Raw genomic sequence first — 113,672 nt, 5'->3', positions numbered from 1 at the left:
CTGCACGTCGTGCGATGACTCGTGCGGTTAAGCGTCAAGGTAAAATCTGGATCCGCGTTTTCCCTGATAAGCCTATTACAGAAAAACCTCTTGAGGTTCGTATGGGTAAAGGTAAAGGTAACGTAGAATATTGGGTTGCTCAAATTCAACCTGGTAAAGTCCTTTACGAAATGGAAGGCGTTCCAGAGGCGATAGCACGTGAAGCATTTGCACTAGCAGCTGCTAAACTGCCTATCAGTACTACTTTCGTAACAAGAACGGTGATGTAATGAAAGCAAGCGAACTTAAAACTAAGAGCGTTGAAGAGCTGAATGCTGAACTGTTAAGCCTATTACGCGAGCAGTTCAACCTACGCATGCAAGCGAGCACAGGCCAACTGGCTCAAACTCACTTGCAAAAAGAAGTACGCCGTAACATCGCGCGTGTTAAAACTTTGCTAACTCAGAAGGCAGATGCGTAATGAGCGAAAATACTCGTACTCTTCAAGCTAAAGTCATCAGCGACAAGATGGACAAGTCCATCACAGTAGCGATTGAACGTAAAGTGAAACATCCGATCTACGGTAAGTTCATCAAGCGTACTACTAAGTTACACGTACATGACGAAACAAATCAGTGTGTTGAAGGCGATTGGGTTCTTATCCGTGAATGTCGTCCTCTTTCTAAGACTAAGTCTTGGACATTGGTTGAAGTAATTGCAAAAGCTTAATTTTTAAGCTTTTTCAAAAAAAGCGGCGCCTTTATTGGGGCCGCTTTTTATTTATACTACCTTTTCTCAGAATGTGGTGTTATAATGCGCCGCCCTCTAAAGGGAAGGTAGCCATGATTTCAGATTAGGCTGAAATCTTGTTGTAATAATAGCGGAGCACTGAAATGATCCAGATGCAAAGTATGCTTGACGTGGCTGATAACTCAGGCGCACGTAGCGTAATGTGTATTAAGGTCCTTGGTGGCTCGCACCGCCGTTATGCAGCGATTGGTGACATCATCAAAGTTACTGTTAAGGAAGCAATTCCTCGCGGTAAAGTTAAAAAAGGTGATGTTTACAATGCTGTGGTAGTGCGTACCAGAAAAGGTGTACGTCGTCCTGATGGTTCTTTGATTCGTTTTGACCGCAATGCTGCGGTTATCTTGAATGCAAACAAACAACCAATTGGTACACGTATCTTTGGGCCTGTGACTCGTGAACTTCGTTCAGAGCAATTTATGAAAATTGTGTCTCTGGCACCTGAAGTACTGTAAAAGGCGGAGTCAATAATGGCAGCAAAAATTATTCGTGACGACGAAGTGATCGTACTAGCCGGTAAAGATAAAGGTAAAACTGGTAAAGTTACCAAAGTTCTACCTAACGGCAAAGTGTTCGTCGAAGGCGTAAATACTATCAAGAAGCACACCAAGCCAAACCCTCAATTGGGTGTAGCAGGTGGCATCGTTGAAAAAGAAGCGGCAATTGACGCTTCAAACGTTGCGGTCCTTAACCCATCTACGGGTAAAGCTGATCGTGTTGGTTTTAGACTTGAAGACGGCAAAAAAGTACGTTTCTTCAAATCTAATAATGAAACTGTGAAGTAATTGGAGTTTACGATGGCGAAACTGCATGATTTTTACAAAGAGACAGTAGCGTCTGATCTTCAAACGAAGTTCGGTTACAAATCTGTCATGCAAGTCCCTCGGATTGAAAAGATCACCCTAAATATGGGTGTTGGTGAAGCTCTGGCTGATAAAAAAGCACTAGAGAATGCGGCTGCTGATATGGCTGCAATTTCTGGTCAAAAGCCACTAATCACCAAGGCGCGCAAATCTGTTGCGGGCTTCAAGATCCGTGAAGGCTACCCTATTGGTTGTAAAGTGACCTTACGCGGTGAACGGATGTGGGAATTCTTCGAACGCTTGGTTAGCATTTCGCTACCACGTGTACGTGACTTCCGCGGCTTGAATCCTAAGTCATTCGACGGCCGTGGTAACTACAGCATGGGTGTACGTGAGCAAATCATCTTCCCTGAAATCGATTACGATAAAGTCGATAAAGTACGTGGTCTTGATATTACTATCACTACTACTGCTGCTTCAGATGAAGAAGGTCGTGCACTGTTAGCTGCATTCAACTTCCCATTCCGTAAATAAGGTGTAGGGTTATGGCTAAACAATCCATGAAAGCACGTGAAGCAAAACGTGAAAAACTGGTTAGCAAGTACGCTGAACAACGCGCAGCGCTAAAAGCGGCGATCACTGACGTGAATACATCAGATGAAGACCGTTGGGCTGCAGTGCTTAAGCTACAAACGCTACCTCGTGATTCCAGTAAGAGTCGTCAGCGTAACCGCTGTAACGTTACTGGTCGCCCACATGGTTACCTGCGTAAATTCGGCATGAGCCGTATTAAGCTGCGTGAACACATGATGCGCGGTGAAGTTCCTGGCCTTAAAAAGGCTAGTTGGTAATCCACTATCACGGAGTAAGCAAATATGAGCATGCAAGATCCTATTGCTGATATGCTAACACGCATTCGCAACGGTCAAGCGGCCAACAAAGTTGCAGTGAAAATGCCATCTTCTAAGCAAAAAGTAGCTATCGCTGCAGTGCTTAAAGAAGAAGGCTATATCGCTGATTTCGCTGTAGTTGGTGAAGCTAAACCAGAATTGGAAGTAACTCTTAAGTACTTCCAAGGTAAAAAAGTTATCGACAGCATTAAACGTGTTAGTCGTCCAGGTCTGCGCATCTACAAAAGCTCTTCAGAACTGCCAAAAGTTCTTGACGGCCTAGGTGTTGCAATTGTTTCAACTTCACAAGGTGTGATGACCGATCGTGCAGCGCGTAAAGCGGGCATCGGTGGTGAGATCATCTGTTACGTAGCTTAAGGAGTAGATATGTCACGCGTTGCTAAATCGCCTGTTGCTATTCCAGCTGGCGTAGAAGTTAAAATTAACGGCCAGGAAATCACAGTTAAAGGTAACAACGGTTCATTAAGCCGTGTTATTAACAATGCTGTTGTTGTTAAAGAAGAAGAAGGTAAACTGACTTTTTCTTGGGTTGAGGGTGTAGTTGGAGCAAGTGCTCAAGCTGGTACTGCTCGCTCACTAGTTAACAACATGGTTGAAGGCGTATCGAAAGGTTTCGAACGCAAACTTCAGCTACTAGGTGTTGGTTACCGTGCAGCTGTTCAAGGTAAAGTAGTAAACCTAACACTAGGTTTCTCTCACCCTGTTGAGCACGCACTACCTGAAGGTATCACTGCCGAGTGTCCATCAAATACTGAAATCGTACTGAAAGGTATCGATAAGCAGTTGATTGGACAGGTTGCCGCCGATATTCGTGGTTACCGTCCACCAGAGCCTTACAAAGGTAAAGGTGTACGTTATGCTGACGAAGACGTGCGTCGTAAAGAGGCTAAGAAGAAGTAAGGTAACACTATGGATAAGAAAGCATCTCGTCTACGTCGTGCAACTCGTACGCGTAAGAAATTGCAAGAGTTGGGAGCAACTCGCCTGGTGATTCACCGTACTCCGCGCCACACTTACGCGCAGGTGATCTCGCCAGAAGCAAAAGTTATTGCAACTGCATCAACAGTTGAAAAAGACGTTGCTAGTCAAGTTAAAAACGGTGGTAATGTTGAAGCGGCTAAGCTAATCGGTAAATTGGTTGCTGAGCGTGCTGTAGAGAAAGGTGTTGCTAAAGTATCTTTCGACCGCAGCGGTTTTCAATATCATGGTCGCATCTCAGCATTAGCTGAAGCGGCTCGTGAAGCTGGTCTTCAGTTCTAAGGGGCGGGTCATGGCAAAAGAACAAACTCAAGCCGGTGAACTGAACGAAAAACTTATCGCAGTTAACCGAGTTTCAAAAGTAGTTAAAGGTGGTCGCATCTTTAGCTTCACGGCACTAACAGTAGTTGGTGACGGCAATGGTCGTGTAGGTTTTGGTTACGGTAAAGCACGTGAAGTGCCTGCAGCTATCCAGAAAGCAATGGAAAAAGCGCGCCGTAATCTAACGACTGTAACGCTTAATGGTACTACACTTCAGCACCCTATTAAGGGGCGCCACTCTGGCTCAAAAGTTTACATGCAGCCAGCATCTGAAGGTACAGGTATCATCGCCGGTGGTGCGATGCGTGCAGTACTAGAAGTAGTAGGTGTACAAAACGTACTTGCTAAAGCTTACGGTTCTACTAACCCAATCAACATCGTTCGCGCTACTATCGACGCGCTTGAGAGCATGAATGCTCCTGAGCAAGTTGCTGCTAAGCGTGGTCTGACTGTTGACCAGATTTTAGGGTAATTGACCATGGCTAAGACGATTAAAGTAACTCAAACTAAAAGCGCGATCGGCCGTTTACCGAAGCATAAAGCTACGTTAACTGGTTTAGGTCTACGCCGCATTGGCCACACTGTTGAACTAGAAGATACTCCTTCTGTTCGCGGTATGGTTAATTCAGTTTACTACATGGTTAAAGTGGAGGATTAATTGATGAAACTTAATACTCTATCTCCAGCAGCAGGTTCAAAACCAGCAGCAAGACGTGTAGGTCGTGGTATCGGTTCTGGTCTAGGTAAAACCTGTGGCCGCGGACATAAAGGTCAGAAATCTCGTTCTGGCGGTTCTGTTCGTCCAGGTTTTGAAGGCGGTCAAATGCCTTTGAAACAACGTCTACCTAAGTTCGGTTTTACTTCTCGTAAGAGTTTAGTAAGTTCTGAAATTCGCTTAAGTGAATTAGCGAAAGTTGAAGGTGACGTAGTTTCTCTAGAAACTCTGAAAAAAGCCGGTATCATTGCTGATAATATTCGGTTCGCGAAAATTGTATTGTCTGGTGAAGTTTCTCGCCAAGTAACAGTACAAGGCCTTAAAGCAACAAAAGGCGCGCGTGCTGCAATTGAAGCTGTCGGCGGAAAAATCGAGGAATAAGATTAAATGGCTAAGAAACCAGGGTTAGAAGGGAAGGGCTCACAAGGCGGTTTAAGTGAACTTAAATCTCGCTTGTTATTTGTACTAGGTGCCATATTGGTGTTTCGTGCGGGCTCCTTTATTCCAATTCCTGGTATTGACGCCGCTGTCCTCGCTGAGTTGATGCAGCAGTCTAAAGGCACCATCATTGAAATGTTCAACATGTTCTCTGGTGGTGCACTTGAACGTGCATCTATTCTTGCGTTAGGTATCATGCCGTATATTTCGGCATCGATTATTGTGCAACTGCTAACAGTAGTACACCCACCACTTGCTGAATTGAAAAAAGAAGGTGAGTCGGGACGACGTAAGATTAGCCAATATACCCGATACGGTACGTTGGTACTCGGTACATTCCAAGCAATTGGTATTGCAACTGGTTTGCCAAATATGATCCCAGGCCTTGTGGTTAACCCAGGCATGAGCTTCTATTTGACAGCTGTAATCAGTTTAGTCACAGGAACAATGTTCCTTATGTGGCTAGGTGAACAAATTACCGAACGTGGCATAGGTAATGGTATCTCGATTCTGATTTTCGTAGGTATCGTTGCTGGTTTACCGTCTGCTATTGGTCAGACGGCAGAGCAAGCCCGCCAAGGTGAATTACACTTGTTACTGTTATTTTTGCTTGCCGCAATTGTATTCGCAGTAACTTATTTTGTGGTGTTTGTTGAACGTGGTCAGCGACGTATTGTTGTTAACTACGCCAAGCGCCAGCAAGGTAGAAAGGTATTTGCTGCACAAAGCACGCATTTACCACTGAAGCTAAATATGGCCGGTGTAATCCCAGCTATCTTTGCCTCAAGTGTAATTTTGTTCCCTGGTACTATTGCACAATGGTTCGGACAGACTGAAGGTTTTGAATGGTTAGGTGAGTTTTCGCTCGCGTTACAACCTGGCCAGCCGCTACATGCAATGCTGTATGCAGCTGCCATTATCTTCTTCTGCTTCTTCTACACTGCACTTGTGTTTAATCCACGCGAGACGGCAGATAACTTGAAGAAGAGCGGTGCCTTTATTCCAGGTATTCGTCCCGGAGAACAAACTTCGCGCTACATAGACAAAGTAATGACACGCCTAACATTAGCTGGCGCACTTTATATTACCTTTGTCTGTCTGGTTCCCGAGTTCATGATGATTACAATGAACACACAATTCTACTTCGGTGGTACATCGTTGTTGATTATTGTTGTAGTAATCATGGATTTTATGGCTCAGGTTCAGACTCATTTGATGTCTCATCAATATGAATCCGTCCTGAAAAAGGCAAATCTTAAAGGTTATGGTCGCTAAGATCTAATTTTTAGGGTAAGCTATTTGTTTACGGAGTTATGCAATGAAAGTTCGTGCATCCGTTAAGAAAATCTGTCGTAACTGTAAGGTTATCAAACGCCACGGCGTTGTACGTGTAATCTGCAGTGAGCCAAAGCATAAACAACGCCAAGGCTAAGTCAGAGATTTCATCGAGATGAATTGCAGCCTGATGGTTATTAAACCATCAGAGCTGTTTTTTGCTTGCAATTTTGTCGTCTGTTGAGTATCCTACCGGGCTTTTCGCAGATGGCCTTTAATTAATACTAGGAGTGCATAGTGGCCCGTATCGCTGGCATTAACATTCCTGATCAGAAGCATACTGTGATCGCCTTAACTGCGATTTATGGTATCGGTAAAACTCGTGCACAAAAAGTTTGTGCTGAAGCGGGTATTGCTGAAAATGTTAAGATCAAGGAATTAGACGAAGCTCAAATTGAGTCTCTTCGTACTGAAGTAGCTAAGTTTACCGTTGAGGGTGACTTACGCCGTGAAATTTCCATGAGCATCAAGCGTCTAATGGACCTTGGTTGTTACCGTGGTCTTCGCCATCGTCGCAGCTTGCCTGTACGTGGACAGCGTTCTAAAACGAATGCTCGTACTCGTAAAGGCCCACGTAAACCGATTAAGAAGTAGGGGTTAAGTAATGGCTAAAGCTCCAACTCGCGCTCGTAAGCGCGTCAAAAAGCAGGTTGCTGACGGCATGGCTCATATCCATGCATCTTTCAACAACACAATCGTTACCATCACCGATCGTCAAGGTAATGCTCTTTCTTGGGCTACTGCAGGTGGTTCTGGCTTCCGTGGTTCACGTAAGTCAACTCCATTTGCTGCGCAGGTCGCTTCTGAGCGCGCTGCTGAAGCTGCAAAAGAGTATGGACTGAAAAACGTAGAAGTTTTCGTTAAAGGTCCTGGTCCGGGTCGTGAGTCTTCAATCCGTGCGTTAAACGCAGCGGGTTTCCGCATCACTAATATTACTGATGTGACTCCGATTCCACACAACGGTTGTCGTCCACCTAAGAAACGTCGCGTATAACGTTTTTTAGACCTGTTGGAGAAAGAAAATGGCAAGATATATTGGGCCTAAGCTCAAACTTAGCCGTCGTGAAGGCACCGACCTATTTTTGAAGTCTGGTGTTCGTGCGATCGACTCTAAGTGTAAGATTGATAATGCACCTGGTGTACATGGTGCGCGTAAACCTCGTCTATCTGACTACGGTTTACAATTACGTGAAAAGCAAAAAGTTCGTCGTATGTACGGCGTACTAGAAAAGCAATTCCGTAACTACTACAAAGAAGCAGCACGTTTAAAAGGTGCTACAGGTTCAAACCTGCTACAACTTCTTGAAAGTCGTCTAGATAATGTTGTATACCGTTTCGGTCTTGGTTCTACTCGCGCAGAATCTCGCCAACTAGTTAGCCATAAAGCTATTCTAGTAAATGGTAAAGTGGTAAACATTCCATCGTACAACGTTAAACCAAACGACGTTATCAGCGTTCGCGAAAAAGCTAAGAGTCAAGCTCGTATTAAAGCGGCTCTAGAAATCGCTCAACAGCGTGAACTTCCTACTTGGGTAGAAGTTGACACTAACAAGATGGAAGGCACTTTCAAGCGCTATCCAGAACGTTCTGATTTGTCTGCGGACATTAACGAACAGCTGATCGTCGAACTTTACTCTAAGTAAAGTTAACTGCTAAGAGAGGACATAATGCAGGGTTCTGTAACTGAATTTCTTAAACCTAGACTAGTTGACATCGAGCAGGTTACCGCTAATCGTGCACGAGTTACACTCGAGCCTTTAGAGCGTGGTTTCGGCCATACTTTAGGTAACGCTTTACGTCGCATTCTACTTTCATCTATGCCAGGTTGTGCAGTGACTGAAGTTGAAATCGACGGTGTAATGCATGAATACAGTACTAAGGAAGGCGTTCAAGAAGATGTTCTTGAAATCCTACTTAATCTTAAAGGCCTTGCAGTTAAACTGGAAGGTAAAGATGAAGCACTGCTAACGCTTACAAAGTCTGGTGAAGGCCCTGTACTAGCGGGAGACATCACTCATGATGGTGATGTGGAGATAGTTAACCCAGAGCACGTTATTTGTACTTTGACAAGCAATGCTGACATTAGCATGCGCATCCGAGTTCAACGTGGTCGTGGTTACGTACCAGCTTCAATTCGTGTCCATTCGGAAGATGAAGAGCGTCCAATCGGTCGTTTGCTAGTCGATGCGGCATATAGCCCTGTAGAGCGTATTGCTTACAGTGTTGAAGCTGCTCGTGTAGAACAACGTACAGATTTAGACAAACTAGTCATCGACATGGAAACTAATGGTACTTTAGATCCTGAAGAAGCGATTCGTCGCTCTGCTACAATTTTAGCTGAACAGCTAGATGCGTTCGTAGACCTTCGTGATGTAACTGAACCAGAAGAGAAAGAAGAGAAGCCTGAGTTCGATCCAATCCTGCTTCGTCCCGTAGATGATCTAGAGCTAACGGTTCGTTCTGCTAACTGTTTGAAAGCAGAATCGATCCATTACATCGGTGATCTGGTACAGCGTACCGAAGTTGAACTATTGAAAACGCCAAACCTTGGTAAGAAGTCTCTGACTGAAATTAAGGATGTATTGGCATCACGTGGTTTATCTCTGGGCATGCGCCTTGAAAATTGGCCGCCAGCAAGTATTGCTGACGAATAATCAGATTTACTGAGTTAACGTATTAGTTAGAAGGATTAGGTTATGCGCCATCGCAAGAGTGGACGTCAACTTAACCGAAACAGCAGTCATCGTCAGGCTATGTTTCGTAACATGGCAAGCTCTTTGGTAACTCATGAAGTTATCAAAACAACCTTGCCTAAAGCTAAAGAACTTCGTCGTGTAGTTGAACCATTAATTACACTAGCTAAACAAGACAGTGTTGCTAACCGTCGTTTAGCATTTGCTCGCACACGTGATAACAGCGTTGTTGGCAAATTATTCAATGAATTGGGTCCACGTTACGAGTCTCGCCCTGGCGGCTATACTCGTATTCTAAAATGTGGCTTCCGTGCTGGTGATAATGCTCCTATGGCATACATCGAGCTGGTTGAGCGCCCAGTTGTTGAAGCAGTAGAAGACGCAGCAGAAGAATAAAAAATGGCCGGGTTTACCCGGCCTTTTTTTTATCTTGCCTTTATTTAACTTCCCATTTGCGCTTGTACATAATTTTGTATACCGATCTTTTCTATAAGACCTAAATGTTGCTCTAGCCAATAAATATGATCCATCTCGGTGTCATCAAGTAGCTTGGTTAACATATCTCTACTAACATAGTCCTGTTCTTTTTCGCAAATAGCGATGATCTCTCGCAGGCTATTCGCGACTGTATACTCTGCAGCAAGATCGTTCCTAAGCATTTCTTCAACATTTGAACCAATATGAATTGCCATTCGGGATGCTGTATCCGGTGTGCCTTCTAGAAATAGGATCCGCTCAATCAGCTTCTGCGCATGCTCGAGCTCCTCTTCATATTCGTGAGCTAATTTTTCATGTAGCCTATTAATACCCCAATCTTCGTACATCTTGGAATGTGCGAGATACTGATCCATGGAGGTAAGCTCAAGCGTTAGTTGCTTATTGAGGTGATCGATTACGACTTGTTTACCTAGCATGTTAACTCTCCATCATTGATTGTTGATAATTTTCGATCCCCGTTGCTTGGATTAAAAACTGTTGTGATTCAATCCAATCGAGGTGTTCTTCTTCATACTCAAGAATGGCCTCTAGCAATTCTCGACTGATATAGTCTTGCTCTTGTTCACATAGCCCAATTGCACTGCGTAGTGCCGTTATTTGCTCGCACTGAAAGGCCATATCGCATTCCAGCATCTCTGTAGTATTTTCACCAATCCTAAGTTTCCCAAGTTGTTGTAAATTTGGTAGGCCTTCAAGAAACAGGATCCGCTCAATCAACTCATCTGCTTGCTTCATATCTTTAATCGATTTTTTATAATCCTTTTCATCTAACTCGCCAAGACCCCAGTTCTTAAACATACGAGCATGTAAGAAATACTGGTTAATTGAAGTGAGTTCTAACGTAAGGATCTTATTCAATTCGGGCAGGACTTTACTGTTGCCTTTCATTTTCTTCTCCAAGTCTAAATTGATCTGTGTCAATTTATCTTGGTATAGATAAATAATTATGCAAGTCTATTTCGATATATAGAAAATAATTAATATATCTAATAAATTCAAAAACGTAGTATTGATACTGAGAGGTGTTTTTATTTTCTTTACGAAGAAGGGAGACAGCCATGTAAGCGGAGTTACACGGCTATCTTAAGCAATTAGCTACTATTATTTATTAATTGTTACTATGCAGCTCAGAATTAAGTTCAACAGCGGACTTATTGGTTAAGCACTCAATCTTACCTGTTATTGAATTACGACGGAATAATAAGTCACTCTTACCCGATAAATCACGAGCTTTGACAACTTCAACTTCTTTTCCTTCTGAGTCCAGCATAGTAACCTTGGTTCCCGCTGTGACATATAAACCTGACTCTAGCGTACAGCGATCACCCAATGGGAAGCCTAGGCCAGCATTGGCACCTAGAAGGCTGTTTTCACCGATAGAGACAACAACACTGCCGCCCCCGCTTAGGGTGCCCATGATAGACGCGCCGCCACCCACATCACTACCGTTTCCGACCATGACGCCAGCAGAAATACGCCCTTCCACCATGCTCACGGCTTCTGTGCCTGCATTAAAGTTAACAAAACCTTCATGCATTACTGTTGTACCTTCGCCAATGTGTGCACCCAGGCGAACGCGTGCTGTGTGCGCAATACGTACGCCAGTCGGCACCACGTAATCAGTCATTTTAGGGAATTTGTCTACACAGTTTACGCTAAGTGTACGTCCTGCAAGACGCGCTTCAATTTGGCGTTCTGCTAGCTCAGGCAAATCTATTGGGCCTTCGTTAGTCCATGCGATGTTATGAAGTAAACCAAAGATACCATCTAGCACTAAGCCATGTGGTTTAACTAAGCGATGTGACAATAGTTGTAGCTTTAAGAAACCTTCCGCGACGCTTGCTGGCTTCTCATCAGTCGCTAAAATAACTAACACCAAAGGCTGAGTTGAGCTTGCTGCCTGTTGTGCAAACTTAGCATTTTTATCGTCGCCAGCTTGCTTAAATGCGCCTGCTAACGCCTTACTTTGCTCTGAGGTTATCTCAAAAACTTCGTTGCCGCCTTGATAGTCAACTATCGCTGTTAACGCTGTAATAAGATCTGCACTTGGGCTTAGAACTGGATTAGGGAAGAAAGCTTCGATAATTTTTCCGCTGTTATTTTTTGTTGCGCTACCGAACGCCAATGAAAAACTTGCCATGTTAAGTACTTCTCCAAAGAAAATAATGAATTGCAAAAATTGAGCTGCAAAACGAGGGGTCTATTTTTTAGTGTGGAACACATAATAATGATCTGGTTGGCACAATTGAAGTGTTTAGCCGAATTAATCGGCATTATCTCGATCAGCTGAGAGTGAACTACATGTTTTGCCGATAGGTCTCGTAATACTGCATCACTTTTTTGACATAGTTTTGTGTTTCTTTATAAGGTGGGATTTGATTATTGTATTTTTTTACCGCACCTGGGCCGGCATTGTAAGCGGCTAAAGCCAATTTCTTATTGTTGTATTGGTTGAGCAAACTTCTTAGATATTTCGCACCACCTTCCATATTCTGAACCACATCGTAGCTATTGCTGACGCCGAGCATCTTGGCGGTGCCAGGCATCAGCTGCATCATACCTACTGCTCCAGCACGAGAAACGGCTTGTGGGTTATAACCCGATTCTGCACTAATTACCGCGTGAAGTAATGCCGGCTCTAGTTGATGGCGAGAGGCAATATCCACAATGGTTGGGTGGTAATGCTGGCGTAGCTTTTTATTTACTTTATATATTTTAACTCGTTTGGCCGGTTTGTCGGTCCAGTTACCAAAGCTTGCTGGGGTGGTTTGCTTAGGGGTACGCATTAGTAGAGTATAATTTTTATTTAATTTTTTTTGTGCAAAATGTGTCGTACCATTGCTGTCTACCCACATATAAACATCCGCACTTGCTGTCGGCACATAGATGCTTAACCATAATGTCAGCGTCAGAAATATTCTATACATAGTAATTCCTCGTAGGCAAAAATTAGCCTATATTATGGTTATAAATTAAGCAATTTTTACGCCTAGATAACAATTCGTTCTCACTTCATTAATTGGTTAGGCTGGCTCACTTCGTCCAAAATCTCTTCAACTTCAGAGGGAGCTTTTTCGACATCGCGCATTACTTCTGCTAAGTCTGTTTTTAATAGTTCATTATTGGGGTATAAAAATCGAGCATAGTTGATGACAGCTTGTGATTGCTGCTCTTGATCAAGTAAGCGATACGCGTAAGCAAGATTATAGTAAATATTGGCCCTTGGGGTATGCTTAACAAATTCACTCGCCCAAACAACATAAGCCTCTAGCTCTTCCGGTTTATTTAACTTTTCCCCAACCAGCATACGTAAGGTAAAGATATTGAACTCAAGTCTAGTGGTTAATGCCAGTGGGTTAACAACTCGCATCAAAAGGTCGATATCCGTTCTGCCCGAACGCTCGAATTTAGTGACCAAGTAATTTGTTTGCACTGCGCTGATCATAAAGGCGCAAGTGAGTAGCGGAATCAGTATAGCGTTAGATTTTACTAACAAATAAGGACGAAAAATAATTTCTTTTTCGAGCTTACTGCTGAAACTGATATAGGCAACTATTACTATGAATACAAACCAAGTTGCCACTGCGTGATAAAACGGATATTCCGTTTGACTGTGTAAAGTTAGAGGGAATACAAGAGCCAATAATGCCAAAGCTTTACGCCACTGAAAGCGAGTAAGTAAATACATAAATGTAAGGGTTAAAATCAATAGGCCTAACAAAGGCACAATGCCGCCTTCAACCCCCCAGTACATTAGCTCATTATGGGGATGAGTTAAATTTTCTAAGACAAATGGTACTCCTTCTGCTTGTATTCGCTCCGCACGATTGGTTAAAAAGCTGGCTTCAAAATTACCGTAACCCCAACCGGTAAGGGGTTTCTCCAGCATCATGTGCCAACTTTGTTCGTATTGCAGCGCTCTTGCACCTGCTTTGGCTAGTTCTTCTTTATTACGGGATACGCTACCATCACCTATCATAAAGTGCATTGAGAGGCCGAGGGTGATGGCAATGACGAGCCAAGAAAAACGTTTTCTCGATTGTTGAAATAACCAAGGGGAGATTAAGATAAGCCCGATTACAGCGCCTAAATAGCCGGTTCTGGAAGCGCTGATATAGATCACCCAAGCCGATAGAAAACATTGCAAAAGTAAAAATGCCGTTAGCGCAGGTCGACCTTTTAGAGCCCATTTCTGAATAAGATAACAGGAAAGCAATAAACTCGTTGCGGTGAAGCTTGCTAACACATTAGGTTGCTGAAAAATGCCATAGGGGCGACCATAGTTAACATCGTAACCAAACATATTTCCTGGCTTGAGCAGGTACATCTGAGTAAGGCTGTAAAGGTTTTGGATAAAGCCGGCGCAGACAATTAGAAACAGTAACAGCAACCAATTTTGTTTGCTAAAATTGAGCTGCTGCATGGCAAATAAAAGTAATATTCCGCCGATAAACCCAAATAGTCGGCCATAACTGGCATCAGCAAAGGTCCCATTAGTATAAAATATTGGAATGACAAGTAAGGCAAACGCAACAAATCCAGCTATAGACATCACATTATAACGAATGATTTGTACTATGCTGATTTGCCATAACCCCAGGCCAATCAGAATAGAAATGAAGCACCACGCCACTGGATTCATTGGTAGATCTAAACCCGCTCCGCCTTGGTTATGCTGAAAGTAATGCATTCCTATTAAACAATACAAAGCAAATATCACAGTAAAAATGATATTTAGGCGAGAGCGAGACTGATCCATGAGTGTTTATATTCCTTACTTCTTAAGTAGTGGAGCTAAAAATGTCGCGGTATGGCTGCGTGTTTCTTGGCAGATATCTTCTGGTCTGCCGCAGACTAATATTTCACCGCCACCACTACCACCTTCTGGTCCCAAATCTACGATCCAGTCGGCAGTTTTTATTACATCGAGGTTGTGTTCGATGATAACGACGGTATTGCCTTGATCTCTAAGCTTATTCAAAACTTCGAGCAAGTGCTTTATATCATGGAAATGTAAACCTGTGGTAGGCTCATCGAGAATATACAAGGTTTTACCAGTACTGCGTTTAGATAGCTCTTTTGCCAGCTTCACTCGTTGCGCTTCGCCGCCCGATAATGTGGTAGCGGCCTGACCAAGGCAGATATAACTTAAACCGACATCAAGCAATGTTTGCAATTTACGGTTCATAGCCGGCACTGCAGCGAAAAACTCCAGCGCGTCTTCTACCGTCATGTTAAGTACCTCGTTAATATTTTTGCCTTTATACTTAACTTCTAATGTTTCCCGGTTGTAGCGTTTACCCGCGCAAACATCACAAGGCACGTAAACATCAGGTAAGAAGTGCATTTCTACTTTTATTACACCATCACCCTGACAAGCCTCGCAGCGGCCGCCTTTAACGTTAAAGCTAAATCGGCCCGGTTTATAGCCTCGGCTTCTTGCTTCTTGGGTACCCGCAAACAAATCACGAATACCGGTGAAAATACCTGTATAAGTAGCGGGGTTAGAGCGTGGTGTTCGACCAATTGGACTTTGATCAATATCCACCACTTTATCAAGGTGTTGTAAGCCTGAGATGCTTTTGAAGGGGGCTGGTGTATTTAAACTGGCGTTATTGAGCTCTTTCTGTGCAATGCGGTAAAAAGTGTCGTTGATTAAGGTTGATTTACCGGAGCCAGACACACCAGTAACACAGGTCATGACACCCACAGGTATGTCTAAATTGACATTTTTTAGGTTATTGCCACTTGCGCCCTTTAGCTTGACCCACTTTTTGGTTAGTGGTGTGCGTTTATCAGGAATTGGAATAGACTTACGGCCACTTAAGTAGTCAGCGGTGAGTGAACCCTTACTTTTTAAGATCTCTTCATAACTTCCTTCAGCAATAATGCTACCGCCATGGACACCTGCGCCTGGGCCTATGTCAATGATGTAATCTGCTGTGCGGATAGCATCTTCATCGTGCTCTACTACGATCACGGTATTGCCAAGATCTCTTAGATGATTCAAGGTGCCAAGTAAGCGTTCATTATCGCGTTGATGTAAGCCTATCGAAGGTTCATCAAGCACATACATTACTCCCACTAGCCCTGCGCCAATTTGGCTGGCTAAGCGGATCCGCTGCGCCTCACCGCCGGATAAAGTTTCAGCGCTGCGCTCTAAACTCAAGTAATTTAAGCCAACATTAACTAAGAAGCTTAAGCGTTCGACAATTTCTTTTAAAATTTTCTCGGCTATTTGCGCTTTTTGGCCAGTGAGAGCGAGACCATTAAAAAATTCAGTAGCCTCACCGATGGACATAGTTGCCACCTTGGGCAGGTTGGTATCACTGACAAAGACATGGCGGGCTTCTTCACGCAAACGGCTGCCATGGCAAGTTGGACAAGGTTGACTGTTAAGATACTTAGCGAGCTCTTCACGCACTGCATTTGATTCAGTATCTTTATAGCGGCGTTGCATATTGGGAATGATGCCTTCAAAGGGATGCTTTCTGACGACGACATCACCACGGTCGTTCATGTACTTGAATTCAATTTCGCTGCGGCCGCTGCCATGGAGTACAGCTTGCTGCGCCTCTTGAGCAAGCTCCTGAAAAGGTGTGTTGATATCAAAGCCATAGTGATCTGCAAGTGAGGTTAGCATCTGGAAGTAATAAAAATTCTTTTTGTCCCAACCTTTTACCGCACCATTTGCCAGGCTTTTCTTTGGCTCAGTAAGTACTCGCTCACTATCAAAGTATTGTTGCACGCCTAAGCCGTCACAGGTGCCACAGGCGCCGGCAGGATTATTGAATGAAAAAATCCGCGGCTCAAGTTCTTGCATACTGTAGCCACATTGTGGACAAGCAAAGTTTGCCGAGAAAATTACTTCTTCGTGTTCACTGTTATCCATCCAGCCGATTACCGCCGTCCCTCCAGATAAGGCTAACGTCGTTTCAAATGATTCCGCCAAGCGTAACTGCATGTCGCCGCGTACCTTAAAGCGGTCGACAACGACTTCAATGGTGTGCTTTTTGTGTAGGTCGAGTGTCGGAGGATCAGATAAATCACATACTTCACCATCAATACGAGCGCGAATAAACCCTTGTGCCGCTAAACCTTGCAGGGTTTTAACGTGCTCACCCTTCCGCTCTTTTACAACGGGGGCTAATAACATTAATTTACTGCCTTCGGGGAGTTCTAGTACCTTGTCGACCATTTGACTAATGGTTTGTGCATTTAGCGCGATATCATGGGTCGGACACCTAGGCTCGCCAACACGGGCATAAAGCAGGCGTAAATAGTCATAAATTTCAGTAATGGTGCCCACTGTAGAGCGCGGGTTGTGTGAGGTTGATTTCTGTTCAATTGAGATCGCAGGCGAGAGGCCTTCAATATGGTCAACATCGGGTTTTTCCATTAAGGAAAGAAACTGACGCGCATAAGCCGAGAGTGATTCAACGTATCGACGTTGCCCTTCTGCGTATAAGGTATCAAAGGCGAGGGAGGATTTACCTGAGCCAGATAGGCCAGTGATCACCACTAACTTATCACGGGGGATTGTTAGGTTAATGTTTTTAAGGTTATGGGTACGTGCGCCTCTGACTTCAATGTTATCCATGTTGCCACTCTGTAAACAAAATCAAAGTAGTGAGTATCGCACAGTATTAACTGTATGAATAGACAGTTAGAATAAGAAAAGCCAGCATCCTTGCTGGCTTTTAAATTAAGCTAAAAAGCGATGTAATTTAAATGTATTCTCTTGCCCAGCTAACAGCTTGCAGCCTGTTTTTGACTTTAAGCTTCTTAAACACATTATATAAATGCGATTTAACCGTATGTTCACTAAGAAACAGGTTGTCGGCAATTTGCATATTCGACGCCCCTGTCATTACTTGCTTTAATATTTCCACCTCACGACTGGTTAACTTTGCGTATGGCTGGTACTGGCGGTGAAGCCGAGTGCGTAGCGTGGCAAGTTGTGACGTCATGGTGGAACGACTAAACCAATATTCGCCAGCAAAGACACAATTAATGCCTTTGATAAGCTGTTCTTGGTCAGCAGATTTTTGGAAAATGCCCGCACACAGCGGCCAAGCTTGTAACAAGTGTGTCTCTAACTCTGGGTCAGTATTGAAAAGAATAATGCTGGTGTTGGTCGTCCATTGATTTATCTCGTGATGCCAATCTTGTTCGTTTGCACTTGATATATATTGCAAATTGACAAGAAAGAAGTAATCAGTGTCCACGTTCTGAGAAATGTTCAGTTGCTCGGGGCTACTGAGCAATTCAACGTCCACAGCCAGTTTTAACTTTAGAAAATGAACCAGGGCAGCAGACTCTATTGAGTCTTCTGAAATTAAAAATAAATGCTGTTGTTTGTTCATTAAAGTCATTCCCTGATAGCTTTTCAGCGCGCTTAGACTAATACATCTATCAAAAATAAGTGAAGCATTAAAAAAGCATTAGCATTAACAAGTTAGTTATAAAACCCAACTAGCGCCTTGTTATTAGGTTTGTTTATACTAATTTAGATTACATAAATTTATTATTATTGACAATTATTTGGTGGCTTTTTATCCATATAACGGCACATTGAACCCATGTTTCGAGTTAGAGCAAGGGTTTTCGTTTTTGTTTTCTATCATGTTATCATCCCCGCCTATTTCAGCTGTCAGAAAAGCCTCATGAGTCAAAGTGCATTAAATGCTACCGAAAAGCGAGCATCTATTTCATTAGCCGTTGTTTTTGGCCTAAGAATGTTGGGCCTGTTTATGATCATGCCGGTTTTTGCTTACTACGGTAAAGAGCTTGATGGCTACTCGCCACTTTGGGTTGGCTTAGCTATTGGGGCATATGGCTTAACTCAAGCGCTATTTCAAATTCCGATGGGGATGTTGTCTGATCGTATTGGTCGTAAACCTGTCATCTTTATTGGTTTGATTGTTTTTGCCATTGGTAGTGTTATCGCAGCTATGTCTGATTCTGTTTATGGTGTGGCGCTTGGCCGAGCGGTACAAGGATTAGGCGCCATTGCCAGTGCCATTTTGGCCCTTGCGGCCGATTCAAGCCGAGAAGAACAACGTCCCAAGGTGATGGCGACGATCGGGGTGTGTATTGGACTAGCATTCGCGGTGGCGATGGTAGTGGGGCCGCTAGTGACCCAATTTGTTGGTTTGTCAGGACTTTTCTATTTTACTGCGCTGATGGCGATATTGGGTTTACTGATTGTAAAGTTCGTCGTACCCGATGTAGTGCATAAAGCACCAGCAGGTGAAACGGTAGCGATTCCCCAGTTACTAGGAAAGTTGCTGAAAAAGCCTGAGTTACTACGTTTAGATGCGGGAATTTTTGTTCTGCATTTAACATTGACCGCGATGTTTGTGGTGCTGCCACTTAAATTAGTGGCGGCGGGGTTGGAGGTGACTCAGCACTGGTTATTGTATTTCCCCGCCCTAATCCTTTCCTTTATATTCATTATTCCAATGTTGATTATTGGTGCTCGTCAGCAAAAAAATAAGCAGTTCTTTTTATTTTCGATTGTACTAATGGCGGCAAGCTTATTTTTATTGGCCTGCGCGAATATGCCGCTATGGTTAATATTGCTAGCGGTATTTTTATACTTCACTGCATTTAATTTTTTAGAGGCGTCACTGCCAGCGTTTATCTCCATGTTGGCGCCCGCTGGTGCAAAGGGATCTGCGATGGGGATCTATTCCACTAGTCAGTTTTTAGGCGCTTTTTTGGGCGGAGTCGTGGGCGGAACAGCTTATAATTATTTTGGCGAGCAAGGTTTATTTATTTTTATTGGCTGTTTAATGTTATGCTGGTTGGTCATCGCATTTGGCATGAGTAACCCTAGTCAAATTCGCAATCATGTATTAAGTATTAAACTCATGGAGACACAACAGGCTGAGCAGTTAGCGAGCCAATTAACCCAATTAGCCGGGGTAATTGAAGCCGTTGTTGTACCTTATGAGCGTGTAGTTTATCTAAAAGTAAAACATACAGAGTTTGAACTTAGTCAGGCCCATAAGCTGATTAAGTGTGTTAATTAACGGGAGTTAAGATTATGGCCACTCGTGGAGTGAACAAAGTTATTTTGGTTGGCAACTTAGGTCAAGATCCTGAGGTTCGCTATCTACCGAACGGTGGTGCGGTTGCTAACATTACTATTGCCACGTCTGAGTCATGGCGTGATAAAACCAGCGGCGAACAACGTGAAAAAACCGAATGGCACCGCGTGTCTTTGTTCGGTAAGTTGGCGGAAGTGGCTGGTGAATACCTTCGTAAAGGCTCACAAGTTTACATTGAAGGGCAATTGCAAACACGTAAGTGGCAAGATCAGCAAGGTCAAGATCGTTTCACCACTGAAATTGTGGTGCAAGGTTATAGTGGTGTCATGCAAATGCTTGGTGGTCGTCAAGGTGGTCAGCAAGGTGGTGGCCAAGGCGGTTATGGTGGTCAGCAGGGGAGCCAGCAAGGTGGTTATGGTGCGCCTCAAGGTGGCCAACAGCAAGCTCAGCCACAACAAAGCTGGGGACAACCGCAACAGCCGAATGTTGCTCCTACTCAAGCGCCACAGCAGCCTGCTTATAATCAAGCTCCGCCTGCGCAAGCGCCACAACAGAAACCTGCGTCACAGCCAACCTACAATGAGCCCCCAATGGATTTTGACGACGATATTCCGTTTTAGGAAACAGGCACAAAATACCTATTAAGTTTATTAAGGGTCTGTTGTTACAGGCCTTTTTTCATAATAATGTTCGGTGCTTGATGTTATTTATCTTGATATGGCAATAAGGGTAAGAGAGTCTTTAGCACACTATGGCGATTAAGCTACCTGCATCATACAAGCTGGCTGAATTGAGTCTAGTTTGTGAAGACTAAACGTGGCTGCTCTGGTCGCACTTTTAAATTAAGCTGCAGTAACGTTTTCGTACCCGCAATACCGTCTGGGATGAGCTGCTCTTGTTGTTGGAACTGCTTTAATGCTTGTTCAACTGTCAGATCAAAGTGATCTGTTATAGTGACATTGTTTGATTGTAACAAGGACAAGCTTTCACTTAACCAACTAACGGCTAGCCCTTGATCGCCTCTCTTTAGGTATTCCTTAAATTGTAAAGGCGCTTTCCAAAGTAGGGTGTATTCTCCAGTCCAATGGGCATTGAACCAAGATTCACTGACGCGAATATGACTGCCGTCGACTAATAGCTCTACGCCACGATAAAGTTTGGCTAAGGTGGCATAGTATGGTTGCTGATTAGTGTCTCGCATTTTTACCACCGCGGGATGGTTCATTGTTTTCAGTTGTTCAAGGTTTGCGGTATCTCTTAAGCAGCGCAGGCCCACTATTTGTCCGGTATGACAATCGGCTCGTTCGGTAGCAAGTGTATAGCCCCAAAGTTTATAGAGGTTTTTCATCGCTTGGTGCGGCGAGCGACTGTTAGTGATAATACTTTCAAGGTAATGAGCTTCTCGGTTGTCATTGCCCCCGACTGGGCTGCCATCTTTGACGGCTTGTTTTGATTGCGCACTGATCTTGATGGTTTCTTGTTCATTGAAAAGTGGTAAAAACCATGAGTCGTTGACACCTATTTTTATTGGCTGCTGGCTGGCTGGCGGAGTCAAAGTAATAATACTTGAACCTATAATGGCTGCAGCAATGCAGCTAAAAGCAACCGCTCGGTATGGCTGAATGAGTTGTTGCAGTGCACTGTGATGGCGGATTCCTTGGATTTCGTTGGCTACTTGTCGCACTATTTTAGCTGAAACTTGATGCTGTCCTTTAGCGAAAGCTGCCAACATGGATTGATCGCAAATCAGGTTAATCAAGCGTGGAATGCCTTTGCTATGGAGTTGTAATTCTTTAAGTGCCAAACGATTGAACACTTTTAACCGACAACCGGCTACTTGGAGGCGATGCGCGACATAAAGGCAAACCTCTTTGTAGTTCAATGGCAACAAGTGATAACGCGCATGGATCCCTTGAGCCAGTACTAGTAGCGATTCTTTTCTGAGCAGTGCTAGCAGTTCTGGCTGGCCGATGAGTACCACTTTAAGTAGCTTTTGCCCATCGAGCTCAATTTGAGTCAGCAGTTTAAGTAGCTCAAGAGACAAAGGGGTTAACAGCTGAGCTTCATCAATCAATAACACCGAATGCTTTTGTTGGTAGTGATTCTGGTGGAGGTAATGAGTTATGAGCTCAAAAAGGGTTTTTAAGTCGTCTTGATCACTCTGGTATGGAATAGCAAATTCATCACAGATGGTTTCAAGTAGCTCAATTTCGCTAACCGAAGGGTTGATGATATAGGCAAGCGAGGTTTGCTCGGAGAGGCCGGCAAGCCAAGTGCGGCAAACGATGGTTTTACCGGTGCCAACTTCTCCAGTTAATAAGACAAAGCCACCCGTTCCACCTTGTAAGCTATACATCAAATGAGCCAGCGCCTGCTCATGACGCTCAGTCAGGTAAAAGTAATCAGGGGCTGGAACGATTGAAAATGGATTTTCTCTTAGCCCAAAAAAGTCATAGTACATCTTTGACTCACATCCTTGCCGTGAAGGTAATGTGCTGATCCTTCAGCTATTCTAAATAAAACCATAGAGGATTTCACTTCGTTTAAGCTGGATTCTACTGAGTTGTTAGTGATATTGGAATCATTAGCCGTGTTTTGAGCTAAATTTATCGAAAAGAAAAATAATCAGTAAGAAAACCCAGCTATATAGCTGGGTTTTATCATTTCTACCGCTTGGTTACTACAACAAAAAATTATTTCATTTCTCTGATACTTGAAGATATTTTTCACGGCTATCTGATTCCGTCAGTTCAGCCATATTCACTCCAAGTTGTTCGCAAGCCTCTTCAAAGCTAATTCCACAATGGCACATCAATACGTCGATGGCAGGTAAATATGCATGCATTTTTTATCTCCCTATATGTTACGACTATGTTATGCAGTTTTTTCGTTTCTGTGTATATTCGACTTTAGCATTAGACGGCGCAATGTAATGCATTAATAAACTCTAGACTATTTTTTAATCATAGACGAAACAATTTGTTAGATTTTTACTATGGTCTCTGTCAGAAAAAATATTCAAGGTTAATACTTAGCATATCGTCATCTTTCAAGCTATAAAGTGGGTCATTGCTTTCGCTACTGTAGAACAGCCAAGCTTCTAGGTTTAATCGCCAATGTTGACCAAATCGGGTACTGCCTTCGATGCGGCCTGAGTAGCTCATCTGTTCTAAATCTCGCGCCACTCCAAGTAATATTTCCGAGCCATCGACATCATTAAAAACCAACCGAGTTCCGAGAAAAAGATCGTTTTGATACGGAGTACTGGCGTTTAAGCCGCGTTGGTCCCAGTTATACTCGCTTAATAGGCCTAAATCGATATTAGTATCAGCTAGACCTATCAGGGTGTATTCAAAACCTGCAACGCCAGCTTGATAGTGTTCAAATTGCCCCTCTTTATGTAACGCTTCTATTTTCCACAGCCACTCACCCAATGTGGCTTGAATATCGGTGCTAATCTGCCACATTTGTTGATAATAAGGAACGAGTTCGTTTTGATTGTAGGGCTGTAAAATAGGCTCTCGGTCAGTGCCTTTAAAGCCCGCGACACCGACATCCCAGTCACCAAAGGTACGACTCCAGCGCAGCGCAAAATCAATATGTTTCGCTTTAGCGGATGACTCGTATTGAGCCTGGTCAGGATTAACCACTAATGGCGTTCGTAAACGACCTTTTTCGCCTGCAAAGGTTCGCTCCCTGAACCCGGGCAAGATAAACGCATTGACTACCCCCCAATCGCGGATCAAACTCAAATGTGCCATGGGCTGGCCGAGTTTGCGATCGCCATTGACGGTTTCAACCTGATCCGTTTGATTGATCACATCGACTAGGTGTTGTGATTCGGTTACCCCCCAAAAGACAATGCCAAGTCCTAGCTCAAACTCCCAATCATCACGTAAATGAACCCACTTAGCTTCCTGAATATCCCAATGACTACGCTCATCGTCGAGACTATCAAGGCGAGCAAATGGGGTGAAAATAAAAGCGTCTTGGCCATCATTCCAGGGCAGGTATAATTCTGGCTCAATGGCAATCGAGGTTTGGTTATCACCTTGATGTGAAAATTGCGCAGATTCAACAAAACTACGTTGTTGTAAGCTGATCGAGCCTTGTATCTCGACAGCTGTTGCAGGTAAGTGAAAAGCGCTAAGCAGCGCTGCTGCAAAGTATGGTTTCATTATACTTCCTTGATCAGCATTTGCTGATTACATTTGTTATATACCCAAGTATCCCTTGGTCGATTGGGTATAAGACTATTTTTCAAAGAAAAAGTGGGAGGTATTCCCTCCCAATAAACTTAACGGGCGCGCTTGAGTTTACTTTTGTTAAAGTCGGCTTCAGTAAGCCCTGTATCGAAGCGATATTCACTAAAATTCAATTTTGTACTTTTACCCGTTTGATGATTTTCAATTGCTAGCAGGTTTGCGCGCCAAAAGCGTTTGTTTTCATCACCTGTTTCTTGTTTCACCTCATAAGCTTGATAATCACTAAAGGTTAAGGTTTTCAGTAACGCGCTTTTTCGGTCGTAATATTCTGTCTTTAACACTCGATAGTGTTGCTGATCGATCCAAGTAATTAATTTGCTATAGCCTGAATACTGGTCAGTAGGGATATTTTCAATTTTCCAAGTCTTTTCCCCGCCAATGTCGGCTTCACCTAAGTACTGATAGCGATACTTTTCGACTTCGAATGAACTGAGATCTTCGTAGGCAAATTCACTGCCCATAAAGGGACCCGACTTATTACGTGATGCAATGCGTTTAACCCGTTTGAGTGCAGGTAGATAGAGCCATTGGTCATCGGCGCCAGTGACGTGAGAGAAGCTTAAAAAAGCGGTGCCTTGAACATCATGTGGCGTATCAAAAATACTCAGCGACTTATCACCATCACCTGCGACTTCCAAGTTTTTCATTCTTAGATTGCGGGTGCTGGTCTGTCCTTGCGCATTAGTTAGGTGCATTGCTAAGGTTGCTTCACTACTGCGCCAACCAGTGTCGCGCAGTTTACGCTCTTGCATGATGCTTAAGCCTTGATTATCGCTGGCTAGCACTGGGCTAATGGCCGCCGTTGCAACAAGCGCGACGGTAAGTGATAGTGGTAAATATATTTTTTTCATTATAGGGTTCCTATGAATTGGCTAGAGAAGTTAATTGAGGCTCGCTATTACTGGTTTTTGTATTGCTTGCCAACTTAGGTTTGCGGTCAAATACCAGTAAAAACGCGGGTAAAATTAGCAGGTCAATCAGCAATGCGATCATAACAACGATACTAGTGAGTAATCCCATGTCTGCGTTCATAGCAAAATTGGACTGGGTTAAAATGCCAAAGCCGATACAGATAACCAAGGTAGTAATCAGTAGTGCTCGACCAACGCTGGTAAAAGCATAAATAACGGACTGTTCGGTATCTTGCCCTTGCTTACGAGCGTGTTGGTATTTGCTTAAAAAGTGCACCGTGTCATCGACAACGATCCCCAGTGTTAAGCTAGAAACAATAGACAAAGCAAGGTTAATTTCACCATTGACCAAAGACCATAAACCAAAGCCAGCTAAGCCAGGGAGAATGTTAGGCAGCAAACTGATAAAGCCAAGGCGCCATGAACGTAGGGCTACACCAAGTAGAGCGGAAATTAATACCAGTGCAAAGGCTGTCCCAATTAACATGCTGCTCATGTTACGCTCACCGACGTGAGCAAACATCGAACTAGTACTCGCTATGTCCACTTGTAAGTTAGGCGCATGCTGCTGGAACCAAGCATCAGCTCTGTGCTCGAGGGCTAATATCTCAGTGCTACCAAGGTTTTTAAAGGTGGCAACCACGCGGGTGGCAGACTTATCGATGTTGATTTGGTTGTTCAAATCTAAGCCATAGGGCAAGCTCATTTCATACATTAAGAGATACTGTGCAGCTAACTCCTTTTCATCGGGTAAGCGATATTGCGAGTTATCATCACCATGCATGTTCTTATTGAGACGCTTGATGGTATCTGAAAGGGATAAGACGTGATCGGTCTCTGGTTGGGCTCGGAGCCACGCAGTAAATTCAGCAAGCTGCTTTAGAAAAGCCGGATCGTTGATGCCATTACTCATACCACTATCAAGACCAAACTCAAGGCTAGTCATGCCTGAAATATGCTCAGCCATAAAATCGGAGTCTTGGCGAAAGGTGGTATCGGTACTGAAATATTTCAATGCGTCATCATTAACTTGATTGTTTGGCACTTGTGATGCCAATGCCGCCACGATAATAACGCCAAAACCTAATACCTGTTTTTGCTTCTTAATCACCCAAAGAGCTGCACGCTGCATATTGGCCGATGGATTTGGCTGCGCTTTAACTTTAATGGGGAGTAAGCTCAGTAAGGCCGGTAGTAAGGTGATGGAAAATAAAAAGGCGAATAACATGCCTACGGCAACTAAATTACCTAAATCACGTAACGGCGGTGAGTCAGAAAAATTAAGTGATAAAAAGCCAATGGCTGTCGTTGCACTGGTGATAAATACGGGCCTAAGGTTGATGGTCAAACTACTGTAAATAGCCTGTTTTTTGGTTTCGCCACGGCGCATAGCAAGTAACATGCTGCTAATAATGTGTACGCAGTCAGCCACTGCTAATGTCATTACAATGGTGGGTACATTGACCGTTGGAGTGGTAAGGGGAATACCAAGCCAGCCAGACACGCCTAAGGTGGCGGCGATAGTCGCGATGATCACCGCTAACGATGCAATAGTGCTCAAAATGGAACGTAGCAAAAAAGCTAGCATCAGTAAGATAGCCAAGAACATGCCTGGCACTAAGGTGCTGGAATCACTTTGCGCATAGGTGGCAAATGCGTCGTTAAGCATGACTAAACCAGACATGCGGATGTCGGTGTCAGGATAGAGGGCTTCATACTTAGCTTTTAGTTCTTTAGCAAAGGCGGCAACGGCAGGCCCCTCTGTTAAGGGATCTATTTCTGGCAGTTGTACGGTAACGTTGATAATAGTGACAGCACCATTTTCGCCGACTAACTTATTGAGTAACTCAGGTTGTGTTAGGGCAACTTGGCGGATTGCATCTTTCTTATCTGGACTCAATAGATTGGTTTCAAGTAACAAATCTTCAACCAGCAAGTCATCTTCTTCTGCTCGGGTATGTTGAAAATTAGTAATTGAATCAACCCGTGTTGAGTAGGGGGTTTGCCAAGACTCTTTGGTCATTTGATGGATCTGACTCAGAGTTTGATCGCTGAATACATTACCTGACTTGGGGGCGATGATGAAGCTAACCGCATCTGACTTACTGTAAACATTTTGCATCCGCTCAAAAGCTTGCAGTTGAGGATTGTCAGGGCCAAAGAACACTCGATAGTCACCATCGAAATATAATTTGCTTGCACCAAAGGCGAAGGCAAAAAGAACCATCAAGGTGGCTAATAGGCTTGCTATGGGGCGTTCTACAACCCAAATTTGCCATCTTGCTGTGTTAGGGGGGCTAGTATTTTGCATTACGTCCTCACTATGACGTTTCGTCATTATCTAAGTAAAAATATGACGATTAATCATAAAGTGACTAATCGTCATTTGCTGTTGTAAAAAAACCAGCTAACTGGCTTTTTATAAATGTTCATTGTTGGCTACTTATTTAATGTAGCTAACTCTTCAGAAAATACTTCCTCAGCAATACGCCGCCAACTGGCTTTGTAATCCCATTCCCATGAATAAGGTTGCCACTGTAGCCCATCTAGTACAATGGAGGCATTAATCAACACTGCTGAATCGACATCAATGCGCTCCAAGCAGGGGGTTGGCGTTGAGTTACGTAGAATGGTCACCGAACCAAAGCTCATTGCCCAAATGGCGAACGTCACTTGATAGAGGTTATCTTCATAGCGTCGACTTAACTCATTGTTTGCCATTGCTGTTTCAATCATGCCTTTGAGCATTTCGACCATTTCATCTTCTGTTTCACTCAGCGCTTTGATCCGGGCAGGGGAGGCTTTTTCAAATACCGCCGGACTCATCACCCTTAATGACACCATGGTTAAGATGGGATGGCACAAGGTAAATAACTCATAACCGAAACTAAGTGCCAGTATGCGCTCTCGGCTATTGCCTTTAAAATTGGCTAACTTTCCGAACATGCTCTTTTGGATCCTAAGCCCTCTTGCGCAAAGGGCACACCATAAATCCTCTTTACTCGAAAAGTGGTTATATACCGTTCCTTTCGAGTATTCAGAGCGGGCCGTTAATTTATCCATCGTTAGCTTGGCGAAACTATGCTTTTCAATAATCTCTATGGCTAAATCCAGCAGTAGCTCTTCACGCTCTGCTACTTCTCTTGCTTTTCTTGTTTGTGTTGTCATGAGTCGCCACGTTCTTTTAATGCATAAAATGAATTATACGTGTCTTCAGCATGCTCAGCCATGATTTGGCGCACGAACACTAAAGTTGACCAAATGTCTATGTTTGACGATTCGTCATTAATTTAGATTCATCTTATGGTGATGTCAATTATATTTTTGAAAAATAAAAAAAGCGGGCTTTACCCGCTTTGAATAATAAAACCATCAGTGATTAATCTTCACTGATTGACCCTATTTTGTGAATGCTTAAATCAGCCCCATGATACTCATCTTCTTGAGTCATGCGTAAGCCTACTGATTTGGCAAGAATGCCGTATACGATAACACCACCAATCAGTGCGACCATTATGCCCGCTAAAGTGCCAATGACTTGTGACATCAGGCTCACTCCGCCCAGTCCGCCGAGCGTTTCAGTGCCAAAAATGCCTGCAGCAATACCGCCCCAAGCACCACACACACCATGTAGAGGCCACACACCGAGTACATCATCAAGTTTCATGCGGTTTTGTAAGTAAGTGAATAGCACCACAAATAAGCCGCCAGCAATACCACCGGTTAGCAAAGCACCAATAGGGTGCATTAAATCCGAGCCAGCACATACTGCGACCAAACCTGCTAAGGGGCCATTATGAATAAAGCCGGGGTCATTCTTTCCGACCAGTAATGAAACGATGATGCCGCCAACCATAGCCATCAATGAATTTACCGCAACTAGGCCGGAAATCCCGTCCATCGTCTGTGCCGACATCACGTTAAAACCGAACCAACCGACCGTTAAAATCCACGCGCCTAAAGCAAGAAATGGAATATTAGAAGGCGCGAAAGCGACTAACTTGCCGTTTCGGTAACGGCCATTACGAATACCAAGAAAGTATACCGCCACTAAAGCTAACCAACCGCCGACGCCATGAACAACCACCGAGCCTGCAAAATCATGGAAACTTGCGCCAAAGCTTGTTTCTAGCCAAGCTTGAAAGCCGTAGTTGCCATTCCAAATCACGCCTTCAAAGAAAGGGTAAACAAACCCAACAATTAAACCTGATGCGGCGAGCATCGGGTAGAATTTCGCCCGCTCAGCAATACCACCAGAGATAATCGCAGGAATAGCCGCGGCGAAAGTAAGCAAAAAGAAGAATTTTACTAATTCATAGCCGTTCGCTGTGGTCAGTTCACTAGCAGGCGCTAAAAACGTCACATCGTAAGCTATCCAATAACCTATGAAGAAGTAAATCACGGCAGAAAAGCCAAAATCGGCGATAATTTTCACTAATGCATTAACTTGGTTTTTCTGACGTACTGTGCCCACCTCTAAGAAGGCAAAGCCTGCGTGCATCGCCAGTACCATAATGGCACCAAGTAAAATAAATAAAGTGTTTGAACTTTGCACTAAGGTTTCTACTGCGCTGTTGATATTGTCCACTGTCTCTCCCTTTGCTTCCTGCCTGGGTGTTCCCCTAGGCTGTCATAAAGCGGTTGTCTCTCAGTTGTAAGTTTTAGGTGTTGCAAGGTATTGATTATTATTTTGGCTAAGCACTCAAGGTTCGTGTCAGCTAAATCCTTGTCTGAGCTGATACAGCAGGTTTTATGCCATAAATGTTAATTGTGACTTTTTATGGTGCGCTTGCTGCGAGGTGGGGCTTGGTAATGGCGCACTGGTGGTGACAAAAAAATGTTAGCGCCCTGTTTTACCCTATGAGTGGTCTATATTGGTGCAAGGTGGGGTGGGTCTGCCCCTAATTGGTGCTTTGGTGCAGTAGTCCTTCCGATAAAGGTTTTATTTTGGGTCGGGCTTTAGTCGAACATTTTCAGTATAATGCTGCGCTGATATTTTGATTTAGGCCTTCTATATGATCATTTCCCAGCAACAGTCATTGCTTGATTTCAATTCTTTCGCTCTTGATGTGAAAGCGTATACCTTAGTGACGTTGGCGTCAGAAAGTGACTTAGACGATTTTACTTATCAACCAGATAGCCCGCATTTTATTCTTGCTGGTGGCAGTAACTTACTTTTTTGTGAAGACTTTAATGGGGTGCTCATCAAACCTGATTTCAAAGGAAAGACAGTAGTAGATGATGGCGATGATTGGTTGATTACTGTTGGTGCCGGTGAAAATTGGCATGAGTTTGTAACTTGGTGTTTGGCTAATGGCTATCATGGTTTAGAAAACCTAGCGTTAATCCCCGGCTGTGTTGGAGCCACACCAGTGCAAAATATTGGTGCTTATGGAGTTGAAGTAAAAGACTTCATCGACAGTGTTAGATCGTATCGCTTAGCTGACGGTGAGTGGCAAACGTTGTCACATCAAGCATGCCAATTCGCTTATCGCGACAGTGTGTTTAAGCATGAGTATAAAAACACCCATCTTATTGTTGAGGTTGTGTTTCGCTTACCTAAACAGTGGCTGCGCACCTTAAGTTATGGCGATTTGAAGCAGTTGCCAGAAGCGGCGAGTGCGCAACAAATTTACGATCTGGTGTGCCAAGTCAGGTCAGAAAAACTTCCTGATCCGAGTACCTTAGGTAACGCCGGTAGCTTTTTTAAAAATCCAGAGGTGCCAGCAGCGCAAGCGCAAGCACTGGCGATTGCTTATCCAGAGTTACCTATTTATGACACAGGTGCCGAGAATATTAAAAAGCTTGCTGCCGGCTGGTTGATCGACCAATGTGGTTTAAAAGGACGACAAGTCGGGGGTGCGAAGGTTCACCAGAAACAAGCTTTGGTATTGGTTAATCAAGGCGGTGCTACGCCTAAAGATGTGATTGAGTTGGCTTGGTTAGTGCGAAATCAAGTAGCTGAGCGGTTTGGTGTTTTACTCGAACATGAAGTGCGCTTTATAGCTGCAGATGGGGAAACAACCCTTGATGATATCATGTTGCAACTAGAGCGCGATGCGATAGACGTTGAGCAAGAAGCTTAAATTTTGAATTAATATTAGGTGGCGCTGCGATGACAACTAAGAAGAATATCAATCTCTTGATCCAACTGTTAGCGGATGGCCAGTTCTATTCTGGCGAATGGTTAGGCGAGCAATTAGGGGTGACTCGTACCTCAATTAGTAACTATATCAAACATGCCGAAGCATTAGGGCTGGATATTCACAGTGTAAAAGGTAAAGGCTATAAGTTGGTTGCGCCAATTGAGTTATTAGATGAAGCCTTGATCCGTTCGTTGTCGGAGCAAAAAGCGGTAGATGTATTTCCGGTGCTTGATTCCACTAATCAATATTTATTAGATCGGTTAGATCAGTTGACCCCTGGGGCAACTTGTATGGCTGAATGCCAAACGGCGGGGCGCGGTCGGCGTGGGCGACAATGGGTATCGCCATTTGGTTCCCATTTGTATTTATCCATGTACTGGCAGCTTGAAGCGGGCATGGGGGCGGCAATGGGGCTGAGCTTGGTGACAGGTATTGCAACAGTAAACGCACTTGAATCCTTAGGTGTTAGCGGCGTTCAGCTAAAATGGCCCAATGATATTTATGTCGCTGGGAAAAAGTTGGCTGGGATTTTAGTCGAAATGTCAGCTCAGGCTGCTGGGCCATGTCAGCTTGTGATAGGGCTAGGCCTTAATGTGAAGATGCCAGCAGCGGCGGCAGAAGGAATTGATCAACCATGGACCGATTTACATCAAATGGGCACGAGTGGTGTTGGCCGTAATCAATTGGCCGCAAGGCTGATTATGGCATTAGAACAAAGCTTGTCACTTTATGAGCAAGCGGGACTGGAGCCTTTCTTGACGCGTTGGCAAGCCCTTGATGCGTTTATTAATCAACCCGTTAATTTGATCATTGGCCCGAAGACTATTTCAGGTATTGCGCGAGGGATTGATGCTCAGGGGGCTTTGCTAGTTGAGCAACACGGGGTGATCAAGCCTTTTATCGGTGGCGAAATTTCTTTGCGGCTAGCTCATGTGCAATGTTGAGTTGCTTTAGTGCTGGTTTTTCATACCACAGAAGGAACTGAATTACTGATTTTGTATGAAGTTTGCCCACTCAGTCGATTTATCTTATTTTTTTGTACTTTTACTGTTGCAACAACGAAAACTATTACATAGAATGCGCGTCACTTAAATGAAGCCGACTTAGCTCAGTAGGTAGAGCAACTGACTTGTAATCAGTAGGTCACCAGTTCGATTCCGGTAGTCGGCACCATTTAATCATTTAAGTACTGGGGGGGTTCCCGAGTGGCCAAAGGGAGCAGATTGTAAATCTGCCGCGAAAGCTTCGATGGTTCGAATCCGTCCCCCCCCACCATCTAAGTTTTAAAGTGGTCTTTATTGACAACTAGAAACATGATGCGGGCATCGTATAATGGCTATTACCTCAGCCTTCCAAGCTGATGATGCGGGTTCGATTCCCGCTGCCCGCTCCAATACAAAATGCTGATATGGCTCAGTTGGTAGAGCGCACCCTTGGTAAGGGTGAGGTCGGCAGTTCAAATCTGCCTATCAGCACCATTTCTAGTCGCTTTAATCCAAAAATTTAATCATAGTGTGAAATCTTTCACCGTATTTGTCTCTGAGGGGCGAACATGTCTAAAGCAAAATTTGAACGTAATAAGCCTCACGTAAACGTGGGCACCATTGGTCACGTTGACCATGGTAAAACAACTCTAACCGCTGCTATTTCATCGGTTCTTACCAAAGCTTACGGTGGTGAAACTAAAGATTTCGCATCTATCGATAATGCACCTGAAGAGCGTGAGCGCGGTATTACAATCAATACTTCTCACATCGAGTACGACACACCGACTCGTCACTACGCACACGTAGACTGTCCAGGACACGCCGATTATGTTAAAAACATGATCACTGGTGCTGCTCAAATGGACGGCGCTATCCTAGTAGTAGCTGCGACTGATGGCCCAATGCCACAAACGCGTGAGCACATCCTACTTTCTCGTCAAGTTGGTGTTCCATACATCATCGTATTCATGAACAAATGTGACATGGTTGACGACGAAGAACTACTAGAGCTAGTAGAAATGGAAGTTCGTGAACTGCTATCTGAGTACGATTTCCCAGGTGATGACCTACCGTTAATCCAAGGTTCTGCGCTTAAAGCACTTGAAGGCGACGAAGCATGGGAAGCGAAAGTACTTGAGCTTGCAGAAGCACTAGACACTTACATCCCAGAGCCAGAGCGTGAAATCGATAAGCCATTCATCATGCCTATCGAAGACGTATTCTCTATCCAAGGTCGTGGTACTGTTGTAACTGGTCGTATCGAAGCGGGTATCGTTCGTGTACAAGACGAAGTAGAAATCGTTGGTATCAAAGAAACAACTAAGACGACTTGTACGGGTGTTGAAATGTTCCGTAAACTGCTTGACGAAGGTCGTGCAGGTGAGAACTGTGGTATTCTTCTACGTGGTACTAAGCGTGAAGACGTTGAACGTGGTCAAGTACTAGCTAAGCCTGGTTCAATCACACCACATACTAAGTTCGAATCAGAAGTATACGTACTAAGCAAAGATGAAGGTGGCCGTCATACTCCATTCTTCAAAGGTTACCGTCCACAGTTCTACTTCCGTACAACTGACATCACTGGTGCTGTAGAGCTTCCAGAAGGTGTAGAAATGGTAATGCCTGGTGACAACCTTAAATTCGTTGTAGAGCTAATCGCTCCAGTAGCAATGGATGAAGGTCTACGTTTCGCTATCCGTGAAGGTGGCCGTACAGTAGGCGCTGGTGTTGTATCTTCAATCATCGAATAAGTTCGATTGATTAAGAACACTCAAAAAAAGGTCGCTTCGGCGGCCTTTTGTGGTAGCTAAGGTATGAGAAATTACCCCAGCACTAAGATCTAAATCGATAGTAATACGTCTTAAGACAAGATTATTCAGGTTACATTTTAGTGAAAAAACCCTATAATAGGGCCGATTTTAAAGGGGTGTAGTTCCAACGGCAGAACGTCGGATTCCAAATCCGAATGTTGGGAGTTCGAATCTCTCCACCCCTGCCAAATTTGATCTCAGCAGATCAACAACGTTACCTGAATATTGCGCAATGAGCGTAAAGCAGGTCAGATAACCTCGCCTTGCGGGGCTTTTGCATTTACGAAAAGTGGATTTGGTTGTATGACAACGAGCAATGAAAGTACCAGCAGTTCAATGGATGGTCTAAAGTGGTGTACAGTAGCATTACTTTTAATCGGTGCCGTAGTAGGTAACTATTTTGCCGGTGAGGCTGACGCTCACTTTCTGGCACGATTAGTAGGTGTGATCTTTTTGGTTGTTGCCGCACTAGGTGTTGCTGCCGTAACAACAAAAGGCAAGATCTTTATTAGTTTTGCTAAAGAAGCGCAGATTGAAGTGCGAAAAGTGGTATGGCCAACGCGTCAAGAAGCCATGCAAACAACGTTTATCGTATTAGCCGTTTCTGCTATCACCGCACTGATTTTGTGGGGGCTTGACGGCATCTTAGTACGTTTAGTGGCATTCATTACTGGAGTTAGTCTTTAACTATGACTGAGATTGCAGAACAAAAAATGAGATGGTATGTAGTGCAAGCTTTTTCTGGCTATGAAGCACGCGTAACCAAAACACTCAATGAATATATTAAAATGCATGAAATGGAAGATTACTTCGAAGAGGTACTCGTGCCGACTGAAGAAGTGGTTGAAATGCGTGCGGGTCAAAAGCGTAAAAGCGAACGCAAGTTTTTCCCAGGTTATGTATTAGTTAAAATGGTGATGAACGATGAAACTTGGCACTTAGTGCGCAGTATTCCTCGTGTCATGGGCTTTATCGGTGGAACCACTGAACGTCCTGCACCCATTTCTCAAAAAGAAGCAGATGCTATTTTAAATCGCTTACAAGATGCGATTGATAAGCCAAGACCTAAAACCTTATTCGAACCAGGTGAAGTGGTTCGCGTTACTGATGGTCCATTTGCTGACTTTAACGGTGTGGTTGAAGAAGTCGATTATGATAAGAGCCGCGTTAAAGTGTCGGTACTTATTTTCGGTCGCTCAACACCGGTTGACTTAGAGTTTGGTCAAATTGAGAAATCGTAAAAACTGTTTTTGAAAAAGCCCCTTTAATAAGGGGCTTTTTTTTACCTGCCATAAATTAAGTGCGATTAAAAATAGTGCAATGGATACGCTAATTTGTTTGTAATTGCACCACTTTTAACCTAAAATACGCGCTCTTTTATATCTGGCGTTGACTGAACGCGAGATAAAGCAGCAAGTAAGCATTATTTATTTGCGTTTACACTAGGGAAGCGAGTGATTCATCACTGGCGTTATACCCACCCACGAGGTATTTAAAATGGCTAAAAAAGTCACGGCTTATATCAAGCTACAAGTTGCAGCTGGCGCTGCGAACCCAAGTCCCCCAGTTGGTCCTGCACTAGGTCAACACGGTGTTAACATCATGGAATTCTGTAAAGCGTTTAACGCAAAAACAGATTCTCTTGAAAAAGGTGCTCCAGTACCAGTAGTTATCACTGTATACGCTGACCGTTCTTTCACTTTTGAAACTAAGACTCCACCTGCATCTTTCTTACTTAAGAAAGCGGCTGGCATCAAGTCTGGTTCAGCAGTACCAAACAAGACTAAAGTGGGCACAGTAACACAAGCTCAACTTGAAGAGATCGCAAAAACTAAAGAAGCAGACCTAACCGGTGCTGATTTAGAAGCGATGGTTCGTTGTATCGCTGGATCTGCCCGTTCTATGGGCTTGGTAGTAGAGGGCTAAGAAATGGCTAAAGTATCTAAGCGCATGCGCGCAATCAAAGAAAAAGTTGACGGTACTAAAGAGTACAGCATCAACGAAGCTATTGCTCTACTTCAAGAATTAGCAACTGCTAAATTCGTAGAAAGTGTAGATGCTTCTGTAAACCTAGGCATTGATGCACGTAAATCTGACCAAAACGTACGTGGCGCAACTGTGCTACCACACGGTACTGGCCGCGAAGTACGTGTTGCAGTATTTACCCAAGGTGCTAACGCTGAAGCGGCTCTTGCTGCTGGCGCTGACATCGTAGGTATGGATGACCTAGCGGCACAAGTTAAAGCTGGCGAAATGAACTTCGACGTAGTAATTGCTTCTCCTGATGCAATGCGCGTTGTCGGTCAACTTGGCCAAATCTTAGGTCCACGCGGCCTAATGCCTAACCCTAAAGTTGGCACAGTAACACCTGACGTTGCAACAGCAGTTAAAAATGCTAAAGCAGGTCAAGTACGTTACCGTAATGACAAAAATGGTATCATCCATACTACCATTGGTAAGGCAACATTCTCTGGCGATCAAATCAAAGAGAACCTTGAGTCACTAATCATTGCACTTAAGAAAGCTAAGCCTTCTTCTGCAAAAGGTCAGTTCATCAAGAAAGTAACAATTTCGACTACTATGGGCGCAGGCGTTGCTGTAGACCAAGCAACACTAGTAACCGTAGTAGCATAATTGACAAGGCGTGAAATTGTTGTATAATTTTGCGCCTTGATTTGGAAAGGGCCATTGGTCCCCTCCAAGACCGTTGGCGTGAGCCTAGATAAGCGCACTTAATATCCAACGTAGATGGTACCGGACCCCAGATAGAATTATTCTGCTGGTTCCGTTTGCCGTATTAGTCCCTCTAACTTGTTAGAGGTTATTTTTCCAGACATTAGTCTGGTATGGAATCCAGGAGTAAAGCCAATGGCAATCAGACTCGACGACAAAAAAGCAATTGTTGCTGAAGTCAACGAAGCTGCCCAGGCTGCCCTATCTGCTGTAGTTGCTGATTCACGTGGCGTTACAGTAGGTGCAATGAACAGTTTACGCGCTAAAGCTCGTGAAGCTGGTGTAACATTACGTGTAGTACGTAATACACTAGCTCGTCGTGCTGTTGAAGGTACCTCTTTTGAGTGTCTTCAAACTGTGTTTACTGGTCCTACTCTTATTGCTTTTTCTCTTGAGCACCCAGGTGCTGCAGCGCGTCTTCTAAAAGACTTCGCTAAAGAAGAAAAGAAATTTGAAGTAAAAGGGTTAGCCTACGAGGGAGAATTAATCCCTGCAGAGCAAATTGACCGCTTAGCGAAGCTACCAACATACGACGAAGCAATTGCGCAGCTAATGATGACGATGAAAGAAGCGTCTGCTGGCAAGCTGGTACGTACACTGGCTGCACTTCGCGACCAAAAAGAGCAAGAAGCAGCTTAATAAGTTTGCTTATTTTTAAAAATTTCATAAATTTAGGAAATTTGAGTCATGTCTATCACTAAAGACCAAATCTTAGAAGCTGTTGCAGCAATGACTGTAATGGAAGTTGTTGAACTAGTTGAAGCAATGGAAGAAAAATTCGGCGTATCTGCTGCAGCTGCAGTAGTATCTGGCGGCGGCGACGCTGGCGCAGCTGCTGAAGAGCAAACTGAATTCACAGTAATTCTTAAGTCTGCTGGCGCTAACAAAGTTGCAGCTATCAAAGCTGTACGTGGCGCAACAGGTCTAGGCCTTAAAGAAGCTAAAGCAGTAGTTGATGCAGCTCCTGCTCCAGTTAAAGAAGGCGTTGATAAAGCTGAAGCTGAAGCGCTTAAAGCAGCTCTAGAAGAAGCTGGTGCTGAAGTTGAACTTAAGTAATCTATCATTAGATTACTAGTCGATTCGTCGGCTAGAGGCTGGTGCTTTTTGGCACCGGCCTTTTTGCGCTATAGGAATAGTTGAAATTTCGTCTCGTTTGTTCGACTATGCTAAAGCCTAAATGTGTTGTTTAACATTTAGCACTACAAAACGATACAACTAAGATCTGTCCCACGGTTGGACAGAGTGGGTCACTTATCAGCGAGCTGAGGAACCATATGGTTTACTCTTATACAGAGAAAAAACGTATTCGTAAGGACTTTGGTAAGCGTCCGCAGGTTATTGAGACTCCTTACCTATTGTCTATCCAGCTTGATTCGTTCAAACGTTTCATTAACGTTGATCCTGAAGGCGAAGTTGGACTAGAAGCTGCATTTCGTAGCGTATTTCCGATCAAGAGCTATTCTGGTACATCGGAATTACAATATGTGAGTTTCCGCTTAGGCGAACCTGTGTTTGACGTGAAAGAATGTCAAATCCGAGGTGTTACATATTCCGCACCCCTTCGAGTCAAGCTACGTCTAGTGCTTTATGATAGAGACGCACCAGCGGGCACTGTAAAGGATATTAAAGAGCAAGAAGTCTACATGGGTGAAATGCCACTCATGACTGAGAACGGTACTTTCGTTATCAACGGTACTGAGCGCGTAATAGTATCTCAGTTACATCGTTCTCCAGGTGTATTCTTCGATCACGACAAGGGTAAAACCCATAGCTCTGGTAAAGTTCTTTATAATGCTCGAGTTATTCCTTACCGTGGATCTTGGTTAGATTTCGAATTCGATCCGAAAGACAATTTATTTGTCCGTATCGACCGTCGTCGTAAGCTACCAAGCACCATCGTTCTTCGTGCGTTGGAATACACTACCGAAGAAATTTTAGAGATGTTCTTTGATACAGTTCATTTCGAGATTAAAGATGGCAAACTGACACTAGACTTAGTGGCAGAGCGTTTACGTGGTGAAATCGCGACATTTGATATCGTAGTTGATGGCGAAGTACTAGTAGAAACTGGTCGTCGTATTACTGCGCGTCATATTCGTGAATTACAAAAAGCCAACGTTGAGCGTTTAGAAGTACCTGCGGAATACATCGTAGGTAAAGTAGCAGCGAAAGATTACGTTAATGCTGAGACTGGCGAAGTAATCGTACCTGCTAACACTGAGCTAACTCTTGAAATGGTCGCTGAAATGTCACTTGCTGGCATTAAAGAATTCGAAACACTGTACACCAGTGAATTAGACAGCGGTGCATACATTTCAAATACGCTACGTATCGATTCATCGACTAACCGTCTTGAAGCGTTAGTAGAAATTTACCGCATGATGCGTCCTGGTGAGCCACCAACGCGTGATGCAGCTGAAGCCCTATTTGAAAACTTATTCTTCAATGAAGATCGTTATGACCTATCTAAAGTAGGCCGTATGAAGTTCAACCGTCGTGTTGATTTTGAAGATGAGCAAGGTGCTGGCACATTAAGTAAAGAAGATATTGTCGCGGTAATGAAAACCCTGATCAATATCCGCGATGGTAAAGGCGAAGTGGACGATATCGACCACCTTGGTAACCGTCGTATTCGTTGTGTTGGTGAAATGGCTGAAAACCAATTCCGTGTTGGCCTCGTTCGTGTTGAACGTGCTGTACGTGAACGTCTATCTCTAGGTGACTTAGACGCGGTAATGCCACAAGATCTAATCAACGCGAAACCGATTTCTGCAGCAGTGAAAGAATTCTTTGGTTCTTCACAGTTGTCGCAATTTATGGATCAAAACAACCCGCTATCAGAAGTGACGCACAAACGTCGTATTTCTGCATTAGGTCCGGGTGGTCTAACGCGTGAGCGTGCAGGCTTTGAAGTTCGAGACGTACATCCGACTCACTACGGTCGTCTATGTCCTATCGAAACGCCTGAAGGTCCAAACATCGGTCTAATTAACTCATTAGCGACTTTCTCTCGTACTAACTCGTACGGTTTCCTTGAAACACCATACCGCAAGGTTGTTGATGGTGTAGTAACGGATGACGTTGAGTATTTGTCTGCGATTGAAGAAGGTAACTACGTTATCGCACAGGCCAATGCCGCGGTAGACGAAGATGCTAAGTTAACAGACGAATTGATTCCATGTCGTCACAAAGGTGAATCTACCTTTATGACTGCAGATCAAATGCAATATATGGACGTATCTCCACAGCAGATCATCTCTGTTGCGGCATCGCTTATTCCGTTCCTAGAACACGATGACGCGAACCGTGCATTGATGGGATCGAACATGCAACGTCAAGCTGTACCAACACTAAGAGCTGATAAGCCATTAGTAGGTACCGGTATTGAAAAACGTATTGCTGTCGACTCTGGTGTAACCGTAGTTGCTAAGCGCGGCGGTGTGGTTGATTACGTTGATGCATCACGCATCGTAATTAAAGTAAATGAAGAAGAAATGGTACCGGGCGAAGCAGGTATCGACATTTACAACCTGAACAAATACACCCGTTCAAACCAAAATACATGTATCAACCAACGTCCTACTTGTAACCCAGGTGAGCCGATTGTTAAAGGTGATGTATTAGCGGATGGTCCTTCAACCGACATGGGCGAACTTGCTCTTGGCCAAAACATGAAGATCGCCTTCATGCCTTGGAACGGTTACAACTTTGAGGATTCCATCACTGTTTCTGAGCGTGTGGTTAAAGAAGACCGCTTTACCACTATCCATATTCAAGAGCTATCTTGTATCTCTCGTGATACTAAGTTAGGTCCTGAAGAGATCACTGCGGATATTCCAAACGTAGGTGAGTCAGCCCTTAGCAAACTGGATGAGTCTGGTGTTGTATATGTGGGTGCTGAAGTAAAACCTGGCGATATCCTAGTCGGTAAAGTAACACCTAAAGGTGAAACTCAGCTAACACCAGAAGAGAAACTATTACGAGCTATCTTCGGTGAAAAAGCGTCTGACGTTAAAGACAGCTCGCTACGTGTTGCAAACTCAGTTTACGGTACCGTAATCGATGTTCAAGTATTTACCCGTGATGGCGTAGAGAAAGACAAGCGTGCGATCGAAATTGAAGAGATGCAGCTGAAAGAAGCGAAGAAAGACTTGACTGAAGAGTTCAAGATCTTAGAAGACGGTGTTTTCTCGCGTGCGAAGAACCTGTTGATCGCGGCTGGTAAATCAGAAGAAACTCTGATTAAAACGTCTCGTGACAAGTGGTTTGAAATTGCCCTTGCTGACGAAGAAGTGCAAAGCCAGTTAGAGCAAATTGGTGAGCAGTACGACGAGCTGAAAGCGGAATTCGACAAGAAATTTGATACTAAACGTCGCAAAATCATCCAAGGTGATGATCTAGCGCCGGGTGTATTGAAGATTGTTAAAGTTTACCTTGCGGTTAAACGTCGTATTCAACCTGGTGATAAAATGGCCGGTCGTCACGGTAACAAAGGTGTTATCTCGACTATCGTACCTATCGAAGACATGCCTCATGACGAGCATGGTGAACCAGTTGATATCGTGTTAAACCCATTGGGTGTACCGTCACGGATGAACATCGGTCAGGTTCTTGAAACCCACTTAGGCCTAGCGGCTAAAGGTGTGGGTGAGAAGATTGACCGCATGCTGAAAGATCAGCGTGAAGTTGAAATTGCCAAAGTACGCGATTTCATTCAGCAGGTTTATGATCTAGGTAATACCCGTCAAGAAGTAGACCTAACTACTTTCACAGATGACGAAGTATTACGCTTAGCCCATCACTTACGTAAAGGTTTGCCTACGGCAACGCCAGCGTTTGATGGTGCGAAAGAAGGTGAGATTAAAGAGCTACTGCGTTTAGCTGATTTACCTGATTCAGGTCAGCTACAATTGTTTGATGGCCGTACTGGTAATGCGTTTGAGCGTCCAGTAACGGTGGGTTACATGTACATGCTGAAACTTAACCACTTGGTTGATGACAAGATGCATGCGCGTTCTACAGGCTCTTACAGCCTAGTAACTCAGCAACCTCTGGGTGGTAAAGCTCAGTTCGGTGGCCAACGTTTTGGTGAGATGGAAGTATGGGCACTAGAAGCATACGGTGCCGCTTATACGCTTCAAGAAATGCTGACTGTTAAGTCAGATGATGTGAATGGTCGTACTAAGATGTATAAGAACATCGTAGACGGTGACCATAGAATGGAGCCAGGCATGCCTGAGTCGTTCAACGTATTGTTGAAAGAAATCCGTTCTCTAAGCATCAACATCGAGCTAGACGAAAAATAAGCAGGGCTTAAGCCTGAAGTGAGTAAAGCGCTTTCAATGCGAAAGCGCTTTTAGCGTCGTTCCCAGTGGGAGAAAAACGTGAAAGACTTATTAAAGTTTTTAAAACAGCAAAATAAGACCGAAGAATTTGATGGTATCAAAATCGGTCTTGCTTCACCTGATCAAGTACGTTCTTGGTCTTTCGGTGAAGTTAAAAAGCCAGAAACCATTAACTACCGTACTTTTAAGCCTGAGCGTGACGGCCTTTTTTGTGCGCGTATTTTTGGTCCTGTAAAAGATTACGAATGTTTGTGTGGTAAATACAAGCGTCTTAAGCACCGTGGTGTGATCTGTGAGAAGTGTGGCGTAGAAGTTACCCAGACTAAAGTTCGTCGTGACCGTATGGGCCACATCGAATTAGCTTCTCCTGTTGCGCACATTTGGTTCTTAAAATCACTGCCATCTCGTATCGGTCTATTACTAGACATGACGCTACGTGATATTGAGCGCATTCTTTACTTTGAATCTTTCGTGGTAATCGAGCCAGGTATGACTAACCTGGAGCGCGGTCAAATGCTGACCGAAGAAAATTACCTAGACGCGCTTGAAGAATGGGGTGATGAGTTTGAAGCTAAGATGGGGGCTGAAGCAGTTTTACAACTGTTAAAAGCAATCGAGCTTCAGAGCGAAATCAAAATTATGCACGAAGAGTTAGAAACGACTAACTCTGAAACTAAGCGTAAGAAGCTAACTAAGCGTCTTAAGCTGATGGAAGCATTTGACCAATCAGGCAACAAGCCAGAGTGGATGATCCTAACGGTTCTTCCAGTGCTACCACCTGATCTACGTCCATTAGTTCCACTAGACGGCGGTCGTTTCGCGACATCCGATCTAAACGATCTTTACCGTCGTGTCATCAACCGTAACAACCGTCTTAAGCGTCTACTTGACCTAGCGGCGCCAGACATTATCGTACGTAACGAAAAGCGTATGTTACAAGAGTCTGTTGATGCGCTATTAGATAACGGTCGTCGCGGTCGTGCGATTACTGGTTCTAACAAACGTCCGCTTAAATCTTTGGCCGATATGATCAAAGGTAAACAAGGTCGTTTCCGTCAAAACTTACTTGGTAAGCGTGTTGACTACTCAGGCCGTTCGGTAATTACCGTTGGTCCAACACTTCGCTTACACCAGTGTGGTCTTCCTAAGAAGATGGCACTTGAGCTATTTAAGCCATTCGTATACGGCAAGCTAGAAGCGCGTGGTTTAGCCACTACGATCAAAGCAGCTAAGAAATTAGTTGAGCGCGAAGGCGGTGAAGTATGGGATATCCTAGAAGACGTAATCCGCGAACATCCGGTTATGTTAAACCGTGCACCAACCCTGCACAGACTTGGTATCCAAGCGTTTGAGCCAGTATTAATTGAAGGTAAAGCAATCCAATTACATCCATTGGTTTGTGCGGCATACAACGCCGACTTCGATGGTGACCAAATGGCGGTACACGTTCCTCTAACTATCGAAGCACAGTTAGAAGCGCGTACCCTAATGATGTCAACTAACAACGTACTTTCTCCAGCGAACGGTGAGCCAATCATCGTACCTTCTCAGGACGTTGTATTGGGTCTTTACTACATGACACGTGATCGCATTAATGCGAAAGGCGAAGCCATGTGGTTTAAGAGCCCGAAAGAAGCAGAAAAAGCGTACCGTGCCGGTGCGGTTGAACTTCATGCGCGCGTTAAGGTTCGTATCACTGAAACAGTGATCGACGATGAAGGTAACCGTAGCGAAGTGGTCAGCCTGAAAGATACGACTGTTGGTCGTTCTATTCTTTGGCTTATCGCTCCTGCAGGCATGGATTTCGAGCTATTTAACCAAGCGATTGGTAAAAAGCAAGTATCAGGTCTAATTAACGCTTGTTACCGTAAGCTTGGTCTAAAACCAACGGTAATTTTTGCTGACCAATTAATGTACACCGGTTTCCATTACGCGACCCTGTCTGGTGCCTCTGTAGGTATCAACGACATGGTGATCCCGGATGAGAAAAAAGGCATCATTGAAGCTGCTGAAGAAGAAGTTCAAGAAATTTCTGAGCAGTTCCAATCAGGTCTAGTTACCGCGGGTGAGCGTTATAACAAAGTAATCGATATCTGGGCATCAGCTAACGAACAAGTTTCTAAAGCGATGATGGATAACCTGTCTACTGAAACGGTTATTAACCGTGAAGGTAAAGAGGAAACTCAGAAATCATTTAACAGCATCTACATGATGGCCGACTCAGGCGCGCGTGGTAGTGCTGCGCAGATTCGTCAGCTAGCGGGTATGCGTGGTCTGATGGCTAAGCCAGATGGCTCTATCATCGAAACGCCGATTGTTGCGAACTTCCGTGAAGGTCTAAACGTACTTCAGTACTTTATCTCGACTCACGGTGCACGTAAGGGTCTAGCAGATACGGCACTTAAAACGGCTAACTCAGGTTACCTAACGCGTCGTCTAGTAGACGTAGCACAAGATTTAGTCGTAACCGAAGAAGACTGTGGTACACACGAAGGTCTATGGGTAATGCCATTGATTGAAGGCGGCGACGTTGTTGAGCCTTTACGTGAGCGTGTGCTAGGTCGTGTTGTTGCTGAAGACATCATTAAGCCAGGTACTGAAAACGAAGTATTAGTTGAGCGTAACATCATGCTTGACGAAAAACTGTGTGACATTCTTGAAGAAAACTCAGTTGATATCGTTAAAGTGCGCTCTGTTATCACTTGTGAAAACGACTATGGTGTGTGTGCAAACTGTTACGGTCGTGACCTAGCACGTGGTCATATTGTTGGCCAAGGTGAAGCGGTTGGTGTTATTGCAGCACAATCAATCGGTGAGCCGGGTACACAGTTAACCATGCGTACCTTCCACATTGGTGGTGCAGCATCAAGAGCGTCAGCAGAAAACAACGTTCAAGTTAAAAACACGGGTAGCGTGAAACTTTACAACGCTAAGTTTGTGGTTAACTCTGACGGTAAACCAGTGGTAACTTCTCGTTCTACCGAGTTAATGGTACTGGACGAACTAGGACAAACCAAAGAAGCGCACAAAGTGCCTTACGGTGCAATCCTAGAGAAGAAAGACGGTGAAGCGATTACCGCTGGTGAAGTGGTTGCTAACTGGGACCCACATACTCACCCAATCATCACTGAGGTAGCGGGTACCATCAAGTTTGCTGACTTGATTGAGAATGTGACTGTCACTCGTCAAACTGATGAGCTAACAGGTCTATCTAGCATGGTTGTGCTTGATCCAGGTCAGCGCCCAAGTGCTGGTAAAGAAATGCGCCCAATGGTTAAGTTGGTTGATGCGGCAGGGAATGACATTAACATTCCTGGCACTGACATTGCTGCGCAATACTTCTTACCTGGTAATGCGATTGTGAACCTTGAAGATGGTGTGCAAGTAAACGTGGGTGACGCGCTAGCGCGTATTCCACAAGAAAGCTCGAAGACTCGTGATATCACGGGTGGTCTACCTCGCGTAGCTGACTTATTCGAAGCGCGTACACCGAAAGATGCTGCAATCCTAGCGGAAGTAACAGGTACTATTTCTTACGGTAAAGAAACCAAGGGTAAGCGTCGTCTTGTAATTACGCAGCCAGATGGTGAACATTACGAAGAGATGATTCCTAAGTGGCGTCACCTTAACGTGTTTGAGGGTGAGAAGGTTCAAAAAGGTGAAGTTATCGCCGATGGTCCAGAATCACCACATGATATTTTACGTCTGCGTGGTATTAGCCCAGTGGCTAACTACATCGCGAATGAAGTACAAGACGTTTACCGTCTACAAGGCGTAAAAATCAACGATAAGCACATTGAAGTTATCGTGCGTCAAATGCTGCGTAAAGTGATCATCAAAGCTTCTGGTGATACTGACTTCTTACCTGGTGAGCAGGTTGAAGTGGCTCGCGTAAACATTGCTAACCGTGCATTGATTGCTGAAGGAAAAACACCGGCTACGTTCTTCCATGAACTACTGGGTATTACTAAAGCATCACTTGCCACTGAATCATTTATTTCGGCAGCATCGTTCCAAGAAACGACGCGCGTATTAACTGAAGCAGCGGTAGGCGGCAAAGTGGATGAGCTTCGTGGCTTGAAAGAAAACGTTATCGTGGGTCGTCTGATCCCTGCGGGTACCGGTTATTCTTACCACAAAGAGCGTAACGAGCGTCGCAACAATCCTGAAGCGGCTAAACCAGCACCAGTGACAGCAGATGAAGCAGAACAAAGTTTAGCTAATCTGCTTAACTTAGCGGACTCAAGCGACAACTAATCAGCTATCTATAGACTGACAAAAAAGGGCACCTTCGGGTGCCCTTTTTATTGCCTAGTATTTAGTCTCAGCAGCTCTAGCTTGATTGGGTTTAGTATCAAACCTCAATGTTTCATCTGAGCATCACACCGCTGTCACCTTTTGTTCATTTGTGATTGTTAGCTTAAATTGTACTGTTCAATGAGAGGCAAGTATGGCTAAAGTCATTCATTACTATCGTACTGTTTGGTTATCGGATGTGCACTTAGGCTTTAAGGATTGTAAAGCGGAGTATCTAATCCAGTTTTTACAAAGTATGCGCTGTGACAAATTGATTCTAGCTGGTGATATTGTCGACTTTTGGGCCCTAAAAAGGCAAGTGTACTGGCCCGAATCCCATATGAAAGTGGTGCAGTTATTGCTAGACATTGCGCGCCAAGGTACCCAAGTGATTTATGTACCGGGTAATCATGACGCCGCGATCCGCCAACTTGGCCAGCCGGAGCTAAATTTGGCGCAGATCCATCATCAATATCAACATACCACCAGTTTGGGATTGAAAGTATTGGTGCTTCATGGTGATGAGTTTGATGCGATGGTCTGTTATTCCAAGATCACTTCGTTTATTGGCGATCTTTCTTATGATCTTTTGCTCTTTCTCAATCGGCATGTCTATCACCTGCGTAAGCGATTGGGGTTTAACTATTGGTCATTGGCGGGGTATATCAAAGAACGGATCCCGAAAGCGAATATTGCCATTTCCCGTTTTCGTCATGCTGCCATGGCTTATGGGCGTCGTAAGGGTGTAAATATGGTGGTATGTGGTCATATTCATCATCCTGAGATGGTGACAGAAGCTGACATGATCTATACCAACTTGGGGGATTGGGTGGAGAATTGCAGTGCGCTCGTTGAAGAGCTTGATGGCAATCTACACTTGGTACGCAGCACTGAACAAACAGAATTCTTGCAACATCTCGATGAGGCGCATTTATCCAGTGTGGCTTAAGGCTGCTGTGTTTTAGATGTAATTACGTTAAGATAAAGTACCTTATAATTATCGAGATGTAACCATGACTAAGCACATTATTGCCACTGACCAAGCGCCAGCCGCGATTGGCCCCTATTCACAAGCTAACAAATGGGGCGACCTTATTTTTACTTCGGGTCAAATTCCTTTGGTGCCTGAAACCATGGCGGTGTTAGAAGGTGACATTACGGCTCAGGCTGAGTTGGTGATGGAAAACCTAATGAAGGTTCTAGCAGAAGGTGGCGCCGATGAAACGACCGTAGTGAAAACGACTTGTTTCTTAAGTGACATGAATAACTTTGTGGCCTTTAACGAAGTCTATGGCAAGTATTTCCCAACCAATGCACCCGCCCGCTCTTGCGTTGAAGTGGCACGTTTACCTAAAGACGTATTGGTTGAAGTTGAAGCGATTGCTTACGTTAAGTGATAGCGATCTTGGTTGATCTTAGTATTGTTTAATTCAGCTAAGATCAATCACAAGCAGCTATCTCTGCATTATCTTATTGTCACGTTGGGGTTTACATGCGTTTAGCGATACTCGTCACCGCGCCCGCTTATGGTAGCCAAGGTTCGGCTTCTGCTTATATGTTTACGCAAGCAGCAATTGAAATGGGGCATGAGATCCAAGGGATCTTTTTTTATCAGCAAGGTGTGACCAATGCTAACAACTTTACCACGCCCGCCAGTGATGAAGACGATTTAGTTGCATTATGGGCAGCCCTTGCCGTGGAGCATGGCTTCAGTCTTGATGTGTGCATTTCTGCCGCTTTGCGCCGTGGCGTGGTAGATAGCGTGTCAGCGCAAGAGCAGCAACTGGCCGCGGCTAATTTGCAAGCGCCATTTGCCATGACAGGGTTAGGGCAGCTAGCCGAGCTATCAAGTCGAGCTGATCGCTTGGTGCAGTTTTAGGGGCAATGAGATGAAGATAGCGATTATAAATACCCAAATGCCCCATGGCATGGCTGATGCGCGCGAGTCGTTAGATGCCGCACTCGCTTTATCAGGTTTTACGGAAAACCTAAGTGTGTTTTTTCTCGATGATGGCGTTTATCAATTAGTTGAAAATCAGCAACCTCAAAGCATATTGCAGCGACATATTCAGCCGACGTTTAAATTGTTTGATTTGTATGACATTGAGACCGTATACGTGTGCGAACAATCTTGCTTGCTGCGGGGGATTGACCCAAAGCGTTTGTGTATTCCAGTACAGTTATTGCAACCGCAGCAACTCAGTGAAAAATTACACCAGCAGCAACAGATAATCCGTTTTTAAGGCCTGGTAAATATGATTTTACACACCGTTAAGCATTCCCCTTTTAACCATAAATCCCTTGAACAAGTGTTACCGAGGCTAGGGCAGGACGATTATTTGTTATTAATTGAAAATAGCGTTGTGGCAGTGACCGTGACTCATGAGCTCTCCGAGGCCTTGAATGAACTGGCTTTGCAGCAGCGGTTATTTGTTTTAGAGCCCGATTTATTAGCGCGAGGTTTATCTAGCTCAGTAGGTAATCTTGTTGATTATAAAGGATTTGTTTCGCTTGTTGAAAAGACGGATACGACTATTTCTTGGTAACACGCGCTACTCAGTTGGTCCCTGCTTTGTTGTTGCTTCTCACGTTTTCGACCCCGCCTCGTTCGCAGCCGCTATAATTGGTTTACTTTATGAGCAGTCTTGTTCTTGACACGCCTACTCAAGGGTAATAAAATTTCGCGTCCCAAGTTTTGGGGCATGATTTTTCACGTTACATAAGTATCAGGAGCTATTTTTAATGGCAACAATTTCACAGCTGGTTCGCAAACCACGTAAAGCACCGGTTAAAAAAACCAACGTGCCTGCGCTGCAAGCGTGCCCACAAAGACGTGGTGTATGTACTCGCGTATATACAACTACTCCTAAAAAACCTAACTCAGCACTACGTAAAGTTGCTCGTGTTCGTTTAACTAACGGCTACGAAGTAACTTCATACATCGGTGGTGAAGGTCACAACCTACAAGAGCACAGCGTGATCCTAATCCGCGGTGGTCGTGTAAAAGATTTACCAGGTGTTCGTTACCACACCGTTCGTGGTGCACTAGATACTTCTGGTGTAACTGCACGTCGTCAGTCTCGTTCTAAGTACGGTGCTAAACGACCAAAAGGTTAATGGTTCTTCGTAAAGTAAGGCCAAGCAAAGACAATTTTAATTAATCGTTTTGGGGTAAACCTGAAGCAAACGGAGAATATAAGATGCCAAGAAGACGCGTCGTCGGTCAGCGTAAAATCCTTCCGGACCCTAAGTTCGGATCAGAGATTCTGGCCAAATTCATCAACGTAGTAATGGTTGATGGTAAAAAATCTACTTCTGAGAAAATCGTATACGGTGCATTAGAAGCTGCAGCTCAAAAGAGCGGCAAAGAGCACCTAGACATTTTTGAAGTAGCTCTTGATAACGTGCGCCCTACTGTCGAGGTTAAATCTCGTCGTGTGGGTGGTTCTACTTACCAAGTTCCAGTTGAAGTACGTCCTAGTCGTCGTAATGCACTGGCAATGCGTTGGTTAGTTGAAGCAGCACGTAAACGTGGTGAAAAATCAATGGCAGCACGTCTAGCTGGTGAGCTAGTTGATGCAGCAGACAACAAAGGCACTGCGGTTAAGAAACGTGAAGACGTTCACCGTATGGCTGAAGCAAACAAAGCGTTTGCACATTACCGCTGGTAATATTATGGCGTGGCTAGTCCACGCCGTTAGTTGTTATCTGAAGGAGCGCTTATTTATTAAGCGTTCCTTTAGTTAAGAGGAAATATTGTGGCTCGTACAACTCCCTTAGAGCGTTACCGGAATATTGGTATTTGTGCTCATGTTGACGCAGGCAAAACTACCACTACCGAACGCGTGCTTTTTTATACCGGCTTGTCTCACAAAATTGGTGAAGTACATGACGGCGCTGCGACCATGGACTGGATGGAGCAAGAGCAAGAGCGTGGTATTACTATCACTTCTGCTGCTACCACCACATTCTGGCGTGGTATGGAAGCTCAATTCGATGAACATCGTATTAATATCATCGATACTCCAGGACACGTTGACTTTACGATTGAAGTAGAACGCTCTTTGCGTGTACTCGATGGTGCTGTTGTGGTGTTTTGTGGTTCGTCTGGTGTGGAACCTCAATCAGAAACCGTTTGGCGTCAAGCTGACAAATACGAAGTGCCTCGCATGGTATTTGTTAACAAGATGGACCGTGCGGGTGCCAACTTTGAACGTGTTGTCGAGCAAATTCGCAATCGTTTGGGCGCAGTATGTGTACCAATTCAATTAAATATTGGTTCTGAAGAAGATTTTCACGGTGTAATCGACTTAGTAAAAATGAAGGCGATTAACTGGAATGAAGATGATCAGGGCATGACTTTTGAATACTCCGATATTCCTGCTGACCTTCAAGCAAAAGCTGAAGAAATGCGTGAATACATGGTAGAAAGTGCAGCTGAAGCATCTGATGAGCTGATGGAAAAATACCTTGAAGAAGGTGAACTGTCAGAACAAGAAATCAAAGCCGGACTTCGTCAACGTACAATCAATAACGAAATCGTTCTTGCTTGTTGTGGTAGTGCCTTTAAAAACAAAGGTGTGCAAGCAGTATTGGATGCAGTGGTGGAATATCTTCCTGCTCCTAACCAAGTTAAAGCCATCACAGGTGTTGATGAGCATGATAACGAAGTAACGCGTATTTCTTCCGATGACGAACCGTTTGCAGCGCTTGCATTCAAAATTGCAACAGATCCGTTTGTGGGCACGTTGACCTTTTTGCGTGTGTATTCTGGTGTGGTAAATACAGGTGATGCTGTTTACAACTCAGTAAAACAAAAGCGTGAGCGCTTTGGCCGCATTGTACAAATGCATGCCAACGACAGAAAAGAATTAAAACAAATCCATGCGGGCGACATAGCTGCTGCTATTGGGCTCAAAGATGTCACTACCGGTGACACGCTATGTGATATGGATAACAAAGTTATCTTAGAACGCATGGAGTTTCCTGATCCGGTGATCCAGATTGCGGTTGAGCCAAGAACCAAGGCTGACCAAGAGAAAATGGGTATTGCGCTGCAGAAACTAGCAGCAGAAGATCCATCATTTCGCGTTGAAACCGATGCTGAATCGGGCCAGACATTGATTTCTGGCATGGGTGAGCTACACCTAGATATCATCGTTGATCGAATGAAGCGTGAATTCAGCGTTGACTGTAACGTAGGTAAACCTCAGGTTGCTTATCGTGAAGCTATCCGTAAAACGGTAAAAGTTGAAGGCAAGTTCATTCGTCAATCAGGCGGTAAAGGTCAGTATGGCCACGTTTGGTTGAAGATGGAACCATTACCAGCGGGTACTGGTTACGAATTTGTTAACGAAATTGTTGGGGGCACTGTTCCAAAGGACTTTATCCCTGCCGTTGACAAAGGCTGTAAAGAACAAATGGACCAAGGGGTACTGGCTGGTTTTCCAATGCTAGACGTTAAAGTAACCCTGTTTGATGGTTCATTCCACGATGTTGACTCCAATGAAATGGCGTTTAAGATCGCTGGAGCAATGGGCTTTAGAAACGGTGCGTTAGAAGCTGATCCGGTTATTCTAGAGCCTATGATGAAGGTTGAAGTGACTACCCCTGAAGATTGGATGGGTGATGTAGTTGGTGACTTGAACCGTCGTCGCGGTATGATTGAAGGCATGGATGAAGGTCCAGCTGGCTTAAAAATCATCCGAGCTAAGGTTCCGTTAGCAGAAATGTTCGGTTATGCTACCGACGTGCGTTCTGCCACACAGGGCCGCGCTTCATACTCTATGGAATTCAAAGAGTATAATGAAGCACCTAAAAACATCGCTGACGCTATCATTGAAGCGAAGTAATCGGAGCAGGGAATTATCCCGTCTCTGTTTTATGTAATTTGATGGCCCATAACAACATGGGCTAACACTTAGAAAAGAAGGTACACGTCGTGTCTAAAGCTAAATTTGAACGTAATAAGCCTCACGTAAACGTGGGCACCATTGGTCACGTTGACCATGGTAAAACAACTCTAACCGCTGCTATTTCATCGGTTCTTACCAAAGCTTACGGTGGTGAAACTAAAGATTTCGCATCTATCGATAATGCACCTGAAGAGCGTGAGCGCGGTATTACAATCAATACTTCTCACATCGAGTACGACACACCGACTCGTCACTACGCACACGTAGACTGTCCAGGACACGCCGATTATGTTAAAAACATGATCACTGGTGCTGCTCAAATGGACGGCGCTATCCTAGTAGTAGCTGCGACTGATGGCCCAATGCCACAAACGCGTGAGCACATCCTACTTTCTCGTCAAGTTGGTGTTCCATACATCATCGTATTCATGAACAAATGTGACATGGTTGACGACGAAGAACTACTAGAGCTAGTAGAAATGGAAGTTCGTGAACTGCTATCTGAGTACGATTTCCCAGGTGATGACCTGCCGTTAATCCAAGGTTCTGCGCTTAAAGCACTTGAAGGCGACGAAGCATGGGAAGCGAAAGTACTTGAGCTTGCAGAAGCACTAGACACTTACATCCCAGAGCCAGAGCGTGAAATCGATAAGCCATTCATCATGCCTATCGAAGACGTATTCTCTATCCAAGGTCGTGGTACTGTTGTAACTGGTCGTATCGAAGCGGGTATCGTTCGTGTACAAGACGAAGTAGAAATCGTTGGTATCAAAGAAACAACTAAGACGACTTGTACGGGTGTTGAAATGTTCCGTAAACTGCTTGACGAAGGTCGTGCAGGTGAGAACTGTGGTATCCTTCTACGTGGTACTAAGCGTGAAGACGTTGAACGTGGTCAAGTACTAGCTAAGCCTGGTTCAATCACGCCACACACTAAGTTCGAATCAGAAGTATACGTACTAAGCAAAGATGAAGGTGGCCGTCATACTCCATTCTTCAAAGGTTACCGTCCACAGTTCTACTTCCGTACAACTGACATCACTGGTGCTGTAGAGCTTCCAGAAGGTGTAGAAATGGTAATGCCTGGTGACAACCTTAAATTCGTTGTAGAGCTAATCGCTCCAGTAGCAATGGATGAAGGTCTACGTTTCGCTATCCGTGAAGGTGGCCGTACAGTAGGCGCTGGTGTTGTATCTTCAATCATCGAATAAGTTCGATTGATTAAGAACACGCTAACAAGGTCGCTTCGGCGGCCTTTTTTAATGCCTAAAAATTATGCTGAATTTAAACGAACGAAAGATTGCATCATGAGGTGCTTTAAAAAAATGCATCTTCAAGTTGATTGGTGTAAATGAAAGGCTGTGTAAAGTTGGCCAACAACCATGGTCATTGGCCTGATCTGACTATTCCGCTTTGGCTGCGGCTTCTTTCTTGGCTTTTCTTAGCACATCTTCTTTATAGCGCTCAATGCCTTGAGCATGGCGGTGGCGATAGTAACCGGCATTGACGTAATCTTTACATACCGGATTTGGCCCTTTGCCCGCTTTACCCAGTTTAAATCCTTCTTCACCGTGGCATACTTGGCTATAGGTTAAATCATAGCTAAAGTCATATAGCTCTTTAGCATAGCTCTCGTCCATGTCCTCGCACTGCTCGTAGTCAATTACTAAATTTTGATAACGTACAATACCAGCGGTAGCATCTGATTTTGCCACCATTTTAATCGATTCTTCGGCACACTCGTTAGTGGTCGCAAACGCCATCAGTGGTAACGATAATGTACTGCATATTACAACAGCGAAAAGTCGCACAATAAGCTCCCTGCTTTTATTCTAGTGTTGTTAATCTAACAGGATACAATCGGGCTGAGAAGTGGTGAAAATTAAAAATGTGTTTTTTGCGAGAGGGGTTAAATGCAGGGGGGCAATAGCGCCGGAGAGAGTAACTTACCAGCGCATCACAAATGTTATTCGGTTTCGTATTCGTCGATGCTGATGCCTTTCTCAAGCATAATTTTTTTCACTTGCTCGGGCAGGCCATCATTTTGATCTTTACGTAAATCACTGTCTTCAGGAAGTGGCTGACCAGTATAAGCATGCAAGAAGGCTTCACATAATAGCTCACTGTTAGTGGCGTGGCGTAGGTTATTGACCTGACGGCGAGTGCGTTCATCAGTTAAGATTTTTAATACCTTAAGTGGGATGGATACAGTGATCTTCTTAACTTGCTCACTTTTTTTGCCGTGCTCAGCATAAGGGCTGAGGTATTCACCGTTCCATTTCGTCGTCATTATTCACTACCCGTTACAAAAATCAGGGTTATTCTAACCCCTAGGCCAAGCATAGGCAATCTATCGGTAAAGATGTTTAGAAGGCTGTATTCATAATTTTACCTTGTGCCAAGCTCGATCTTTATTACTCCTGTTGCTAATCCTTGAAATGAGAAGTTGTTCAGGCTGTTAAGTTTTATTTTTGTCATTCCTCCTGCTCAGGTAGACTAACTCATCAAAACACAACCCATGACAATAATGAGCCGTTTAGACGTCCAGAAGTGTTGACGTCTTATTCTCGCTAGCTTAAAGTTGCCATATATGATTTTTATTGGAGTTTTTAAATAATGGCGCAGTATAAACAAGCCACTCAAGCTGTAAGAACCGGCATTGAATCAGATACCCAGCATGGCTCGGTGGTACCGCCTATTTATTTAAGTACCAATTATACCTTTGAGGGCTACGATAAAATTCGTGGCTTTGACTACAGCAGATCAGGTAATCCAACTCGCGCCATCTTAGGTGATGCGATTGCTAAATTAGAAAATGGCACCACTGGTGTTATTACCTGCTCAGGCATGGCTGCAGTAAACTTGGTGACAGCGTTACTTGGCCCCAGCGACTTATTAATTGCGCCTCACGATTGCTACGGTGGCAGTTACCGTTTATTTGATTGTTGCGCTAAGAAAAATGCCTTTGAAGTCAGCTTTATTGATCAAGGTAACGATGAGTTAATGGCCGCTGCGATTGCAAAAAAACCTAAGATTGTTTGGTTAGAAACACCGAGTAACCCATTATTACGTGTAGTCGATATTGAAAAAATCTGTCAGCAAGCCAAAGCGGTCGGTGCGTTAGTCGTGGTTGATAACACCTTTCTTTCACCAGCGCTGCAACAGCCGCTTGATTTAGGTGCAGATATAGTCGTTCACTCAACCACCAAATACATCAATGGGCACTCAGATGTGGTGGCTGGCGCAGTGGTCACGAAAGATGAAACCTTAGGTCAGGATTTAGCTTGGTGGGCTAACTGTTTGGGTTTAACCGGCTCAGCATTTGATTCATACATGACCCTACGCGGTATTCGCACCTTGGGTGCGCGTATTCGTAACCATCAAGAAAACGCTAATGCCATCATTGCCTTTTTGCAAACTCAACCACTGGTTAAAACGATTTATCATCCAAGTTTGCCTGACCATCCGGGCCATGAAATAGCAAAACGCCAGCAAAAAGATTTTGGCTCTATGTTTAGCTTTGATCTGGACGCTGATGAGCAGGGGCTGCAGATATTCTTTGAAAATTTACAATTATTCTCACTCGCCGAATCCCTTGGCGGGGTTGAGAGTTTGGTGGCGCATCCCGCTACCATGACACACCGCGCCATGAGTGATGAGGCGCAAGCAGAAGCGGGCATATTCAGTACCCTTATTCGTTTATCCGTTGGCTTGGAAGACGCCGACGATTTAATCGCCGATTTAGATCATGCCTTTAAGGCTGTGGCGCAGGAGAAGTAAAGGTGAAACAAACAAGACATGTGCATAAATTTGGTGGCAGCAGCTTAGCTGATCCCAACTGTTTTCGTCGAGTGGCGAATATTATTGATAAGCACTCAAGTAGCACCGACTTGATCGTAGTGTCGGCCGCAGGTAAAACCACCAACCGTTTGATAGAAATTATTGAATATGCCAAAGATGGCGATAACGCCGCAGCTGAATCCCTTGCTTCTCTATCAGACTTTCAGCGCAATCTGGCAACAGATTTGTTGGATGGTGAGCTTCAGGCTGACGCCTTAGCTGCATTGGACAACGATCTCACTCGTTTGGCGTTAATCCTCGAAAACAAATTAGACCGTTATCAAACCAACGAAATACTAAGTTTTGGTGAAGTGTGGTCGGCACGTTTACTTGCGACTTATTTAAAGCAACTTGGTTTGAAAGCCAGTTGGTTAGACTCTCGTACTTACTTAAGTGCCGAAATGAGCGTGCAGCCAGTGGTTGATATTAACTTGTCTCGTGAAAAACTCACCCAGCAGTTATTGGGGCGGGAGCAAGATCGCGTTGTTATCACCGGCTTCTTTGCTGCCGACAGCGAAGGCCATACCGTGACATTAGGTCGTAACGGCAGTGATTACTCAGCAACCGTCACTGGCGCCATCGCGAATGCGGTTTCGACCACTATCTGGAGTGATGTAGCGGGGGTATTCAGTGCTGATCCGCGTAAAGTGAAAAACGCCGTGTTAATGGAGCGCTTATCCCTTGATGAAGCAGCTGAATTATCACGCTTAGGCTCGCCAGTGCTCCATGCTCGCACGTTATTGCCTGTGATTGAAAGCTCACAGCGCCTGAGCTTACGTTCAAGCTATGCGCCTGATGAAGGCTCGACACAAATTGTACGCCGTCAGCACAAGCTGGGCGCGGCTAAAATTGTTACTGGCCTCGAGCAGGCATGTATTATTGAAGTTGAGCTCGAAGCAGATCAAGATCTAGCGTTGGCTAATACGGCGCTACAAGCCGACCTTAGCGCGCATTTTGTTGCTCCACTGGTGGTACATCAAGACAAAAAGAAAAATATCATTCGTTTGGTTTACACTCCAGAAGTGGCGGACTCTGCTTTTGATGTGGCTAAAGCCTACGCCCATCCACTGCCTGAAATAAAAAGTGTCGAGCTACGTGCTGGTTATAGCATGGTCGGTCTTGTTGGTAATGGTGTGAGTGACAACGCTGAGCAGTGCTATCGTTTCTACCGCGCTTTATCGACTCAGCCACTGGAATTTATCCAAGCTTGTGAACGCAAGCTGTCTCTGGTCGCCGTGACGCGTGAGATTTTACTTGAGCCGTTACTTAAAACCTTACATGAGGCTTTATTCAAACGTCCTAAGCGCATTGGCTTAGTGTTATTTGGCACCGGTAACATAGGTGGCCAATGGCTCAAGCTTATCCAAGTTGAAAAGGCCAAAGTAGAGCAACGCTTTAATCAAAAACTCACTCTATGTGGTGTGTTTAACCACCTTGGTGGCATCGTCGATTTTGATGGTTTTGAGCCGCAAGAAATCAGTAATGGTTTTACCCCAGAGCCGTTCATTTGGGAAGAAATGCTATCCAAGCTCAAGCGTCATCCATTTGATGATCTTGTCGTGCTGGATATCACCGCCAGCGAAAGTGTTAGTCGTTATTACCCTGAGTTTGCATCGCGTCACTTCCATGTAATTGCGGCAAATAAATTTGCTGGCTCTGCTGAGTTAGCGTTTTACAATGAAGTAAAACAAAGCTTTGCTGATCATGGTAGCCATTGGCTATATAACGCAACGGTAGGTGCTGGTTTACCAATCCAGCCAACCTTAGCCATGTTGCAAGGTTCGGGTGACACCATTCAAGGCATCAGTGGTATTTTCTCTGGCACGCTGTCTTGGTTATTCCAGCAATATGATGGTTCCATTGCATTTTCTGAACTACTTGATCAGGCGTGGCAACAAGGCTTAACTGAGCCAGACCCGCGTGAAGATCTATCGGGTAACGATGTTATGCGCAAATTGCTGATATTGGCGCGTGAAGCCGGTCTTAACATTGAAGAGAAAGACATCGAGCTGCAATCTTTGGTGCCTGAGGAATTGCAACAAGGCTCAGCCGATGATTTTATGCAAAAAACGCATTTGTTAGATGAGCTATTAGCCGAGAAGTTAGCGAAAGCCACTAAGCAGGGTAAAGTGTTGCGTTACGTGGCGCGTTTTGATGCTGAAGGTAAAGCCACCGTGGGCCTTGAAGCCTTAGCGGATAACCACGCCTTTGCTAATCTGTTGCCATGTGACAACATTTTTGCCATCGAGACTAATTGGTATCGCACTAATCCACTGATCATCCAAGGTCCGGGGGCGGGTCGTGAAGTGACGGCTGGCGCGATCCAAGCTGACTTAATTAGCCTATGTGAAAAGCTCGCGTAACTGGCGCGTAACACGATATGTACTAAGCCACCTTCGGGTGGCTTTTTTGTGGCGGTATGTTTTCGTCCGCGGTAAACAAATAAACGCTATTCTGCAGCGCGCTCAAGCCATCCATGGTCGCTTAGCAAAAGGTATCCATGCCTTTTGATATCTGCTGATTAGCGTTTATTCACTTAGCCTTTCCAGCTTATCAAGTGCTTCGGCGATCCTATGCCCATGTATTTCTGATAGATATTCAAAAATGGCCGCAAGGCAATGAATTTGTTCTTTGTTCAGGAATGCATAACGTGATCTCAAGCTCGCGTCGCTTGATAATTCAAAGTCATAAATCACCTCGCTCGTTAACGTGTCAAATTGGTCTTCACAACATATCGCAGCTCTTAGGTAAGAGGGTAAGAGCCACTGCATTCCTTTACTGGATAAATTACTTAATTCGCTATGAAGATATCGCACTCCAGATTTAGGTAAGCGTTCATCTTGATAGGACTTCATTGCTAAGCGAATACAGCGGCATGGAATATCTTCATCGCTGAAGATGAGAAGATCATTTTCAGATGGTTTTGGGACATACGGGAAAGCAATGTCCAAGTATTCAAGCAGCATTTCTTGAGTCTTGTACCCCAAATATTCCATGTAAGTGTTCCAAAGTAGCAATTAAAGTTAACTTCATAGCGACTGCGCTGAAGTGAGCGCCTATCATCTCACCCCCAAACACTTTTGATAGGCCGTAGGCGTCATGCCCACTAATTGTTTAAAGAAACGCCCCATGTGGCTTTGATTGGAAAAGCCGCAGGCGAGGGCGATGTCGGCTAGCTTCATTGGGCCTGTGAGTAAGTGCTTAACCTGCTCGATACGCAGCTGCATTAAGTATTCTTGCGGCGTGCGGGCAAAGTGAGCCTTAAACATGCGGGTAAAGTGGTATTCACTAAGCTGCGCTAACTCGGCTAATTCATGTAAATAAATTTGGCGATGGAAATTTGCCTGCATAAAGTCTTGTACTTGCTTGGCAACTTTCGGTGCCAGTCCACCTTTAATAATCCCCAGTGGTTTAGTGAGCCCAGTACTTTGTAATAAGTTAACTAAAATGGTGTCGCTCATTTGCGCCATGGCCAAATGGCTTTCCGGCGCCGACCAATCCATTAACAGCATTTGCTGGCGATACATGGCTTCAAGCGCTGGCTGGCTAAAAAAGGTTAGGTCGGGCAGGGCGAGTTGCCGTGGGTCAGTGTCAAACACTTGCAAGGCTAATTGCTTTAGGTGGCTATCCGTAAAATATAGGTGCATAAATTGTTGTGGATCGCCAAGCTGCCAGCGACTTTCACTGCCTTGTGGCATTAAGCAAAATTTACCGGCACCGCCTAATTCAGAGCGTATATCGGTACGATGGGTTTGCTCACCACCTGATAGATATAAGCTCAAGGTATGAAATTTATCGTTTTGGTAATACAAACGATCATAAGCATTGCTATATTGCGCCCACGCCAATTTCGGCGTGATCCCTTGCTGGCGATGGCACACTTTTGATGATTTAAAAAAGCTCATATAGCGGATGTTTTCGTTCATAACAAAATAATAAAGGCTTCAACGGTGGCGCTCAATCTTTAGCGACAATTAAAACCGCAAGATCGTGTTAAAAGCCGCGCTATCGGGACAGCTTTACGCCATGCTATTGCTTAAAACCAAACAATCTTAAATCGATATGGGAGCGGTAAGATGTCGGCGTTGATATATGTGCTGATGATAGGCTTGTGGGGCTTTTCATGGATCGCTATTAAATGGCAGCAAGGCCTGGTAGCAACGGAAGTGTCAATCTTCTATCGCTTCGCGTTAGCTGCCTTGTTGATGTTTGTTTTTGGTAAGTTGTTTAACCAGTTGCAACAACCTAAGTTATCACAACATCGCTTTTTTGCTTTGCAGGGGCTGTGCTTGTTTTGTTGTAATTTCTTGGCCTTTTACAGCGCCACCCATTATATCGCCAGTGGCTTAACCGCGGTAATTATGGCAACGGCCCCCATTTTTAATGCGTTACATGGTCGCTTATTTTTCAAAACGCCCATTACCGCTAATTTTTGGCTAGGCGTGGCGATTGGCTTGTCAGGTATCGGGCTACTCTTTGGCGCTGATTTATTGGCGACAACATGGTCAATGGATGTGTTAATTGGCCTTGGTTATGCGCTAATGGGCACTTGGTGTTTCTCTATGGGTAATATGATCAGTATGCGTAACACACGCGATAATATTAAACCTTACACCGCTACTAGCTATGGCATGTTGTATGGCTGCGCAGCGTTATTGGTGATTATTTACTTACGTGATTTGCCTTTTAATATCGATTTACAAGTGAAATACCTCGGCAGTTTATTTTATCTAGCGGTACCCGCAACGGTGATGGGGTTTACCTTATATTTGATCTTGGTGGATCGCATTGGGGCTAACACCGCCTCGTATGTTTTACTCATTACGCCAATTGTGGCGTTGGTAGTCTCTAGCGTGTTTGAGTCATACCACTGGACTATCTATTCTAGTCTAGGTCTAGCGTTAGTTATTTTGGGGAATGTAGTGGCACGTACAGCTAAACCTTTATGGCGGCGTAAACAGAAACTAGCCGTTGGGGTATCATGACGCGTTCAAGTGGCATTTGAACGCGTCGCGATATCTAAAGCCGAGGTTAATCGGCTTTAATAAACGAGCCGTAAATGTCCTTTCTACGATGTTTAAGATTGGTCACCGACCCCTCGGTATTAAGCTGTTTTAACTTGGTGAGGTCAACATCGGCAAAGATGATCATCTCGGTATTGGCACTGGCTTCAGTTAGAGTGGCATCGTGAGGAAAGTAAATGTCTGATGGTGAAAACACCGCCGATTGGGCATATTGAATATCAACGTTATCAACCCGTGGTAAGTTGCCAACACTGCCGCCAATGGCAACATAACATTCGTTCTCAATAGCACGAGCTTGCGAGCAAATTCGCACACGTTGGTAACCATTTTTGGTGTCGGTCCAAAACGGGACAAAGATAATTTGTACGCCTTGCTCTGCCATCATTCGACCTAGCTCAGGAAATTCACTGTCATAACAGATTAATATGCCCACTCTTCCGGCATCGGTATCATATACTTTGACACTATTACCACCATCAATAACCCAGTCTTTCTCTTCGTGAGGGGTAATATGAATTTTGTATTGAGCGTCAATTTGACCATCACGGTGCAGCAGATAAGAGACGTTGTAGAGCTTTTCGCCTTCGATAACAGGAACGCTGCCAGCAATGATGTTTATATTGTAGGTAACCGCCATTTGTGAAAAGCGATTTTTTATCTCGTCACTGAAGCTGGCCAGAAAGCGTATGGCCTCCACTGAATTCTGCCCTTCTTGTAAGCCCATTAGTGGCGCATTGAAGAACTCGGGAAACAGCGCAAAATCGGCTTTATAGTTAGAAAGTGAAGACACAAAATACTCGGCTTGATCCATTAAATCGTCAAGATCGTGCATGGTACGCATTTGCCATTGGATCACGCCAAGACGTACTAAGGTTTTTTCAATATCGTGGACGGATGTAATATCTTCTTCATAAAAAAAGTTATCCCACTCCAATAATGTGCCATAGCCCTTTGAAGCATCATCTTCGGGTAGGTAGCCTCGCATCAAACGCTTAACATCAAAGTCGTTGGCCAACTGAAATGACAAAATAGGGTCGTGTAATTCGCGGCGCTTAACTTTGTCTATGTATTCTGGCACGCTCAACTTATCGGCATGTTTGTAGTACAAAGGAATGCGGCCGCCCGCTAGGATAGCTTTAAAATTCTTATTTCGGCACAGCTCTTTGCGCGCATCATAAAGTCTGCGACCTAAGCGTAATCCGCGATAGTCAGGATGCACGAACACATCCAGTCCGTACATGGCATCACCCGTTGGGTTATTTTGTATTACATTGTTCTCATCTATGATGTCATTGTAAGTATGAGGTAAAGAATAGCGGTTGTAACTGACCTTAATAGTGAGGGCAACACCGACTATTTTATCGCTATCTACAATACAAATTTGTCCATCTGGAAACTGTTTAATAAGATCCATAATGGTCGTTTTTGGCCATGCTCCCCCCACGTCAGGAAAAACTAAGTCCATTAATTCAGCTATTTGGGTATAGTCACTTAATTCTATGGTACGTAAGGAAAGCTTGGGAGTATTGTGATCCATATTGAAAAGTCCTAGTGGCAATGTTTTGTTCAGGATGCCACAGGTATAGCGAAACAAAAACACCAGTCTCCAGTAATACCTTCTATTTCCAACGTTTGTTGCCAAGTAAGTGCAAATTGATTTACCTATAAATCATGAAGATGAGTAAATTTCACCATATTTATGAGTAAATTTCATGTTAAATCAAAGTTGTTGACATTAATTCATAATTCATTAAATTAAGCCATTCAGACGGCTAAACGGCTATTTGTTTTAGTCACAGTTTCGTCTTTGCTTGAATTTAAAAGGAATGGATCATGGGTAGTCAAACGGCACGTAATATTGAAATTTTGAACCAGAATATCGCTGATTTAAAGGGCGATTTGAATGTGTCTTTTGAGTTTTTTCCGCCCACTTCCGAAGCGATGGAAGATACCTTATGGCAGTCTATTGATCGGTTAAAAACCCTAAAGCCAAAGTTTGTTTCGGTCACTTATGGCGCTAACTCGGGTACGCGTGATCGTACTCATAGCGTGATTAAAGAAATTAAAGATCGCACAGGGCTAGTAGCCGCGCCGCATTTAACTTGTATCGATGCCAGTAAAGATGAGTTAAAGCAAATAGCCCTAGACTATTGGAACAGCGGCATTAAGAACATTGTTGCCTTGCGCGGTGATATTCCAGCGGGCAGTGATAAGCCCCATATGTACGCGACTGACTTGGTGCGCTTATTAAAAGAGCAGGCCGACTTTGATATCTCGGTAGCGGCGTACCCAGAAGTACATCCTGAAGCGAAAAATGCACAAGCGGATTTACTCGCGTTTAAAGATAAAATGGATGCTGGTGCCGATCGTGCTATCACTCAGTTCTTTTTTGATGTGGAAAGCTACTTACGCTTTCGCGACCGTTGTGCTGCCATTGGTATTACGCAAGAGATTGTACCGGGGATCTTACCCGTGTCTAACTACAAAACATTAGTGAAGTTTTCTAAGTTATGTAATGTGAAAGTGCCAGGTTGGATGCACAAACTTTATGATGGTACGGATAACGATCCGACCACACGCAACTTGATTGGTGCCAGCATCGCGATGGACATGGTGAAGGTGCTAGGGCAAGAAGGCGTGAAAGATTTTCATTTTTACACCCTGAACCGCAGTGAACTAAGCTATGCAATTTGCCATACTTTAGGTTTGCGCCCTTAGTCATCACTAGCCTTCTCGCTGAGCTAATCGTGAAAGGGTGGGTTTGATTGAGCGAGTATACAAGGCAGGGATGCCTTGTTTCAGCCTACATGGATGTATTCACGGCGGCTCGTGAAACAAACTCACCCTTGAGTGTTGCAGTCTCAATTGCTAAAGCAGATCCCATCAGGATCTGCTTTTTTTATTGGTGTAGAAGATTAATAAAGCTATTCAACCAAGCAATAGATCCTTGTGAGTAGATCTTTTGGCGCTGTGTCTTGTGGATTGTTGAGGTATTCTTCAAATGCGGGATGATCTTTAAGGGTACGGCCGCTTTGCGGCAACCATTGGCCAAATAGCCAAGCGTAGGGCTGCTCTAATTCGGCATAAGGCCCTTTAAACATCAAAGCAGCAGCTTTACTCGCTGGGATCGACAAGTGTTGGATCTGCTCATCCTCCAGTACCAAATTCGGATCGTCAATGGTAATACAAGCCATGGATTCCAGATCTTCCGTCGCAACGGTTTTAGGATCCTGATAATAGATGCCAAAGCTACGGGTTTGTGGTGTAAATAAGTTTCGACTGCCAGCATACATACACAACTTATCGAAGGCTTGGCCGATCTTCATATAATCGCCGTGATGTTTGATGCCGATAAAGTTAAGTTGTGGTATTTCGGTAACTTCAACTGGATACATAAGGTGGATCTCCTGATCATAAAAGGGCTGAAACTGCATCCACGACTGGGGTGACAGCGGTTCTGGTGTGGTATTGCCTTGGCTATTTTGTTGGCGATACTCACTGGGCGGCTGATTAAATAACTGAGCGAAGGCGCGGCTATAAGCTTCTAACGTGCTGTAGTTAAACTTTTTCGCTACTTCTGCAATGGGCGCTTGAGTGCGAATTAATTCGGCGGCAGATAGAAATAAACGCAGCCTTCTCACTGTGGTATTAATCGTTTCACCCGTCATCAAACGATAGATACGATGAAAGTGATACGGTGACATACAGGCCACATCGGCTAAGGTATTCACATCTAGTGGTGCATCTAAGTGTTGATACATATAATCCACCACCTTGATTAGACGTTGTTGATATCCCTGCTGCGTACTGGCTTTCATCTTTTTTTCTCTCGCTAATTAGTTGACGGTTTCAGCATATGTCAGGTTTATTTGATAATGTTTGCGCAGTTTAAGCCAAATTACCCGAAAAGGATCAGTATAGATGCAAGAGATAGAGCGTAAATTTTTAGTGACAGGTGATTATAAGAATGACGCCTTTAAAGCTCAGCGCATTACCCAAGGTTACTTAAACTCTGCCCCTGAGCGCTGCGTGCGGGTGCGAATTAAAGGTGAGCAAGGGTTTTTAACCATTAAAGGCATCAGTGATGCTGCAGGATTAAGTCGTTTTGAGTGGGAGCGAGAAATCCCCGTCGCGGAAGCGCAAGCTTTATTGGCCTTATGTGAACCGGGTGTGATTGATAAAACCCGTTATTTGGTGAAAGCAGGCCTGCACACCTTTGAAGTAGATGAATTCTACGGTGACAACGCTGGTCTGGTGGTCGCAGAAGTCGAGTTAACAAGTGTTGATGAAGCCTTTGCCAAGCCCAGCTGGCTCGGCGAAGAAGTGACGGGCGATAAGCGCTATTACAACTCGCAATTAATGCAGCAGCCTTATAGCCTTTGGTCGAGGTGATTTTTTTCAGGACTACATACTGATATCAGTACTTAATTTTCATTTGTCATTATTAGATATTTTTTACAATGGTAAGTAAGCTACTTTCCATACATAGTTGAAGGTCAAGTCGCCATTGAATTCAGGTGGCTGAATATTGTTAGGATTGCTTTGTGAGATTGTTGATTAAAAAACTCTATCATTCTAACTTCTTTGGTTTGGGCCTAATAATGTTTATATTTGCTTTAATTTTCACTGCGTCAATTTATACCAGTATATATGATGACGTACTTAGCGCTTATGAGCTGACTAATGAAGCCCATAACGACGAATATTGGGTGGAAGGCTCTCCATCTGATGTTATTGTGCCTGAAGTTTTTATTGATTATGACGAACCATTCTTAGCTCGGCTTTGCCTTAACAGAATACGCTCCGGTGATGAGCTTAAAGCGATGATTGTTAGTGTTGCGGGTACTATTCGGTTTAACTGCTTTGCTAACGGTGAGTCCAAGCTTGAGCTTTATGGGTTAAATTCCGTGACAAAAAGTGTCACATCTTTGCTGGTAGGAATTGCGATAGATAAAGGTTTTATTCACTCAGTTCATGATTCCATTGCCATGTATTTACCGGATCATACTCACCTGCTTGGCGAGTATGGTAAAACGGTTACGATTGAAGATCTACTGCTGATGAAATCACCGATTGGCAATATGCCTCTATTTGCGGTTAATGATGGTCAAAGTGCTTTTTCACCTCAATTAGAGGCATATTTCGCAGCGCCAGACCCTGTCGAATTTATTCTAGGATTTGGCGCTGCCGAAAGTGGCATTGAAGGTTTTAATTATGGTGAAGGCCCAGCCACGCTGGTGGGGCGGATCATAGCAAATGCGACTGGAGTCAGTGTGGTTGAATTTGCCAAGCAGAACTTATTTCTGCCAATGGGAATTAAGTATTTTGAGTGGCACCTACTCGCTGACGGCAGTGCAAACACCGCAGGTGGGTTAGTACTAACAAGCTGGGATATGCTTAAAATTGGTGAACTTGTGCAAAATAATGGCGCATGGTCTGGTGATCAACTAGTGAATGCGCATTGGATAAAGAGTTCAATCGCGCCCCATATCTCGACAAGATCAACATGGAGCCAATATGGTTATTATTGGTGGAGTAATGTGTTTAAATTGAAGGGGAAAGATATCACTGTTATGGCTGCAAGAGGGTTTAAGGGGCAGTTTATTTTGGTTATTCCTGAGCTTAAAGCCACGATAGCGATCAATGGTGACCATGAAGGTTTTAATGATTTGGGCGGCGTCTCACTAGTTGAATACATTATAAAGCGTTATGTACCTCGTTTGCTCGATTGAAAGACTAGCTTTGCAGCAGTGGACTGAGTCCAGACGCACCCATAATGTGCCGCGCTGGACCAAATTAACAAGCAGTACTTACAACGGCGAGCCGTGAAGTAATCGTAGAGGGAAGAGTTTAAGCGCCATTTGATAGTGATGAAGCTTTTCGTTGTTGCTTAGTAAACAAATACCAACCCAACCAGAAAAATACACTTAAGCCTACGGCAGTGAGAATCGCTGGCTTTGGATTTTGCAGGGTACTAATGGATCCAGCATAAGCGGCGATGGTTGCGTAAGGCACTGCGCTGGCGATCCAAATTCCGAGAAAACGCCAAAACGGCATTTTTGTCAGTCCTGCCATGCAAGCGCTCACTTCCGGTAAAATTGGCATCGCGCGTGACAGTAAGATCATCATGGCGCCGTAGCGATCAAAGCCATCGATCATCTCTGTTCGCTTTGCTGGATCGCGGATGAGCAGGCGAACGAATGGTTGACCAAAATACTGACTCAAAATATATCCACCTAAACCTGCTAACAATAGGCCAGTACTTGCTGCTAATGCGCCTTGGCTAAAGCCGAGAAAATAACCGGATAGAATAATAATAGTGAGCGTCGGCATGGCGATAAACAAGTCTAAAAATAGTAAGCCGATCACCAGTGCAAATAAATAACCATGGGGTAGGGCGCTGGCTTGCTCTAACCAGCGCGATATATCTGCCAAGCTAAGTATCCCCGCAAGCTTGAGGAAAATAAAGGTAGAAGCAAAGCCTAGGGCTAAAATTAACATCACTTTAAATAACGATTTCATATTGTTGTCCTTTCTATAGGAATTCAGTTTCAGGAAGCTTTCATCAGTTTGTAAGCCATGTTGGGCGCAAAGCGCATCAGCAAACGCAGTAATTTAACTTTGCCGATGTCGTTATCTAAGGTGCCGCGCTCAATGCCACGAATAATATGTTGAGCGGCCTCTCGAGCAACTAGCTTCCCTGATCCTCTACCTTCTGTCATGGCGGTATCCACCAATGGCAATAAGGCTTGTTGCACTAACACCGAGGTGTGTTCGAGCTGATAACGTAACGATAAACTAAAGCTGTTCAGTGCACTTTTACTGGCGCAGTAAATGGCAGATTGGGCTTTTGGCGCGATGGCAAGGCCCGAATTGATATTGACGATCCGAGCAGACTCACTGGCCATTAATGTGGGCAGCAGCAGATAAGTGAGCTGGCAAATAGCGGTAAAATTGACGTTAATCTCACTTGCTATTTGTTGATATTGGAAATTGGGATCTATGTATGTTGCAGTGTGTTGCACAGCGGCATTGTTAATGAGTACATCGACTTTAGATACTTGCTTTAATAACTGAGCTAGCTTAGTTTCGAGCAACGTGGTGTCGTTCAAATCGGCGTGAATGCCAATAACATTTGGGTACTTTTGCTGTAAATCGTTGAGTTTTGCAACGCTGCGGCCAATCACATAAAGGTGATTCGCTGGGGCAAGCAGCTGTACTAACTGCCTTCCAATCCCAGCGGTGCCGCCAGTGATGACGATGGTTTTATTGGTCAGTTGCATCTGTTTCTTTTTAGACCGCGTATTACTTTGTAACATGTGAGCTCCTTTCGATTTAAGCTCACTGTAAGTAGAAAGTTAGCCGAGGTAATTAACCTAGGTTAAAACGCTGATAATAGATCGGAGCATTGTCTTGGTTCGTATTTGTGATGGTTGCGGAGTAGAAATAATATGGATATTAAACAATACGTCATCGAGCATGGCCGCCAAGTGAATTTAGCTGCGGGGCAGCACTTATTCCGTCAAGGCGAGATGGAAGACGCGTTATATTTTGTTAAACAAGGGTTATTTAAAGCTTATTATTTATGCCAAGACGGTAAAGAGCTGGTGAAGTCTTTTATTGCTGAAGGTGATGTGATCACGAATTTATCAGCGGTATTTGAGCGTGAGCCCTGTACTTTTAGTTTGCTGGCCTTAGAGCCAGCAGCGTTGGTCAAGGTCGACTTTGATTCGCTTTACCAACATACCTTAGATGATCTTGAATTAAGTCGCTTTATGCTCGCATCATTAATCAAGCTGGCACAGAAAAAGGAGCGTCGTGAATACGAGTTTCTGTGTTTAGATGCCACCACCCGTTATCAGCAATTAATGCAGCACCAACCGGATTTACTCCATCGCATTACCCAGAACGACATCGCCCGTTATTTAGGGATCACCCCAGTGGCATTGAGTCGGATTAAACATGGGCGTAAAGGGTAGTTGTTTAGCGATCATTTTACTGTAAAGATCATTCACATTATGACGATAGGCTCAAACAAAGCTGAGGTTATATGATAAGTTACGTCCTCCTTTGAAGCACAAGGTAAAGAGTGTGAATGCTGTGTTAGATTTAATCCTCGAGCTCAAACGTGCAGATACGTTTGAAGCTATTAACCTAGTATTGGAAAAAGCGGCAGCTTTGATTGAACTTGAGTATTACCTATTTGGACTCTCTTCTGTGCAAAGCATTACTAAGAGAAGCACCTTTATTGTGGATAATTACCCAAGTGAATGGCGTAAATCATATGACGAAGAAAAGTTGATTAATCTTGATCCAGTGGTTGCTTATTCATATGACAACTACTTACCCGCAACTTGGTCACATATCCAAAAAGTGAGCCCAAAGAAAAAGGGCGGTGTTGATGTGATGAAAGAAGCAGCCTCAATTGGATTAAAGACCGGGTTTACTATCCCTGTACATGGTATGCAGGGCGAATTTGGTATGCTAAGTATGGCGCTATCCTCTGACTATGATGAAGCAAAGCTTAACGATATTTTACCCATTATGCAGTTGCTTACTCCCGCGTTACAGGAAGCGATTCATCGCATTAATAATAAAACGCATCAGCAAAAAATAAAATTAACTAAGCGCGAGAATGAATGTTTGCTCTGGGCTTCAGAGGGAAAAAGTGCCTGGGAAATATCTCATATTATTGGCTGCGCTGAGCGCACGGTCATTTTCCATTTATCGAATGTATGTAGCAAACTAAATGCGTCAAACCGGTATCAAGCCATATCTAAAGCGATTATGTCAGGCCTTATTTCCCCTTCTTTCTAAAGTCAGTTTATTCACTTTTTGATCAAGTAACTATAAACCTGCTTTATCTGACAGGTTAAAAATCCGTAATAAAAATATATATTCACTGCTGTTCTACTTAAAAGGTAAACATGCCTGAACGTGTATTCTCTGACAATTTTTCAGTCGTAATGATTATTTTCCATGCTAGAAAGCTAAAGAATTGGCAACCTTCTCGCTTTAAATTGGGCGAGATAAGCAGGTATTACTTATTTAAACGGGGTTAGTCAGTATGGCTAGGAATAAGAGTAGTCTGTGAATGACATGGGTTGCAGCAAGATAGATTAAAAAATCATGATTTAAGTCAAATAAATATAAATAATCAGTGTTGACATAATATGTCGCTATGGGTATTTTACTGGTGACTTTATCGTTTATAACAGATAAGAAATAGGGATATGATGAAAAAAGCAATATTAGCAAGTGCAGTGTCGGCCATTTTACTCGCTGGCTGTGGCGGCGGTGGCGGTGGCGACGGCTTTAGTGTTGGGGCCGATAAGTCAGAAGACTCACCAATATGTGCGACTGGCTTGGAATGCCAGCAATTAGAAGTGCCTGCTAGCTACATTAATGATGACGGCAGCAAAGTAAAAGTGTTTTATGCCATTCATAAAGCAACGGATACTAACAATCGAATCGGTACCTTATTTGTCAATTTTGGGGGCCCTGGTCAAGAAGCGCAAGCTAGTTTGGCTTGGATGGTTAATGCAGGCTTGTTTGATCAAGCAATTGTTGAGCGTTTTGATATTGTGGCGTTAGATCCACGTGGCTCAGGTCAGAGTGCCTATGCCAAAGAGTTAAAGCAATGTGCGGTTGAGCTGGCCAACAATGTGAATACATGTGATGAGTTTAATACAAAGTCTGCGGTGAATATTAGCACTAATACCTTAGTGAAAGACATCGATGCGTTACGCGCCCATTTAGGCGAAGAGCAAATTAGCTTTTTAGGTTATTCCTACGGTACCCGTGTTGGCAGCGTTTACGCTGATTTTTTTCCAGAGCGGGTTCGTGCGTTGATCCTTGATTCTCCTATGTCACCAACTACCTTAAACTATATCGACATCGCGCAAGATAATGCGGCCGGATATGATGTTGTAGCGGAATATCGCCTTGGTACTGTTGCCAGAAAGCAAGCGCTAATCAGTGGTGTCAGCATATTAGATGCTAATGGTGTATTTCAAGGGCTTGATGGCGATCTTTCCGTTAATACAGCCCTTGATGCTTTATATTCGCTGCGATCACTGGAAGTCTATGGCTACTGGCAGCATCAAAAACCAGGTGTGTTTGAGTTACTTGATAATGGTAACGTAGCATTATTAAAGCGTCTTGTAGACTCAACATCTTGGAATCAAGCAAATGATCCCGTAGATGCTCAGCGTTCCAACGCGATGTTTACAGCGGTAGTTTGTGCTGATGGTTCAAGCGCATTGTCAACTAATGATGTCGCTAACGCTTACGCTAACTATATACAAGCGTCGGGTATCTTTGGTGTTGTTAATTATGCTAATGCGGGTATGTGTGCTGATTGGCCTGGTCAGTTAGATCCAGTGCAGCCAGTTGAATACATGGATGCTAAGTTACAACAGCCTGTGTTGATCCTCGGTGGCCAGTATGATCCGCGTACTCCTTATATTTGGACTGAAGCAATGAGCGAAAGCTTTGCTAGCTTAACCCGATTGATCAGAGTGGAAAATATTGTGGAGCATGGCTTTAGTTATCGTGGTAATCGCTGTATTGATAATGCCAGTACAGCTTACCTATTAGATCCAAGTTCAGCGAGTAATGAGCTAGTATGTGATGGTTCCACATTAGCGCGTAGCGCAGGTAACACAGCGCTTAAGCCGCATCCAGTGATGTTGAATCAGCACTTTTAAAGACTAATAACTGAGTGTAAAAAAGCGTTATTGGTTAACCAATAAACGCTTTTTTATAAAGTGAGCTTGTTTGTCACAGCAGATCTCTATGACGCCGTTTGGGCTATTTTAAGCTTAAACCGCATTCAGCAGTAGAAAACTCACTTATCCCACCTTAAAGGTAGCTTTTAGCGCTCGCCAAATTATTATCTACTAAACGTTTATGACTCGTCCCACATAAGTAGATGTGACTTTATTTATCAGTGAGGGGTGTTGACCGATAGCATCAGTGGCTCGTGCGCCCGTGCAGTGGGAAAGGTACAAGTGCTGCCAAGGTTGTTGATGAAGATATTGGACACTGGCATCAAGCCGCTCACTCGTCGCGTTAGCTAAATGTAGGCCGCCGATTAAGTGAGTTAGTGGGGCGTTTGGCTCTTGTTGCTGGATAAACGCCAAGGTGTTGATTAAACCTGTGTGACAACAGCCCGTGATCACGCAGATGCCGTGTTTAGTTATTAGCCATAAGCTTTGATCATCCCCTAGTTGATCAATATGCAATCTTTTTTGATCTAAATAGAACGGACCGCTGGTATTTTCCAAGGGGTGAAATTTGGGGATAGTGCCAGTTAAGCTGATTTCTGCTGTGAGCTTGCATGCTTGATCAGTTAAGTGGATCAAGGCTGGATCGTGCTTGGCGATCGCTTGTTTGGCCGATTTAGGCATGCCGATCATTTTCACTGGCTGGTTATCGTGCAACACATATCGCTCAATGATGCAGTCAGGATGCAGATATAACCGACAGTGCGGATTTAAATCCAATAGTTGAGCAAGGTTGCCGGTATGGTCGTAGTGACCATGGCTAAGTGCAATGGCTGTTAGGTTGTCTAAGGGGATGCCGAGTTGATCTGCGTTTTCAAATAGGGCGAGCCCTTGCCCCGTATCAAATAAAATTCGTTCTTGATCGCGTTCAATTAATACAGCAAAGCCATGTTCGCTGAGCAAAGGCGGTGTTGCGATATTGTCTGCTAATACGGTTATGCGTGTGCTGTATTGCGCCATTATCTCGCCTTTGATTGAAAAAACTTAGCCCGCGCTTTAACCACTAATTGGCCGTTAACAAATAATTTGGCCTGCACGTTAAATAAGGGCGGATGGCTGGTAACTAGGCTTCCCTGCATTAAAATTTCACTGCCTACGGGAACGGGATGCAAATAACGAACACACATTTCAGCAGTGACGGCCGTTATTTCGTGGCTGAATAAGGTCTGGCACATAGTTGCGTCCACTAACGCAGCTAATACGCCGCCATGAATAATGTTCTGATAGCCCTGTTGATGTTGGCTGCCCTTAGTGTGTGCCCACACTGAATTTTCGGAACTGAAAAAATTAATCTTTAAGCCCATCAGGGCGTTTGGGCTGCACAAAACACAGTGTTGGTGGCTTGGCTGTTTGGCGACGGGCAAGAGTTGCTGACCGCTATCATTGGGCTGAGCATGTTTAATTAAGTTCTGTAGTGTTGCAGTTGCAGTCCTAAGCTGACTACTCATTAGTTGCTCCTTTGAAAAAAAGTTATTGGCATATGCTAATAACTGAATTAGGATAGCATAAGTACTTAGCAAAGAGCACCAATAATGAGACCCAAAATCAAACGTCATATTTGTCCACATCATGGCTCGCCCTATCGATTTTTTAAACCGAATGGCATCCCCACGAGTGAGTTAAACCAAGTCAGTATTGCGGTGGATGAGTTTGAAGCCATTCGGCTGGTGGATCTTGAAGGCTTATCTCAGCAAGATGCCGCTAAGCAAATGCAAGTATCGCGGCAAACATTCGCCAACATTCTGAAGCAGGCTCGGCATAAGATCACTCACGCCTTGGTGCATGGCGAGGCTTTGGCTCTTGGCGAAAACCGACCAATAATTGAACAAAAGGAATCAAGATGATTTATGCCATCGCGACAAGTAATGAAAAGTTATCTCATCGTTTTTCTCAGTCTGAGAGCTTCGATTTTTATGACCAACAGGGGCTGTGTTTAGCGCGGATTGAGAATCCGGCACTTACTACATCGGGTTGTCAGGGCAAAGCGCAGTTAATTAATATGCTTACTACCATGGGCTGTAAAACGGTCATCGTCAGAAAGATAGGCCAAAAAACCTTAGCTAAGCTTTTAATGGCGGGGATAGAGGTAGAGCAAGGCAATACTCGTCATTCGGTTACTGAGTTATTGGCGCAAGCGAAGGCTCGAAGCCATTCACTGACTTGCCCTGATCAAGGCGTACTCCCTCAAAATGGCAGCTGTCAGCATGCTGGTTGCCATGGCCACATAAATGGTTGTCACTAATGGAATATGCGCTAGCTTTTGTGATTTTTTTATTCATCTCGCTGGCCATGGCGTTGGGCGTAATTTTTAAGCGCCGCGCCATTCAAGGCAGTTGTGGTGGTCTCGCCAGTATTGATATTGAGCCCAGTTGTGATTGCCAACAAGTGTGCGCCGAGCATCGGGTGTTGTATCAGATCCAAGAGCATAGGTAAGGCGGCCAAGGCGACATAGTCACCCTTGCCTTATGCATGATGCTATCCATGTAGTGGGACGAGAGCTCACTTTGCATGGTTTTAGCCAATTATGTTCGTCGCTCCTAATTGAATCGTAATCTGTCTAGTCATCTGGATCTCGCATAAGCGGAGGTGGTCGTGTAAGGTTCCTTGTTAGCGTTCCAGGTTTCGATAAAGCACCAAATTGGTATCTTTTTCGTCCAGCTATACAAGCCCGTGAAGACCCCCCTAATTTCCAATCAAAATATCGCGTTATTATTCGATGTGTTTTTTGAAAATCAGTGATGTATTAATCCCACCAAACGCAAAGTTATTGCTCATGATAGTGTCGCACGCTAATTCCAATGGTTGGTCTTTAATGTAATGTAACGCACCGCAAGCGGGATCCACCTGTTGTAAATTACGTGTGGCGGCAAATTGCCCTGCTAACATCATTTTGATACTTAACATGGACTCGAGTGAGCCACATGCCCCCAGGGTATGACCAAAGTGGCCTTTAAACGAGCTGATAGCCGTTGTTGGGTTAAACAATGCCGCCGTCGCATTACTTTCGGCAATATCGCCGCGCTCGGTAGCGGTGCCGTGGGCGCAGACATATTGAATGGCGGAGGGCTCGATGATGGCATCGTTTAATGCCAGCTGCATGGCTTGTTGCATGGTCTCGGCTGTGGGCTGAGTCACATGCTCTGCATCGCAGTTGGTGCCAAAGCCTATCACTTCAGCGTAAATGCGAGCTCCGCGAGCCAAGGCATGATCGCGATTTTCTAAAATAAGGGTACAACCGCCTTCACCAATGACTAAGCCATCACGCTGGTGATCAAAGGGCTTTGGGGTGGTTGTTGGTTCGTCATTTTGTAAACTAGTGGCGTAGAGTGTGTCAAATATTGCTGCTTGCGTCGGGCATAACTCTTCAGCACCTCCTGCTATCATCACTTGTTGTTGGCCGTATTTTATGGCTTCGTAAGCGTAACCTATAGCTTGTGAGCTAGAAGTACAGGCACTGCTGGTGGTGATTACACGGCCTTTTAAGCCGAAAAATAGTGCCGCATTGACAGCTGTGGTGTGGCTCATTAGCTTGATATAGGTGGTGGCAGTGATGCCCGCGGTAGTGCGTTTTTCTAACACATCGGAAAAAGCTGCCAGTGGCGATGAACTGCCACCACAAGAGCCATAAGCGATGCCAGTTTGGCCATTGCTTAAAACATCTTTACCAAGTAAATCGGCATCGATTAATGCGTGTTCGGTGGCTAACGTCGCAAATTTGGCGACACGGCCCATGGCGCGGATTTTTTTTCGGCTGTAATGTTTCGGTAGGCTGAACTCTAGCACTGGCCCCCCGAGTTGAGTATTTAATCCTGCTATGTCTTGCCATTGTTCCATCCGTTTTATGCCCGACTTATTTGCGAGTACATTAGCTAAAATGGATTCTGGAGTTTGGCCTAATGAGGTGATAGCACCAAAGCCAGTAATAACAACACGGTGGCCTTTAATGCGAGTCATAGCATGCCTCCATTGATTGAAATCACTTGGCGTGTAACATACGCCGCTTTATCAGACATCAAATAGGCGACTAAGCCTGCTACCTCTTCCGGCTTGCCGGCGCGTTGGCTGGGTACTAAGGTTAAGGCGTGCTCTAGGGTTTCTTGATCTAACATGTCGGTTTCTATGAGCCCTGGGGCAACACAGTTAACAGTGATTTTGCGCTTTGCTAGCTCGACCGCTAGGGCTTTGGTTGCGCCAATCACCCCTGCTTTTGCTGCGCTATAGTTTACTTGACCGCGATTACCCATGATCCCAGAAACCGAAGCTAAGGTGACGATCCGGCCGCCTTTTCTGGTGCGGATCATGGGCATAATACAAGGGTGTAGTACGTTATAAAAACTGTCTAAGTTGGTGTGGATAACGCTATCCCACTCGTCGCCTGGCATTGCTGGAAAGGCATTGTCGCGCGCGATCCCGGCATTGTTCACCACGCCATAATAAGCACAGTGTTCGGCAATATCGGCTTCAATGACTTGTTTAGTTTGTTCGCGATCACTGATATCAAACTGGAGCAATTGAGATGACTGTCCAAGCGCTGCGATGTCTGCTTGGGTTGCTCGCGCGCCGGCTAAGTCAGTGTGATAGTGTACAATAACTGTAAAACCTTGCTGACTTAATTCAATGGCGATGGCGCGGCCAATCCCTTTGCTGGCTCCGGTGACTAATACTCTGCGCATAAAAATTGTTCCTACTACTTAAATTCAATCAATGCTGCATCACAGGGGCAGCGCTAGCCTTATTAGGCTAAATAAGTTTTTAAGGTGTCGGGGTCGGGCAAATATGCATTGATCCGCGCCTCAGCGATTAAAGTACCTAAGCCTGACCATGGCTCATCAACCCCTTGATGCAAAGAACAAGCAAATACGGTAAGCGAATTGTCGGTTAGCACATGAGTGGCGCTAATTTGCAGTTTTTGCCCAATCTTAAATAGTGGCGTCTGTACTTGATAACTGCGCGTACCGAGTAAAAAACCGATTTCAGGCTCTTGTGCTTTAGCTCTGGCTTGTACGCCTGCGAAGGCGGCAATGGTTTGCGCCATGTATTCGATACCTACCCAGCTTGGTACACCTTGCTCGTTGGCAAACAATGAGTTTGCATGGATCTCTAATTGGCTAATGCAGCGCGTTTCATCGGCAAATATGATCTTATCCAATAGCACCATGCTACGGCGATGAGGGATAAAGTGCTCAGCATCAAATTGGGCTAACGAGGTTGGTTTAACGGTCATGAGGAGGCTCTGTTTGCACTGGGGTTAATGAATGACGGCCTATAATAACGGAAACATTGCTGCCGCCAAAGGCAAATGAGTTACTCATAAAGATGCCCGATTGCCAAGTTTGTGCTTGGCGGATCAGCCCTATGGGAGGCAAATCAGGATCATAGTCAGTACTACCTTGTTGTTGTGGCAAAATGCGACGCGGGTTTTGGCTACTTAATAGCAGCGCGCATAATAACCATTCTTGAGCGCCTGCTGCCCCTAAGGCATGGCCCGTCAACGGTTTGGTTGAGCTGCAAGGTGTATTCGTGCCAAAAATACGATTGATGAGGTGGCTTTCCATTGCATCGTTTTTAATGGTGGCGGTGCCGTGTAGATTGATGTAACCAATCTGTGCTGGAGTCACTTTCGCTTGCTCTAAGGCTTGTTGAATCGCGAGCTCGGCTCCCCGGCCTTGTGGATCGGGCGATGAAATATGAAAGCCATCGGATGCTTCGCCGACACCTAACAGCTGGATCTCGGAAGGTTCTTTGCTTAGGCAGGCTAAAGCGGCTGCTTCACCTATGTTTATGCCGTCACGCTGGGGGGAAAACGGTAAGCAGATATCTGTTGCTAAAGACTCTAACCCATCAAAGCCGTTGAGCGTAAGACCAGAGAGTGTGTCACAGCCGCCCACTATCACCATATCTGCCAAATCGGCATGCAGTAATCGCTGTGCACTGGCGAGAACCTTGCCTGAGCTGGAACAAGCTGTTGAAATGGTATAGCTCACGCCGGTGAGGCCTAAATAAGTGGCGGCAAAGGCAGATAAGTGACCGATTTCTTGCTGCGTATAATTATAATCGTCAGGCCAGTTTCCTGTGTGTATTTGCTGTGTTAGTGCCGTTTCACCATCGGCAATGCCCGATGTACTGGTCCCTAAAATAATGGCGATGCGATCGGCACCATAGCGTTTTTTGGCTGCAGCTATTGGCTTGGCGATTTGGCTTAAGGCACTGAGTAATAATTGATTATTACGCGTTTGGTAAGATACTAGGTATTCGGGTAAGTGAGGTAAGGGATCACAAACTTGACCGACTAATACGGTTTTTCCCGACACTAAGGGACCATACGGGCGTAACAAATTAGCAGGTGGCTCCAATAGGTGTTCAAGCACTTGGGCTGCGTTAACTCCCAACGGGCTAGTGATGGCAAAATGGTTTAGATATAAAGGCGCACGTTCAGGTTGCACTGTTTGCTCCTATGGCTCAGCGTTAGGTTGGGGTTCAGCCATGATGGATTGAGCTAATGGCGCAGGTGTAAATGTTAAGGTTTTAATCTCCAGCTGATAACCGCGTAAATGGTTGTGGAAGTGGATATGGTTTTGCCAGCGGCTTTTCGCTGCTGTTACATTCGGGTTTGGCGCGTAGTCAATGGCAATGATTAATGTTTGTGCGAGCCAAATCTCACGTCGTGTTGCTGACTCTTTGATCGTGATCTCCTTACCGTGCAATGATTGCTTCAAGGCATCGTAAGGCAAATAGGTTAGTAAGAAATCAGCCAGCATATACCTCACATCAACTTGCGCGACACTGGTTTGGCTGGTGGTCAAGTTATTTGGCGTAAGCGTGGCGCTGAACAGCGAGGGGCCCCAAGGGGCAAGGGCAAGTAATACCAGTTTATTTTCGGTGAGTTCAAGCTGAAACTGGCCATTAAAGTCTTGGTTGCCGTATTGCCCAGTAACTAACTGAGTGGCGTGAAAAGGTTGGCCTAAGGCGTTCGGAGCGGGCAGCTGCAAGGCTAATTGGCGGCTGAGCCGTATACTGTCTGCAGGCACTGAAGTGAGCTGACTACAGGCCGATAACAGTATTATCAAGGCTATGTGGGAGAGCAAGCGGCAAAGAAGTGTCATGATTGCTCCTCGGCGCTGCGCCAAGACTGTAATGCAATGGGAGCAAAGCCATAGGCGGCAATAATGCCTATTAGTACTGTTGTGCCAAATGAAGCAATGGCGTAAGTATCGCTTAATGCCAGTAAACCAAATGACAATATGGTGGTTAGTGCAGACAAAGTGATGGCTAAGTGAGTTGGATAAATATTGCGTTGCTTGTTTGACATAGGTTTCATTTTTTCCTGCTGGCGCTTAGGTATTAAAATCCCCTGTTGGGCGGCAAAAAATAAGGTGTAATCTATACCGATACCTAGCACCAAAATTAATGCAATAACGTGAAATAAATTAATGGCTTGGCCTGTCAAAGCTAATACAGCTAAGCTGCTTAGTGCGGCTAAAATGGGCGCGAGTATGATTTTAGTGGCGACCTGTCTACCAAAGTATCCCCATAAGGCTAACAAAATAATGCCATAAGCTAGTACCAGCAATAGCGTCATTAACTGTCGATATTGTTTAAATAATGCTGATAGCTGAGCGCGCTGATCTACTAACTCTACTTTGGGCAAGCTATCGACTAACTGTTGTAAGCGGGCTTTATCTTTGACCCCGGATAAAATGACTAAACTGGCATGCTGTTGCGGCAATGCCAACCAACCAAATTGCTCGCTCACAGGTGAAGCCAACCACTGAGTGAGTGTGAGTGGGGCTGGCGATGTCATTAAGGTTTGCGTAATTTTGTTCTGCTCGGCTTGCGTCATCCCGAGCTGAGTTAAGTACAGGCTGAGCTGATGGTTGATCAGCTGTTGCCAAGCGAGATGACTTTGCTGTTGCTGATTGGGGCTGGGAACCCATTGGCTAATACTTTGGTATCCGTCCAGTGTTTGCTGCTGTTTCAACTTATCTAATTGCACTGACACTACTTGATTTAGCGTTAATAAATCGGCTTCGCTTTGCCCTTGAATCAATAAATAGTAAGACTCTAATTGCTGTTGTGTAATGGTTTTTATTTGTTTTTCTTGCGCTGTTAATTCCGCTGGTAGCTGCTGCAGCTGACGGATATCGTCATTGCTGGTTAACAGCCAAGCGCTACAAGCAAGCAGTAATGCAGCAGAAACAAGTGTGGCGCGTTGGGATAAGCGCTGAGCGGGTTTTAGTAGCCAAGGCAAATAATGCATGCCTAATGTTGGCGGGCGATGTTGCCACTTAATAAGTGGAAAAATACCTAGCACGAATAAATAACAAAATATCAGGCCACTGCTGGCAAATACCGCCAGTTGCTGCAACCCAGGGAAAGGCGCTAATGCCATGGTTAAATAAGCTGTCACACTGGTACATAAGCCAGCAGTAATACCGTGATAAACCCGCTGTAGGGGTTGTTTTTGCTGAGCTTCGACCAAGTAGTGAAACGAGTAATCAACTGAAACTCCAATTAAACTCGCGCCAATCACTAGAGTGAAAAGGTGGATTTGACCAAATACCAATACGGTTGTGGCAAGGGCAACTAGGCAGCCACAAGCAATCGCGCTAAAGGTAAGTATTAGCGGTGTGATACTGCGAAAGCAGATTAAGACAAGTAAAATAACGCCCAATAATGAGCCTAAGCCTATGCTGGATATTTCAGTTTTGGCTGAGTTTGCTCCTGCTTGGCTGTAAAACAGTGCGCCAGATTTTAGCGTGGTTACTGAGTATGTTTGTTCAACTTGCTGCAAAATGTCGTCAATGTACTCACTCAAGCTGGCTTGTTGTTGTAACGAAAAATGGTCACTGTGTGTATGAGCAGTCACCAGCACATAATGTAATCCTTGATAGTGAAAACTAATGTAACCTTGAGCTAACTGCCCATGATTAGGTTTGGGTAATAGTTGGCTAAGGCTGGTGGCGAATAAGAAAAAGGGGTCTTGCTGTAACAATTGTGAGTTCGTTGCGGCCATTGGACCGTATAACGCCATTAGAGCTTGTTGTGCAACTTGTTGGCCGAAATCGACATTAATAGCTTGTTGTTGTGCTGGGCTGAGTAAATAGCTGCGCAGCGGAAAGTAAAATTGACCTAATTGACGTTGTTGTTCTGTATTAATAGTGAGGTTTACCTTAGCTATTTGCGGCGCTTGTTGCAGCAACGAGCTTAGGGTGCTGGCAGCTTGCTGCGCTTGTTTGAGATCGGGCTGACCAATCAAAAATATCACTTGATTACCCAGTTGTTTATTCACTTGGTGTTGCGCGGCGGCTAAGGTTGCGCTGGGTAACTTCCCTTGTTGTTGCTGCGGCAACAGGGTGAGAAAGTTTGCCTCGAACAGAGGGCCTTGGTCGGCTTTAACCAGCAAAGTAACGACACTTGCTAGCAGTAATAGTAAGACAAGACTCGCGCGGATACGCAACGACAAGTGCAGCATACGAGTTAAGGCTCCACGGTGTTACTGCTTACCACATCAGAAAATTCAATGGTTAGCTTATCTTGATTGCTATCGATTAACTCAAAGTAATTTATGTGCTTGTTTCCTTGCAGACGAATGCTTTTAATTGCTTGATTTAAAGGGCTCCCCAATGGGACCCCTCCTAGCTGCCAAGCATTAATGTCGCCTGTAAAATAGAGCTGAAAGTTTTGTTTTAGGCTGATTTCATCGCCGCGAAACAAGCCTAAGAACAAACTTGAAAAAGCAAATAGTGCAGGTTGCTCTTGTGCGCTGATCACTTGCACTGGACCGTCGGCAATTTGTTGGCTGAGCTGGGTGTTGTTTAAGCTAAGTTGACTGGCAAAAGGAGTGATTTGTTGCCAATGCAGCCCTGCGCTGGCCGATAAACTAAAGTTTCCCGATGAAACTAAGGGCTGACTGAGAAGGGCCAGATGACGATGCTGGACAAAGCGACCTTGGAGCTGTGAGTACTGTGACAACTGCGTCAGAACTTGGCTCATTTGCTGTTGCTGTGCACTTGGCTCAGTTAACGCAAATTTAGGGCTAAATAGCTTATCTTCTGGTAACACTTGCTGATTGGCTTGGGCTGGCAAACTCAAGCTAGTAAGTACCCACAACAGCAGGCTGGAGCTAAAGGTTTTAAACATATATTAGCCTATGTAGGGTTGCAGTTTTTCGATTAAGATCGACGGCGATACATAGCACATTTCTTGGCTGCTTTGTTCTACCGCCACTTGCAAGGTGTGCCCTTTGGTCAACACCTCGCCACTGATTTTATCGCAAACTCGGTAGTTAATTTTAACTCTATGCTCATACTCGACTAAATCGGCATAAATGACGATATGTTGTTCAAATCGAGTGGGGCGAACATACTTAACCCTAACATCAACGATCGGCCACACAAAATCGGATGCAGCCATCGCGCTGTAACTAAAATCAATTTTTTCAAATAAAGCACAGCGCGCTAATTCAAAATATTTTAGATAGTTGCCATGCCAAGTGATGCCCATCGGGTCGCAGTCAAAAAAAGTGACTTGATGATTGATTGCGGCGCTGAGCACAATGTTATCGGTCACCGTAAAGCTCCCAGTGTTTTTGTTGGATTTGACTTAAGGTTCGGCGTAAGTCGTCTTCCAATGGTCGATCTTCACTGACAAACTCAAACTGCTCAAAAATGCGATCTTTAAATTGTGCCAGCGCTGGTGTTAGTTGTTGCGGTGTCAATTCGCCTTGGCTATTACGTAATGAGATGCCTTGGCTGACAGCCAGTAAACTGGCTGCGGTGACTTGCTCGGTTAGCTCTAACACTCGTAAGCAATCTCGCGCTGCAATGGTGCCCATACTGACTTTGTCTTGATTATGGCATTCGGTAGAGCGTGAGAATACGCTCGCTGGCATGGTTAGTTTCAGGGCTTCGGCAGTCCATGCTGAGGCGCCAATTTGTACTGCTTTGAAGCCGTGATTGATCATACTGCGCTCGGCACTAGCGCCTGATAGGTTAGCGGGTAAGCCGTTGTTGAATTTCGTATCCATTAACAGCGCCAGTTGACGATCTAACAGATCTGCGATATTTGCGACCGCGTTTTTCAGTGAGTCCATCGCAAAGGCAATGTGACCACCATAAAAGTGACCGCCATGAAGCACATGTTCGTCAACACCGTCGATAATAGGGTTGTCGTTAGCGCTGTTAAGCTCTGTTTCGATAAACTGACGTAAGAAGGGTAACGCGTCTTGGAGTACTCCGATCACATGAGGAGCGCAGCGCAGTGAATAACGATCTTGCAATCGATCTGAGTTCCGCGGCATATCGAGATGCTCAAGATCGCTTCGGATCCAGGAGGCAATTTGAGCTTGACCGGGGTGGGGTTTCACCGCAAATAATTTTTCATCAAAATGGAAGGCATTGCCCTTAAGTGCAACGCTGGCCATGGCGGTAATACGGCTGGCTAATTTGGCTAAATAGCGTGCGCGATCGAAAGCAATGCAGGCTAGTGCTGTCATTACTGCGGTGCCGTTCATTAAGGCTAAGCCTTCTTTTGGTCGCAACGTGTGTGGCCTAATACCGGCAAGAGTCATGGCTTGTTTCGCGGCCATTAACTGGCCTTGATAGTACACCTCGCGCTCACCAATTAAGGCTCCCGCTAGATAAGATAAAGGGGTTAAATCACCACTGGCCCCAACCGATCCTTCCTCTGGAATACGTGGAACTAAATCTAAATTAATGAACGCCACTAACTGCTCTAGCAGCGCCATACTGACGCCTGAGGCGCCTTGGGTCAGTGAATTTAAGCGTGCGACCATGACCGCGCGTGCTTGGATGGGGGTTAAATTTTTACCCAAACCACAGCCGTGAAAACGGGTTAAATGCATGGGGAGTTCAGTGACTAAGTGCGGAGGTATAGTCACGGTGCACGAGTCGCCATAACCTGTGGTCACACCATAGATAACCCCGTCTTCCGCTAGTAACCGGTCTAAAAATTGGCTTCCTTGATTTATTTTGCTGATAAAGCTGGTTTGTTTGCTTAGCTGCACTTGGCCTTGACTTTGCGCCAGTTGCACGACTTGTTCAATAGTAATTGGCTGCTCGCCAAACAGGATCGGAGAAGGAGTCATTAAGGTGTTTTCTGCCAAAAGTTGAAAAAGTTAAACCATTGATACGGTGTTTTACGAGCGGCTATTTCTAGTTGCTCGGCATAGTGTCCTACCGCGACCGCTAAGTCTTGTTGCCGCTGCTGGCGTCTTAACACTAGCTTAGGGCTTAGCAATTGGGCGTTGATTTCAAAGTGTTGATCGATGCGCTGACAAAATAAACTAAACACAGGGCACTTGAGTAAGCTTGCTAGAATAAAAGGTCCTTGCGGAAAATAGGCTGTTTCTCCAAGAAACGGCGCGCCAATACTTCGTTCGGGAACCTGCGTTGAGGTGCGATCCGCCATGATGGCGATAAACTCACCCGCGGCTATTTTTTCTGCCAGCATGATAGCAGTATCGGGGCCGACATTATCCAGTTGGATCAAATTAAGGTTGGCTGTTGGCGCAATTTTTGCCAGCATGTTATTAAATTTGACTGCGTTTTTAGTAAACACCAATGCATTTATTTTTAGCCCTGGTAACACATCACTTAAGGCGCGACAGATTTCAATGTTGCCTAAGTGAGCGCAGAGAAATACGCCGCCTTGGCCTCTTTCAAGCATCTTGAGCACATCAGCGTTACCATAGCTTTTCAGGTGTTGTTGGTTAATCAAGCCACACCATACCGATACCTTGTCGAGAGCGGCGTGGCCAAAGCACATAAAATGCTTAAAGCTAGATAGCTGCTGATGCGGGCTAATGCGGGCTAGATAATCACGAGAGGCTTGCTTACTTTGCTTTGATGTTAAATAAAAATAACCAATCACAGGGTATAAAAACCAAGCGGTGACTCTTGGCCCCACTAATTTATACATCGTTAGCATAAAGCTTAAGCCCCAACTGGCGCCGCGCTCTTTGCGTTTTGACCAATGACTTTTGCTCATTACTAGTCTATTCCTTGAGGCTGCTGGTAACGTTGCCATTTCATCGCGAGTAATTTAGGGATTCGTATCAACATACCAAAGAACAATTTAGTGTGCATTTTGCTGATCAATACGTTGTCGGCCCAGCCTCGAAAGTGTGAAATGCCATCTTTAGGGTAGATGACCTGTGTGGGAAGCTGTTTAAAAGCAATCCCTTGCCAATATAAACGCACCATAATTTCAATATCGAAGTCCATTCGTTGGCCTAACTTTTGTTGCGTCAATAATTGACAGCAAGGAGCAAGGGGGTAAACGCGAAAACCACACATGGTATCTTTTAGCTCTAGCGAAAGCGTTTCAATCCAAACCCAAACATGTGTGACATAGCGGCCATATAAGCGTCCCTTTGGGATGGAATTATCATACACAGGCACGCCAGCAATAAGGTCGCAGGGATTAAGTTCGGCACTGGCTAACATTGCTGGAATATCAGCTAAATTATGTTGGCCATCGGCATCTATTTGCAGTGCATGGCTAAAACCTGCTTTAAATTGGTGGCGCATACCAGCCATTACTGCACCGCCTTTGCCGAGGTTTTGCGCAAGAGTCAAGCTTTGGCATAGTGGATGAGCAGCCACCTGTTTGGCTAAGATAGCTTTGGTTTCGTCATTACTGCCGTCATCGACCACCAAGATTGGTAAATTGAATTGGCTCAGTGCGTTTAAGGTCGCCGTTAAGGTTGCACCATGATTATACAAGGGCACAATAAAACAAGGCTTAAATGGCACCGTCGACATCATGCTGAGTTAACTTAATAAGATTCGACCCGAAGCATGTAGCCCCTGATCAGAGTGATAACAGAAGTACAACTTACTTTTGCGTGGATCAAACTTTAAATCCAGCTGGATCTGTGTGTCTGGCTTAATCAGTTGTTGAAATTTGATCACTTCCATACCGGCAAAGGTTCGGTCCAAAAGCAATACAGTACGGCCATAAAACATCACAAACTCAATTTGTGCTACGCCGGGTAGGATGGGGCTTGCTGCAAAGTGTCCGTCAAAATAACGTAAGCTAGTGGGCATAGTTAAACTAAGCTCCGCTTGGTGCTCATTGATAATTTTAGTGTGAATAAGTTCTGGATAATCAGTCATGAAATACTTCTTGCAAGGCTGCATGGGTTAATTTGCCTTGGCTATTGTAAGGCAAGCTGGCCAGGTAGCGGTATTTTTTTGGTCGTGCAATAGCTTCAATATAGGGGCTGATGCTGTGATTAAAAATTTGACTGAGAGCGCGTTTGCCTTGAGTTTTCAGAGCTTGTTGACCGCTAGCGGTGAGTACTAAAGCGCAGCCAATAGCTTGGCGATGGGTCAGTTCAAGGGCGCAGGCGCAGGCTTCTTCAATCCAAGGGTGGGTCATTAAATGTTGTTCGATAGCGACTAAAGAAATGCGCTTTTCTTCCACTTTGACAATGCGATCACCGCGGCCGAGTAGTTCAAAATGATCTTGGTCGATAAGCTTAGCGGTATCGCCCATGGTAACGCTGTTAGCACTAAAATATGGGGATCTTACCTGTAAAAAACCGTCGCAATTTAGGCTGATGTCGACGTTATCAAAGCGTCGCCACAGGCTATTTCTACGTTGTTGTCGCCATGCCACACCACCGGTTTCAGTGCTGCCTAAAACTTCTATTGCGTCTTGCTGTAGCTGTTGCTGACATAAGTGTGCGCCTGCAAGACTTAATGCTCCTCCTGAGCTAAACACATGACTTGGTGTGGTTTGACAGGGTTCTATTTGTGCCAAACGCTTGAGCAGTGCTGGGCTAGTGATGAAAATATAAGGCTGGCTGATGTGCGTCAATTGCTCAGGATATTCTAGTTCAAAGTTCGCGAAGGGTCGCAGGCTTAGCCAAGGCCATAGCAAACGAAATAAAAAACCATAAATATGTTGGCAAGGAACACTGGCGTAGACAGGTTGCGATGCCATGTTAGTGCCAAAGGTGCGCTCTAATTGGGATATCTCGGCCAGTAACTGCGGCCACGTCTTATGCTCTTTTTTGGGCGTACCAGTCGAGCCAGAGGTGTAGAAATAAACTCCAACATTTTCGCTAATGGCTGGTAAGGGCAATTCGATATTGGCAGTTGGTGTCATTGGTAATATCAGCTGCTGATATTTACCAGTCAGCGAGCACTCCGGTGCACTTAGTACCACGTCAAAATGAGCGCTCATTTGCGCCACTGTACCTGCTGCATTATTGGGTAATAAAACCGGCGTTTTACCTGTATGCCACAGCGCGAGCAAGGCTGTCAAAAAGTCTAATGGCTGTTGTACGTTAAGCAACCATCGCTGCGCGCGATGAGCTTGTAATTGTACCACTAGCGCTTGTAACTTTGGTTGCCACTCGCCCACGGTGATCTGGGAACCATCTGCGTTAAAGGCAATGATCTGAGAGGCTGTTAAAGGTAGGTTTAGTTTAAACATGGCCGGGGTCGCGCTTTTTAAGCCATTGACGGACGATGAACTCAATCGCAAATAAGAGGCCGATTGCTAGATAGCTGGCCATGCCGTTATACCAAGTCCACGTAGCTAGGCTGCAAAATACAGCAGTATAAAAAGCGATACTGGCATTGATGAAAAAAAAGCCGCACCACATTTGAGTTACTCGGCGAATATAGGTTAAAGCAAAGGGGGTCAGATTGGGCTCGGTCAGACGGGCAAAGCGCTCTATGATTGTTGGTGGATGTATTAAACTAAATGCGAACACTGCCAGTAGACTGAGGTTGATCCAGACTGGATATAAACGCATACCGATTAAGTTATCTGTGATAGCGCTGAGGCTTAGCAGCAATAAGCTGCCGCCTAGCATGACTAAGGGAAATATGCCAGGTAAGCTGGCTTGCTGCGTTTTTTTGGCGTGCCAATGGCGCAGCAGTAAGAGCGCCGCTAACACCATCACTAAGGTTTGGATGCTGAAATAACCTAAACCAAAAAATACCAGCACGGGGTAGAGTACTAGGGCAGCGGCCACAAAGATATTGAACAAGTCGCTATTCGCCTTGTTGTTCTTTTAATAGCTCGTCTACCGCATTAACCACATCATTGACGGTGCGCACGGTTTTAAATTGATCTGGCTTGAGCTTGTAGCCTGTGATGTCTTGTAATGTCACAATTAAATCCACCGCATCGATACTGTCTAAATCCAGATCGTGAAATAAGTGCGCCTCTGGAGTAACTTGCTCAGGTGTCAGCTCAAACATTTCTTGCATGGTTTCACTGATTTTTTCAAATAAGGCTTGTTTGTCAGACATGGAAATTACTCTTGATTAGCTTGAATAAAGGCTGCGATAGTATTAACGCTATAAAAATGTGCTTTGTTTTCTTTTGAATCCGCATTCAGTTTAACTTGGTACTTTTTAGCTAATGCCATACCTAGCTCTAACGCATCGATAGAATCTAGACCAAGGCCGTCGCCGAACAAAGGTTCATCGGCAACGATATCGTCAGGGGTGATATCTTCAAGGTTGAGGGCCTCAATAATTAACTCTTTTATTTCAAGCGCTAGCTCTGTCATAACAAACTTTTCCTGCATATTTCAGTAAATGTAAAATCTAATTATTGGCTTAACGCCTTTGTTAAATAGCGTGTTAACACTCGCGCTGCCAAGCTAATGCTGGAGCAATCTTTGGTTACCTGCTTGGCGTCTACCGTGGCGCCTAGGACAACCTTAAAACAAGGCTGTTGTATTGGTATTTGATACCAAGCGTCCGCCTTGGCTAGGGTTCTTGGGCTAACGCTAATGTGAACTAATACAATGTCGGCTTCGGCGCGCAATGCGATGTTGGCGGCGCCGCGCTGTAATTTCAATGGCGAATTTGGCTCAGTACGCGTTCCTTCAGGAAAGACAATCACAGATTGCCCGGCCGCAAAGCTCTGGCGGCAAAGAGATAACACTTCTTCACCTGCTGAGTTAGGTATATATCCAGCTGAGCGGACAATCAGGCCGACAAAGGGACTGCGCCATAAACTTGCTTTAACGACGCAGTTTACCTGTTCAATATGGGCAATGAGTAGTACTACATCAATTAAACTAGGATGATTTGGGGTGATGAGTACGCCGCGTTTAGGGGCAACCAAGGGCAAATCAATATGGCAACGTAATACACCTAAGCTTTTCATTAAAAAAACGAAGAAACGAAAAGTTCGCTGAATCAAGTAACGACTAATATAAATCCGTTTAGCGGATGGCTTTATTATGAATGTGATCAGCAGTAATAACAGCGACAGGATTAAACCACCTACGCCAAAAAAGGCAAAGCTAACCGCGGTGCCGAATAAGCGCCAAGCTTGGTTGAGTTTAGCGCGTAACATGCAACATTTGCCCACTGCAAGGTAAGCTAAAATTGGCTTGGTCTAATGATGTGTCCGATTCTGCTAACCACCATTGTAAAAAATGGCAAACAGCAGGGTATTTGGCTAAGTGAGGCGATTCCGTTGTTTTGCCGTTAGGCGTTAACGTGAGCGACAAGACATGGTTGCCAACTTCTTGTTGTGGCCGTGACAGTAAAAAAGCCACGCAATAGTCAAATGGAGTTTGCGGCAAAAATGTTTGGTAGGGAGCAACCAAGGTAGAGTCAAAACACACCAATAAGACTTTTTGCTCTGGGTGTGCGTTGAGATAGCAAGCCGCTTCAATTAAGCCTACCGCAAAGGTATCTTGCTGTGCGGCGATGGTCGTTGAAGCTTGCTGGATCTTTTCAATTAAAGTAAATAATCCCGCCGAAGTATTATGTACCGATTGTGAAAAGCCAATTGGAGAAATGGGTTGTTGTTGCACTAAATTTTCGAGCAAGGAATAAGTGGTGACAATTTCGCCATGACGGCTAGCAAACACACTGAAGTCCGCTTGACTTGCTTGCGGTAATTCTTGCACACAGCTGAGCACCAATCGGCTTAGGTTGCTGAATCGGCGGCGCTGCATTGTGGGTACCTTAGTCGCGGGGGCTTGCCAGTCATTTGCTAACGTATAGGGGCGGTGTAACCAGCTGCGCCAATCTGCTTGTGTTTGCAGGCTGGGGGCTAATGCAATCCAATTATCAATGATGATAGTTAGCACGTTGCTCGCTTTGGGTCAAAAATGAGAGCGATATTTTAACTTTGCAAGGGCGCAAGGTAAAGGTATCCTTTCTGATTAAATATATCAGCTTAACTGTTTGTTTTAAGTGTTTTTTGTTAAAAGGAATTAATGATTATGTTAAAAGTTTTTGGTTGGTTATTGATTACTGTATTAAGTACTTTGGTTATTTCTGGATGCAGCTCAAGCCAAAGAATTAATAATATCGAACAAGACATATCTCAGCAAAACTTAACACTAAGTCAGGTTGAAACGGCGATTGTACGGGCCGGTGAGTATAAAAAATGGACCATGAAGGTTGTCGAGCCGGGCTTGATTCAAGGCAATATTACAGTGCGCTCACACCAAGCAAGTATTGATGTGCGTTACTCTGCTACTCGTTATAGCATTTCCTTACGTAACAGCGTTAACTTGCAACAAAGCGGTGACCAAATTCATCGTAATTACAATAAATGGGTGACGTTGCTAGACCGTGAGATAAATAAGAATTTATCAGTAAGTCAGTAGTTTAAATTGAGGTTTCTTAATGGCTTTTTACGAAAAACCCATGCCGATATCTGCATTTGATGCCAAGTTTGAGGCGCAGAAAATTGCATTTGCACCTATTACTTTTCAAGTAGCGCGTTGTTTGCTGAAATTTAATATTCTTGCGCTGGTAGACAGTGCGGATGGGCAAGGATGTAGTTTAACTGAATTAGCTTCACAAACGGAGGTCAGTGAATATGGTGTGAGCGTCCTACTTGATATGGGATTAAGTATGGGCCTGGTGTGGCAACAGGATGGGCGTTTCTACTTGGACAAAATTGGTCATTTTTTGTTGCATGATGAAATGGCACAAAAGAACCTCAATTTTAGTCATGATGTTTGTTATCAAGGTCTATTCGATTTAGATAAAGCGATTGAAACTGGTAAGCCCGCGGGGCTAAAAGCACTCGGTGACTGGGACACCATATACCCCGGTTTGAGTCAGTTGCCTGAGCAGATAAAAGCCAGCTGGTTTGAATTTGACCATTTTTATTCTGATCGCGCTTTTCCGGAAGTTTTGCCATTATTATTTGCTCATAAACCGCAACATATTCTAGATGTTGGAGGGAATACGGGTAAGTGGGCGCTTGCTTGTACTGGCTATGATGCCACCGTAAAAGTGACTATTATGGACTTACCTGGCCAACTAAAAATTGCGATGGACAATGCTGAGCAGGCACAGGTTAGTGATCGTGTGTTTGGCTTTGCCACCGATTTGTTGGATGAGGACCGAGGGTTTTATCAAGGTGCTGACACTATTTGGATGAGCCAATTTTTAGATTGCTTTAGCCCTCCACAAATTTTGAGTATTTTAAAGCGCGCAGCCAAGGTAATGAGTTTTGATTGTCGTTTATATATATTAGAAACATTTTGGGATCGTCAGCCGTTTGCTGCCGGAGCCTATTGTGTTAATGCGACTTCTATTTATTTTACGGCGATTGCCAATGGCAACAGCCGCATGTATCACTCCAGGGATATGCTGGATTTACTGCAACAAGCCGGATTGTATGTTGATGAAAGCCGTGATGAGTTAGGGCTGGGTCATACCTTACTGTGTTGTCGCTTAAAACCCATTTCAGGTTAAGTTAGGAATACATAGTGGCTGATATCCAGCATGTTCAAGTCGTAATTATTGGCGCCGGGCCTTCAGGTGCTGTCGCTGGTGCATTGCTAAAGCAACAAGGAATAAAGTCGGTGATCATAGAAAAATCGACTTTTCCACGTTTTTCCATTGGTGAAAGTTTATTGCCTGCCTGTATGGAAGTGCTGAAGTTGGCCAAGTTAGATCACTTGGTAGAGCAAGCGGGCTTTCAATTTAAAAATGGTGCAGCTTTTCAATATCAGCAGCAATATACCCAGTTTGATTTTACCGATAAATTCAGCGTTGGCGCTGGTACAACCTTTCAAGTACAGCGGGCTTGTTTTGATCAAATTCTTGCCGATGGGGCAGCGGCACAAGGCGTGGATATTCGTTATCAAGAAACCGTGTTGGCGGTGGATTTGAGCGAGTCTGTGGCGCAGCTAACTATCGCTAATGCGCAAGGTGAATATCAAATCAATGCCGATTTTGTATTAGATGCCAGTGGTTTTGGTCGCGTATTACCAAGATTGCTAGATTTAGAGCAGCCGTCTTGTTTGCCTGCCCGTCATGCTTTATTTACCCATATTGTTGATGGTATTGACGATGCGAATTATGATCGCAATAAAATTCTCATATCCGTGCACCCAGAATGCCCTGAAGTGTGGTATTGGCTGATCCCTTTTAGCAATGGCACCAGTTCTGTGGGGGTGGTTGCTAAGCCTAGTTTTTTAGCGCAATGCTCAGGTGATAAATTGGCGGTATTGCAACAATTGATAGAGCAAGAGCCGTCATTAGGCAGATTGCTGCGCAACGCACAATACCAGCAAGAGGTCGGTGAGATTGGCGGTTATTCGGCGAATGTGAGCCAACTATGCAGTGAGCAGTTTGCATTACTTGGTAACGCTGGGGAGTTTCTCGACCCTGTATTTTCATCGGGTGTCACCATTGCATTGCGCTCGGCACAATTAGCCTGTGCAGCACTAGTGAAAAAATTTGCTGGCGAGCCAATGGACTGGCAACAGGATTACGCTGAGCCATTAATGCTAGGGGTTAATACTTTTCGCTGTTATGTCGAAGCTTGGTATAGCGGTGAGTTACAAGACGTGATTTTTTATCCAAATCCAGAGCCTAAAATTAAACAAATGGTGTGCTCTATTTTGGCTGGGTATGCATGGGATAAGCAAAACCCTTATGTGGCAAAGCCAAGAGAACGTTTGGCTGCGCTCGCGAATTTATGTGCCTCTTAGCTTAATGCTTTAGGGAGTAAGTAATTTAAGCTTGACTCGCTGCTCTAACCCTAGTGAGTCAAAGTATTGGCTCCAATACTCTTTTATCAACTGATCCATTAGCCCGGATTTGTTTGCTTTGATCAGGGCTGATTCGATCATCGTTTTATGGTAAGCATTTTGGCTACTTAGGTAGAAGACGAAGTCTCGTTGATATTCAAACAATAAATGGGGCTCTACCACTAGGTAGGGATGCTGCTGTTGCTCTGATAGGATTTCGTTAACCCCGCGAGAAAAGTAATTTACTCCACCGTTGCTTGATAACATATCGTATAGCGCACGCCATTCTCCATCTCTGACGATATAGCGTAGTTGGTTTGCTTGCCAGACTTCGATGTCAAACCAATTTGCACCAAAGCCCCCCGTGACATTTAGCTGGCGAAAATCGTCTAAGTTGGTGACTTTGGCATAGCGCATTTTGTCTTCTTTCGGTACCAGTAGAATGCGTTTGCCAATTAAACCTTTGGTCAGGCCCATATTTACTTTAGTGAACTTTTGGTTACGCCTTGGCGTTTCAATCATCCAAAATAATGAGATCGCTTGGCTTTCCAATAAGCGCACTGCGCGCTTTTGTGGCAAGTGACTATATGGCGCGATAATTGTGACTTCGATACCCTGAGCTGATAATGAACGCAGAAGTAACTCATGAAAATACTCATGACTACCATCTTTACTAGCAGGTAGAATTAACTCGATTGACTCTGCCGCATAAGCAAAAGGACACAATAGCCATAGTAAGGTAAGCCATTTTTTCATTTATTTATCCCCCAGCTTTAACACTAGGCAAAATCTTGGCGGTAGTAAGCGTAAAAGCTCAGATATGAGGTAAATTTGTTTTCAATAAAAGCGCTAACTAGCAGGTATAAAAAAGCGGACAATCAATCTGTCCGCTTTATATTAGCCGTTTTTAAGCTTGTTCACATTAGCCTGTATTGCGTAAACCTGCTGCGATACCGGCAATGGTCACCATTAATGCTTGGTCAATAGTTGGGCAAATCTCTTCACCATTAGCACGTGAGCGGCTTAGTAGCTCGGCTTGTAACAAGTTAAGGGGATCAATGTACGGGTTACGTAGATTAATCGACTCTTTGATCCAAGGCTGGTCTTCCATTAGCTTATGCTTAGGAATGGTTTGTAGTACACAATCACGGGTTTGTTTTAGCTTGTTGCGTAAGCTTAAACCTAGGCTGTGTAGCTCTTCTGGTACAAGACGCTCTTCATAGAACTTAGCCAATGCTTCATCGGCTTTCATAAATACCATTTCGAACATTTCTAGACGGGTATGAAAGAAAGGCCAGCTTTGGTACATTTCTGTTAGCAGTTCTTGTTTGCCTTGCTCTAGGGCTCGGCCCATGGCATCGCCGGCACCGAGCCATGCTGGTAGCATGAAGCGGTTTTGTGACCAAGCAAAAATCCATGGAATAGCACGTAGGCTTTCAACGCCGCCGTTTGGTTTACGTTTTGCAGGGCGGCTACCTAATGGCAGTTTACCAAGCTCAAGTTCAGGCGTTACACTGCGGAAATAAGGTACAAAGTCTGGCTCGTGTTGCACCATGCCACGGTACTCAGTACATGAATCTTCCGATAATTGATCCATCATGTCGCGCCATTCTTGTTTTGGCGCCGGTGGTGGTAATAAGTTAGCTTCTAAAATGGCCGCGGTGTAAAGGTTCAGTGATTGCTGAGCAATGCTTGATAAGCCGAACTTAAAGCGGATCATTTCGCCTTGCTCAGTTACCCGTAGGCCACCTTTGAGTGAACCTGGTGGTTGTGATAACAAGGCTGCGTGTGCTGGTGCACCACCGCGACCTATGGTACCACCACGGCCGTGGAATAAGGTTAAGCACACATTGTTTGCTTCACAAAGGGCGACCAATGCCTCTTGCGCGCGATATTGTGCCCAGTTAGCAGCCAATACGCCGGCATCTTTGGCTGAGTCAGAGTAGCCGATCATCACGTGTTGTTGGCCGTTGATATAACCTCGGTACCAATCGACAGCGAATAAGCGTTTGATCACTTGTTCTGCGTTGTTTAAATCGTCTAAGGTTTCAAACAAAGGTGCGACAGCAATGCGGAATGGGCAACCACATTCTTTTAACAATAGTTGCACTGCTAGCACGTCTGACGCTTGGCGCGCCATGGAGATAATATAGATACCTAAGGCTTGTGGATCGGTTTTTGCCACCACACGGCAAGTGTCTAGAACTTCTTGGTTGTCAGGCATTGGTTGCCAATCTTGTGGGATCAGCGGACGCTTGCTGTTCAGTTCTTGTAATAAGAAGGTTTGTTTTTCTTCTTCGTTCCAGCTGGCGTAGTCACCAATACCGAGGTAACGAGTTAGTTCAGCGATCACATCGCCGTGACGTTCGCCGTCTTGGCGGATATCGAGTTTAACAAGGTTGATACCAAAACAAGCTACGCGGCGCAGCACGTCTAACAACAAGCCATCTGCAATAATGCCCATGCCGCAGTCATGTAGTGATTCATAACATAGGGTTAGTGGCTGGGTCAGTTGTTCGGTGCGATTGATAAGGTCGCGTGCTTCGGTATATTCGCCTTGCAGCGTTGCGCTAAGGTAGTTTAGCGTCTCTTTGAGATCACCACGCAGGCCTTTTAGTAATTCACGATAAGGTTCATGCACGTCGCCTGCCACTTCGCGTAGCGCGTCGTTACAGTCCATCATTGATAGTTCGCTAGTCAGCTGCTTGATGTCTTTAAGGAACAAGCTAACACCCACCCAACGGCTTGATAGTAATACTTCTTCCGTTACTTTACTGGTCACAAATGGGTTGCCATCACGGTCGCCCCCCATCCATGAAGTAAAAGTGATTGGCGCAGCATCAATAGGTAGGGCAAAGCCAAAGTTCTTTTGCACGCGTTCATCGAGATTACGAATATAATCTGGTACCGCTTGCCATAGGCTGTTTTCAACCACGGCGAAGCCCCATTTTGCTTCATCAACTGGAGTTGGACGTTGCTTACGAATTTCATCAGTGTGCCAAGCTTGGGTGATTAGCTCTTCCAAGCGGTAAAGTAATTTTTCTTTTTCGCGCTCAGAGATATCACTTAGCTCTAATGAAGCTAAGCAACTGTTGATGGCAACGTGCTTATGGATCAGGGTTCGGCGGGTAATTTCTGTTGGATGCGCAGTCAGTACCAAGTCCATTTTCATTTCTTCAATGGCGGCTTTAATCGCCTCTGGGCTCGCATCTGACGCTTTTAATTTGCCGAACAACTCATCAATTGGATCTGGTGCGCAAACTTGCTCTTCACAGTGGCGTGAAGTGGTATGAAACTGCTCTGCAATATTAGCGAGGTTTAAAAAGTGGGTGAAGGCACGAGCTACAGGTAACAGTTCATCGTCCGACAGGCCTGCAAGCATAGCTACGAGTAGTTCTCCATCAGCATCATTACCCGCACGAGATGATTTAGACAATTGTCTAATGGTTTCAATTTTTTCTAGAAACTCTTCACCTAGATGGTTGGAGATAGTTTGCCCTAATAGCTGACCTAGTAAGCCTACGTTACTGCGTAGAGCAGCATACTTGTCGTTCATCGCTGTTGTCCTTACATTTGTTGTGTTTTTACAACTTTTTTATTTTTCTGTTCGTGTTTCGAATCAGTTCAATAAAACCCATTTAAAACCTAATAACGCTAAACTTATCGTTAACTTGTGTCTAATCTATACGCAAAATGGGCATTGGGTCAAATTTACTCAGTCGATTTATTTGACCAATAACCCATGAGTAATTCATGGTTTTTTGTGTAACTTTCTTACATTTTTGTTAAGGCTGGACATAAAACCAACTGCTGATTCAATCAATTAGCCCGCAGCGCTGCTGTTAGATTGTTGTATATTCATACCACAATTAGTCACCAATCTGTGCTTCAATAACCAAATTCAAGCAAGCCTCTAATTAGCAACTACATCTAGCTGTTGTCAGCTCTAAGCTTAACTTTTACGGCAGATTAGGCTAAGCAAAAGCGCTTTATCAGTGAGCTAAGCAGTTCACTGGTCGGCTTAACAAAAGAAAGATCCAAATATTCATCAGGCTGGTGTGCTTGGCCAATATGGCCTGGGCCCATGACGATGGTGTCACAGCCAAGTTGTTGAATAAAAGGCGCCTCAGTGCAGTAGTTAACCGCTTCAGCTTTATTCCCGCTTAACTGCTCGGCGGTTTGTACTAAATCAGAGGTTTCACTACATGAATAAGCAGGGATCGGCTCGTGTAAATGAAATACATCTACAGCGCCAGGGTATTGTTGCTCAATGCCCGCTAATGCCGATTTCAAGGTAATGAATAGTTCGTTAGGGCTGACCCCCGGAATGGGGCGCATATCAATATGCAGCTCGCAACAACCACAAATACGATTTGGGCTGTCGCCACCATGAATATGACCAAAGTTTAGGGTGGGGGCTGGCACTTCAAAATGTGGGCAATTGTACTTTTCTTTAAACAGCTGCTGCACTTTTAATAACTCGGCCAGTACCTTGTGCATAACCTCTATCGCGTTTAGTCCTTTACTGGGATCTGAACTATGGCCACTGCGCCCGGTAATACGAATGGCTTCCGACATATGGCCTTTGTGCATAAATACAGGAACCAATCCCGTCGGCTCGCCAATGACAGCATAGTCTGGCTTGATATGTTGACGACTAGCAATGTCGCGAGCGCCAGCCATGGTGGTTTCTTCATCGGCAGTGGCTAGGATGCGTAGTGGCTTGTTCATTTTTGTTAAATCTAAGCCTTTTACGGCTTCAAGAATAAATGCAAAGAAGCCTTTCATATCGATGGTACCAAGGCCATATAAGCGATTACCATCTTCAGTGAGTTTAAAGGGATCTTTGCTCCACTGGCCATCGTCAAAAGGTACGGTATCTGTATGGCCTGCAAGCAGTAGACCGCCTTCACCTTGGCCTATTGTGGCAACCATATTGTACTTGCCTGCTAGGCCAGGTAGCGGTGTCACTTCAACTTGAAAACCAGCGGTTTCAAACCAACTAGCCAGTTTTGTGATTACCTGTTGATTACTCTGATCCCAAGCGGAATCAGTAGAACTAATAGAAGGCGTGGCGATCAATTCGCGATATGTTTCAATAAATCCAGGTAATGACATAGGGCCTCAAAATTAAAAATAAATATTAATGCAGAAATATTGCATAAAAAGTTAGATTCGGCTAGCATTTCAGCCTGAATTAACATAACAAATTATGCCCGATAATGAAGACTAATTTTTCCCACAATTCGCGACGACGATCTCACCTTTAATCAAGGCGCTTTTAGGCGCGCATTTTGTTAGTCTTAATCTCATTTAAACAGCTGAAATCAAACGGAATTCGATATGTTGAAAACAATTATAGTGGGGGCCAGTGGTTATACTGGTGCCGAATTAGCCCTTTATATTGCTAAACATCCTGGTCTTGAATTAGCGGGCTTGTACGTATCAGAGAACAGCCAAGATCAAGGAAAGCCTATTTCTGATCTATACGGTAAACTGCTAGGGGTGGTTGATCAAACCATACAGCCATTAGCGATTGCAGATATTCCCGCTACTTGCGACGGCATTGATATTGTAGTGTTAGCCACGGCGCACGAAGTAAGCCATGACTTAGCGCCACATTTTTTAGCGGCCAATACCACAGTGTTTGATTTATCTGGTGCATTTCGTGTTAAAGACTCAGCCTTCTATGAAAAATTCTACGGCTTTACTCATCAACACTCAGCGCTACTAGAAAAAGCGGTGTATGGCTTAGCCGAATGGAATGCCGAAGCGGTAAAAGATACTGATTTGATTGCCGTTCCTGGTTGTTATACCACTACTTCTTTGCTGGCGCTTAAACCATTACAAGTAGCAGGTTTGATTAAGGCTGGTGTTAAGCCAACCATTAACGCGACGAGTGGTGTCAGTGGTGCAGGGCGCAAAGCGTCAACCACTTCGAGCTTTTGCGAGGTGAGCTTACAACCTTATGGTGTGTTTACCCACAGACACAAGCCTGAAATTGATAGTCATCTTGGTACGCCAGTGGTATTTACGCCGCACTTAGGTAGCTATAAGCGTGGTATTTTAGCCACCATTAATGTGGTACTAAAAGAAGGCGTGACACCCGAGCAAGTGCAAGAGGTGTATGAACAAGCTTATCAAGACGAGCCTATTGTTCGTTTACTTAAAGGTTCATACCCAGCAATTAAAAATGTTGAAGGTACGCCTTTCTGTGATATTGCTTGGGCACAAGATGGTGAAGACTTAGTGATTTTTAGTGCAACAGATAACTTGTTGAAAGGCGCATCATCACAAGCTATGCAGTGCATTAATATCAAATTTGGTTTCCCAATGACCACCTCGTTGATTTAAACCCTCGGTTCTGTGAAGCGTGACTTTTAAGTGATGCTGAAAAACACATAGAATAGCGAGTTTTGTTGGCCATTGGCCGTAAGGAAATAACAACAGCATGAATAAACCACTGTTAATTAAACTTGGCGGTGCAGTACTTGAGAATAACACTGCCCTTGCAAACTTATTTGATGCGTTAACGCGCTATTTAACAGATAACCAACGTCCATTGATTTTGGTGCATGGCGGCGGAATAGTGGTAGAAGATGTGCTGAGTAAAATGGGCATCAAAAGCGAAAAGAAAAACGGCTTACGTATTACCCCATTTGAGCAAATTCCTTACGTGGCAGGGGCATTGGCGGGCACCTCAAATAAGCTATTAATGGCGAAAGCGCTGCAAGCAGGCCTGAGTGCTGTTGGCCTTTCTTTAGCCGATGGCTTTAGTACTAAGGTGACTCAACTTGATCCTGAGCTTGGTGCTGTTGGTCAATGTGAGCCAAATGATCCAACCTTGCTTAAGGTGTTATTAGCGGCGAACCAATTACCGGTTATTTCATCTATTGGCATTGGTGAAGACGGCCGTTTGTATAATGTTAATGCTGACCAAGCGGCTATCGCGATTTGTGAGTTAGTAGGCGCCGAGTTAGTGTTCCTGTCTGATGTTGATGGTGTGCTTGATGGTAATCAACAGCTTATTCCTGAACTTAATACCACGCTCGCCAATGAATTGATTGCAGCTGGCGTGATCCGTGATGGCATGACGGTGAAAGTACAAGCAGCATTAGAAGCGGCTGAAACCCTAGGTCACGTTATGTTAGCAAGTTGGAAACAACCGGAAAATTTAATTGCCTTATTAAAAGGTGACAATAAAGGTACTAAGGTACTTAAATAACGCATTTACGCTGGTGGCTAAAAGCTGCCAGCAAGAGGGAGGGAGCATGGAACATTTATTAACAGGTAAAGAAGCCAGTAAGCAGCAGGTCATTGATCTCATTAACTTGGGTAAGGACTTAAAAGCGAACCCGAAAAAATATGCTGATGCCCTAAAAGGGAAAAGCATCGTTACCATTTTTGAAAAGCAATCGCTGCGTACTCGCGTGACCTTTGATATTGGTATTCATAAAATGGGCGGTCATGCGGTCTACCTTGATTCACAAAATGGTGCGATTGGTGAGCGTGAAACGGTGAAAGATTTTGCATCGAATTTAACGCGTTGGGCCGATTGTATTGTGGCGCGAGTCATGTCCCATAAAACACTGGAAGAGTTGGCTGAGTACTCTAATGTACCTGTGATTAATTCCCTTTGTGATTTGTATCACCCATGCCAAGGTTTAGCCGACTTTATGACCATTGCTGAACACTATGATGATCTTTCCAAAGTAAAATTGGCTTACGTCGGTGATGGCAATAATGTTACCCACTCTTTATTTATTGTTGGTGCGATTGTGGGAGCGGAAGTGACAGCGGTATGTCCGATTGGCTCAAGCCCAGATGCGCAAATTTTAAAACAGGTTGAAGACATTGCTGAAAAGTCAGGTGCGACCATTCGCGTGACTAACTCAATGGATGATATCAAGGGATACGATGTCGTTTACGGTGATACTTGGGTATCCATGGGTGACGACACACCATTACAAGCAGTAAAAGATAAATTTATGCCTTATCAAATAAATAGGGCATTGCTGGATAATACCGGCATTAAACATGTGTTACATTGTCAGCCGGCACATCGTGAGTTGGATATCACATCAGAAGTGATGGACGACGAGAATGTTTCACTAATATTCCAACAAGCAGAAAACAGAATGCATATCCAAAATGCCATCATGCTGACATTGATGAAAGGAGATTTTTAATGAGCAAGGTAAAAAAAGTAGTACTGGCTTATTCAGGTGGTTTAGATACTTCGGCGATCATTCCATGGTTGAAAGAAACCTATGATGATTGTGAAATTGTTGCGTTCTGTGCTGACGTAGGTCAAGGCGCAGAAGAGCTAGTCGGCTTAGAAGAGAAAGCCTTGGCGTCAGGTGCTTCAGAGTGTCACATTGTTGACCTGAAAGAAGAATTTGTAAAAGACTACATCTACCCAACCATTGCAACGGGTGCGGTATATGAAGGCACGTATCTATTAGGTACCTCAATGGCGCGTCCAATCATCGCTAAAGCGCAGGTTGAAGTAGCATTGAAAGTTGGTGCGGATGCAGTATGTCACGGTTGTACGGGTAAAGGTAATGACCAAATCCGTTTTGAAAGCTGTTTTGCGGCGTTAGCGCCTGAGCTTAAAGTAATTGCACCTTGGCGTGAGTGGGACATGGTTTCTCGTGAAGACCTGCTTGATTACTTGGCAGAACGTAACATCAAAACCAGTGCTTCAGCGACTAAAATTTACAGCCGCGATGCTAACGCATGGCATATTTCTCACGAAGGTGGCGAGTTAGAAGACCCGTACAATGAGCCAAGCAAGGGTGTTTGGACCATGACGGTTGATCCATTAGATGCACCAAACGAGCCTGAATACGTGACGCTAACCGTTGAAAATGCACGTGTTACTGCAGTTGATGGTGTTGAGTTATCACCTTATCAAGCGCTTATGCTGTTAAATGAAAAAGCAGCTAAACATGGCGTGGGCCGTGTTGATATCACTGAAAACCGTACTGTGGGTATGAAGTCTCGTGGTTGTTACGAAACTCCAGGTGGTACAGTAATGGTTACTGCGCTGCGTGGTATCGATGAACTAGTGCATGACAAACCATCACGTCGCTGGCGTGATCAAGTGGGTCAAGAATTTGCTCACTTAGTCTATGACGGTCGTTGGTTTACACCGCTTTGTGAGTCGTTACTTTCTGCTTCTGAGTCGTTAGCAAAAGATGCCAATGGTGAAGTGGTTGTACGTCTTTACAAAGGCCAAGCGGTTGCAGTGAAGAAAAAATCACCAAACAGCTTATACTCTGAAGAGTTTGCGACTTTTGGTGCTGACGATGTTTACAACCAAAAGCATGCAGAAGGTTTTATTCGTCTGTATTCTTTAGCGAGTCGTATTCGTTCGTTAAATGCTAAAAACAAGTAAGTTTTGTTTTAATTAGCATCAAACAAAATAGCTGCTCTTGAGTGGCTATTTTGTCGTTTTAAAGACTTGATTGGTCACTTACTCTGACAAAAAAGACCGATTGTAAAAATATTTCAGGAGAGAAAAGCTCATGGCACTTTGGGGCGGGCGTTTTAGCCAAGCAGCAGACGCAAAATTTAAGTTATTTAATGATTCCTTGCGGTTTGACTATCGTCTGGCTAAGCAGGATATAGTTGGCTCGATTGCCTGGTCAAAATCACTGTTAGAAGTGAACGTACTGACCGCTGATGAGCAGCAGCGTTTGGAAGTGGCGCTGAACGAATTAAAAGAGTCAGTGGTGGCAAACCCTGAGCAAATTTTGGAGTCTGATGCCGAAGATATTCACTCGTGGGTTGAAACGCAGCTGATTCAAAAAGTGGGCGACTTAGGTAAAAAGCTGCACACAGGTCGTAGCCGAAATGACCAAGTAGCAACAGATTTAAAGCTCTGGTGTAAAGAGCGCGCCCAAGAGTTGATCGTGTTATTGGATCGCCTACAACAGAAATTGGTTGAGCTAGCGCGCATTCACCAGCAAGTGGTATTACCGGGTTATACCCACTTGCAACGTGCTCAGCCGGTGACTTTCTCTCATTGGTGTCTAGCTTATGTTGAAATGTTTGAGCGTGACTATGGCCGTATGAAAGATTGTTTAAAGCGTCTTGATACTAGCCCATTAGGCAGTGGCGCATTAGCGGGGACCGGTTACCCGATGGACCGTACTATATTGGCGCACAACTTAGGGTTTCGCCGTGCCACTCGTAACAGCTTAGACAGTGTATCTGATCGTGATCACGTGGTTGAGTTAATGAGTACCGCATCTCTTTCTATGCTGCACCTTTCTCGTATGGCTGAAGATTTGATTTTTTACAACTCAGGTGAGTCTGGCTTTATTGAAATGTCAGACCAAGTGACATCTGGTTCGTCATTAATGCCGCAAAAGAAAAACCCTGATGCGATGGAGCTGATCCGTGGTAAAGCGGGTCGTGTTTACGGCTCTCTGTCGGGGATGATGATGACCCTAAAAGCCTTGCCTTTGGCCTATAACAAAGATATGCAAGAAGATAAAGAAGGCTTATTTGATGCGCTTGATACGTGGGGCGACTGTTTAGAAATGGCGGAAATGGCCCTAACCGACCTGAAAGTAAACGAAGAGCGTACTAAAGAAGCGGCGCAAGGCGGTTATGCTAATGCCACCGAGTTAGCTGATTACTTAGTGGCTAAAGGCATTCCATTTCGTGAAGCGCACCATATTGTGGGAGCTGCTGTGGTAGGTGCCATTGAAAAGGGCGTACCACTAGAAGACTTAACGGTTGAAGAATTTAAAGTGTTCTCTAACGTGATTGAAGCGGATGTTTACCCAGTGTTGACCTTAGAAGCTACATTAGCCGCGCGTCAAGCGTTGGGCGGTGTAGCTCCTGAGCAGGTTGAATTTGCCTTAAGCTCTGCCGAAAAACGTTTAAATAAGCGTGATACCTCTGGCGTGTATGCACGTGCGGCGCGTTTAACGGATTTAGACGATATTGAACGTTTGGTCAATTACTGGTCAAATGCGGGCGAAAACCTACCACGCTCTCGCTCTGAATTAGTGTCAGCTGTGGGTGAATTTGCTGTTACCGAAGTGAATGGTAAAGTAACGGGTTGCGCTTCTCTTTATGTTTACGATACGGGTTTAGCTGAAGTACGCTCACTCGGTGTCGATGTTGAGTTTGCAGACCAAGGTCAAGATCAAGCCTTGGTTGAGTTCTTAATTAAGAAAGCACAGAAGATGGCGATCCAACGTTTATTTGTGCTGACCCGTGCATCTGAATTCTTTATGCAGCTTGGTTTTAGTCCAACCAGTAAAGCGATGTTGCCAGAAAAAGTGTTAAAAGATTGTGATGATTGCTTCCGTCAACATTCGTGTGATGAAGTGGCATTAGAGCTGATTTTTAATACTCGAATTAAGAAGTAATCCTTTGGCTTTTTTACTGGATTAAACTGGGAGCTGCGGCTCCCTTTTTTGTTGCTACCCTTTAATTGCTGATGGTTAGCGATATACTCGTTTTTATTATGTCTAAAGTAAGGAAAGATAATGTCTAAGGTGTATGTAATTGCCCAGTTTCGCGCTAAAGAAGGTAAAGAGCAGGAGTTGTTTGAAGTACTGAAGGCGTTAGAGCCCAGCTCGCGTGAAGAGGAAGGCTGTTTACAATATATTTTAACGCGTCAAATAGATCACCCAAGCGCCACGCGTTCTGATTACAGTATTTTGTTTAATGAAGTGTGGGCAGATGCTGCTAGCTGGACGGCTCACGGTGAGCGTAAAGAAATTCAAGATTTCTTCCAGCAACACGTGGTGGATGAAGATGGTTTAGTGGCTGATGCACAAGTAACAGCTTATACCGACCAAGGCTATTAATACCTTACAAGCAAGTAGAAATCGGGAGCCATTGGCTCCCGTTTTTATTTTATTCTCGGTTATTTACTCACACTAATTTTGCGTTGGTTCTGTGCTTGAATTGGGCGGTTGTTGTGGCTAGGCAATACCGCTTTGAATGCTGCTATTTGCTCAGGAGAGGCTGTAATTGCTTGCTGCATGACTAACCATTGCACGCCTTCACTGCAAGGTGGAGTGGTTAATGATCCCTTAAAGCTGTAATAGCCTCTATCTGCAGGCAATAATTCATTAAGGTTTAATTTTGCTTTCTTTAATGATTGCTTGGTCCCTGCTTGCGTTGGCATTTGTTGCCATAAAGCCGTTAAGGCTGGATTAGCTGGGCCGTGTTCAAAGAATACGCCAACCACGGCTAAATTGCCTTTTTTGTCGGCATGAACAAAATGTGCTTCTAACGGGTAACTCTTACCATTTAAATGGTTTTCACTGGGGGTATGAAAGTGGAATTGTTTCAATTGGTAATCTGTATCATTAACCTCTATTTCACTGCCAGGTTGTAGATTGACTTGTATTGTATGACCATTGTGAACGATGTTTTGGAATTTGGGCTCATAGTCCCACTCAATTTCTTCTAGTTGGCTGGGGTGCGCACTGACAATATCAATGGGTGATTGTTGTTTGCCGTTTTCACAGGTTTTTGAAATGTCTCCCCAAGCGTCAGGCCCTGTTTCACCGGTATAACCCCAAGAGTGAGTTTTTTCGTGTTGCGTGGCTGATTGTGACTGGCCATGTGTGATTGGGGCGGGGGCATCGGACAGTGCCACGTCAATGATATCGATTAATAATACGATGGCTGCGAACCAGAAAACCTTATTCATAAATGTCCTTTATCTCGTTATAGGTTGATAACTGTATATTACATTAATTTGATGTTAAGGGTTAGGCTGCACCTGAGTTAACTCAAACGCGAATTATAAATACTCACTAACCAGTAATAACGTTTTTACAGCTCATTGTTTTGTTGGCAAAGTTGGTCGGCTTGTTGGCGGCTAATACCGTATTTATTGGCTAATTCTTGGTAAGCAAGTTCTTTAACTCTTTGATTATAATCGTCACTTTTTAAAAATGATAACATGTTAGCGATACCTGGCGGTGGGATTATAAAGGTAGCAATGTAATTGGTTGGTAAGCTATTCATGTTGGTATCATTTTTAGGCGCATTTCCAATTAATGATACCGTGTTGGGGAGTTAAGTTGAACCAAAAATTGAGCAAGATCAATTTTCAGCGTTTTATAATAATTATTTTACCTGTTGCTTTAGAAACTTAATGATGTCGTTGGACTCATATAGCCAACGATAACCATCGGCTTCTTTGATGCGTAAACAAGGTACAGTTGCCTTGCCGCCTTTGCTGATTAATTCTTGGTGGTAATGGGTGTGTTTGCGGACATCTCTGAGTTCAATGTTAAGTTTTTGTTCGTTTAGGCTATCACGCACTTTGCGGCAATAGGGGCAAGCGGTGAAGTGATATAGTGCAACATCTTTGCTGGAATAAGTCATGAGTTTTCTCATCTTTAAAGAATAGGGAATTTTGCAATAAGCTGACAGGCTTTACCATAGGGTAGCTTTGGCTTTATGCTCAGCGCTAATGGAGTTTACTATGGATGGTAACAATGAAACAGATGATGCTGGTAATTGCCTGCTTGTGGTTGTTTGGCTGCGCTGAATCTAAAACAGAAACGGTCATTTTGCCATTCTCTCTCAACTTTGAAGGGCAAGAGGTGACATGTAGTAGCGCTTTACAAGTAAATGCGCTGACGTTGTATATTCACGATTTGGCGCTACAAGAGTTGTCGGGTCAGTGGCAAAAAGTTGAGTTAGATAACGCTCTAAATAGCCCTTGGCAAAATGAGTCAATTGCGCTGTTGGACTTGGCGCCCTGTCAAACCAATCAAATGGGTTTAACCTCTGTTGTAATGAAGGTTAAGCCCGGACAATATCGAGGGGTACGCTTTAGAATAGGTGTGCCGGAAGCGCTCAACCATCAAGACCCTCAACTTGCCAGAGCGCCTTTGGATATCAACCAGCTACAATGGCATTGGACGGTAGGCTATAAGTTTGCCTACTTTGATCTTGCTTGGCGGGAGCAAACAGTAAAGCATCACCTAGGTAGCAGCGGCTGTGTTGGCAATATCGGTGATGATATCCAATGTAAGTATCAAAATCGGCCTGAGATTGTGTTGCCGAGTTATCAGTTAGGCCAACCAATTAAATTAGAGTTACGCCAGTTTTTTACCGAGCTTCCTCACGCCCGTTGCTTTGGTAAGCCGCAAGACAAGGGATGTGATACGTTATTTAATTTACTTGGTTTACAAGATGCGCCGCAGCGTATATTTAGACTGGGGGCTTGATGAGGCGTTTTGCCTTGAGCTTCGCTCTATGCTTAGGTTTGTTGGCTTTAAGTGTTTGGAGTTGGAATAAACAGCAAAGTGGGCAAGAGCAGCAAGCTTTGGCCGAGTTGGGGCGTCATTTATTTTATGACAAACGTTTATCAGCCAATAACAACTTAGCCTGCAGTGACTGTCATCAACAAGCTTATGCTTTTGCCGACAGTCGACGCTTATCTTTTAACACTCATGGTAAAGCGGGTCGACGCAACAGTTTGGCGCTGTTCAATTTGGCCAGTTACGACAGCTTTACTTGGGCGAACCCGTTACAGACTGAGCTTGCCTTTCAAGCGTTGATACCATTGTTTAGCGATGATCCCGTTGAAATGGCGGCTTCTGAAATTGATGTGTTGGCGCAAAATTTAACTTTATCGCAGTATGATTATGCTCCATTGTTTAATGCTGCTTTTGGCGATACTGAGATTTCGCTTACTCGGATTACTGCTGCATTAGCGGCTTTTCAAATGACGTTGCAGTCTTACAATAGTCCTTATGATCAATATTTAGCAGGTAATAAACAGGCGCTCAGTGATGAGGCTATCGCTGGGATGGTGCTTTTTGAATCCGAGCGATTAGGTTGTCGTCGTTGTCACGGCGGGATGAATTTTAATCAAACCTTGGATGCACAAGGGCGAGTGCAGCTAAATGAGTTTCACAATACCGGCTTGTATTACAGTGATATGGGCTATCCCGAATCGGACTTAGGTCTTTATGAAGTCTCGTTTGAACAATCGGATAATGGTAAGTTCAGGGCACCTTCTTTGCGAAATGTAACCTTAACCGCTCCTTATATGCATGACGGAAGCATGGCTCACTTGGCGCAAGTGATAGGCCATTACAGCCGTGGCGGCAGTTTAAATTTAAAAGGTGTGCAAGGCGATGGTAGGCTCAACCCTAACAAAAGTGAGTTAGTCTCTGGTTTTGGGTTGACGGAACAAGAAAAAAACCAATTGATCGCTTTTTTAGCCGCTTTAACGGATAGCAAGTTCATACAAAACCCTCGCTTTTCAGCACCTAATGAGCAAGCGAATGCAAAATTGCGTTAGTCTTTAGCTTGGTCTGGTATTGGCCTTGGTCTAGGTTGCTTGGCCCTAGCTTGTCTTTGTTTTTTTTCTTGTTTGTTGCGATACATTAGCTCATCGGCTTCTTTTATTAATTGGTCTGCGGCAATGTTTCCACTGATGTTAATGAGTCCATAGCTGAGATCTACTCCCGATTCTTTATTTATCGGTGTTAGTTGTTTACGCAACTCTATTATAAAGTGCTCTGCGCTGGCACCGCCAAAAATAACCACGAACTCGTCGCCACCGAATCGGAATGCGGCGCCCTGACTAGCTAAAATTCGCTTTAGTCTACTAGCAAAGTTGACGAGGTACTCGTCGCCTGCTTCGTGACCTTGGCTATCATTTAGCTGCTTGAAATTATCCAAATCAATATAGATAAGAGTGGGTTGTTTATAGCGGATCAATAAGTTTGCATATTTCTCAAAAAAAGCACGGCGATTAAATAACTCAGTTAACGCATCTTGATGAGCTATTTTTTTCAGCCGAATTTCTAGCTGACGCCTAAACTCTATTTCACGTTCAAACGCTTTGATTAATCGCCTTTTGGTAACAATAGCTTGAAGGAAGGCGATACATATCAGAATGAGGCCAAACTGTAAAAAGTGCTCCAGTATATCGTGAAGCGTCATATATTGGGATTCTGGTGAGAATTCATCGAGCACATCTAGTGCGAGAGCAGAAGTAAAAGTGCCCCATCCTACACTCATTAACCAGCCAAGGCGTAAACGCATGATCTCAATAAATGTGCTTAAGCAGGCAAAGAAAAAAAGTCCTTCCATGTAAAAGTCAATGAGCTGAAATGGGGCGGAAACACGAGTTAAGCTGATTAAGATAAAGCAACCGATTACCCAAATCAGGATGTGTACAGCTATGTACTTGCGATGTTTTCGTAAGGTGTCGGTTGGCTTCGTCATCAATCCCTCCTGTATTTGGGTAATGTCGATAGGCAGGACTATGCCTTTAATCTAACCACTCCTAGCTTAGGAAAATTAAAAAAGCGACCTAAGTTCTAATACCTGATTGATTAGATATTAGTTGCAGCCCTGAGTTATTACTAGCAAATGATGGTTTACTGTGACTTGGTTGCAACAAGTCGCATTTCGGTCAAACAGTGTTGGCTGCCTTCATTATCTTGTGTGTTAAGATATTAATATCTGATTTGGCTCATTTAGCAGGGTTTTATATGAATAATGTTGTAACACTTTTTGCTGCGCATATTGCCGCACTTCAATCTCGTATTGCTGAGGCGTTAAAGCTGCAGGCATTTGACGCACTGATCATCCATTCTGGTCAGCTAAAAAAAGCATTCCTCGATGACCAAACCTACCCGTTTAAGGCTAACCCGCATTTTAAACATTGGTTACCTGTGTATGATAACCCCAATTGCTGGTTAGTGGTGAATGGCCAAGATAAGCCGAAATTGATTTTTTATCGCCCAGTCGATTTTTGGCATAAAGTACCCAATGAGCCAGATGATTTTTGGGCTGCATTTTTTGATATTGAATTACTTGCTCGGCCTGAGCAGGTGGCCGATTTGCTGCCTTACGATCGCGCCAATATGGCTTATATTGGTGAACATATTGAAGTTGCTGATGCATTAGGCATTGGTCAGTGTAATCCCGAGCATGTGCTTAATTATTTACACTTTCATCGTAGTTATAAAACCGACTATGAAATGGCCTGTTTACGACAAGCTAATGAGATAGCTGTTTCAGGGCACTTAGCGGCAAAGGCGGCATTTTTCGATGGTTTGTCAGAGTTTGAAATTAATCAACATTATTTAAATGCCATTGGCCAAGACGACAATGAAGTTCCTTATGGCAACATTGTTGCACTCAATGAGCATGCCGCCATTTTACATTACAGTCATCCCGAGCTACGTCGTTTATCGACGAGTGAACAGCGCTCATTTTTAATCGATGCTGGTGCTAACTATGCGGGCTATGCGGCTGATATAACGCGAACTTACAGCGCACGTGATGATCTGTTTGCCGAGCTTATTGTTGCTGTTGAGCAAGCCCAGCTGGCGTCGATCGGTGAAATTAAGGTTGGCATGCGTTATAGCGATCTTCATTTACAAATGCACAGTAAAATAGCTCAAATTTTGTTAGATTTTAAACTTGCCCAGGGAAGCGTTGAAAGTTTGGTCGCTGGTGGTGTGACTTCCGCTTTCTTCCCACACGGCTTAGGGCATTTATTAGGTTTACAAGTTCATGATGTTGCTGGTTTTATGCAAGATGAACGCGGTACTCCTTTGGCCCCGCCTCAAGAGCATAGCTTTTTACGCTGCACCCGCATTATTGAGCCTCAGCAGGTTTATACTATTGAGCCTGGTTTGTATTTTATTCCGGAACTACTGAAACACCTGCAGCAAACCCCTCAACAAGGCCAAGTTAATTGGCAAAAAGTCGCTGAGTTATTGCCCTTTGGTGGTATTCGAATTGAAGATAATATTATTATTCATCAGCACAATATAGAAAACATGACGCGCGATTTGGGTTTAAGTTAATGCTTCAGCCTTACCCTATCATTGTCGAACAAGTTGAGTTTGTAGAGGAAATCAAGAAAAGCCGTTTTATTACTATGCTTGCTCATACCAACGGGCGAGAGCAAGCAACAGCTTTCATTCAAATGGTGAAAAAGCAGCACCCAAGTGCTAGACATCACTGTTGGGCATTTGTGGCTGCTGCGCCAAATAATAGTGTTGAGCTTGGATTTAGTGATGATGGTGAGCCCAGCGGCACAGCTGGTAAACCTATTTTAGCGGCGTTACAAGGAAGTGGCTTGGGAGAGGTTACTGCTGTAGTCGTTCGCTATTCAGGAGGGATAAAGCTTGGGACAGGGGGGTTAGTACGGGCCTATGGTGGAGGGGTACAGGCTGCTCTGAAACAAATTGAAGTGACTGAGAAAGTTCCTCAGGCTTTAGGGTATATTTTTTGCCATTATCCGCAAATTAGTTGGATTGAGATTTTATTAGCTCAGTTAGGTGGTGCAGTTGTCAGCAGTGATTATGGTGAAATGGTGGGGTTAAAGGTAAGTATTGATAGCCGTAATGTGAGTATATTAAAACAGAGTTTAAAAGATAAAAGCCAAGGTGAACTGCAGTTTGCTCTCATCGAATGATATGGATAAGTTATGTTGGAACAAACACAGGTGACACATTAAATGCAGTTTAGGGCTATTTTACGTATTGTTGGTTTATTGGTTGCCTTGTTTAGCGTCACTATGTTGGCGCCAGCGTTAGTCGCGGTAATCTACAAAGATGGTGCCGGTCGTGATTTTATTAGTGCATTTTTGATTGCTCTATTTTCCGGTCTTTCATTATGGTTCCCTAATCGATATTACAAAAGTGAATTAAAAGCAAAAGATGGCTTTTTGATTGTGGTGTTGTTTTGGACTGTACTGGGCAGTGTGGGTTCATTGCCTTTCTTAATCAGTGAACAGCCGCAAATGAATGTAGCCGAATCTTTTTTTGAATCATTCTCGGGTTTAACAACTACTGGAGCAACGGTGATCACTGGGCTAGATAACTTGCCCAAGGCTATTCTATTTTACCGACAAATGCTGCAATGGTTGGGCGGGATGGGGATCATCGTACTTGCCGTTGCTGTGCTCCCTATTCTAGGAATTGGTGGGATGCAGCTTTATCGCGCAGAAACACCTGGGCCTGTTAAAGATTCTAAAATGACGCCGAGGATAGCCGAGACGGCTAAAGCGCTTTGGTATATCTATTTGTGTTTGACCATTGCCTGTATGTTGGCGTTTTGGCTGGCTGGTATGACCTTGTTTGACGCGATCTGTCATTCGTTTGCGACGGTGGCAATTGGCGGTTTTTCCACTCACGATGCCAGTATGGGTTTTTTCAATAGCCCGCTTATCAACCTTATTACTGTGGTTTTCCTGATTATTTCAGGTTTTAATTTTGCTTTACACTTCGCTGCTTTTGGTAATCATGGTATGCGCTTGAAGGTGTATTTGAAAGATCCCGAAGTGCGCGCGTTTCTTTTCATACAACTGGGGCTGACGCTGGTTTGCTTTACTGTGCTGGCTGTACATCAGACATATGACACTCTTGAGCAGAGTTTAGATCAAGCATTATTTCAAGCGGTATCAATATCAACAACCGCTGGCTTTAGCACCACAAGCTTCGCCGATTGGCCCCTGTTTTTACCTGTGCTCTTGGTCTTCTCGTCTTTTATCGGTGGCTGCGCGGGCTCTACTGGCGGTGGAATGAAGGTGATTAGGGTATTACTTTTAAATTTGCAGGGGTTTCGCGAATTGAAGCGATTGGTGCACCCTCGTGCTATCTACAAAATTAAACTTGGCAAAAAAGCAGTTCCAGATAAGGTTGTGGAAGCGGTATGGGGGTTTTTCTCGGCTTATGCCTTGGTGTTTGTTATTTGTATGTTAGCGTTAATTGCAACGGGTATGGAGGAGCTTTCTGCGTTTTCTGCTGTTGTGGCGACTCTCAATAACTTGGGGCCGGGCTTGGGTGAGGTAGCTGTGCACTTTGGTGAAACATCTGATGCGAGTAAATGGATTTTAGTTTTAGCTATGTTATTTGGCCGTTTAGAAATATTTACGCTACTGGTCTTGTTCACGCCTGTTTATTGGAAAAGCTGATTGCAGCTTAAATGTATTTTAAGGAAGCAAATGTCAAAAGTATTAATCTTGTTTTCAAGCCGTGACGGCCAAACATTAAAAATAATCAAGAAGATCCAGTCTGAATTAGATCAAGACTCCGATTTGGTCAATATCAATGAGGCGGCTACAATTGATTTTACCCAGTACACAAAAGTGCTGGTAGGAGCATCGATACGTTACGGTAATTTTGAATCAAGTGTTATCCCTTTTTTGAATAAACACAAAGATGAGCTACACAAAAAACCAAATGCTTTTTTTGTTGTTTGTTTAACTGCGCGGAAACCTGAAAAGGCCAGCCCCGCAACAAGTGCTTATATGATGAAGTTTGATCGCTTATGTGAATGGCAACCAAAAATGAAAGGGGTGTTTGCTGGTGCACTAACCTACTCGAAGTATAACTGGTGGCAAACATTGATTATCCAGCTAATCATGAAGATGACTGGCGGTAGTACGGATAAAACCAAAGACCTAGAGTTTACTGATTGGCAGCGTGTGGAAACGTTCGGTAAAGATTTTAATTGCTTATAACTGTGTATAAAAAATAGGCTGCCTTGTAGCCTTAAGTGCTATTTATGTGTGTTTTATGAGCAAATTACCTCGAAATAGTGAAAACTGTAACTTTTCTTAAAAAAAGCCTTGCGCCAGAATCGAATCTCCCTATAATGCGCAACCACTGAGACGGCACAGCGCAAGGCGCAACGCAACATCAGGTGGTTAAGAAGCTGCGGTTTCTAACCAGAAAGATAAATCGAAAATTTCTCGAAATTAACGATTGACTTTCAAATCGGCTAGCGTAGAATGCGCAGCCCTGACGAGGTAAAGCGAAAGCAACCCAGTCAACGCTCTTTAACAATTTAATCATGCAATCTGTGTGAATACTCATGTTGAAAGCCACGGCTAACAACGCAATGGTAACGAATCGCCAAAACGATTTATTTATCAATGTAATTTCTGAGTGTTCATACAGAACAAATCGAATATCACTTAGGTGATGTTCAAAACAGAATTCATTGAGCAGGTCTTCGGACCAAAAAAACTTTAATTGAAGAGTTTGATCATGGCTCAGATTGAACGCTGGCGGCAGGCTTAACACATGCAAGTCGAGCG

At 44.3% G+C, this 113,672-nt stretch carries 118 protein-coding genes, 5 tRNA genes and 1 rRNA gene (1 of these 124 running past the window's edge); 75 read left to right on the top strand and 49 right to left on the bottom strand.

Annotated features, from left to right (window positions below; translation table 11 throughout):
- From rplP to rplQ, 20 genes are all read left to right on the top strand, one after another.
- Positions 1–269, top strand: partial view of a 50S ribosomal protein L16 gene (rplP, locus tag K1M91_RS06290; RefSeq protein ID WP_232800703.1) — the 3' portion only. Its footprint begins 142 nt before the window's first position; only the last 269 of its 411 coding nucleotides appear in the window; the start codon falls outside the window, past its left edge; it ends in the stop codon at positions 267–269.
- Positions 269–460 carry a 50S ribosomal protein L29 gene (rpmC, locus tag K1M91_RS06285; protein WP_232800702.1) on the top strand — a complete coding sequence of 64 codons (192 nt, stop codon included), beginning with the start codon at positions 269–271 and terminating at the stop codon, positions 458–460. Before rplP ends, rpmC begins: the two co-directional genes overlap by 1 nt.
- Complete coding sequence (gene rpsQ / locus K1M91_RS06280; protein ID WP_232800701.1) at positions 460–708, top strand: 30S ribosomal protein S17; 249 nt, start codon at positions 460–462, stop codon at positions 706–708. Before rpmC ends, rpsQ begins: the two co-directional genes overlap by 1 nt.
- Positions 709–872: 164 nt before the next feature.
- Positions 873–1,241, top strand: coding sequence for a 50S ribosomal protein L14 (gene rplN / locus K1M91_RS06275; protein ID WP_232800700.1), 369 nt, complete (start codon positions 873–875; stop codon positions 1,239–1,241).
- A gap of 15 nt (positions 1,242–1,256) precedes the next feature.
- A complete protein-coding gene (rplX, locus tag K1M91_RS06270) occupies positions 1,257–1,571 on the top strand; it encodes a 50S ribosomal protein L24 (protein ID WP_232800699.1) in 315 nt (104 codons plus the stop codon).
- 12 nt (positions 1,572–1,583) lie between these two features.
- Positions 1,584–2,123 (top strand): 50S ribosomal protein L5, encoded by a 540-nt coding sequence (gene rplE / locus K1M91_RS06265; protein ID WP_232800698.1) that lies wholly within the window; start codon positions 1,584–1,586, stop codon positions 2,121–2,123.
- An 11-nt stretch (positions 2,124–2,134) separates the two neighbouring features.
- Positions 2,135–2,440 carry a 30S ribosomal protein S14 gene (rpsN, locus tag K1M91_RS06260; protein ID WP_232800697.1) on the top strand — a complete coding sequence of 102 codons (306 nt, stop codon included), beginning with the start codon at positions 2,135–2,137 and terminating at the stop codon, positions 2,438–2,440.
- A gap of 24 nt (positions 2,441–2,464) precedes the next feature.
- Positions 2,465–2,857, top strand: a complete 393-nt coding sequence (gene rpsH, locus K1M91_RS06255; protein WP_232800696.1) for a 30S ribosomal protein S8 — start codon at positions 2,465–2,467, stop codon at positions 2,855–2,857.
- Between the two features lie 9 nt (positions 2,858–2,866).
- Positions 2,867–3,400, top strand: coding sequence for a 50S ribosomal protein L6 (gene rplF, locus K1M91_RS06250; protein WP_232800695.1), 534 nt, complete (start codon positions 2,867–2,869; stop codon positions 3,398–3,400).
- A gap of 9 nt (positions 3,401–3,409) precedes the next feature.
- Positions 3,410–3,760 carry a 50S ribosomal protein L18 gene (gene rplR, locus K1M91_RS06245; RefSeq protein WP_232800694.1) on the top strand — a complete coding sequence of 117 codons (351 nt, stop codon included), beginning with the start codon at positions 3,410–3,412 and terminating at the stop codon, positions 3,758–3,760.
- A 10-nt stretch (positions 3,761–3,770) separates the two neighbouring features.
- A complete protein-coding gene (rpsE, locus tag K1M91_RS06240; protein ID WP_232800693.1) occupies positions 3,771–4,271 on the top strand; it encodes a 30S ribosomal protein S5 in 501 nt (166 codons plus the stop codon).
- A gap of 6 nt (positions 4,272–4,277) precedes the next feature.
- Complete coding sequence (rpmD, locus tag K1M91_RS06235) at positions 4,278–4,457, top strand: 50S ribosomal protein L30 (RefSeq protein ID WP_232800692.1); 180 nt, start codon at positions 4,278–4,280, stop codon at positions 4,455–4,457.
- 3 nt (positions 4,458–4,460) lie between these two features.
- Positions 4,461–4,895, top strand: a complete 435-nt coding sequence (rplO, locus tag K1M91_RS06230; RefSeq protein WP_232800691.1) for a 50S ribosomal protein L15 — start codon at positions 4,461–4,463, stop codon at positions 4,893–4,895.
- Between the two features lie 6 nt (positions 4,896–4,901).
- A complete protein-coding gene (gene secY / locus K1M91_RS06225) occupies positions 4,902–6,227 on the top strand; it encodes a preprotein translocase subunit SecY (RefSeq protein ID WP_232800690.1) in 1,326 nt (441 codons plus the stop codon).
- Between the two features lie 43 nt (positions 6,228–6,270).
- A complete protein-coding gene (gene rpmJ / locus K1M91_RS06220) occupies positions 6,271–6,384 on the top strand; it encodes a 50S ribosomal protein L36 (RefSeq protein WP_232800689.1) in 114 nt (37 codons plus the stop codon).
- Positions 6,385–6,524: 140 nt separating this feature from the next.
- Complete coding sequence (rpsM, locus tag K1M91_RS06215; RefSeq protein WP_232800688.1) at positions 6,525–6,881, top strand: 30S ribosomal protein S13; 357 nt, start codon at positions 6,525–6,527, stop codon at positions 6,879–6,881.
- Positions 6,882–6,891: 10 nt separating this feature from the next.
- The gene (gene rpsK / locus K1M91_RS06210; RefSeq protein ID WP_232800687.1) at positions 6,892–7,281 is read left to right on the top strand and encodes a 30S ribosomal protein S11; all 390 of its coding nucleotides are present in this window, start codon (positions 6,892–6,894) and stop codon (positions 7,279–7,281) included.
- A gap of 28 nt (positions 7,282–7,309) precedes the next feature.
- Entirely contained in the window at positions 7,310–7,930 is a 621-nt protein-coding gene (gene rpsD / locus K1M91_RS06205) for a 30S ribosomal protein S4 (RefSeq protein ID WP_232800686.1), read from the top strand.
- Between the two features lie 24 nt (positions 7,931–7,954).
- Positions 7,955–8,941: a DNA-directed RNA polymerase subunit alpha gene (gene rpoA, locus K1M91_RS06200; RefSeq protein ID WP_232800685.1), complete on the top strand. Its 987-nt coding sequence runs from the start codon at positions 7,955–7,957 to the stop codon at positions 8,939–8,941.
- 42 nt (positions 8,942–8,983) lie between these two features.
- Positions 8,984–9,376, top strand: a complete 393-nt coding sequence (gene rplQ, locus K1M91_RS06195; protein ID WP_232800684.1) for a 50S ribosomal protein L17 — start codon at positions 8,984–8,986, stop codon at positions 9,374–9,376.
- Positions 9,377–9,420: 44 nt separating this feature from the next.
- Here rplQ and bfr (K1M91_RS06190) read toward each other — a convergent pair whose 3' ends face one another.
- The 7 genes from bfr (K1M91_RS06190) to K1M91_RS06155 all read right to left on the bottom strand — a co-directional run bounded on the left by bfr (K1M91_RS06190) (position 9,421) and on the right by K1M91_RS06155 (position 17,844).
- On the bottom strand, positions 9,421–9,894 hold the full coding sequence (gene bfr / locus K1M91_RS06190) for a bacterioferritin (protein WP_232800683.1): 474 nt from the start codon (positions 9,892–9,894) through the stop codon (positions 9,421–9,423).
- A 1-nt stretch (position 9,895) separates the two neighbouring features.
- Positions 9,896–10,366 carry a bacterioferritin gene (bfr, locus tag K1M91_RS06185; protein ID WP_232800682.1) on the bottom strand — a complete coding sequence of 157 codons (471 nt, stop codon included), beginning with the start codon at positions 10,364–10,366 and terminating at the stop codon, positions 9,896–9,898.
- 220 nt (positions 10,367–10,586) lie between these two features.
- Positions 10,587–11,618, bottom strand: coding sequence for a 2,3,4,5-tetrahydropyridine-2,6-dicarboxylate N-succinyltransferase (gene dapD, locus K1M91_RS06180; RefSeq protein WP_232800681.1), 1,032 nt, complete (start codon positions 11,616–11,618; stop codon positions 10,587–10,589).
- A gap of 157 nt (positions 11,619–11,775) precedes the next feature.
- A complete protein-coding gene (locus K1M91_RS21360) occupies positions 11,776–12,405 on the bottom strand; it encodes a lytic transglycosylase domain-containing protein (protein ID WP_282561098.1) in 630 nt (209 codons plus the stop codon).
- Between the two features lie 80 nt (positions 12,406–12,485).
- Positions 12,486–14,237, bottom strand: a complete 1,752-nt coding sequence (locus tag K1M91_RS06165; protein WP_232800680.1) for a Wzy polymerase domain-containing protein — start codon at positions 14,235–14,237, stop codon at positions 12,486–12,488.
- 15 nt (positions 14,238–14,252) lie between these two features.
- A complete protein-coding gene (uvrA, locus tag K1M91_RS06160; RefSeq protein WP_232800679.1) occupies positions 14,253–17,078 on the bottom strand; it encodes an excinuclease ABC subunit UvrA in 2,826 nt (941 codons plus the stop codon).
- Between the two features lie 127 nt (positions 17,079–17,205).
- Positions 17,206–17,844, bottom strand: a complete 639-nt coding sequence (locus K1M91_RS06155) for a LuxR C-terminal-related transcriptional regulator (RefSeq protein WP_232800678.1) — start codon at positions 17,842–17,844, stop codon at positions 17,206–17,208.
- A gap of 300 nt (positions 17,845–18,144) precedes the next feature.
- Here K1M91_RS06155 and K1M91_RS06150 point away from each other — a divergent pair, with 300 nt between their 5' ends.
- Both K1M91_RS06150 and ssb read left to right on the top strand, forming a co-directional pair.
- On the top strand, positions 18,145–19,515 hold the full coding sequence (locus tag K1M91_RS06150) for an MFS transporter (protein WP_232800677.1): 1,371 nt from the start codon (positions 18,145–18,147) through the stop codon (positions 19,513–19,515).
- 14 nt (positions 19,516–19,529) lie between these two features.
- Entirely contained in the window at positions 19,530–20,153 is a 624-nt protein-coding gene (ssb, locus tag K1M91_RS06145; protein WP_232800676.1) for a single-stranded DNA-binding protein, read from the top strand.
- 176 nt (positions 20,154–20,329) lie between these two features.
- Here the strand turns inward: ssb and K1M91_RS06140 are convergent, their stop codons facing one another.
- The 7 genes from K1M91_RS06140 to K1M91_RS06110 form a co-directional block, all read right to left on the bottom strand.
- Entirely contained in the window at positions 20,330–21,994 is a 1,665-nt protein-coding gene (locus K1M91_RS06140; RefSeq protein WP_232800675.1) for an ExeA family protein, read from the bottom strand.
- 237 nt (positions 21,995–22,231) lie between these two features.
- The gene (locus K1M91_RS06135) at positions 22,232–22,378 is read right to left on the bottom strand and encodes a hypothetical protein (RefSeq protein ID WP_232800674.1); all 147 of its coding nucleotides are present in this window, start codon (positions 22,376–22,378) and stop codon (positions 22,232–22,234) included.
- Between the two features lie 160 nt (positions 22,379–22,538).
- Positions 22,539–23,711: a hypothetical protein gene (locus K1M91_RS06130; RefSeq protein WP_232800673.1), complete on the bottom strand. Its 1,173-nt coding sequence runs from the start codon at positions 23,709–23,711 to the stop codon at positions 22,539–22,541.
- A gap of 119 nt (positions 23,712–23,830) precedes the next feature.
- Positions 23,831–24,649 (bottom strand): outer membrane lipoprotein-sorting protein, encoded by an 819-nt coding sequence (locus K1M91_RS06125; RefSeq protein ID WP_232800672.1) that lies wholly within the window; start codon positions 24,647–24,649, stop codon positions 23,831–23,833.
- Between the two features lie 10 nt (positions 24,650–24,659).
- On the bottom strand, positions 24,660–27,020 hold the full coding sequence (locus K1M91_RS06120; RefSeq protein WP_232800671.1) for an MMPL family transporter: 2,361 nt from the start codon (positions 27,018–27,020) through the stop codon (positions 24,660–24,662).
- Between the two features lie 128 nt (positions 27,021–27,148).
- Complete coding sequence (locus tag K1M91_RS06115; RefSeq protein ID WP_232800670.1) at positions 27,149–27,877, bottom strand: TetR/AcrR family transcriptional regulator; 729 nt, start codon at positions 27,875–27,877, stop codon at positions 27,149–27,151.
- Between the two features lie 211 nt (positions 27,878–28,088).
- Positions 28,089–29,297, bottom strand: a complete 1,209-nt coding sequence (locus tag K1M91_RS06110; protein WP_232800669.1) for an ammonium transporter — start codon at positions 29,295–29,297, stop codon at positions 28,089–28,091.
- Positions 29,298–29,724: 427 nt separating this feature from the next.
- On the opposite strand from K1M91_RS06110, the gene murB reads away from it, so the two are divergent.
- The 25 genes from murB (at position 29,725) to tuf (K1M91_RS05985) (ending at position 53,152) form a co-directional block, all read left to right on the top strand.
- Positions 29,725–30,795, top strand: coding sequence for a UDP-N-acetylmuramate dehydrogenase (gene murB / locus K1M91_RS06105; protein ID WP_232800668.1), 1,071 nt, complete (start codon positions 29,725–29,727; stop codon positions 30,793–30,795).
- Between the two features lie 29 nt (positions 30,796–30,824).
- Positions 30,825–31,799 carry a bifunctional biotin--[acetyl-CoA-carboxylase] ligase/biotin operon repressor BirA gene (gene birA, locus K1M91_RS06100; RefSeq protein WP_232800667.1) on the top strand — a complete coding sequence of 325 codons (975 nt, stop codon included), beginning with the start codon at positions 30,825–30,827 and terminating at the stop codon, positions 31,797–31,799.
- A gap of 153 nt (positions 31,800–31,952) precedes the next feature.
- A tRNA-Thr gene (locus K1M91_RS06095) sits at positions 31,953–32,028 on the top strand.
- A gap of 18 nt (positions 32,029–32,046) precedes the next feature.
- A tRNA-Tyr gene (locus K1M91_RS06090) sits at positions 32,047–32,130 on the top strand.
- Positions 32,131–32,173: 43 nt separating this feature from the next.
- Positions 32,174–32,248, top strand: a tRNA-Gly gene (locus K1M91_RS06085).
- Positions 32,249–32,257: 9 nt separating this feature from the next.
- Positions 32,258–32,333 (top strand) — tRNA-Thr (locus tag K1M91_RS06080).
- Between the two features lie 74 nt (positions 32,334–32,407).
- Positions 32,408–33,592 (top strand): elongation factor Tu, encoded by a 1,185-nt coding sequence (gene tuf, locus K1M91_RS06075; protein ID WP_232800650.1) that lies wholly within the window; start codon positions 32,408–32,410, stop codon positions 33,590–33,592.
- A 172-nt stretch (positions 33,593–33,764) separates the two neighbouring features.
- Positions 33,765–33,840, top strand: a tRNA-Trp gene (locus tag K1M91_RS06070).
- Positions 33,841–33,955: 115 nt separating this feature from the next.
- Entirely contained in the window at positions 33,956–34,339 is a 384-nt protein-coding gene (gene secE / locus K1M91_RS06065) for a preprotein translocase subunit SecE (protein WP_232800666.1), read from the top strand.
- Between the two features lie 2 nt (positions 34,340–34,341).
- The gene (gene nusG, locus K1M91_RS06060) at positions 34,342–34,893 is read left to right on the top strand and encodes a transcription termination/antitermination protein NusG (RefSeq protein ID WP_232800665.1); all 552 of its coding nucleotides are present in this window, start codon (positions 34,342–34,344) and stop codon (positions 34,891–34,893) included.
- Between the two features lie 256 nt (positions 34,894–35,149).
- Positions 35,150–35,578 (top strand): 50S ribosomal protein L11, encoded by a 429-nt coding sequence (gene rplK / locus K1M91_RS06055; protein WP_232800664.1) that lies wholly within the window; start codon positions 35,150–35,152, stop codon positions 35,576–35,578.
- Between the two features lie 3 nt (positions 35,579–35,581).
- Positions 35,582–36,286: a 50S ribosomal protein L1 gene (gene rplA, locus K1M91_RS06050; RefSeq protein ID WP_232800663.1), complete on the top strand. Its 705-nt coding sequence runs from the start codon at positions 35,582–35,584 to the stop codon at positions 36,284–36,286.
- Between the two features lie 234 nt (positions 36,287–36,520).
- Positions 36,521–37,024, top strand: a complete 504-nt coding sequence (gene rplJ / locus K1M91_RS06045) for a 50S ribosomal protein L10 (protein ID WP_232800662.1) — start codon at positions 36,521–36,523, stop codon at positions 37,022–37,024.
- A gap of 48 nt (positions 37,025–37,072) precedes the next feature.
- Positions 37,073–37,441: a 50S ribosomal protein L7/L12 gene (rplL, locus tag K1M91_RS06040; RefSeq protein WP_232800661.1), complete on the top strand. Its 369-nt coding sequence runs from the start codon at positions 37,073–37,075 to the stop codon at positions 37,439–37,441.
- Positions 37,442–37,659: 218 nt separating this feature from the next.
- A complete protein-coding gene (rpoB, locus tag K1M91_RS06035) occupies positions 37,660–41,691 on the top strand; it encodes a DNA-directed RNA polymerase subunit beta (protein ID WP_232800660.1) in 4,032 nt (1,343 codons plus the stop codon).
- 78 nt (positions 41,692–41,769) lie between these two features.
- Positions 41,770–45,987, top strand: coding sequence for a DNA-directed RNA polymerase subunit beta' (rpoC, locus tag K1M91_RS06030; RefSeq protein ID WP_232800659.1), 4,218 nt, complete (start codon positions 41,770–41,772; stop codon positions 45,985–45,987).
- Between the two features lie 193 nt (positions 45,988–46,180).
- Positions 46,181–46,975 carry a UDP-2,3-diacylglucosamine diphosphatase gene (locus K1M91_RS06025; protein WP_232800658.1) on the top strand — a complete coding sequence of 265 codons (795 nt, stop codon included), beginning with the start codon at positions 46,181–46,183 and terminating at the stop codon, positions 46,973–46,975.
- Positions 46,976–47,039: 64 nt separating this feature from the next.
- Positions 47,040–47,423 (top strand): RidA family protein, encoded by a 384-nt coding sequence (locus K1M91_RS06020; protein ID WP_232800657.1) that lies wholly within the window; start codon positions 47,040–47,042, stop codon positions 47,421–47,423.
- 95 nt (positions 47,424–47,518) lie between these two features.
- Positions 47,519–47,905, top strand: coding sequence for a sulfurtransferase complex subunit TusD (gene tusD / locus K1M91_RS06015; RefSeq protein WP_232800656.1), 387 nt, complete (start codon positions 47,519–47,521; stop codon positions 47,903–47,905).
- A 10-nt stretch (positions 47,906–47,915) separates the two neighbouring features.
- Positions 47,916–48,269 (top strand): sulfurtransferase complex subunit TusC, encoded by a 354-nt coding sequence (tusC, locus tag K1M91_RS06010; RefSeq protein ID WP_232800655.1) that lies wholly within the window; start codon positions 47,916–47,918, stop codon positions 48,267–48,269.
- A gap of 12 nt (positions 48,270–48,281) precedes the next feature.
- Positions 48,282–48,572, top strand: a complete 291-nt coding sequence (gene tusB, locus K1M91_RS06005; protein ID WP_232800654.1) for a sulfurtransferase complex subunit TusB — start codon at positions 48,282–48,284, stop codon at positions 48,570–48,572.
- 196 nt (positions 48,573–48,768) lie between these two features.
- Positions 48,769–49,143, top strand: coding sequence for a 30S ribosomal protein S12 (rpsL, locus tag K1M91_RS06000; protein ID WP_232800653.1), 375 nt, complete (start codon positions 48,769–48,771; stop codon positions 49,141–49,143).
- Positions 49,144–49,226: 83 nt separating this feature from the next.
- On the top strand, positions 49,227–49,697 hold the full coding sequence (gene rpsG / locus K1M91_RS05995) for a 30S ribosomal protein S7 (protein WP_232800652.1): 471 nt from the start codon (positions 49,227–49,229) through the stop codon (positions 49,695–49,697).
- An 87-nt stretch (positions 49,698–49,784) separates the two neighbouring features.
- The gene (gene fusA / locus K1M91_RS05990; RefSeq protein WP_232800651.1) at positions 49,785–51,878 is read left to right on the top strand and encodes an elongation factor G; all 2,094 of its coding nucleotides are present in this window, start codon (positions 49,785–49,787) and stop codon (positions 51,876–51,878) included.
- Between the two features lie 89 nt (positions 51,879–51,967).
- Positions 51,968–53,152, top strand: coding sequence for an elongation factor Tu (gene tuf, locus K1M91_RS05985; protein WP_232800650.1), 1,185 nt, complete (start codon positions 51,968–51,970; stop codon positions 53,150–53,152).
- Between the two features lie 192 nt (positions 53,153–53,344).
- Here tuf (K1M91_RS05985) and K1M91_RS05980 read toward each other — a convergent pair whose 3' ends face one another.
- Together K1M91_RS05980 and metJ are read right to left on the bottom strand one after the other, a co-directional pair.
- Entirely contained in the window at positions 53,345–53,752 is a 408-nt protein-coding gene (locus tag K1M91_RS05980; protein ID WP_232800649.1) for a hypothetical protein, read from the bottom strand.
- Positions 53,753–53,907: 155 nt separating this feature from the next.
- Entirely contained in the window at positions 53,908–54,231 is a 324-nt protein-coding gene (gene metJ / locus K1M91_RS05975; RefSeq protein WP_232800648.1) for a met regulon transcriptional regulator MetJ, read from the bottom strand.
- 326 nt (positions 54,232–54,557) lie between these two features.
- Between metJ and metB the strand changes: the two genes are divergently transcribed.
- The gene (gene metB / locus K1M91_RS05970; RefSeq protein WP_232800647.1) at positions 54,558–55,721 is read left to right on the top strand and encodes a cystathionine gamma-synthase; all 1,164 of its coding nucleotides are present in this window, start codon (positions 54,558–54,560) and stop codon (positions 55,719–55,721) included.
- Between the two features lie 2 nt (positions 55,722–55,723).
- Complete coding sequence (locus tag K1M91_RS05965; protein WP_232800646.1) at positions 55,724–58,144, top strand: bifunctional aspartate kinase/homoserine dehydrogenase II; 2,421 nt, start codon at positions 55,724–55,726, stop codon at positions 58,142–58,144.
- 165 nt (positions 58,145–58,309) lie between these two features.
- On the opposite strand, the gene K1M91_RS05960 is transcribed toward K1M91_RS05965, so the two are convergent.
- Positions 58,310–58,777 carry a DUF6714 family protein gene (locus K1M91_RS05960; protein ID WP_232800645.1) on the bottom strand — a complete coding sequence of 156 codons (468 nt, stop codon included), beginning with the start codon at positions 58,775–58,777 and terminating at the stop codon, positions 58,310–58,312.
- 63 nt (positions 58,778–58,840) lie between these two features.
- Positions 58,841–59,686 carry an AraC family transcriptional regulator gene (locus K1M91_RS05955; protein ID WP_232800644.1) on the bottom strand — a complete coding sequence of 282 codons (846 nt, stop codon included), beginning with the start codon at positions 59,684–59,686 and terminating at the stop codon, positions 58,841–58,843.
- Positions 59,687–59,857: 171 nt separating this feature from the next.
- Between K1M91_RS05955 and K1M91_RS05950 the strand changes: the two genes are divergently transcribed.
- On the top strand, positions 59,858–60,766 hold the full coding sequence (locus tag K1M91_RS05950) for a DMT family transporter (protein ID WP_232800643.1): 909 nt from the start codon (positions 59,858–59,860) through the stop codon (positions 60,764–60,766).
- Between the two features lie 46 nt (positions 60,767–60,812).
- Here the strand turns inward: K1M91_RS05950 and K1M91_RS05945 are convergent, their stop codons facing one another.
- Positions 60,813–62,342, bottom strand: a complete 1,530-nt coding sequence (locus K1M91_RS05945; RefSeq protein WP_232800642.1) for a bifunctional GNAT family N-acetyltransferase/carbon-nitrogen hydrolase family protein — start codon at positions 62,340–62,342, stop codon at positions 60,813–60,815.
- A 296-nt stretch (positions 62,343–62,638) separates the two neighbouring features.
- On the opposite strand from K1M91_RS05945, the gene metF reads away from it, so the two are divergent.
- The gene (metF, locus tag K1M91_RS05940) at positions 62,639–63,523 is read left to right on the top strand and encodes a methylenetetrahydrofolate reductase (RefSeq protein WP_232800641.1); all 885 of its coding nucleotides are present in this window, start codon (positions 62,639–62,641) and stop codon (positions 63,521–63,523) included.
- A gap of 206 nt (positions 63,524–63,729) precedes the next feature.
- On the opposite strand, the gene K1M91_RS05935 is transcribed toward metF, so the two are convergent.
- Positions 63,730–64,623, bottom strand: a complete 894-nt coding sequence (locus K1M91_RS05935) for an AraC family transcriptional regulator (RefSeq protein ID WP_232800640.1) — start codon at positions 64,621–64,623, stop codon at positions 63,730–63,732.
- A 103-nt stretch (positions 64,624–64,726) separates the two neighbouring features.
- Here K1M91_RS05935 and K1M91_RS05930 point away from each other — a divergent pair, with 103 nt between their 5' ends.
- Positions 64,727–65,197, top strand: a complete 471-nt coding sequence (locus K1M91_RS05930) for a CYTH domain-containing protein (protein ID WP_232800639.1) — start codon at positions 64,727–64,729, stop codon at positions 65,195–65,197.
- A 209-nt stretch (positions 65,198–65,406) separates the two neighbouring features.
- Positions 65,407–66,537: a serine hydrolase gene (locus K1M91_RS05925; RefSeq protein ID WP_232800638.1), complete on the top strand. Its 1,131-nt coding sequence runs from the start codon at positions 65,407–65,409 to the stop codon at positions 66,535–66,537.
- Between the two features lie 118 nt (positions 66,538–66,655).
- Here the strand turns inward: K1M91_RS05925 and K1M91_RS05920 are convergent, their stop codons facing one another.
- Together K1M91_RS05920 and K1M91_RS05915 are read right to left on the bottom strand one after the other, a co-directional pair.
- Positions 66,656–67,327, bottom strand: a complete 672-nt coding sequence (locus tag K1M91_RS05920; protein WP_232800637.1) for a VTT domain-containing protein — start codon at positions 67,325–67,327, stop codon at positions 66,656–66,658.
- A gap of 29 nt (positions 67,328–67,356) precedes the next feature.
- Positions 67,357–68,124, bottom strand: coding sequence for an SDR family NAD(P)-dependent oxidoreductase (locus K1M91_RS05915; RefSeq protein ID WP_232800636.1), 768 nt, complete (start codon positions 68,122–68,124; stop codon positions 67,357–67,359).
- A gap of 132 nt (positions 68,125–68,256) precedes the next feature.
- Between K1M91_RS05915 and K1M91_RS05910 the strand changes: the two genes are divergently transcribed.
- From K1M91_RS05910 to K1M91_RS05900, 3 genes are all read left to right on the top strand, one after another.
- Positions 68,257–68,784 (top strand): Crp/Fnr family transcriptional regulator, encoded by a 528-nt coding sequence (locus K1M91_RS05910; protein WP_232800635.1) that lies wholly within the window; start codon positions 68,257–68,259, stop codon positions 68,782–68,784.
- Between the two features lie 112 nt (positions 68,785–68,896).
- On the top strand, positions 68,897–69,622 hold the full coding sequence (locus tag K1M91_RS05905; protein ID WP_232800634.1) for a LuxR family transcriptional regulator: 726 nt from the start codon (positions 68,897–68,899) through the stop codon (positions 69,620–69,622).
- A 416-nt stretch (positions 69,623–70,038) separates the two neighbouring features.
- On the top strand, positions 70,039–71,514 hold the full coding sequence (locus tag K1M91_RS05900) for an alpha/beta hydrolase (RefSeq protein ID WP_232800633.1): 1,476 nt from the start codon (positions 70,039–70,041) through the stop codon (positions 71,512–71,514).
- A gap of 192 nt (positions 71,515–71,706) precedes the next feature.
- Here K1M91_RS05900 and K1M91_RS05895 read toward each other — a convergent pair whose 3' ends face one another.
- Together K1M91_RS05895 and K1M91_RS05890 are read right to left on the bottom strand one after the other, a co-directional pair.
- On the bottom strand, positions 71,707–72,552 hold the full coding sequence (locus tag K1M91_RS05895) for an MBL fold metallo-hydrolase (RefSeq protein ID WP_232800632.1): 846 nt from the start codon (positions 72,550–72,552) through the stop codon (positions 71,707–71,709).
- Entirely contained in the window at positions 72,552–73,040 is a 489-nt protein-coding gene (locus K1M91_RS05890; RefSeq protein WP_232800631.1) for a PaaI family thioesterase, read from the bottom strand. The genes K1M91_RS05895 and K1M91_RS05890 overlap by 1 nt, the downstream gene beginning before the upstream one ends.
- An 84-nt stretch (positions 73,041–73,124) precedes the next feature.
- On the opposite strand from K1M91_RS05890, the gene K1M91_RS05885 reads away from it, so the two are divergent.
- From K1M91_RS05885 to nqrM, 3 genes are read left to right on the top strand one after another with little or no spacing between them, the layout of a single operon-like run.
- Positions 73,125–73,436 (top strand): DUF134 domain-containing protein, encoded by a 312-nt coding sequence (locus K1M91_RS05885; protein ID WP_232800630.1) that lies wholly within the window; start codon positions 73,125–73,127, stop codon positions 73,434–73,436.
- On the top strand, positions 73,433–73,834 hold the full coding sequence (locus K1M91_RS05880) for a NifB/NifX family molybdenum-iron cluster-binding protein (RefSeq protein WP_232800629.1): 402 nt from the start codon (positions 73,433–73,435) through the stop codon (positions 73,832–73,834). Before K1M91_RS05885 ends, K1M91_RS05880 begins: the two co-directional genes overlap by 4 nt.
- A complete protein-coding gene (gene nqrM, locus K1M91_RS05875) occupies positions 73,834–74,025 on the top strand; it encodes a (Na+)-NQR maturation NqrM (protein WP_232800628.1) in 192 nt (63 codons plus the stop codon). The genes K1M91_RS05880 and nqrM overlap by 1 nt, the downstream gene beginning before the upstream one ends.
- Positions 74,026–74,301: 276 nt before the next feature.
- Here nqrM and K1M91_RS05870 read toward each other — a convergent pair whose 3' ends face one another.
- The 18 genes from K1M91_RS05870 to K1M91_RS05785 form a co-directional block, all read right to left on the bottom strand.
- Positions 74,302–75,546, bottom strand: coding sequence for a beta-ketoacyl-ACP synthase (locus K1M91_RS05870; RefSeq protein ID WP_232800627.1), 1,245 nt, complete (start codon positions 75,544–75,546; stop codon positions 74,302–74,304).
- Positions 75,543–76,265: a 3-ketoacyl-ACP reductase FabG2 gene (locus tag K1M91_RS05865; protein WP_232800626.1), complete on the bottom strand. Its 723-nt coding sequence runs from the start codon at positions 76,263–76,265 to the stop codon at positions 75,543–75,545. Before K1M91_RS05865 ends, K1M91_RS05870 begins: the two co-directional genes overlap by 4 nt.
- A gap of 62 nt (positions 76,266–76,327) precedes the next feature.
- Positions 76,328–76,816, bottom strand: coding sequence for a 3-hydroxydecanoyl-ACP dehydratase (locus tag K1M91_RS05860; protein ID WP_232800625.1), 489 nt, complete (start codon positions 76,814–76,816; stop codon positions 76,328–76,330).
- Positions 76,806–78,035, bottom strand: coding sequence for a beta-ketoacyl-[acyl-carrier-protein] synthase family protein (locus K1M91_RS05855; protein ID WP_232800624.1), 1,230 nt, complete (start codon positions 78,033–78,035; stop codon positions 76,806–76,808). Before K1M91_RS05855 ends, K1M91_RS05860 begins: the two co-directional genes overlap by 11 nt.
- Positions 78,036–78,044: 9 nt before the next feature.
- Positions 78,045–78,695 carry a DUF3261 domain-containing protein gene (locus K1M91_RS05850; RefSeq protein ID WP_232800623.1) on the bottom strand — a complete coding sequence of 217 codons (651 nt, stop codon included), beginning with the start codon at positions 78,693–78,695 and terminating at the stop codon, positions 78,045–78,047.
- Complete coding sequence (locus K1M91_RS05845; protein ID WP_232800622.1) at positions 78,692–81,064, bottom strand: MMPL family transporter; 2,373 nt, start codon at positions 81,062–81,064, stop codon at positions 78,692–78,694. The genes K1M91_RS05850 and K1M91_RS05845 overlap by 4 nt, the downstream gene beginning before the upstream one ends.
- A 5-nt stretch (positions 81,065–81,069) precedes the next feature.
- Positions 81,070–81,732: an outer membrane lipoprotein carrier protein LolA gene (locus K1M91_RS05840; RefSeq protein WP_232800621.1), complete on the bottom strand. Its 663-nt coding sequence runs from the start codon at positions 81,730–81,732 to the stop codon at positions 81,070–81,072.
- Positions 81,733–81,735: 3 nt separating this feature from the next.
- Positions 81,736–82,161 carry a thioesterase family protein gene (locus K1M91_RS05835; protein WP_232800620.1) on the bottom strand — a complete coding sequence of 142 codons (426 nt, stop codon included), beginning with the start codon at positions 82,159–82,161 and terminating at the stop codon, positions 81,736–81,738.
- Entirely contained in the window at positions 82,151–83,698 is a 1,548-nt protein-coding gene (locus K1M91_RS05830) for an aromatic amino acid ammonia-lyase (protein WP_232800619.1), read from the bottom strand. The genes K1M91_RS05835 and K1M91_RS05830 overlap by 11 nt, the downstream gene beginning before the upstream one ends.
- Complete coding sequence (locus tag K1M91_RS05825; protein ID WP_232800618.1) at positions 83,698–84,600, bottom strand: acyltransferase; 903 nt, start codon at positions 84,598–84,600, stop codon at positions 83,698–83,700. Before K1M91_RS05825 ends, K1M91_RS05830 begins: the two co-directional genes overlap by 1 nt.
- A 2-nt stretch (positions 84,601–84,602) precedes the next feature.
- Positions 84,603–85,379 carry a glycosyltransferase family 2 protein gene (locus tag K1M91_RS05820; protein WP_232800617.1) on the bottom strand — a complete coding sequence of 259 codons (777 nt, stop codon included), beginning with the start codon at positions 85,377–85,379 and terminating at the stop codon, positions 84,603–84,605.
- Positions 85,380–85,385: 6 nt separating this feature from the next.
- Positions 85,386–85,730, bottom strand: coding sequence for a 3-hydroxyacyl-ACP dehydratase (locus K1M91_RS05815; protein WP_232800616.1), 345 nt, complete (start codon positions 85,728–85,730; stop codon positions 85,386–85,388).
- Entirely contained in the window at positions 85,723–87,057 is a 1,335-nt protein-coding gene (locus tag K1M91_RS05810; protein WP_232800615.1) for a class I adenylate-forming enzyme family protein, read from the bottom strand. The genes K1M91_RS05815 and K1M91_RS05810 overlap by 8 nt, the downstream gene beginning before the upstream one ends.
- Positions 87,050–87,619: a hypothetical protein gene (locus tag K1M91_RS05805; protein WP_232800614.1), complete on the bottom strand. Its 570-nt coding sequence runs from the start codon at positions 87,617–87,619 to the stop codon at positions 87,050–87,052. Before K1M91_RS05805 ends, K1M91_RS05810 begins: the two co-directional genes overlap by 8 nt.
- Before the next feature lie 4 nt (positions 87,620–87,623).
- Positions 87,624–87,884 carry an acyl carrier protein gene (locus K1M91_RS05800; RefSeq protein WP_232800613.1) on the bottom strand — a complete coding sequence of 87 codons (261 nt, stop codon included), beginning with the start codon at positions 87,882–87,884 and terminating at the stop codon, positions 87,624–87,626.
- A gap of 5 nt (positions 87,885–87,889) precedes the next feature.
- The gene (locus K1M91_RS05795; RefSeq protein ID WP_232800612.1) at positions 87,890–88,147 is read right to left on the bottom strand and encodes a phosphopantetheine-binding protein; all 258 of its coding nucleotides are present in this window, start codon (positions 88,145–88,147) and stop codon (positions 87,890–87,892) included.
- A gap of 41 nt (positions 88,148–88,188) precedes the next feature.
- The gene (locus K1M91_RS05790) at positions 88,189–88,944 is read right to left on the bottom strand and encodes a lysophospholipid acyltransferase family protein (RefSeq protein WP_232800611.1); all 756 of its coding nucleotides are present in this window, start codon (positions 88,942–88,944) and stop codon (positions 88,189–88,191) included.
- Positions 88,931–89,689: a beta-ketoacyl synthase chain length factor gene (locus K1M91_RS05785; protein ID WP_232800610.1), complete on the bottom strand. Its 759-nt coding sequence runs from the start codon at positions 89,687–89,689 to the stop codon at positions 88,931–88,933. Before K1M91_RS05785 ends, K1M91_RS05790 begins: the two co-directional genes overlap by 14 nt.
- Before the next feature lie 135 nt (positions 89,690–89,824).
- On the opposite strand from K1M91_RS05785, the gene K1M91_RS05780 reads away from it, so the two are divergent.
- Genes K1M91_RS05780 through K1M91_RS05770 form a run of 3 tightly spaced genes read left to right on the top strand, consistent with a single transcriptional unit; the run spans position 89,825 to position 92,560 of the window.
- Positions 89,825–90,214, top strand: a complete 390-nt coding sequence (locus K1M91_RS05780; RefSeq protein ID WP_232800609.1) for a hypothetical protein — start codon at positions 89,825–89,827, stop codon at positions 90,212–90,214.
- Positions 90,215–90,233: 19 nt separating this feature from the next.
- Positions 90,234–91,316 (top strand): class I SAM-dependent methyltransferase, encoded by a 1,083-nt coding sequence (locus K1M91_RS05775; RefSeq protein ID WP_232800608.1) that lies wholly within the window; start codon positions 90,234–90,236, stop codon positions 91,314–91,316.
- A gap of 14 nt (positions 91,317–91,330) precedes the next feature.
- Positions 91,331–92,560: an NAD(P)/FAD-dependent oxidoreductase gene (locus K1M91_RS05770; protein WP_232800607.1), complete on the top strand. Its 1,230-nt coding sequence runs from the start codon at positions 91,331–91,333 to the stop codon at positions 92,558–92,560.
- 9 nt (positions 92,561–92,569) lie between these two features.
- Here K1M91_RS05770 and K1M91_RS05765 read toward each other — a convergent pair whose 3' ends face one another.
- The 3 genes from K1M91_RS05765 to argE all read right to left on the bottom strand — a co-directional run bounded on the left by K1M91_RS05765 (position 92,570) and on the right by argE (position 97,717).
- Positions 92,570–93,355, bottom strand: coding sequence for a hypothetical protein (locus K1M91_RS05765; RefSeq protein ID WP_232800606.1), 786 nt, complete (start codon positions 93,353–93,355; stop codon positions 92,570–92,572).
- A 166-nt stretch (positions 93,356–93,521) separates the two neighbouring features.
- Positions 93,522–96,155, bottom strand: a complete 2,634-nt coding sequence (ppc, locus tag K1M91_RS05760) for a phosphoenolpyruvate carboxylase (protein WP_232800605.1) — start codon at positions 96,153–96,155, stop codon at positions 93,522–93,524.
- 413 nt (positions 96,156–96,568) lie between these two features.
- Positions 96,569–97,717, bottom strand: coding sequence for an acetylornithine deacetylase (argE, locus tag K1M91_RS05755; RefSeq protein WP_232800604.1), 1,149 nt, complete (start codon positions 97,715–97,717; stop codon positions 96,569–96,571).
- A gap of 225 nt (positions 97,718–97,942) precedes the next feature.
- Here argE and argC point away from each other — a divergent pair, with 225 nt between their 5' ends.
- The 6 genes from argC (at position 97,943) to K1M91_RS05725 (ending at position 104,433) form a co-directional block, all read left to right on the top strand.
- Positions 97,943–98,953 (top strand): N-acetyl-gamma-glutamyl-phosphate reductase, encoded by a 1,011-nt coding sequence (gene argC, locus K1M91_RS05750; RefSeq protein ID WP_232800603.1) that lies wholly within the window; start codon positions 97,943–97,945, stop codon positions 98,951–98,953.
- 97 nt (positions 98,954–99,050) lie between these two features.
- Complete coding sequence (gene argB, locus K1M91_RS05745; protein WP_232800602.1) at positions 99,051–99,824, top strand: acetylglutamate kinase; 774 nt, start codon at positions 99,051–99,053, stop codon at positions 99,822–99,824.
- Between the two features lie 46 nt (positions 99,825–99,870).
- A complete protein-coding gene (locus K1M91_RS05740) occupies positions 99,871–100,788 on the top strand; it encodes an ornithine carbamoyltransferase (RefSeq protein ID WP_232800601.1) in 918 nt (305 codons plus the stop codon).
- Positions 100,788–101,999 carry an argininosuccinate synthase gene (locus K1M91_RS05735; RefSeq protein WP_232800600.1) on the top strand — a complete coding sequence of 404 codons (1,212 nt, stop codon included), beginning with the start codon at positions 100,788–100,790 and terminating at the stop codon, positions 101,997–101,999. Before K1M91_RS05740 ends, K1M91_RS05735 begins: the two co-directional genes overlap by 1 nt.
- A 130-nt stretch (positions 102,000–102,129) precedes the next feature.
- Positions 102,130–103,989, top strand: a complete 1,860-nt coding sequence (gene argH, locus K1M91_RS05730) for an argininosuccinate lyase (RefSeq protein WP_232800599.1) — start codon at positions 102,130–102,132, stop codon at positions 103,987–103,989.
- Positions 103,990–104,106: 117 nt separating this feature from the next.
- Positions 104,107–104,433, top strand: coding sequence for a putative quinol monooxygenase (locus tag K1M91_RS05725; protein ID WP_232800913.1), 327 nt, complete (start codon positions 104,107–104,109; stop codon positions 104,431–104,433).
- A 59-nt stretch (positions 104,434–104,492) separates the two neighbouring features.
- Here the strand turns inward: K1M91_RS05725 and K1M91_RS05720 are convergent, their stop codons facing one another.
- The 3 genes from K1M91_RS05720 to K1M91_RS05710 all read right to left on the bottom strand — a co-directional run bounded on the left by K1M91_RS05720 (position 104,493) and on the right by K1M91_RS05710 (position 105,970).
- Positions 104,493–105,287 (bottom strand): carbonic anhydrase family protein, encoded by a 795-nt coding sequence (locus K1M91_RS05720; RefSeq protein WP_232800598.1) that lies wholly within the window; start codon positions 105,285–105,287, stop codon positions 104,493–104,495.
- Positions 105,288–105,412: 125 nt separating this feature from the next.
- Positions 105,413–105,607 carry a hypothetical protein gene (locus K1M91_RS05715; protein ID WP_232800597.1) on the bottom strand — a complete coding sequence of 65 codons (195 nt, stop codon included), beginning with the start codon at positions 105,605–105,607 and terminating at the stop codon, positions 105,413–105,415.
- Between the two features lie 102 nt (positions 105,608–105,709).
- On the bottom strand, positions 105,710–105,970 hold the full coding sequence (locus tag K1M91_RS05710; protein WP_232800596.1) for a glutathione S-transferase N-terminal domain-containing protein: 261 nt from the start codon (positions 105,968–105,970) through the stop codon (positions 105,710–105,712).
- Between the two features lie 113 nt (positions 105,971–106,083).
- Here K1M91_RS05710 and K1M91_RS05705 point away from each other — a divergent pair, with 113 nt between their 5' ends.
- Together K1M91_RS05705 and K1M91_RS05700 are read left to right on the top strand one after the other, a co-directional pair.
- Positions 106,084–106,821: an MbnP family copper-binding protein gene (locus K1M91_RS05705; protein WP_232800595.1), complete on the top strand. Its 738-nt coding sequence runs from the start codon at positions 106,084–106,086 to the stop codon at positions 106,819–106,821.
- A gap of 14 nt (positions 106,822–106,835) precedes the next feature.
- Positions 106,836–107,903 carry an MbnH family di-heme enzyme gene (locus K1M91_RS05700; RefSeq protein ID WP_232800594.1) on the top strand — a complete coding sequence of 356 codons (1,068 nt, stop codon included), beginning with the start codon at positions 106,836–106,838 and terminating at the stop codon, positions 107,901–107,903.
- Here K1M91_RS05700 and K1M91_RS05695 read toward each other — a convergent pair.
- Entirely contained in the window at positions 107,900–108,835 is a 936-nt protein-coding gene (locus tag K1M91_RS05695) for a GGDEF domain-containing protein (protein WP_232800593.1), read from the bottom strand. The two genes, K1M91_RS05700 and K1M91_RS05695, sit on opposite strands and share 4 nt — an antisense overlap.
- A gap of 269 nt (positions 108,836–109,104) precedes the next feature.
- On the opposite strand from K1M91_RS05695, the gene pepQ reads away from it, so the two are divergent.
- The 5 genes from pepQ to K1M91_RS05670 all read left to right on the top strand — a co-directional run.
- Positions 109,105–110,430 (top strand): Xaa-Pro dipeptidase, encoded by a 1,326-nt coding sequence (gene pepQ, locus K1M91_RS05690; protein ID WP_232800592.1) that lies wholly within the window; start codon positions 109,105–109,107, stop codon positions 110,428–110,430.
- On the top strand, positions 110,430–111,044 hold the full coding sequence (locus K1M91_RS05685; protein WP_232800591.1) for a YigZ family protein: 615 nt from the start codon (positions 110,430–110,432) through the stop codon (positions 111,042–111,044). The genes pepQ and K1M91_RS05685 overlap by 1 nt, the downstream gene beginning before the upstream one ends.
- 42 nt (positions 111,045–111,086) lie before the next feature.
- Positions 111,087–112,544 (top strand): TrkH family potassium uptake protein, encoded by a 1,458-nt coding sequence (locus K1M91_RS05680; RefSeq protein ID WP_232800590.1) that lies wholly within the window; start codon positions 111,087–111,089, stop codon positions 112,542–112,544.
- A 30-nt stretch (positions 112,545–112,574) separates the two neighbouring features.
- A complete protein-coding gene (gene hemG, locus K1M91_RS05675; protein ID WP_232800589.1) occupies positions 112,575–113,093 on the top strand; it encodes a menaquinone-dependent protoporphyrinogen IX dehydrogenase in 519 nt (172 codons plus the stop codon).
- 511 nt (positions 113,094–113,604) lie between these two features.
- Positions 113,605–113,672: ribosomal RNA gene (locus tag K1M91_RS05670) — 16S ribosomal RNA — on the top strand; the annotation flags it as partial.

The sequence above is a fragment of the Motilimonas sp. E26 genome (assembly GCF_021278025.1).
Taxonomy (GTDB): domain Bacteria; phylum Pseudomonadota; class Gammaproteobacteria; order Enterobacterales; family CBDFNC01; genus Motilimonas.
Note: the sequence above shows the minus strand (reverse complement) of the source record. Positions and strands in the feature narration are given on the sequence as shown.

What these genes read in the sequence shown, in the direction of transcription:
- rpmC (WP_232800702.1), top strand. Translation starts at nt 269, where the DNA reads ATGAAAGCAAGCGAACTTAAAACTAAGAGCGTTGAAGAGCTGAATGCT.
- rpsQ (WP_232800701.1), top strand. Translation starts at nt 460, where the DNA reads ATGAGCGAAAATACTCGTACTCTTCAAGCTAAAGTCATCAGCGACAAG.
- rplN (WP_232800700.1), top strand. Translation starts at nt 873, where the DNA reads ATGATCCAGATGCAAAGTATGCTTGACGTGGCTGATAACTCAGGCGCA.
- rplX (WP_232800699.1), top strand. Translation starts at nt 1,257, where the DNA reads ATGGCAGCAAAAATTATTCGTGACGACGAAGTGATCGTACTAGCCGGT.
- rplE (WP_232800698.1), top strand. Translation starts at nt 1,584, where the DNA reads ATGGCGAAACTGCATGATTTTTACAAAGAGACAGTAGCGTCTGATCTT.
- rpsN (WP_232800697.1), top strand. Translation starts at nt 2,135, where the DNA reads ATGGCTAAACAATCCATGAAAGCACGTGAAGCAAAACGTGAAAAACTG.
- rpsH (WP_232800696.1), top strand. Translation starts at nt 2,465, where the DNA reads ATGAGCATGCAAGATCCTATTGCTGATATGCTAACACGCATTCGCAAC.
- rplF (WP_232800695.1), top strand. Translation starts at nt 2,867, where the DNA reads ATGTCACGCGTTGCTAAATCGCCTGTTGCTATTCCAGCTGGCGTAGAA.
- rplR (WP_232800694.1), top strand. Translation starts at nt 3,410, where the DNA reads ATGGATAAGAAAGCATCTCGTCTACGTCGTGCAACTCGTACGCGTAAG.
- rpsE (WP_232800693.1), top strand. Translation starts at nt 3,771, where the DNA reads ATGGCAAAAGAACAAACTCAAGCCGGTGAACTGAACGAAAAACTTATC.
- rpmD (WP_232800692.1), top strand. Translation starts at nt 4,278, where the DNA reads ATGGCTAAGACGATTAAAGTAACTCAAACTAAAAGCGCGATCGGCCGT.
- rplO (WP_232800691.1), top strand. Translation starts at nt 4,461, where the DNA reads ATGAAACTTAATACTCTATCTCCAGCAGCAGGTTCAAAACCAGCAGCA.
- secY (WP_232800690.1), top strand. Translation starts at nt 4,902, where the DNA reads ATGGCTAAGAAACCAGGGTTAGAAGGGAAGGGCTCACAAGGCGGTTTA.
- rpmJ (WP_232800689.1), top strand. Translation starts at nt 6,271, where the DNA reads ATGAAAGTTCGTGCATCCGTTAAGAAAATCTGTCGTAACTGTAAGGTT.
- rpsK (WP_232800687.1), top strand. Translation starts at nt 6,892, where the DNA reads ATGGCTAAAGCTCCAACTCGCGCTCGTAAGCGCGTCAAAAAGCAGGTT.
- rpsD (WP_232800686.1), top strand. Translation starts at nt 7,310, where the DNA reads ATGGCAAGATATATTGGGCCTAAGCTCAAACTTAGCCGTCGTGAAGGC.
- rpoA (WP_232800685.1), top strand. Translation starts at nt 7,955, where the DNA reads ATGCAGGGTTCTGTAACTGAATTTCTTAAACCTAGACTAGTTGACATC.
- rplQ (WP_232800684.1), top strand. Translation starts at nt 8,984, where the DNA reads ATGCGCCATCGCAAGAGTGGACGTCAACTTAACCGAAACAGCAGTCAT.
- bfr (WP_232800683.1), bottom strand. Translation starts at nt 9,894, where the DNA reads ATGCTAGGTAAACAAGTCGTAATCGATCACCTCAATAAGCAACTAACG.
- bfr (WP_232800682.1), bottom strand. Translation starts at nt 10,366, where the DNA reads ATGAAAGGCAACAGTAAAGTCCTGCCCGAATTGAATAAGATCCTTACG.
- dapD (WP_232800681.1), bottom strand. Translation starts at nt 11,618, where the DNA reads ATGGCAAGTTTTTCATTGGCGTTCGGTAGCGCAACAAAAAATAACAGC.
- K1M91_RS21360 (WP_282561098.1), bottom strand. Translation starts at nt 12,405, where the DNA reads ATGTATAGAATATTTCTGACGCTGACATTATGGTTAAGCATCTATGTG.
- K1M91_RS06165 (WP_232800680.1), bottom strand. Translation starts at nt 14,237, where the DNA reads ATGGATCAGTCTCGCTCTCGCCTAAATATCATTTTTACTGTGATATTT.
- uvrA (WP_232800679.1), bottom strand. Translation starts at nt 17,078, where the DNA reads ATGGATAACATTGAAGTCAGAGGCGCACGTACCCATAACCTTAAAAAC.
- K1M91_RS06155 (WP_232800678.1), bottom strand. Translation starts at nt 17,844, where the DNA reads ATGAACAAACAACAGCATTTATTTTTAATTTCAGAAGACTCAATAGAG.
- K1M91_RS06150 (WP_232800677.1), top strand. Translation starts at nt 18,145, where the DNA reads ATGAGTCAAAGTGCATTAAATGCTACCGAAAAGCGAGCATCTATTTCA.
- ssb (WP_232800676.1), top strand. Translation starts at nt 19,530, where the DNA reads ATGGCCACTCGTGGAGTGAACAAAGTTATTTTGGTTGGCAACTTAGGT.
- K1M91_RS06140 (WP_232800675.1), bottom strand. Translation starts at nt 21,994, where the DNA reads ATGTACTATGACTTTTTTGGGCTAAGAGAAAATCCATTTTCAATCGTT.
- K1M91_RS06135 (WP_232800674.1), bottom strand. Translation starts at nt 22,378, where the DNA reads ATGCATGCATATTTACCTGCCATCGACGTATTGATGTGCCATTGTGGA.
- K1M91_RS06130 (WP_232800673.1), bottom strand. Translation starts at nt 23,711, where the DNA reads ATGAAACCATACTTTGCAGCAGCGCTGCTTAGCGCTTTTCACTTACCT.
- K1M91_RS06125 (WP_232800672.1), bottom strand. Translation starts at nt 24,649, where the DNA reads ATGAAAAAAATATATTTACCACTATCACTTACCGTCGCGCTTGTTGCA.
- K1M91_RS06120 (WP_232800671.1), bottom strand. Translation starts at nt 27,020, where the DNA reads ATGCAAAATACTAGCCCCCCTAACACAGCAAGATGGCAAATTTGGGTT.
- K1M91_RS06115 (WP_232800670.1), bottom strand. Translation starts at nt 27,877, where the DNA reads ATGACAACACAAACAAGAAAAGCAAGAGAAGTAGCAGAGCGTGAAGAG.
- murB (WP_232800668.1), top strand. Translation starts at nt 29,725, where the DNA reads ATGATCATTTCCCAGCAACAGTCATTGCTTGATTTCAATTCTTTCGCT.
- birA (WP_232800667.1), top strand. Translation starts at nt 30,825, where the DNA reads ATGACAACTAAGAAGAATATCAATCTCTTGATCCAACTGTTAGCGGAT.
- tuf (WP_232800650.1), top strand. Translation starts at nt 32,408, where the DNA reads ATGTCTAAAGCAAAATTTGAACGTAATAAGCCTCACGTAAACGTGGGC.
- secE (WP_232800666.1), top strand. Translation starts at nt 33,956, where the DNA reads ATGACAACGAGCAATGAAAGTACCAGCAGTTCAATGGATGGTCTAAAG.
- nusG (WP_232800665.1), top strand. Translation starts at nt 34,342, where the DNA reads ATGACTGAGATTGCAGAACAAAAAATGAGATGGTATGTAGTGCAAGCT.
- rplK (WP_232800664.1), top strand. Translation starts at nt 35,150, where the DNA reads ATGGCTAAAAAAGTCACGGCTTATATCAAGCTACAAGTTGCAGCTGGC.
- rplA (WP_232800663.1), top strand. Translation starts at nt 35,582, where the DNA reads ATGGCTAAAGTATCTAAGCGCATGCGCGCAATCAAAGAAAAAGTTGAC.
- rplJ (WP_232800662.1), top strand. Translation starts at nt 36,521, where the DNA reads ATGGCAATCAGACTCGACGACAAAAAAGCAATTGTTGCTGAAGTCAAC.
- rplL (WP_232800661.1), top strand. Translation starts at nt 37,073, where the DNA reads ATGTCTATCACTAAAGACCAAATCTTAGAAGCTGTTGCAGCAATGACT.
- rpoB (WP_232800660.1), top strand. Translation starts at nt 37,660, where the DNA reads ATGGTTTACTCTTATACAGAGAAAAAACGTATTCGTAAGGACTTTGGT.
- K1M91_RS06025 (WP_232800658.1), top strand. Translation starts at nt 46,181, where the DNA reads ATGGCTAAAGTCATTCATTACTATCGTACTGTTTGGTTATCGGATGTG.
- K1M91_RS06020 (WP_232800657.1), top strand. Translation starts at nt 47,040, where the DNA reads ATGACTAAGCACATTATTGCCACTGACCAAGCGCCAGCCGCGATTGGC.
- tusD (WP_232800656.1), top strand. Translation starts at nt 47,519, where the DNA reads ATGCGTTTAGCGATACTCGTCACCGCGCCCGCTTATGGTAGCCAAGGT.
- tusC (WP_232800655.1), top strand. Translation starts at nt 47,916, where the DNA reads ATGAAGATAGCGATTATAAATACCCAAATGCCCCATGGCATGGCTGAT.
- tusB (WP_232800654.1), top strand. Translation starts at nt 48,282, where the DNA reads ATGATTTTACACACCGTTAAGCATTCCCCTTTTAACCATAAATCCCTT.
- rpsL (WP_232800653.1), top strand. Translation starts at nt 48,769, where the DNA reads ATGGCAACAATTTCACAGCTGGTTCGCAAACCACGTAAAGCACCGGTT.
- rpsG (WP_232800652.1), top strand. Translation starts at nt 49,227, where the DNA reads ATGCCAAGAAGACGCGTCGTCGGTCAGCGTAAAATCCTTCCGGACCCT.
- metJ (WP_232800648.1), bottom strand. Translation starts at nt 54,231, where the DNA reads ATGACGACGAAATGGAACGGTGAATACCTCAGCCCTTATGCTGAGCAC.
- metB (WP_232800647.1), top strand. Translation starts at nt 54,558, where the DNA reads ATGGCGCAGTATAAACAAGCCACTCAAGCTGTAAGAACCGGCATTGAA.
- K1M91_RS05960 (WP_232800645.1), bottom strand. Translation starts at nt 58,777, where the DNA reads ATGGAATATTTGGGGTACAAGACTCAAGAAATGCTGCTTGAATACTTG.
- K1M91_RS05955 (WP_232800644.1), bottom strand. Translation starts at nt 59,686, where the DNA reads ATGAGCTTTTTTAAATCATCAAAAGTGTGCCATCGCCAGCAAGGGATC.
- K1M91_RS05950 (WP_232800643.1), top strand. Translation starts at nt 59,858, where the DNA reads ATGTCGGCGTTGATATATGTGCTGATGATAGGCTTGTGGGGCTTTTCA.
- K1M91_RS05945 (WP_232800642.1), bottom strand. Translation starts at nt 62,342, where the DNA reads ATGGATCACAATACTCCCAAGCTTTCCTTACGTACCATAGAATTAAGT.
- metF (WP_232800641.1), top strand. Translation starts at nt 62,639, where the DNA reads ATGGGTAGTCAAACGGCACGTAATATTGAAATTTTGAACCAGAATATC.
- K1M91_RS05935 (WP_232800640.1), bottom strand. Translation starts at nt 64,623, where the DNA reads ATGAAAGCCAGTACGCAGCAGGGATATCAACAACGTCTAATCAAGGTG.
- K1M91_RS05930 (WP_232800639.1), top strand. Translation starts at nt 64,727, where the DNA reads ATGCAAGAGATAGAGCGTAAATTTTTAGTGACAGGTGATTATAAGAAT.
- K1M91_RS05925 (WP_232800638.1), top strand. Translation starts at nt 65,407, where the DNA reads ATGTTTATATTTGCTTTAATTTTCACTGCGTCAATTTATACCAGTATA.
- K1M91_RS05920 (WP_232800637.1), bottom strand. Translation starts at nt 67,327, where the DNA reads ATGAAATCGTTATTTAAAGTGATGTTAATTTTAGCCCTAGGCTTTGCT.
- K1M91_RS05915 (WP_232800636.1), bottom strand. Translation starts at nt 68,124, where the DNA reads ATGTTACAAAGTAATACGCGGTCTAAAAAGAAACAGATGCAACTGACC.
- K1M91_RS05910 (WP_232800635.1), top strand. Translation starts at nt 68,257, where the DNA reads ATGGATATTAAACAATACGTCATCGAGCATGGCCGCCAAGTGAATTTA.
- K1M91_RS05900 (WP_232800633.1), top strand. Translation starts at nt 70,039, where the DNA reads ATGATGAAAAAAGCAATATTAGCAAGTGCAGTGTCGGCCATTTTACTC.
- K1M91_RS05895 (WP_232800632.1), bottom strand. Translation starts at nt 72,552, where the DNA reads ATGGCGCAATACAGCACACGCATAACCGTATTAGCAGACAATATCGCA.
- K1M91_RS05890 (WP_232800631.1), bottom strand. Translation starts at nt 73,040, where the DNA reads ATGAGTAGTCAGCTTAGGACTGCAACTGCAACACTACAGAACTTAATT.
- K1M91_RS05885 (WP_232800630.1), top strand. Translation starts at nt 73,125, where the DNA reads ATGAGACCCAAAATCAAACGTCATATTTGTCCACATCATGGCTCGCCC.
- K1M91_RS05880 (WP_232800629.1), top strand. Translation starts at nt 73,433, where the DNA reads ATGATTTATGCCATCGCGACAAGTAATGAAAAGTTATCTCATCGTTTT.
- nqrM (WP_232800628.1), top strand. Translation starts at nt 73,834, where the DNA reads ATGGAATATGCGCTAGCTTTTGTGATTTTTTTATTCATCTCGCTGGCC.
- K1M91_RS05870 (WP_232800627.1), bottom strand. Translation starts at nt 75,546, where the DNA reads ATGACTCGCATTAAAGGCCACCGTGTTGTTATTACTGGCTTTGGTGCT.
- K1M91_RS05865 (WP_232800626.1), bottom strand. Translation starts at nt 76,265, where the DNA reads ATGCGCAGAGTATTAGTCACCGGAGCCAGCAAAGGGATTGGCCGCGCC.
- K1M91_RS05860 (WP_232800625.1), bottom strand. Translation starts at nt 76,816, where the DNA reads ATGACCGTTAAACCAACCTCGTTAGCCCAATTTGATGCTGAGCACTTT.
- K1M91_RS05850 (WP_232800623.1), bottom strand. Translation starts at nt 78,695, where the DNA reads ATGACACTTCTTTGCCGCTTGCTCTCCCACATAGCCTTGATAATACTG.
- K1M91_RS05845 (WP_232800622.1), bottom strand. Translation starts at nt 81,064, where the DNA reads ATGCTGCACTTGTCGTTGCGTATCCGCGCGAGTCTTGTCTTACTATTA.
- K1M91_RS05840 (WP_232800621.1), bottom strand. Translation starts at nt 81,732, where the DNA reads ATGTTTAAAACCTTTAGCTCCAGCCTGCTGTTGTGGGTACTTACTAGC.
- K1M91_RS05830 (WP_232800619.1), bottom strand. Translation starts at nt 83,698, where the DNA reads ATGACTCCTTCTCCGATCCTGTTTGGCGAGCAGCCAATTACTATTGAA.
- K1M91_RS05825 (WP_232800618.1), bottom strand. Translation starts at nt 84,600, where the DNA reads ATGAGCAAAAGTCATTGGTCAAAACGCAAAGAGCGCGGCGCCAGTTGG.
- K1M91_RS05820 (WP_232800617.1), bottom strand. Translation starts at nt 85,379, where the DNA reads ATGATGTCGACGGTGCCATTTAAGCCTTGTTTTATTGTGCCCTTGTAT.
- K1M91_RS05815 (WP_232800616.1), bottom strand. Translation starts at nt 85,730, where the DNA reads ATGACTGATTATCCAGAACTTATTCACACTAAAATTATCAATGAGCAC.
- K1M91_RS05810 (WP_232800615.1), bottom strand. Translation starts at nt 87,057, where the DNA reads ATGTTTAAACTAAACCTACCTTTAACAGCCTCTCAGATCATTGCCTTT.
- K1M91_RS05800 (WP_232800613.1), bottom strand. Translation starts at nt 87,884, where the DNA reads ATGTCTGACAAACAAGCCTTATTTGAAAAAATCAGTGAAACCATGCAA.
- K1M91_RS05795 (WP_232800612.1), bottom strand. Translation starts at nt 88,147, where the DNA reads ATGACAGAGCTAGCGCTTGAAATAAAAGAGTTAATTATTGAGGCCCTC.
- K1M91_RS05790 (WP_232800611.1), bottom strand. Translation starts at nt 88,944, where the DNA reads ATGTTACGCGCTAAACTCAACCAAGCTTGGCGCTTATTCGGCACCGCG.
- K1M91_RS05780 (WP_232800609.1), top strand. Translation starts at nt 89,825, where the DNA reads ATGTTAAAAGTTTTTGGTTGGTTATTGATTACTGTATTAAGTACTTTG.
- K1M91_RS05775 (WP_232800608.1), top strand. Translation starts at nt 90,234, where the DNA reads ATGGCTTTTTACGAAAAACCCATGCCGATATCTGCATTTGATGCCAAG.
- K1M91_RS05765 (WP_232800606.1), bottom strand. Translation starts at nt 93,355, where the DNA reads ATGAAAAAATGGCTTACCTTACTATGGCTATTGTGTCCTTTTGCTTAT.
- ppc (WP_232800605.1), bottom strand. Translation starts at nt 96,155, where the DNA reads ATGAACGACAAGTATGCTGCTCTACGCAGTAACGTAGGCTTACTAGGT.
- argE (WP_232800604.1), bottom strand. Translation starts at nt 97,717, where the DNA reads ATGTCATTACCTGGATTTATTGAAACATATCGCGAATTGATCGCCACG.
- argC (WP_232800603.1), top strand. Translation starts at nt 97,943, where the DNA reads ATGTTGAAAACAATTATAGTGGGGGCCAGTGGTTATACTGGTGCCGAA.
- argB (WP_232800602.1), top strand. Translation starts at nt 99,051, where the DNA reads ATGAATAAACCACTGTTAATTAAACTTGGCGGTGCAGTACTTGAGAAT.
- K1M91_RS05740 (WP_232800601.1), top strand. Translation starts at nt 99,871, where the DNA reads ATGGAACATTTATTAACAGGTAAAGAAGCCAGTAAGCAGCAGGTCATT.
- K1M91_RS05735 (WP_232800600.1), top strand. Translation starts at nt 100,788, where the DNA reads ATGAGCAAGGTAAAAAAAGTAGTACTGGCTTATTCAGGTGGTTTAGAT.
- argH (WP_232800599.1), top strand. Translation starts at nt 102,130, where the DNA reads ATGGCACTTTGGGGCGGGCGTTTTAGCCAAGCAGCAGACGCAAAATTT.
- K1M91_RS05720 (WP_232800598.1), bottom strand. Translation starts at nt 105,287, where the DNA reads ATGAATAAGGTTTTCTGGTTCGCAGCCATCGTATTATTAATCGATATC.
- K1M91_RS05715 (WP_232800597.1), bottom strand. Translation starts at nt 105,607, where the DNA reads ATGAATAGCTTACCAACCAATTACATTGCTACCTTTATAATCCCACCG.
- K1M91_RS05710 (WP_232800596.1), bottom strand. Translation starts at nt 105,970, where the DNA reads ATGACTTATTCCAGCAAAGATGTTGCACTATATCACTTCACCGCTTGC.
- K1M91_RS05705 (WP_232800595.1), top strand. Translation starts at nt 106,084, where the DNA reads ATGAAACAGATGATGCTGGTAATTGCCTGCTTGTGGTTGTTTGGCTGC.
- K1M91_RS05695 (WP_232800593.1), bottom strand. Translation starts at nt 108,835, where the DNA reads ATGACGAAGCCAACCGACACCTTACGAAAACATCGCAAGTACATAGCT.
- pepQ (WP_232800592.1), top strand. Translation starts at nt 109,105, where the DNA reads ATGAATAATGTTGTAACACTTTTTGCTGCGCATATTGCCGCACTTCAA.
- K1M91_RS05685 (WP_232800591.1), top strand. Translation starts at nt 110,430, where the DNA reads ATGCTTCAGCCTTACCCTATCATTGTCGAACAAGTTGAGTTTGTAGAG.
- K1M91_RS05680 (WP_232800590.1), top strand. Translation starts at nt 111,087, where the DNA reads ATGCAGTTTAGGGCTATTTTACGTATTGTTGGTTTATTGGTTGCCTTG.
- hemG (WP_232800589.1), top strand. Translation starts at nt 112,575, where the DNA reads ATGTCAAAAGTATTAATCTTGTTTTCAAGCCGTGACGGCCAAACATTA.